Below are 110,106 nucleotides of genomic sequence, written 5' to 3'. Positions count from 1 at the left end.
TCAGGAAGCACTTCAATGGCTATCGAACGTACCCTTTCCATCATCAAGCCCGACGCCGTCGCCAAGAACGTCATCGGCAAGATCGTCTCCCGCTTCGAAGCTGCCGGCCTCAAGATCGTGGCCGCCAAGCTGGTGCATCTGTCGCGCAACGAAGCCGAGCAGTTCTATGCGGTCCACAAGGAGCGTCCCTTCTTCAAGGACCTCGTGGAATTCATGATCTCCGGCCCCGTGTTCGTGCAAGTGCTCGAAGGCGAGAACGCGATCGCCAAGAACCGCGACCTGATGGGCGCCACCGACCCCAAGAAGGCCGCCCCCGGCACCATCCGCGCGGACTTCGCCGACAGCATCGACGCCAACGCCGTGCACGGTTCGGACGCGCCCGAGACCGCGGCCAACGAAGTCGCGTTCTTCTTCGCCGGCCTCAACGTCTACGCACGCTGAAGCCGTATCCCGGCTGATTTCATGACCACGGCCAACCTGCTCGAATTCGATCTCGAGGGGCTGGCTGCGTTCTGCGAAAAGCTCGGCGAGAAGCGTTTCCGCGCCACGCAGCTGTTCCGCTGGATCCACCAGCGTGGCGCCAGCGACTTCGCCCAGATGACCGATCTGGCGAAATCGCTGCGCGAGAAGCTCGCCACCACCGCGCGCGTCGAGGCCCTGCCGGTCCTGACGCAGCACGAATCCAAGGACGGCACGATCAAGTGGCTGTTCGACGTCGGCGACGGCAATGCCGTCGAAGCCGTTTTCATTCCCGAGGACGACCGCGGCACGCTGTGCGTGTCGTCCCAGGCCGGCTGTGCGGTCGGATGCCGCTTCTGCTCCACGGGGCACCAGGGCTTCAGCCGCAACCTCGGCACGGGCGAGATCGTCGCCCAGCTGTGGTTCGCCGAACACTTCCTGCGCAAGCACCTGAAGCGCGACGAGCGCATCATCTCCAACGTGGTGATGATGGGCATGGGCGAGCCGCTGCAGAACTACACGGCGCTGGTGCCGGCGCTGCGCACCATGCTCGACGACAACGCCTACGGCCTGTCGCGCCGTCGCGTGACGGTGTCGACCTCCGGCGTGGTGCCGATGATCGACCGCCTGGGCGCCGACTGCCCGGTCGCACTCGCGGTGTCGCTGCATGCGCCCAACGATGCGCTGCGCGACGACCTGGTGCCGCTCAACCGCAAGTACCCGATCGCCGAGCTGATCGAGGCGTGCAAGAGCTACCTCGCGCACGCCCCGCGCGACTTCATCACCTTCGAATACTGCATGCTCGACGGCGTGAACGACCAGCCCGAGCATGCACGGCAACTGGTGGAACTGGTCCGCACGCACGGCATCTCGTGCAAGTTCAACCTGATTCCGTTCAACCCCTTTCCGGCTTCGGGCCTCGTGCGCTCGCCGCAGGCGCGCGTGCTGGCGTTCGCCAGGACGCTGAGCGAGGCCGGCCTCGTGACCACCGTGCGCAAGACGCGCGGCGACGACATCGATGCCGCCTGCGGACAGCTCGCCGGCGACGTCAAGGACCGCACCCGCGCGGCCGAGCGCATGGCGCAGCGCCGCGCCACCACCACCGAACGCCCCGTCGTTCTGCATCCCGTTCGCAAGACCGCACCCCAGGAGCACTGACCCCATGAGCATGGCCTTTCCGACGACGCCCGTGAACGCACCGCGGCTGCTGGCCGCGAGCTTTGCCGGGGTCGCCATGGCGCTGCTGCTCGGGGGCTGCGTCAGCACCCGCACCACCACCACCAGCCTCGCGGACACCAGTTCGGCGGCGGGCACCCAGCTCGCGACCGCACCCGAATCCGACGAGGCCAGCCGCCAGCGCCGCGCGCGGCTGCGCCTGGAGCTGGCCGCCGGCTACTTCGAGCATGGACAGACCAACGTCGCGCTCGACGAGATCAGGCAGGCACTCGCGGTGGACCCCAACAATGCCGACGCCTACAACCTGCGCGGCCTCGTCTACATGCGGCTCGAGGACGCCGGCCTCGCCGAAGACAGCTTCCGCCGCGCGATCGCGCTCAATCCGCGCGACGGCAATGCGCGGCACAACTACGGCTGGCTGCTGTGCCAGCAGAAGCGCTACGGCGATGCGGTCCAGCAGTTCACCGATGCGCTCGCGGCGCCGGGCTACACCGAGCGCTCCAAGACGCTCATGACGCAGGGCGTCTGCCAACTGCGCGCCGGCCAGCGCGTGGAGGCCGAACGCAGCCTCATGCAGGCCTACGAGATCGACGCCGGCAACCCGGTGGTCGGCTTCAACTTGGCTTCGCTGCTGGTGCAGCGCGAGGAATGGTCGCGGGCGCAGTTCTACATCCGCCGCGTCAACAACAGTCCCGCGGCCAGCGCCGAGACCTTGTGGCTCGGCATCAAGATCGAACGGCGGCTCAACAATCGCGAGGCGATGGCGCAGCTGGCGGGGCAATTGCAACGGCGCTTCCCGCAATCGAGGGAGGCCATCGCGTACGAGCGCGGGAATTTCAATGACTGAACGGGTTTCGGAGTTCGGCACCTCGGCGGTGCTGCCGCTCGAGGAAGGCGACATCACGCACAAGACGGCCGGCGACTTGCTCCGCGAAGCGCGCGAGGCGCACGGGCTGCACATCGAAATGGTCGCCGCGGCGCTCAAGGTGCCGCCGCAGAAGCTGGCCGCGCTCGAGGCGGACGACATTGCGTCGCTGCCCGATCCGGTGTTTGCGCGCGCGCTTGCGAGCAGCGTCTGCCGGGCGCTGCGCATCGAACCCGGGCCCGTGCTCGCCAAGCTGCCGGGCGCGCAGCGCGCCCCGCTGGCCGAGGCCGACCGCACGCTCAAGGGCGGCGTGGTCTCCGGCCAGCCGCGCTGGAGCAGCAGCAGCGGCCGCGCGAGCGGCCTTCCGTCGCGCGCCGTGCTCACGGTGGTCGGGCTGCTGCTGGTGGGCGCGGCCGTGCTGTTCTGGCTGCCGCAGTCGGCCTTCGACCAGATCGGCGCCTCGGTCTCGCGCTGGACCGCGCGGGACGGGACCGATGCCGCGTCGGCAACTTCCGGGCCCGAAGCGGCGCCGGGCGGCTCGTCGGTCGTGGTCGAAAACGCCGCGGTGCCGCCCGCGGCACCCGCTTCGGCAGCGGCGCTTCCGGCCGCCGCCTCGCCTGCGTCCCCGGGCACGCCGCCCGCGGCGCTTCCGGTCCCCGGCGCGAGCACGACCGCGGTCGCCACCGCTTCGCCGCCCGCGGCAGCCGGCGGCCAGCCGCTGGTCTTCGTCGCGCGCGAGGAATGCTGGGTCACGGTCACCGAGGCCGGCGGCAAGGTCCTGCTGAAGCGCATCCTGCAGGCCGGCGAGACCGTGGGCCTCTCGGGTGCGCTGCCGCTGTCGGTGGTGGTGGGGCGCGCCTCGGCCGTCGACGTGCAGGTGCGCGGCAAGCCCTTCGATCTCAAACCCTTCACGCGCGGCGGCAGCGTGGCGCGTTTCGAGGTGACATCGCCATGACCATCGACTGCAGCCCGCAACCCATCGCCGTGGCCTCGCCCAGTCCGCGCCGTTCCCGCCAGGCCCGCGTGGTCTGGGGCCCGCGCGTCGTCACCGTGGGCGGCGACGCACCGGTGCGGGTGCAGTCGATGACCAACACCGACACGGTCGACGCCATCGGCACCGCCATCCAGGTGAAAGAGCTGGCCCAGGCCGGCTCGGAGATGGTGCGGATCACCGTCAACACGCCCGAGGCGGCGGCGCAGGTGCCGTACATCCGCGAGCAGCTCGACCGCATGGGCATCGACGTGCCGCTGGTCGGCGACTTCCACTACAACGGCCACCGCCTGCTCACCGACTATCCGGCCTGCGCCGAGGCGCTGAGCAAGTACCGCATCAACCCCGGCAACGTGGGCAAGGGCGACAAGAAGGACAGGCAGTTCGGCCAGATGATCGACGCGGCGATGCGCTGGGACAAGCCGGTGCGCATCGGCGTGAACTGGGGCAGCCTCGACCAGGAGCTGCTTGCGAGCCTGATGGACGCCAACAGCCGGCGCGCCGACCCCTGGGATGCCAAGCAGGTCATGTACGAGGCGCTGATCACCTCCGCCATCGAATCCGCGAAGCTCGCCGAATCGATGGGCATGGCCGGCAACCAGGTCATCCTGTCGTGCAAGGTGAGCGGCGTGCAGGACCTGATCTCGGTCTACCGCGAGCTGGCCCGTCGCTGCGACTATCCGCTGCACCTGGGCCTGACCGAAGCCGGCATGGGCACCAAGGGCACGGTGGCCTCCGCTGCGGCGCTGTCGATCCTGCTGCAGGAGGGCATCGGCGACACCATCCGCGTGTCGCTCACGCCGCAGCCGGGCGAGTCGCGCACGCAGGAGGTGGTGATCGCTTCGGAGATCCTGCAGGCGCTGGGCCTGCGCGTGTTCGTGCCGAGCGTCACGGCCTGCCCGGGCTGCGGCCGCACCACGAGCACCACCTTCCAGGAACTCGCCAAGCAGATCGACGACTACCTGCGCATGCAGATGCCGGTCTGGCGCAAGAAATACCCGGGCGTCGAGACGATGAAGGTGGCCGTCATGGGCTGCATCGTCAACGGCCCCGGCGAGAGCAAGCACGCCGACATCGGCATCAGCCTGCCCGGCACCGGCGAGGCGCCCGCCGCGCCGGTCTTCATCGACGGCGAAAAGGCCCTCACGCTGCGCGGCGACAATATCGCCAACGAGTTCCATCAGCTCGTCGAAAACTACATCGAAAAGCGCTTCGGCCAGCCCCAGGCTGCCGACGTCGCCTGACCGCTTCTTCTTCCCATGGCTGAAAAGATCAATGCCGTCAAAGGCATGAACGACATATTGCCGGCCAGCGTGCCGCGCACCGACCGGCTGCCCGATTCGGCCCTCTGGTCGTGGTTCGAGCAGACGGTGCGGCAGGTGCTGGCGCGCTATGGCTACCAGTACATCGTGACGCCGGTCGTCGAGCCGACGGCGCTGTTCGTGCGCGGGCTCGGCGAGGTCACAGACATCGTCGAGAAGGAGATGTATTCCTTCACCGACTCGATGAACGGCGACAAGCTCACGCTGCGTCCCGAGGCCACCGCCGGCATCGTGCGTGCGATGGTCGAGCACAACGCGCTCTACAACGGCCCGCTGCGCCTGTGGACCCTGGGGCCGATGTTCCGGCACGAGCGACCGCAGAAGGGCCGCTACCGCCAGTTCCACCAGCTCGACGTCGAGGCCCTGGGCTTCCCGGGCCCGGACGTGGACGCCGAGCTGATCCTGATGCTGCGTGCGCTGTGGCGCGAGCTCGGGCTGGCCGAAGGCGAGCACGTGCGCCTGGAGATCAACAGCCTCGGCCAGCCGCCCGAGCGCCAGGCGCACCGCGAGGCGCTGATCCGCCACCTCGAGGCGCATGCCGACCTGCTCGACGCCGACGCGCAGCGGCGCCTGCACAGCAACCCGCTGCGCATCCTCGACACCAAGAACCCGGCCATGCAGCCGGTGGTCGAGGCGGCGCCGCAGCTGATGGACTTCCTCGGCGAGGAATCGCGCGCGCACTTCGATGCGGTGCGCGCCGTGCTCGACGCCGCGGGCCTGGTCTACCGCGTGAATCCGCGCCTGGTGCGCGGCATGGACTACTACAACCTCACGGTCTTCGAATGGGTCACCGACCAGCTCGGCTCCCAGGGCACCGTCTGCGGAGGCGGGCGCTATGACGGCCTCATCGGCCAGATGGGGGGCAAGGCGGCGCCGGCGGTCGGCTTCGGCCTCGGCATCGAGCGGCTGCTGCTGCTGATCCAGGAACTGCGCCTGCCGGTGCCCCTGGCAGCCCCCGCGGCCTATGCCGTAATGCCCTCGGCCACCGTGCTGCCGCAGGTGATGGCGGTGCTGGAACAGCTGCGCGCCGCCGGCGTCGGCGTGCTGCAGCATGCGGGCGGCGGCAGCATGAAGGCGCAGTTCAAGAAGGCCGATGCGAGCGGCGCGCGCTATGCGCTGATCTTCGGAGAGGACGAGCTCTCGCGCGGCGAAGTCACCGTCAAGCCGCTGCGCGAAGGCGGCGGCGAACAAGTGGCCCGCCCGCTGGCCGACGTGGCCGCCTGGGCCGCCACCCTACAATCCCCGGCTCCCAACACCTGACAGCGCATGGCAACCCATCTCGACCTCGACGAACAGGAACAGCTCGACCAGCTCAAGCATTTCTGGAACACCTACGGCACCCTGATCACCTGGGTCGTGCTGCTCGTGGCCGGCGCCTTCGTGGCGTGGAACGGCTGGCTCTACTACCAGCGCAGCCAGGCGGCGCAGGCCTCGGCCCTCTACGACGAGCTCGAGCGCAGCACCCAGGCCGGCGATGCCGAGCGCATCCAGCGCGTCTTCGGCGACATGAAGGAACGCTTCGCGAGCACCGCCTACGCGCAGCAGGCCGGCCTGCTGGCCGCCAAGACGCTGTACGAGAAGGGCAAGCTCGAGGAATCGCGCGCCGCGCTCGGCTGGGTGGCCCAGAGCGCCGCCGACCCGGGCTACAAGGCGGTCGCCAAGCTGCGGCTCGCGGCCGAGCTGCTCGACAGCAAGTCCTACGACGAAGCCCTGAAGCAGCTCGCGGGCGAGGTGCCGAAGGAGTTCGAACCGCTCGTGGCCGACCGCAAGGGCGACATCTACATGGCCCAGGGCAAGCGCGACGAGGCGCAGGCCGAGTACCGCAAGGCCTGGACCGGGCTCGGCCCGACCTCCGACTACCGGCGCCTGGTCGAATTCAAGCTCAATGCCGCCGGCGTCGATCCCAAAAGCCTCGCGCCCGTGATCACGGTCACGCCCGCAGCCTCCAAAACTTCCTGACCGCACCATGAATCTCAAGCGTCTCCTGCCCGGGTCGCGCGCGCTGCGCGTGGCTCCTGCTCTTGTTCTGGTCGCAGTGCTGGCTGCGTGCTCGGGCACCAGCAAGCCCAAGCCGGCCGAACTGCCGCCGAATCCCTCGCTCTTCGGCGTGCGCCAGGCGTGGAGCGTGCGCATCCCGGCCGTCAACTTCCCGCTGGCGGTCGACGTCAGCGGCGACACGGTCACGGTGGCCGGCGGCGACAAGGGCACGGTGGTCGTCATCGACGCACGCGCCGGCCGCGAGACCTGGCGCGCGGACGCCGGCGCACCGCTGGCGGCGGGTGTCGGCAGCGACGGCTCGCTGACCGCGGTCGTCACCAGCAACAACGAACTCGTGGCCCTCGAGGGCGGCAAGGTGCTCTGGAAGCAGCGTCTCACGGCGCAGGCCTTCACCGCGCCGCTCGTGGCCGGCCGCCGCGTCTTCGTGCAGACCGCCGACCGCAGCATCAGCGCCTGGGACGGCCAGAGCGGCCGCCGCCTCTGGCAGCAGCAGCGCACGGCCGAGAACCTCGTGCTGCGCAAGTCGGGCGTGCTGATCGCGGTCGGCGATACGCTGGTCTCTGGCATCGGCGGCCGGCTGGTCGGCCTCAATCCGGGCAACGGCGTCTCGCGCTGGGAAGCGCCGATCGCGGCGCCGCGCGGCACCAACGACGTGGAACGCCTCGTCGACCTGACGGGCAGCGTGAGCCGCGTGGGCGACACGGTCTGCGCACGCGCCTACTACGCCAACGTCGGCTGCGTCGACACGCTGCGCGGCCAGCTGCTCTGGAGCAAGCCCGCAGTGGGCGCCGAGGGCGTCAGCGGCGACGAAGGCTTTGTCTACGGCACCGAGGCCGACGGCAGCGTCACCGCCTGGCGCCGCGCCGACGGCGAGCGCGCCTGGCAGTCGACCCGCTTCAAGAACCGCGTGCTGACCGGCCCGCTGGCCGTCGGCCGCTCGCTCGTGATCGGCGAAAGCACCGGCACGCTGCACTTCGTCTCGCGCGAGGACGGTTCGCTGCTCAACCGCGTGACGCCCGATGGTTCCGCCATCGCCGTCACGCCGGTGCTCGCCGGCAACACCGTGGTCGTGGTCACCGCCAATGGCGGCGTGTTCGGCTACCGCCCCGAATGATCTTCTGCAAGGCCCGACCATGAACACCGTGCCCCTGAAAGGCCGGCCATGAAGCCGGTCGTGGCCCTGGTCGGGCGTCCGAACGTCGGCAAATCGACCCTCTTCAACCGCCTGACGCAGACGCGCGACGCCATCGTCGCCGACTTCGCGGGGCTCACGCGCGACCGGCACTACGGCAACGGCCGCCTGGGCAAGCACGAATTCATCGTCATCGACACCGGCGGCTTCGAGCCCGACGCGGGCAGCGGCATCTTCAAGGAGATGGCCAAGCAGACCCGCCAGGCCGTGGCCGAGGCCGACGTGGTGATCTTCGTGGTCGACGCCCGCGAGGGCCTCTCCGCGCAGGACCACGAGATCGCCAACGAGCTGCGCCGTCTCGGCAAGCCCTGCCTGCTGGTGGCCAACAAGGCCGAGGGCATGCACGACGGCACCAAGCTGGTCGATTTCTACGAGCTCGGCTTCGGCGACGTGCACGGCATCTCGGCCGCGCACGGGCAGGGCATCCGCGGCCTGGTCGAACTCGCGCTGGCGCCGCTGAACCTGCCCGATCCCGACGACGAAGCCGACGAGGACGACGTCAACAAGCCGATCAAGCTGGCCGTGGCCGGACGGCCCAATGTGGGCAAGTCCACGCTGATCAACACTTGGCTCGGCGAAGAGCGGCTCGTGGCCTTCGACATGCCCGGCACCACGCGCGACGCCATCAGCGTGCCCTTCGAGCGCAACGGCCAGCGCTTCGAACTCATCGACACCGCGGGCCTGCGCCGCAAGGGCAGGGTGTTCGAGGCGATCGAGAAGTTCTCCGTGGTCAAGACGCTGCAGGCCATCGAATCGGCCAACGTCGTGCTGCTGCTGCTCGACGCCACCCAGGGCGTGACCGACCAGGACGCGCACATCGCCGGCTACATCCTGGAGAGCGGGCGCGCGGTGGTGATCGCCGTCAACAAGTGGGACGCGGTCGACAGCTACCAGCGCGAGCAGGTCCAGCGGCAGATCGAGACCCGGCTGCCTTTCCTCAAGTTCGCCGCGCTGCATTTCATCTCCGCGATCAAGCGGCAGGGCCTCGGGCCCGTGTGGCAGGCCATCGCGCAGGCCCACAAGTCGGCCACGCGCAAGATGTCGACGCCGGTGCTGACCCGCCTGCTGCTCGAGGCGGTGCAGTTCCAGGCGCCCAAGCGCTCGGGCATGTTCCGCCCCAAGCTGCGCTACGCCCACCAGGGGGGCATGAACCCGCCGGTCATCGTGATCCACGGCAATTCGCTGGAGCATGTGACCGAGGCGTACAAGCGCTTCCTCGAGGGGCGCTTCCGGAAGGAATTCGACCTCGTCGGCACGCCGCTGCGCATCCAGTTCAAGAGCTCGCAGAACCCCTTTGCAGAGAAGGACGAGTGAGGGCGCTTGGCGGCCGATGGCGGCCGAAGAGCGGTCGCTGGGGCGAAAGTTCCGCTTTTTCAGTGCCGTTATTTTTCAAAGGCTTTTGATGCCTGCTGCTGCGGCGCGGAAACCCTGTGTTAAGGTTCATCGCTCCAACAACTACTCTTGAACACGGAGAATATCGTGAGCAATAAAGGGCAACTTCTACAAGACCCGTTTCTGAACACCCTGCGTCGCGAGCATGTGCCGGTTTCCATTTATCTGGTGAACGGTATCAAGCTGCAGGGCCAGATCGAGTCTTTCGACCAGTACGTCGTGCTGCTTCGCAACACGGTGACACAGATGGTCTACAAGCACGCCATTTCCACCATCGTGCCGGGTCGTGCCGTCAACTTCTCGGCCAACGAGAACGACGACGCCGCCGCCTGATCGCGCGGAGCGCGGCGGCAACCCCGCCGCGCTTTTTCCTTATTGACCCCGCTTGTCTGAATTGAACCCCCGCCAGGAAGGCGCCGCCGTTCTCGTCGGCGTGGATTTCGGGCTGCCCCATTTCGACAGCGAACTCGAGGAACTCGGCCTGCTCGCGCAGACCGCCGGCCTCGATCCCGTCGCACGCCTCACGTGCAAGCGCAAGGCCCCCGACGCGGCACTCTTCGTTGGCAGCGGCAAGGCCGACGAGATCAAGGAGCTCGCCGCCATGCACCAGGCGAGCGAAGTCATCTTCGACCAGTCGCTGAGCCCGGCGCAGCAGCGCAACCTCGAACGCCAGCTCGACGTCGCGGTGTACGACCGCACCTTCCTCATCCTCGAGATCTTCGCCCAGCGCGCGCGCTCGCACGAGGGCAAGCTGCAGGTCGAACTGGCGCGCCTGCAGTACCTGAGCACGCGCCTCGTGCGCCGCTGGTCCCACCTCGAACGCCAGACCGGCGGCGCCGGCGTGCGCGGCGGCCCGGGCGAGAAGCAGATCGAACTCGACCGCCGCATGATCGCCGAGTCGATCAAGCGCACGCGCGATCGCCTCGCCAAGGTGCAGAAGCAGCGCGGCACGCAGCGCCGCCAGCGCGAGCGCCGCGACACCTTCAACATTTCGCTCGTCGGCTATACGAACGCCGGCAAGTCGTCGCTGTTCAATGCGCTGGTGAAGGCGCGCGCCTATGCGGCCGACCAGCTCTTCGCCACGCTCGACACCACCACGCGCAACCTCTACCTCGGCAACACCGAGGACGGAAGGCGCCGCCAGGTCTCGATCTCCGACACCGTCGGCTTCATCCGCGACCTGCCGCACGGCCTGGTCGATGCGTTCAAGGCCACGCTGCAGGAGGCGGTCGATGCCGACCTGCTGCTGCACGTGGTCGATGCCTCGAACCCGCACTATCCCGAACAGATGGCCGAGGTGCAGTCGGTGCTGCACGAGATCGGCGCCGACGCGATTCCGCAGCTGCTGGTGTTCAACAAGCTCGATGCCCTTGAAAGCACGCAGCATCCGCTGCATCTGCAGGACGACATGGAAATCGAGGGCGTGCAGGTTCCGCGCATCTTCCTGAGCGCCCGCACCGGCGAGGGGCTGCCGCTGCTGCGCGCCGAGCTGGCGCGCCGGTCCGGCGCGCTCGACGGTACGATGACCCCTGAAGCGGGCACTGAATTGCACGATGCCGCCCATGGATTGGGCACAATCCCGCCACTGACAAGAGAACGAAGCGAATGAATGCAAAGCCAGCGCGGAGAGGGTTTCTGGGCATGTTCAACCTGAACGATGGCCGATGGGGCCGTGGCGACGAGCCCGCCTCCAACGGCGATCGCCCGAACGGCAGCCGGCCTCCCGACGCGGACCCGCCGGGCGCACCCATGCCGCCGCCTTCGGGCCACAACAACGGCAACGGCAACCGTCCGCGCGGGCAGGGGCCGAACCAGGGCCCGCCCGACCTCGATGAACTCTGGCGCGACCTCAATCGCAAGCTCGGCGGCTTCTTCGGCGGCAAGGGCGGTGGCGGCGGCGGTCGTCCCGGCGGCCCGAGCGGCGGCGGCAACGGCTACAAGCCCGACATGAAGAACGCCGGCTTCGGCATCGGGCTCGTCGCGGTGGTGGCGCTCCTGATCTGGCTCGGCACCGGCTTCTTCATCGTGAACGAAGGCCAGCAGGCCGTCATCACCCAGTTCGGCCGCTACAAGGCGACCGTCGGCGCGGGCTTCAATTGGCGCCTGCCGTATCCGATCCAGCGCCATGAAGTGGTCGTGACCACGCAGATCCGCTCGACCGACGTCGGCCGTGACGCCATCGTGCGCTCCACCGGCCTGCGCGAGTCGGCCATGCTGACCGAGGACGAGAACATCGTCGAGATCAAGTTCGCCGTGCAGTACCGCCTGAGCGATGCGCGTGCCTGGCTCTACGAGAGCAAGACGCCCGGCGACACGGTGGTGCAGGTGGCCGAGACCGCGGTGCGCGAAGTCGTCGGCAAGATGAAGATGGATGCCGCCCTCGCCGAGGAGCGCGACCAGATCGCCCCGCGCGTGCGGCAGCTCATGCAGACCATCCTCGACCGCTACAAGGTGGGTGTCGAGGTCGTCGGCATCAACCTGCAGCAGGGCGGCGTGCGGCCGCCCGAACAGGTGCAGGCCGCGTTCGACGACGTGCTCAAGGCCGGCCAGGAACGCGAACGCGCCAAGAACGAAGCGCAGGCCTACGCCAACGACGTGGTGCCGCGCGCCACGGGTACGGCCTCGCGCCTGAAGGAAGAGTCCGAGGCCTACAAGGCGCGCATCGTGGCGCAGGCGCAGGGTGATGCCGGCCGCTTTGCCTCGGTGCTGGCCGAGTACCAGAAGGCGCCGCAGGTCACGCGCGACCGCATGTACACCGACGCCATGCAGCAGATCTATGCCAGCACCACCAAGGTGCTGGTCGACACCAAGCAGGGCTCGAACCTCCTGTATCTGCCGCTCGACAAGCTGATGCAGCAGAGCGGCGCCAACCAGGTGACGCCCGTCGACGCGGCCAGTCCCAGCGTGGCCGGCACCGCGCCGCCGCAATCGTCGGTGATCCCCGTGGCGCCCGCCGCGGGCGACAACCGCGGCCGCGACGGCCGTTCGCGCGACCGCGACGTGCGTTGATGAACAGGGCAGGAAGAAGAACATGAACAGAATCGGATTCATCGGCTCGTCGATCCTCGTGCTGCTGGTGCTGCTGAGCTCCACGCTCTTCGTGGTCGACCAGCGCCAGTTCGGCGTGGTGTATGCGCTCGGCCAGATCAAGCAGGTCATCACCGAGCCCGGCCTCAACTTCAAGCTGCCGCCGCCGTTCCAGAACGTGTCGTACATCGACAAGCGGCTGCTCACGCTCTCCAGCCTCGACACCGAGCCCATGCTCACGGCCGAGAAGCAGCGCGTGGTGATCGACTGGTACGTGCGCTGGCGCATCACCGATCCGCAGGCGTACATCCGCAACGTCGGCCTCGACGAGAATGCCGGCGCCATGCAGCTCAACCGCGTGGTGCGCAACGCCTTCCAGGAAAACATCAACAAGCGGACGGTGCGCGACCTGATCTCGGTGCGCCGCGAGGCGCTCATGAGCGACGTGCAGCGCGAGGTGCTCGCGGTCGTCAAGGGGTCCAAGCCCTGGGGCGTGGACGTGGTGGACGTGCGCATCACGCGCGTCGACTACGTCGAGGCGATCACCGAGTCGGTCTATCGCCGCATGGAGGCCGAACGCAAGCGCGTGGCCAACGAACTGCGCTCGACCGGCTATGCCGAGGGCGAGAAGATCCGCGCCGACGCCGACCGCCAGCGCGAGGTGATCGTCGCCAACGCATATCGCGATGCACAGAAGATCAAGGGCGAGGGCGACGCCCAGGCGGCAGCGCTCTACAGCGAGGCCTTCGGCCGCGATCCGCAGTTCGCGCAGTTCTACCGCAGCCTCGAGGCCTACAAGCAGAGCTTCAACAAGAAGAGCGACGTGATGGTGGTCGATCCCTCGTCGGACTTCTTCCGCGCCATGCAGAGCGCCGGCACGCCGGCGGGCAACGCGCCGCGCCGCTGACCCGGCGCCCCGGGTCGTGAGCGCCGAGACGTTCTGGAGCGCGCTGGCGCTGGTGCTGGTGATCGAGGGCATCCTGCCCTTCGTGTCGCCGAGCGGCTGGCGGCGCGGCTTCGGCCAGCTCATGCAGCTGCGCGACGGCCAGCTGCGCTTCTTCGGGCTGTGCAGCATCCTGCTGGGCCTGGTCCTGCTTTTGATCTTCTAGGACGGGTTGTTAACGGGCCATGGCGCGGGCCCGGTAGAATTCCGGTTTAACCACGCCCCCGATCCCCATGTCCGCCTGGGTCCTCCCGGATCACATTGCCGATGTGCTGCCCTCCGAGGCGCGCCACATCGAAGAACTTCGACGCCAGCTGCTCGATACCGCCCGCGGCTACGGCTACGAGCTGGTGATGCCGCCGCTGCTCGAACACCTCGAGTCGCTGCTGTCGGGCACCGGCGAGGCGCTCGACCTCCAGACCTTCAAGCTCGTCGACCAGCTCTCGGGCCGCAGCATGGGCCTGCGCGCCGACACCACGCCGCAGGTGGCGCGCATCGACGCCCACCTGCTGAACCGCGAAGGCGTGGCCCGCCTGTGCTACTGCGGGCCGGTGCTCCACACCCGCCCCGACCGGCCGCACGCCACGCGCGAGCCGCTGCAGTTCGGCGCCGAGATCTACGGCCACGCCGGCCTCGAGGCCGACACCGAAACCCTGCTGCTCGCGCTCGACTGCCTGCAGGCCGCGGGCCTGGACAAGGGCCTGATCGTCGACCTGGCCGATGCGCGCATCGTGCGTGCGCTGTTCGCAGGCGTGCCGGTCGACGGGGCGGTGCTGGCGCGCGTGCATGCAGCGCTGGTCGCCAAGGATGCGAGCGAACTGCATGCGCTCACGCGCGATTTCCCGGCTGCCTCGCGCGACGGGCTGCGCGCGCTGGTCAATCTGTATGGCGACGCCGCCGTGCTCGACGAAGCCGCCAGGGCGCTCAAGGGCACGCCCGCGGTCGATGCGGCGCTGGCCGGACTGCGGCAGCTTGCCGCGAGCCTGCAGGGCCATGCGGGGCGCCAGATCAGCTTCGACCTCGCCGACATGCGCGGCTACGCCTACTACAGCGGCATGCGTTTCGGCATCTATGCACCCGGCGCGGCCGATGCGCTGGTGCGCGGCGGCCGCTACGACGAGGTCGGCGCCGTGTTCGGCCGCAACCGCCCCGCGGTGGGCTTCAGCCTCGACGCGCGCGAACTGGTCGGCGTGCTGCCGGCACGGCCGCTGCGCGCCGCCATCCGAGCCCCCTGGAGCAACGCGGCCGGCCTGCGCGAGGCCATCGCCGCGCTGCGCAGCGCGGGCGAAGTCGTGGTCTGCGTGCTGCCGGGCCACGGCAGCGAGATCGATGAATTCCATTGCGACCGCGAGCTCGTCGAGCAAGCCGGGCAGTGGCAGGTCCGAGCCCTCTGAATCTTTGAAGTAATGGAACGAGCATGAGCGTAACCACCGGAAGAAACGTGGTCGTCGTCGGCACCCAGTGGGGCGACGAGGGCAAAGGCAAGCTGGTCGACTGGCTGACGGAGAGCGCCCAGGGCGTGGTCCGCTTCCAGGGCGGCCACAACGCGGGCCACACGCTGGTCATCAACGGCGTGAAGACGGCGCTGCACCTCATCCCGAGCGGCATCATGCGCCCGGGCGTCAAGTGCTACATCGGCAACGGCGTGGTGCTCTCGGCCGCCAAGCTGTTCGAGGAGATCGAAGGGCTCGAGAAGGCCGGCGTCGAGGTCCGCTCGCGCCTGCGCATCAGCGAGGCCTGCCCGCTGATCCTGCCGTTCCACGCCGCGCTCGACATCGCGCGCGAGGCCTACCGCGAGAAGGGCGGGATCGAGAAGATCGGCACCACCGGCCGCGGCATCGGCCCGGCCTACGAGGACAAGATCGCCCGCCGCGCGCTGCGCGTGCAGGACCTCAAGCATCCGGAGCGCTTCGCGACCAAGCTGCGCGTGCTGCTCGACCTGCACAACCATGTGCTGACGCAGGTGCTGGGCGCGCCCGCGATCGACTTCGACCTGGTGTTCGACGAGGCGATGCGCCACGCCGAACTGCTCAAGCCGATGATGGCCGACGTGTCGCGCGAACTGAACGACGCGCACAAGGCCGGCGCCAACCTGCTGTTCGAGGGCGCGCAGGGCACGCTGCTCGACGTGGATCACGGCACCTATCCGTACGTCACCTCGAGCAACTGCGTGGCCGGCAACGCCGCTGCCGGCTCGGGCGTGGGGCCGGGCATGCTGCACTACATCCTCGGCATCACCAAGGCCTACTGCACGCGCGTCGGCGGCGGTCCGTTCCCGACCGAGCTCGACTGGGCCACGCCCGGCACCCCGGGCTACCACATGAGCACCGTCGGCGCCGAAAAGGGCGTGACCACGGGCCGCAGCCGCCGCTGCGGCTGGTTCGACGCCGCGCTGCTCAAGCGTTCGGCGCAGGTCAACGGCCTCTCCGGGCTGTGCATCACCAAGCTCGACGTGCTCGACGGCCTCGAGAAGCTCGAGCTGTGCACCGGCTACGAACTCGACGGTGAGAAGACCGACATCCTCCCGATGGGCGCCGACGAGATCGAGCGCTGCACGCCGATCTACGAGACTCTCGAAGGCTGGAGCGAAAGCACCGTGGGCGTCACCCAGTTCGACAAGCTGCCGATCAACGCGCGGCTCTACCTGCAGCGCATCGAGCAGATCACTGGCGTGCCGATCCACATGGTCTCGACCAGCCCCGACCGCGATCACACGATCATGATGCGCCACCCGTATCTCGCTGACTGAGAGGAAACCCAAGAATCATGTTGACCGAAGACGGCAAGCATCTCTACGTCAGCTACGACGAGTACCACAACCTGATCGAGAAGCTCGCGATCAAGGTGCACCAGTCGGGCTGGCAGTTCGACACCATCCTGTGCCTCGCGCGCGGCGGCATGCGCCCGGGCGACGTGCTCTCGCGCATCTTCGACAAGCCGCTCGCGATCATGTCGACCAGTTCGTACCGCGCCGACGCCGGCACGGTGCAGGGCCACCTCGACATCGCGCGCTACATCACCACGCCCAAGGGCGAGATCGCCGGCCGCGTGCTGCTGGTGGACGACCTCGCCGACTCGGGCCACACGCTGCATGCGGTGATGGACATGCTGCGCAACAACTACCGGCCGATCACCGAGCTGCGCAGCGCGGTGCTCTGGACCAAGGCGCTGTCGACCTTCACGCCCGATTACTCGGTCGAGTACCTTGCGACCAACCCCTGGATCCACCAGCCCTTCGAGGGCTACGACTCGCTGGGTCCCGAGAAGCTGTTGGAAAAGTGGTCGGTCTGAACCGTCGCTGATCCTCAGCCGGCAGGATCGAACATCGCGGTGTAGCGCCGCTGCATTTCCTCCGGCGTGAGCTTCTCGATGCTGTGGCCCACGTTCCAGCGGTGGCCGAAGGGATCGCGGAACACGCCCGAGCGCTCGCCGTAGAACTGGTCCTGCGGCGCCATGTCGAGCGTTGCGCCTGCCGCCACCGCGCGCGCCACCACCGTGTCGGCATCGTCCACATGCAGGTGCAGCGTCACCGCGCTGCCGCCCAGCGTCTTCGCGCTGCGGATGCCGTATTCGGCGAACTCGTCGGAGATCATCAGGATCGCGCCATTGCCGAAGTCCAGCTCCACGTGGCCGATGCGGCCGCTGGGCTCGGTGAGCCGGAAGAGCTCCTTGACCTCGAAGACCTCGCAATAGAAGTCGACGGCGGCCGCTGCATCGTGCACGCACAGGTACGGGAAAAGCTCGTGGATGGCCATGGGTTTGCCTTTCGCAGGACGAAGGAGATGTGGCGCCGATTCTGGCGCGCGGCGCGCCTAGCGTCTTGAACGAATTTGACCTGCGGCGGGCACGTGCCGCGGCGAGGGCGCGCCGCGCTCGCGCCAGGCCTGCGGCCCCATGCCGGCCAGTGCGGAGAACTCGCGGCTCAGATGGGCCTGGTCGCTGTAGCCGGCCGCCAAAGCGATCTCGGCCCAGTCGTGCCGGCGGGCCTCGCCGGCGAGCGACAGCGCCCGGTCGAAGCGCCGCACGCGTGCATATTCCTTGGGGGCAAGGCCGGTGTCGCCGCGAAAGAGCGCGATGAAGCGGCGGTGGCTGTAGCCGCTGCGCGCCACCAGCGTGCCGATGTTCGCGTCGCCCCGGTCCACCGCGTCCAGCGAGGCGGCCACGGCCGGATGCAGCCCGTGCAGCCCCGCATTCAGCGAGGTGGCCAGGCGCCGGGCGAGCAGCCGTTCGAACAGCGCCAGCTGCGCCTCGGGATCCGCTGCCGCATGCAGCTGCGCCAGCGCCGCGTCGGCCGCTGAACGTCCCCAGAGCGCTTCGAGCGGCGTGTGCGCGCCGGCGAGCGCCCCTTCGGGTGCGCCGAGCAGCATGCGCGCGGCGCCGGGCTGCAGCTGCGCGCCAACCGAGCGCGTGGCGACGGAGACATCGCGCAGGTAGAAGGCCGAGCGCGCGCCGCCCACGATCGCATGGCCGAAGGTCTGGCCGCGTGCATCGGCCGCGCTGCCGAACAGCCGCAGCGGCGGCCCCGAGAGACGGAACACCAGGTGCATTCCGCCCGTGGGCAGCACATGCTCGCGCGCACCCGGCCGCCGGGCCGCGCCGCCTTCGGGCGCCCAGGCCCAGAGCAGGCGCAGGTACGGCCGCAGGCACGGAGCAGGGGGGCGGGTCACCGCGGTGGCCGCTGCGATGAGGCGGTCGTTGCCCATCCGCGCATTGTGCGCCGGAGCGCCGCGCTAGCATCGGGCCATGAGCAAGCCCTCCACGACCCTGATCCACCATCCTTACAAGCCGCCCGCCAACTTCGACGCGCCGCAGCCCGGCGTCTACAAGGCCTCGACCGTGTTCTTCGCGGACGTGGCCGCGATGCGCGCGCGCGACTGGAAGACGAAGGCCGGCTACACCTACGGCCTGCACGGCACGCCGACCACCTTCACGCTCGAGGAAAGGCTCGCCACCCTCGAAGGCGGCACCGAGACGCTGCTGGTGCCGAGCGGGCTCGCGGCGATCTCGCTGGTCGCCTTCGCCTTCCTCAAGACGGGCGACGAGGTGCTGATCCCCGACAACGCCTACGGCCCCAACAAGGCGCTCGCCACCGGCGAACTGGCCAACTTCGGCATCACGCACCGCCTCTACGATGCGATGAACCCCGCCGACCTCGCAGCCAAGCTCTCCGACCGCACGCGGCTGGTGTGGGTCGAGGCCGCGGGCTCGGTGACGATGGAGTTCCCCGACCTGCCGGCGCTCGTGAGCGTCTGCCGCGCGCGCGGCGTGGTCACGGCGCTCGACAACACCTGGGGCGCGGGCCTGGCCTTCGCGCCCTTCGACTTCGACGGCAGCGGCCAGGGCGTGGACATCTCGGTGCATGCGCTCACCAAGTACCCGAGCGGCGGCGGCGACGTGCTCATGGGCAGCGTCACCACGCGCGACGAGCGCCTGCACCGCGCCCTCAAGCTCACGCACATGCGCCTGGGCTTCGGCGTGGGCGTGGGCGACGTCGAGACGCTGCTGCGCTCGCTGCCGAGCATCGGCCTGCGCTATGCCGCGCACGACCGTGCCGCGCGCGAGCTGGCGCGCTGGCTCGCCGACCGCGCCGAGGTCGCGCAGGTCTTGCATCCGGCGCTCGAAGGCTCGCCCGGCCATGCGAACTGGCGTGCGCTCTGCGGCCGGACCGACCTGGCGGCCGGGCTCTTCTCGATCGTGTTCGACGAGCGCTACAGCACCGAGCAGGTCGACCGCTTCTGCGACAGCCTGGCGCTGTTCCGGCTCGGCTACTCGTGGGGCGGGCCGGTCAGCCTGGTGGTGCCGTACGACATCGGCCTGATGCGCGACGCTGCTGTGGCGCGCTGGCCGCACAAGGGCACGCTGGTGCGCTTCTCGATCGGCCTGGAGGACGTGGAGGACCTGCGCGCCGACCTCGCGCAGGCGCTGGGCCGGATGTAGGGCGGCCGCGCGCCGTGGCAAGAAGATCGCGCAGGCGCCGCGCGGCTGCGGGGCAGGCTGCCGCAGTGACCGCTCCCGCGCTCGCGACCGCCGCCGAAGCCGGGCGGGTCGTGCCCCGCGTGCTCGCCGTGCCGGCGGACGTGCTGCGCGAACTCGCGCGGCGCGGTCCGGTAGAAGGCGTGCCCGACCTCGTGACGACCCGCCTGCTGCTCGGGTGCGGCGTGCTGCTGTTCGTGCTCACCGCGCTGGCCATCGCCGCCGGGCTCGTGCTGCTGTCCGGCGAACCCAACGCCCGGGGCCACGAAGTGCCGGTCACCCTCGCCATGCTCGCGCTGCTGGCCGTGGCCTGCGGCGGCGCCTGGTACGTGGGGCGGTGCCTGCGGCGGGTCGGCGGGATGGTGGTCCGCGTGGATGCCGAAGGCCTGCGCTGGGGCGATGCGGCCTCGCCCCAGGCCGTGGGCTGGCAGGCGCTCGGCCGCGCGCGCGACGGCCCGTACGACGTGCGCACGGAGTACGTCTCCAGCGATGCGCTGCAGAAGCGCCTGGTGTTCCATCGCGCGGGGCAGGGCGGCGAAGCGGCGCAGGTCCGCCTGCCGCTGACCCTGAGCGCCGACGGTTCGCGCGTGCTGCGCTTTCGCAACCGCGCCGAGGTCCTGCGCGCGTTGCTGCTGCGGCTGGCGACCGAACCCCGCTCGCGGCTGCGTTTCGATGCCGAGGTCTTCATCGACGCCGGCATCGATCCCGAAACCTGGACGCCGATGCCCGCGCCCAGGCGGTGGCTGTGGGCATCGACATTGGGCGCGCTCGTGCCGCCGGCCGCGGTCATGGCCTGCTGGCCGCTCGGGCAGCACACGGGCTGGCTCGTTCTGGCGATGCTGCTCGCGACCGGGCTCGGCGCCTGGGCGGCCGTGTGGTTCGTGCTGCAGCGCTACCCGGGCTTGCAAGGTGTGTTCGAGTTCGAAACACCGGCCGGCCCGGCGGCTTGAGTCTGCCGCGATATCGCTTACAGTAGGCGACGCGCAGTCACCCTGACTGCCTTCGCCTCAAGGAGATGCAGTGGCAACACCCAATTACGGCTACGAAAAGCGCCAGAAAGAGCTGGCCAAGAAGAAAAAGAAGGAAGACAAGCTCCGCGAAAAGGCGAATCGCAAACTCAACCCGAGCAGCGAAGGGCTGGCGCCCGGAGACCCGGAGACCGATGTGGCCTCGCTCGAACGCGATCCGCCGACGATCCCCGAACTGCCGACCAAGAACGGCTGATCCGTTGCCCGAGCCCGATCGAAAAACCGCCGCAGGCCTGCGCCCGCGGCGGTTTTTTCTTGGCGCCGGGCGAAAGCCGCCGGGGCGCCTACTTCGAGGCCGCCGGCAGCAGCTTGCGCAGCTCGGGCCAGACGTTGTCGAGCAACTGCGGCTGCGCTGCGGCGTTCGGATGGATGCGGTCGGCCTGGAACAGCGCGAGCGCGTCGGGCGCATCGGCCACGCCCTTGAGCAGGAACGGCACCAGCGCGGCCTTGGTGGCACCGGCCACCTTGCCGAAGACCGCTTCGAAGCGCCGCGTGTAGTCGCCGCCGTAGTTCGGCGGCACCTGGATGCCCACGATCAGCACCTTGGCGCCCGTGGCCTGCGCGGCCTTGGTGATGTGCAGCAGGTTGTCCTCGGTGCTCTGCAGCGGCAGGCCGCGCAGCGCGTCGTTGGCGCCGAGCTCGAGCACTAGGTGCGTCGGTTTGTGCTGCGCCAGCAGCGGCGCGAAGCGCGCGCGGCCGCCCGAGCTGGTGTCGCCGCTGATGCTGGCGTTGATCACGGTGGCGGGGATCTTCTGCTCGGCGAGCCGCTTCTCGAGCAGCGGCACCCAGCCTTCGCCGCGCTTGAGGCCGTATTCGGCGCTCAGCGAGTCGCCGAGCACCAGGATCACCGGCTTGCGCGCGGGCGCCGGCTGCGCGTGCGCCACGGTCCATGCCCCTGCGCTGCCGAAGGCGCCGGCGATGCAGATAAAGTCGCGTCGGTTCAAAACGAAAAGCCTTTCCATGTCCCAACCCCCGTCTGATGCCATTGTCGCCGTCGAGCATGTGTTCAAGTCCGTCACGGATTCGACCGGCACGCTAGACATTCTGCAGGACATCGATTTCACCCTGGGCGTGCGGGAAACCGCCGCCATCGTGGGCGCCTCGGGCTCCGGCAAGAGCACGCTGCTGTCGATCATCGCCGGGCTCGACACGCCGACGCGCGGCACCGTGCGGCTCGCGGGCGACGACATCTTCGCCATCGGCGAAGACGAGCGGGCGGCACTGCGGGCGCAGCGCGTGGGCTTCGTGTTCCAGAGCTTCCAGCTGCTCGGCAACCTCAGCGCGCTCGAGAACGTGATGCTGCCGCTCGAACTCGCCGGCCGCAAGGACGCGCGGCGCGCGGCCACCGAGATGCTCGGGCGCGTGGGCCTCGGGCAGCGGCTCGGCCACTATCCCAAGGTGCTCTCGGGCGGCGAGCAGCAGCGCGTGGCGCTGGCCCGCGCCTTCGTGGTGCAGCCCGCGCTGCTGCTGGCCGACGAGCCCACCGGCAGCCTCGATTTCGCGACCGGCGAGCAGGTCATGCGGCTGATGTTCGACCTGAACCGCGAGCTCGGCACCACGCTCGTGCTCGTCACGCACGACCGCGGCATCGCGGACCAGTGCGAACGGCGCATCACCATCGAGGCCGGCCGCGTGGCACGCAACGAGTCCGGCGCCCGCCTCGCGGCCTGAACAGGTCCGGAGGCGGGCCCGTGCACCGCGCGGGGGAGCGCGCGACCAGGACGAGAGAAAGAGAGGAGACGGGCATGCAGGACGAAATTCACCCCGACGCGCGCCTCGCGCTGCAGCGCGGAAACTTGATCGAGGCGATCAAGATCGTGCGCGACCGCACCGGGCTCGGCCTCAAGGAGGCCAAGGAACTGGTCGATCGCCATGCGGACCGCGTCGCGGCCGAGCCGGTGCCGCCGGCCGACGACTTCAGCCAACTGCTCGCGGGCGGTCCGCCGCGCCTGCCGGCCGAAGCCGTTGCCGCGCTCGCGGAGGGCCGCAAGATCGAAGCCATCCGGATCGCGCGCGAAGCCACCGGCCTCGGCCTGAAGGAGGCCAAGGAACTGGTCGAGCGCCACGAGGCGCGGCCCGCGGGCGGCATCGCCTCCGATCCCATGGCCGAGCCGGGGCGCGTGACCGGCGGCGGCTCGAGGACATGGCTCGCGATCGTCGTGGTGCTCGTGCTGCTGGCCGGGCTTTTCATTCTCTTCTCGGGCGCCTGAACCGCAACATGATCGTTCCGCAATTCTGGGCCGAAGGCCGCATCCGGCAGACCGTCGACGGCCGGCAGATCACCGTGCGCCGCTTCGGCTGGTCCGACGACAGTCCGCTGGCCGCGCAGGCCCACGCCGACGAACGCACGCGCGAGGCCTTCGACCGCATCGCGGCGGGCGAGCCGCTGGAGCGCCGCGAGCGCAAGGTCGCCTACAACGGCGCCAACGGCATGCCGATCCGCGAGCAGATCGTCGAACGCCATGGCGAGGACATCGTCACGCGCAACGGCTACGGCGCGCGCTGCCTCAACACGCCCGACGTGCTGTTCATCGACGTCGACTTCGACGAGGAAGCAAGGCGCGGCGACGCGCGCGGCCTCCAGGTGATCGGCGCCGCCGTCATCGGTGCGCTGGTCGCGGGCTATGCGTCCCGCTCCTGGGTCGTCGGCCTCGCGGTCCTCCTCGTGGTCGCGGCCTTCGGCTTCTGGCGTGCGCGCTCCGAGCCGCGCCCCGCGGCCGAGCCGGCCGGCGATCCGCTCGCGGCAGCGCGGGCGCGCATCGAGCGCTTCATCCACCAGCATCCCCAGTGGCACCTGCGGCTCTACCGCACGCCCTCGGGCCTGCGCGCCCTGGCGATGCACGAGGTCTTCGCGCCTTCCGACCTCGCCGTGGCCGATGCCTTCCAGAGCCTGGGCGCCGACAAGGTCTATGCGCGCATGTGCCGCAACCAGAACTGCTTCCGTGCGCGGCTCAGCGCCAAGCCGTGGCGCATCGGCATCGGCGAGCACATGCGGCCGCAGCCGGGCGTCTGGCCCGTGGCGCCCGACAAGCTCGCCCTGCGCGACGCATGGATCGCGCGCTACGAGCAGGCCGCGGAACGCTATGCCGCCTGCAGCTACGTCGAAAGCGTCGGCAACCTGCAGGCCGTGCATCCGCGCGCGGCCGCCGTGCAGCAGCTGCACGACGAGCACACGCGCGCCGCCAGCGGCCTGCCGATCGCCTGAATGGCGCGGGGATAATCGCGGGATGTCTTCCCCCAAAGTGATCTTCGGCTTCCATGCCGTGGGCGTGCGCATCAAGACCGCGCCGAAATCGGTGCTCGAGGTGATGTTCGACGCCAGCCGGCGCGACGCGCGCATGAAGCAGTTCATCGCGCGCGCCCAGGAAGCCGGCGTGCGGCTGGTCGAGGCCGATGGCCTGCGGCTCGCCAAGCTCAGCGGCAGCCACGGCCACCAGGGCGTGGTGGCGCGCGTCGAGCCCGTGGCGCAGGTGCGCTCGCTCGACGAACTGCTCGAAGGGCTCGAAGAGGCCGGCACCGTACCGCTGCTCCTGGTGCTCGACGGCGTGACCGATCCGCACAACCTCGGCGCCTGCCTGCGCGTGGCCGACGGTGCGGGCGCGCACGCGGTCATCGCGCCCAAGGACCATGCGGCCGGCATCAACGCCACCGTGGCCAAGGTCGCGAGCGGCGCCGCCGAGACGGTGCCCTATTTCATGGTGACGAACCTCGCGCGCACCCTCAACGAGCTCAAGGAGCGCAACATCTGGTGCGTCGGCACGAGCGACGATGCGCCCGGCACGCTCTACCAGAGCGACTTCAAGCGCCCGCTCGCGCTGGTGCTCGGCGCCGAAGGCGAGGGCATGCGCCAGCTCACGCGCAAGACCTGCGACGAACTCGTGCGCATTCCAATGGCCGGAGCGGTCGAGAGCCTCAACGTCTCGGTGGCGAGCGGGGTCTGCCTGTACGAGGCGCTGCGGCAGCGCGGCGGCTGAGCGCGCTCAGCGCGGCGCCGGCGCGCGGCCCTTGCGGTGGAAATAGACGAGCTCCGCCACGCGGCGCATCGCCGGCGTGCCGAGCAGCAGGTTGAAGAGCCAGTCGCTCTGGAAATGGTCGAAGCCCCAGCGCAGCGCGCGCTTGAGCCGGAAGCGCGGATAGCTCCTGACGAACCACTCCGCCGGATCGCCCGCCTCGCCGCGCACGAAACGTGCGATCGCCTCGCCCGCGCCTGCGCCGTGGTGCAGTGCCGTGTGGATGCCGCCGGCCGTCACGGGCGACACCATGCCCGCGGCATCGCCGACGAGCAGCGCATGCGCGCGCGCGACCACCGGCAGCACGCCGCCGCAGGGGATCATGCCCGCGCGTACCACCATCGGTGGCGCATCGCCGGCCGAGACGACCGGCGCGATCTTGCGCAGCAGCGGATCGAGGCGCAATGGCTCCACCTGCCGCGCGCCCATGCGGCGCGCGATCCCGACCTGGCTCACGCCGACGCCCTCGAGCGCCCAGCCGATGTAGCCCGGGGCGAGCCTGCGGTCCACGAAGCAATGCAACAGATCCGGCGTCATGCGAGCCCCGCGATACTCGTGCTCAATGCCGTAGAGGAAGCGTGTGTTGCGCGAGAGCCTGAGCGCCTTCGCCACGCGTGAATGCGGTCCGTCGGCGCCGACGATGTAGCGCGCCGTGATGCAGGGGCCCTGCGCGAGCGGAACTTCCCAGCGGCCGTGGCGCCACAGCGCCTGCTCGAACAGCGTGTCGAACTGCAGGTCGACGCCTGCCGCTTGCACCGAGCCGGCCATCCAGTCCAGCAGCGCAGGGGCGTCCGTGGCCCAGAACCAGTAGCCGGGCGCATGCAGGTCCACGTGGCGCATGTCCGGCGCATAGAGCCGCACGCCTTCGATGCGCCGCACCAGCGCGGGCGGCACTTCGGCAAGCCAGGGCACGGTGTCGACGGCGTCCTTGACGATGATGCCGGTGGTATGAAGCTTGGCGCCGGCCCTGGCCTTCTTCTCGAGCACCATGACGCGAAGCCCCGCCTGTGCCGCGGCGCGCGCGCAGGCGAGGCCGGCAAAACTCGCGCCGACCACCACGAGGTCGACTTGCGCGCTGGCAGGCGGGCGGCGGGCGGTCGCACGGCTCGCGCCGGCAGAGGGCTCGTATTCGGAGAGGCTGCGAAGGGTGAGGCGTGGATCGAAGCGAGAGGCGTGCATGAGGCGTGCTGAAACGTGGCGTTGCGCACCGCGGACTGCGGTGCGCACGCGACGTTAGCGACGCCTTGTGCGCTCGGCGTGAAGCCTGTGTGAACTCAGGACGGATCCTTACTCCGCGTGCGCGACACCGCACTGAAGATGCCGATCCCGAGCAGGATCAGCGCGCCGATGCCGATGTAGAGCGTGGGCACGCCGGCCACCGATGCACCCCAGGCAACGCCGGCCAGGAAGAGCAGAAAACCGATCATGTAGAGCGCGAACGACATGCTTGTCCCCCGGAAACTGTGATGCCTCGCAGTATCCCGAGGCCTCCGCGGCACCGCACCGGCGGTTGCCGTCAGTCGCTGTGGGAACTTGCCTACTACTTTCGCGCCCTTTCTTTTCTTTCTTCTAGCCCGGCGTCGCGACCAGCAGGTAGCGGCATCCCGTGCGTCCGAGCGCCTTGAACACCAGCGCGCGGTCGACGCCGAAGTCCAGGCAGTCGCCGGGCGCGAGTTCGAAGTGCTCGTCGCCGTAGTCCACGCGCAGCGCACCTTCGAGCATCCAGAGGCTCTGCGCATAGGGCTTGCCGCCCCAGGGCGGGTAGGCCACGCGCGCGGCGCGCGGCAGTTCGATCTCGACCATGTCCACGCCGCTGCCCGCCCCATGCTCGGCCACCTGCCGCCGCAGATAGCCAGCCGCGGGATCGCGCCAGACCGCCTGCGTGTCGCGCGTCCTCAACCTGCGCGGCGGGCTGTCTTCCTGGGTGAGAAGCTGTGCGAGCGAGACGCCCAGGCCGGCCGCCAGCTTGGCCAGCAGCACGGCCGTGGGGCTGCTCTGCGCGCGCTCGACCTTCGAGATCATGGCCTTGCTGACGCCGGACAGCGCGGCCAGCTCGGCGAGGCTCAGGCCCCGCGCCTGCCGCAGGGCGAGCAGGCGGCTCGCAATGAGCGCGTCGACGTTCTCGGCGCGCGCGTCGGGGGTGGATGAAGTGTTTCTCATATGAGATTATTATTCTCTTATATTGAACGTCCGGAGCACCACCATGCGTCTCGTCGCCTGCACCGAGGAAGCCCATTCGGGCGCCATCCTCGCCATCCTCAACGACGCCATCGTCCATTCGACCGCGCTGTACGACTACAAGCCGCGCACCCTTGAGAACATGGCGGCCTGGTTCGCCACCAAGCGCGCCAACGGCTTTCCCGTGGTCGGTGCCGAAGACGAGGACGGCCGGCTGCTCGGCTTCGCGAGCTACGGCACCTTCCGCGCCTTCCCGGCCTACAAGTACACGGTGGAGCATTCGGTGTACGTCGAGGCCGGCCACCGCGGCGCCGGCCTGGGACGCACGCTGATGGAAGCCATCATTGCCGAGGCGGTGGCGCGCGACGTGCACGTGATGGTCGGCGCGATCGATGCCGCCAACGCGGGCAGCATCCGCCTGCACGAAAAGCTCGGCTTCGCGCATGCCGGCACCGTGCGGCAGGCCGGTTTCAAGTTCGGCCGCTGGCTCGACGTGGCCTTCTACCAGCGCATCCTCTCGACGCCGCTGAACCCGGTGGACGGCTGAGAAGGGCGATGCCGCGTCAGGCGGCGCCCTCGGCACTGGCGCCGTCGAGCATCTGGATCGTGCCCGCGTCGAGCTTGAGCTGGGTGGCGACCACCAGTTCCTCGAGCTGGACGAGCGAGGTCGCGCTCGCGATCGGCGCCGTGACCGAAGGCCGCGCGATCTGCCATGCGATGGCGACCTGGCCCGGCTTCGCGTTGTACTGCTGCGCCACCTTGTCGAGCGCGTCGAGAATGCGCAGGCCGCGCGCGTTCAGGTACTTCTGCGTGGTGCTCGCGCCGCGCGTGCTCTTCGCGGCGTCGGCCTCGCTGCGGTACTTGCCGGTCAGGAAGCCGGCTGCCAGCGCGTAGAAGTTGATCACGCCGATCTCGCGCTCGACGCACAGCGGCTCCAGTGCGTCCTCGAAGGCGGCGCGGTCGTACAGGTTGTAGAGCGGCTGCAGGCTCTCGTAGCGCGCGATGCCGAGCCGCTCCGAAATGTCGAGCGCCTCGGCCAGCCGCGGCGCGCTGTAGTTCGATGCGCCGATGGCGCGCACCTTGCCCGCCTTGACCAGCTCGTCGAAGGCGCCGAGCGAGTCCTCGAGTGGCGTCGCCGTGTCGTCGTCGTGCGCCTGGTACAGGTCGATGTAGTCCGTCTGCAGGCGCTGTAGCGAGGCTTCGACCGCTTCGCGGATGTAGGCGGGCGAAAGGCCCGACTTGCCTTCGCCCATGGGCTTGCCGACCTTGGTCGCGAGCACCACGCGGTTGCGCTTGCCGCTCTGCTTGAGCCACTTGCCGATGATCGTCTCCGACTCGCCGCCGGCATGGCCCGGCACCCAGCGCGAGTAGACGTCGGCCGTGTCGACCAGGTTGAAGCCGGCGTCGACCCAGGCGTCGAGCAGGCGGAACGAGGTGGCCTCGTCCACCGTCCAGCCGAACACGTTGCCGCCGAAGGCGAGCGGCGAGACCAGGAGGCCGGAGCGGCCGAGGGAGCGGAGTTGCGACATTGCGTTGGGTTCCCGATGAGAAGGACGAAGAACGAGGATCAGACGAAGCCCACGGCGCCGAGCAGTGCGCCCGCGCCGAGCAGCCAGAGCAGGTGGATGCGGGTGCGCCAGACGATCAGCGCAGCCACGGCGGTCAGCAGCCACAGGTGCCACGCGGGCGCATCGCCGGCATGGTTGCCCGCCGCCAGCACCCAGCCGGTGGCGATCAGCAGGCCCACCACCACCGGCGCCATGCCCTGCTTGAAGGCGCGCACGCCGCGCCGGTCGCGGTTGCGGTGGCCCCAGCGCGTGGCCAGGTAGGTCAGCGTGGTGCTCGGCAGCATGATGCCGAGCATGGTGACCAGCAGGCCGAACAGGCCGAGCAGCCAGGCCTGCGGCCCGGCGCCGATCCCGCCGCCCGCATTGAGCCCGACGTTCCAGCCCATCAGCGCGACGAAGAGCACGTTGGGGCCGGGCGCGGCCTGCGCGATGGCCACCGACGAGCTGAACTGCGCGTCGGTGAGCCAGCCGTGCTGCACGACGAGGTAGCGGTGCATGTCGGGCACGGTGGTGATCGCGCCGCTGATCGACAGCAGCGACAGCAGCAGGTACTGGCCGAAGAGCGCGAGCCAGTCGTGCCATTGCATCGCGATCGTCATGGCTTGCGGTCCTCGGCCGCCGCGGGGGCGATCTTCCGCCAGGTCCACACGCAGGCGACGCCGCCCACGCTCAGCAGCACCCAGCCGAGCGGGATCTTCAGCAGCGCGATGGCGCCGAACACGAGCGCGACGAACGCCAGGCAGACGCCGAATCCGAGCGGATGCCTGCGCAACTGCGGAATCAGCTTGAAGCCGGTGGCGGCGATCAGTCCGCCCGAGACCGCGCCCATCCCGCGCAGCGCGCCCGCGACCTGCGGGTTGGCCGCATAGTGCGCATAGAGCACGGCCAGCACCAGGATCACGACCAGCGGCACCGCCAGCATCCCGGTCACAGCCGCCACCGCGCCGCGCAGGCCGAAGTAGCGGTCGCCGATCATCAGCGCGAGGTTGATCACGTTCGGTCCCGGCATCACCTGGGCCACGGCCCAGTCTTCGAGAAACTGCTCGGGCGTGAGCCAGCGCTTCTTCTCGACCATCTCGCGCTGCACGATGGCCAGCACGCCGCCGAATCCCTGCAGCGCAAGCCAGGTGAACGAAACGAAAAGGTCGCGTGGCGACTGGGGCTGGGGAGGAGGGGGCGCGGCCGCGCCGGAGGGGGACGGGTGCATGGGTGAAAGCGATTATCGTAGCCACGCCTGCACCGTGCCGGGCAACGGACTGACAGGCGCTTTCCACACGAACAGGGAGACTTCATCGCCATGCGAATCCGCGCACTTTTCGATCTCTGCAAACAGGCCGTGGCCTCATGGTCGAACGACTATGCGCCGAGCATGGGCGCGGCGCTCGCCTACTACACGGTGTTCTCGATCGCGCCGCTGCTGCTGATCGTCATCTCGGTGGCCGGTCTGGTGTTCGGCCAGGAGGCGGCACGCGGCGAGATCTTCGCGCAGCTCGCGGGGCTCATGGGCGAGCAGGGCGCGGCGGCGGTGCAGGGCATGCTGCAGGCGGTCAACAAGCCGACCGAAGGGATCGTGGCGACCGTGATCGGCCTCGGCCTGCTGGTGATCGGCGCGACCACCGTCTTCGGCGAGCTGCAGGACGCGCTCGACCGCATCTGGCGTGCGCCGGTGCGCGACAAGAGCAAGGGCCTCTTCAACCTGCTGCGGGTGCGGCTGCTGTCCTTCAGCATGATCATGGCGATCGGCTTCCTGCTGATGGTGTCGCTGGTGGCGAGCGCGGCGCTGGCGGCGCTCGGCAAGTGGTGGTCGCCCATGTTCGGCGCCTGGGCCACGCTGGCGCAGGTGGTGAACTTCGTCTTCAGCTTCGGCATGGTGACCGTGATCTTCGCGATGATCTACAAGATCATGCCGAGGGCCAAGGTGCAGTGGCGCGACGTGTGGATCGGCGCCGCGGCCACGGCGATGCTCTTCACCATCGGCAAGCACCTCATCGGGCTGTACATCGGCAAGAGCAGCGTGGCCTCGGGCTACGGCGCCGCGGGCTCGCTGGTGGTGGTGCTGGTGTGGGTCTACTACTCGGCGCAGATCTTCCTGCTCGGCGCCGAGTTCACCTGGGTCTATGCCAAGACCTTCGGTTCGCGGCGCGAGCGCCAGGCCGAGGGCGACCGCGCGCCGCCGACGCGGGACGAGCCGCTGCCCTGAGCGGGCCCGACCCGCCTAACCCGCGAACCCGCCTTCGTCGAGGAAGCGCTGCTCCTCGGCCGTGCTCGTGCGTCCGAGCATCTTGTTGCGGTGCGGAAAGCGGCCGAAGCGTTCGATGATGTCGCGGTGCAGCACCGCGAAGCGCTGGGTGTTGGCGTCGAGCGCGGCGTTGAGCTCGACCGAGCGCGCCTGGTCTTCCAGCGATTCGGCGTGCATGAAGGGCAGGTAGAAGAACCGGCGCAGTTCCGCCTCGACCTGCAGGTCGAAGCCGTCGGCCACGGCCTGGCGCGCCACGGCCAGCGCCTTGGGATCGGTCGCGAGCATGCGCGCGTCGCCGCGCCAGGTGTTGCGCGGAAACTGGTCGAGCAGCACCAGCAGCGCGAGCGCACCTTCGGGGACGCGGGCCCACGCATCGAGCCGCCCCTCGGCGGCGGCTTCATGGGCGGCGAGAAAGCGCTCGCGAAACATGGCATCGAAGGCCGCATCCTTGGCGAACCAGCGTTCGGGCCCCGCGTCGCGCCAGAAATCGACGACGTCGCGGGCAGTGGGCAGTGCATCGGAGGTCATCGCGGGATTCTCGTCGGTCGCGGCCGCCGGCGCATGCCGGCGCGCCGCGAAGTCGCGGTCGTGACCGACAAGGCCGCTCGTCCCGGCTGCCTATGCTGTAGCGGTTTTCATCATTCAGGAGATCGACACCATGAACCGTTATGGCACCCTTTTGCGCGCGTCCCTCGTCGCTGCAGTGGCCACTGCCGCCCTGGCCGGCTGCGGAATGATGTCGCGAGGCAACGTCGCCAGCTTCAGCGGCACCATGAACGCCGCGAGCGAAGTGCCGCCCAACATGACCCGCGGCAGCGGGCTCGCGGAGGCCTGGCTCAACAAGGACACCAACGTCCTCAAGTACAAGATCACCTACAGCGGCCTGAGCGGACCGGCGACCGCGGGGCACTTCCACGGTCCCGCGGCCGCGGGCGCGAATGCCGGCGTGGTGCTGCCCTTCGCCAACCCCGCCAGCCCGATCGAGGGCCAGGCCACGCTCACGCCCGCGCAGGCCGCCGATCTGATGGCGGGCAAGTGGTACGCCAACATCCACACGGCGGCCAACCCGGCCGGCGAGATCCGCGGCCAGATGCTGCCGAAGATGTGAGGCCCGGCGGTCAGACCGCGGTCGCCGGACTCGTGTCCAATGCGGTCGCATGACGACCACTCCCAAGAAGAAGCCGCGGGCCGCGCGCCGGTCCTTCGATCCCTTCGGCGGGCGCCGTGAAGACATGCGCGCCGCACGCAAGGCGATGGTGCTGCAGGGCGGCGGCGCGCTCGGCGCGTACCAGGCCGGCGTGTACGCCGCGCTCAGCGAGACCGAGCTGCAGCCGCACTGGTTGGCCGGCGTCTCGATCGGTGCGATCAACGCGGCGCTGATCGCTGGCAACGCACCCGAGAAGCGCGTCGAGCGGCTGCGCGAGTTCTGGCATCTGGTGTCCTCGGGGCCGGCGCAGCGGCTGCCTTCGTGGCTCGGCGACCGTACCGCGCAGAACCAGTGGAGCGCCGCGATGGCCTCGCTGGTGGGCATCCCGGGCTTCTTCGAGCCGCGCCGCTCGCCCTCGCTCTGGATGGGCGGGGCGGCGCCGCTGCTGAGCTACTACGACACCGCGCCGCTGGCACGAACGCTCGAGCGGCTCGTCGACTTCGACCGCATCAACGCCTGCGAGGCGCGCTTCAGCGTCGGCGCGGTCGACGTGCGCACCGGCAACTCGGTCTACTTCGACAACACCACGCACCGCATCGGCCCCGAGCACATCATGGCGAGCGGCGCGCTGCCGCCGGGCTTCGCGCCCGTGCGCATCGACGGCGACGACTACTGGGACGGCGGCATCGTTTCCAACACGCCGCTGCAGTACGTGCTCGACGTGCATCCGCGCTCCGAGCCGCTGGTGGTGCTGCAGGTCGACCTGTTCAACGCGCGCGGCGAGATGCCGCGCACGCTGGCCGGCGTGATGGAGCGGCAGAAGGACATCACCTATTCGAGCCGCACCCGCATGAACACCGATGCGCTCGCGGCCAACGTCAACCTGCAGCAGGCGATTGCCGAACTGATCTCGAAGCTGCCCCCGCACTTGCGCGACGACCCCGCCGTGCGCGCGGTGCAGGCCGAACTCACGCACGAGCCGATCGACATCTTCCACCTGATCTACCGCGACAAGGCCTACGAGCTCGAGTCGAAGGACTACGAGTTCTCGCGCGCCGCGGTCGAGGAGCACTGGGAGGCGGGGGTGCGCGACATGCGCCGGACGCTCGCGAATCCCGAGACGCTGCGCAGCCGGGCCGCGCCCAACGGCGTGACCACCTTCGACCTTTGCGAGCCCGGCGTGGAGCGCATCAAGCGACCGGGGCTCGCGCGCCGAAGGGCTGGTTCACCCTAATGTCTCCCGCGGGCGAAACGTGAGAAAACCGGTTTCTTCGTCAATCGTCATACCAATAAACCCGCAGGAGACATCGACATGCGTGAACGCCCAGCCCGTTTCTTTTCGCGACGCAGCTTCGTGGCCCATGCCGCGGGGGCCGCTGCGGGGCTCGCCCTTCTTGCCGCCGCGGTGCCCGCCGCCGCGCAGACCTATCCGAGCCGGCCGGTCACGCTGATCGTGCCGTGGGGCGCGGGCGGCGGCACCGACGCCACGGCGCGCATCATCGCGAGCCTGCTCGAAAAGGAACTCGGCCAGCCGATCGCGGTGGTCAACCGCACGGGCGGCAACGGCGTGGTCGGCCATGCCGCCATCGCCGCCGCGCCTCCCGACGGCTACACCATCGGCATGGCCACGGTCGAGATCGGCATGATGCACTGGCAGGGGCTGACGCAGCTCACCAGCGCCTCGTACACGCCGATCGGCCTGGCCAACCTCGACCCGGCCGGCATCCAGGTGCGCGCCGATGCGCCCTACAAGACCGTGGGCGACCTGCTCGCGGCCATCAAGGCCAATCCCGGCAAGTTCAAGGCCTCGGGCACGGGGCAGGGCGGCATCTGGCACCTCGCGATCGCGGGGCTGCTGCGCGACCAGAAGATCGATCCGGCCGCGGTGCCGTGGGTGCCGAGCAACGGCGCCGCGCCGGGGCTGCAGGACGTGGTGGCCGGCGGCGTCGAGATCGCGCCGGTCTCGCTGCCCGAGGCACGCTCGCTGATCGACGCGGGCAAGGTCAAGAGCCTCGCGATCATGAGCGACAAGCCCTCGGCGCTGTATCCCAACGTGCCCACGCTCAAGTCGGCGATCGGCAGCGACTGGTCGATGGCCGCCTGGCGCGGCATCGTGGCGCCCAAGGGGTTGCCGAACGACGTGCGCGACAAGCTCGCGGGTGCGCTCAAGAAGGTGGTGGCCAGCAAGGAGTACACCGACTTCATGGCCTCGCGCGGCTTCGGCGTGATCTACGCCGGCCCCGACGAATTCGCGGCCTACATGGCAAAGTCCGACGCCGAGCTCGGCGCGACGATGAAGGCCGTGGGCATCGTCAAGTGAGGGCCGCGCGGCGCGTGCCCGCGGCCGCCATGGAGGGCGCGGCGCGATGAAGTTCAACGATGCGGTCTTCGGACTGATCCTGCTCGTGCTCGGCGGCCTCGTGCTCGCGGTGGTGCGGGGCTACCCCGGCATGCCCGGCCAGAGCGTCGGGCCCGCGCTCTTTCCGGGCCTGATTGCGGCCGGCCTGTGCATCGTGGGCGCGATGCTGCTCGTGAAGGGCTGGCGCGAGCGCAGGCAAATGCCCTGGGCGCGGGCAGGCGCCTGGACGGCGTCGCCCCGCCACGTGCTGGCGGCGGCGCTGGTCATCGGCGCGGTGCTGTTCTACATGCTGCTGTCCGAGCGGCTCGGCTTCCTGCCCGTCGCCGCCGTCTCGCTGCTCGCGCTGATGCTCGCGATGCGGGTGCCGCCCGTGCGCGCGGTGCTCATCGCGATCGTCGCGGCGCTGGTGATCCACACCGTCTTCTACAAGCTGTTGCGCGTTCCGCTGCCCTGGGGCGTTCTGACACCGATCGCCTGGTAACCGGGAGCCTCCATCCATCATGTCGGCAGCACTCTTGCAGGCTTTCTCGATGGTCTTCGAGCCCTACACCCTCCTCGTGATGGTGCTGGCTGCGCTCTACGGCCTCTTCGTCGGCGCGGTGCCGGGGCTTTCGGCCACCATGGCGGTCGCGCTGCTGGTGCCGGTGACCTTCTTCATGCCGCCCATTCCCGCCATCGCGGCGATGGTGACGGCCACCGCGATGGCGATCTTCTCGGGCGACATCCCGGGCTGCCTGCTGCGCATTCCCGGCACGCCGGCCTCGGCGGCATACACCGACGAGGCCTTCGCGATGACGCGCAAGGGCATGGCCGAGACGGCGCTCGGCGCGGGGCTGGTCTTCTCCGCGGTGGGCGGGCTTTTCGGCACGGTGGTGCTCATCGTCGCCGCGCCGGCACTGGCCGACTTCGCGCTCAACTTCAGCTCCTTCGAGTACTTCTGGCTCGTGCTGCTGGGGCTGACCTGCGCGGTGTTCATCACCTCCGACCGGCCGCTCAAGGGGCTCGTCACGCTGCTGCTCGGCCTGCTCGTGGCCTGCGTGGGACTCGGCAACCCGGCGGGCTTTCCGCGCTTCACCTTCGGCAACGCCGAGATGACGGGCGGCATCGGCATGATCCCGATGATGATCGGCATGTTCGCGGTGTCGGAGGTGATCCGCTTCGCGGTCGACACGCGGCCGCCGGGCGAGCTCGTGGTCGAGAAGGTGGGACGCGTGCTCTCGGGCCAATGGGCGCTCGCGAAGAAGTACCCCGTGCAGATCCTCCGCGGCAGCGTGCTCGGCACGGCCGTGGGCGCGCTGCCGGGCGCCGGCGCCGACATCGCGGCGTGGATGTCGTACGCCATGAGCAAGAAGTTCTCGAAGGAACCCGAGAAGTTCGGCACCGGCCATGTCGAGGGCATCGTCGAATCGGGCTCGGCCAATAACAGCGCGCTGGCCGGCGCATGGATCCCGGCGCTGGTGTTCGGCATTCCGGGCGACTCGATCACCGCGATCGTGATCGGCGTGCTCTACATGAAGAACCTCAACCCGGGGCCGACGCTGTTCACCACCAATCCGCAGAACATCTATGCGGTGTTCATGCTCTTCATCATCGCCAACCTGATCATGATTCCGCTCGGCATCCTCTGCATCAAGGTGGCCAAGCGCATCCTGCGGGTGCCGCGCAACGTGCTGATGCCGCTGATCCTGCTGTTCTGCGTCGTCGGGGCGTTCGCGATCAACAACTCGCTGTTCGACGTGGGCGTGATGCTGGTCGCCGGCATCGTGGCCTACCTGCTCGAGGAGAACGGCTTTCCGATCGCGCCCGCGATCCTCGGCGTGGTGCTCGGGGGCATGCTCGAAGAGAACTTCATCACCTCGATGATCAAGTCCGACGGCAACCTCGCAGGCTTCGTGTCGCGCCCCATTGCCGCCTCGCTGGCCGTGGTGGTGGTGCTCGTGTGGCTGGTGCCGCTGCTGCGGCTGTGGTGGAAGCGCCGCCGGGGCACCGCCGCTACGACTGCAGCCTGAGCGACCAGGTCTCGCCCACGAGCTGCTGGCCGAAGCCCTCGTAGGGTTCGGACTTGTCGAGCCTGAAGCCGCGCTTCGCATAGATGGCGCGTGCGGCTTCGAGGCAGCTGTTGGTCCAGAGCACCATCTTGCGATAGCCCTTGGCGCGCGCAAAGGCGATGCATACGTCGGTCAGGCGCCCGCCCAACCCGAGCCCGCGCGCCGAGGGCGCGAGCAGCAGCAGGCGCAGCTGCGCGGTGGTGGGCGACTTGCGCACGACGAAGATCGCGCCCACGCGTTCGCCCTCGAGTTCCGCGATCCAGCATCGCTCCCATTCGGGCTGGAACCTGCGCACGAACCGGGCCACGATGTCGGCCACCAGCGCCTCGAACTCGCTGTTCCAGCCGTACTCGCGCGCATACAGTTCGCCGTGCTGCTGCACCACCCAGCCCATGTCGCCCGGCTGCGGATCGCGCAGCACCACGGTGCGCGGCCGTGCCGCCGGCGCGTGCGCCGGGTCGAGCAGGCGCTCGATGCGGGCCATGGCCTCGACCACCTGCTGCCGGTCGGCCGGCGGCAGCGGCGCGAGCAGGGCGGCCGCCTCGTCGCGCGATTTCTGCTGCAGCGGCGCGAAAGCCGCATGGCCGGCCTCGGTGAGGCGCAGCACGCTCTGCCGTGCATCGCGCGCATGCGGCTCGCGCACGAGCCAGCCGGCGGCCTCGAAGCGGCGCAGGATCCGGCTCATGTAGCCGGCGTCCAGCCGCAGGTCGCGGCCGATCTCACTGGCGACGGGCGTTTCGCGGTGCGCGAGTTCGTAGAGCACCCGCACGTCGGTGAGCGACATCTCGCTGCCCAGGTAGGGGTCGAGCACGCCGATGCGGCTGGTGTAGAAGCGGTTGAAGCGCCGGATCGCCTTGACGGCGTCGGCATCGGGCAGGGAAGCGGCGGACAACATGGTTGCCATTCTCATGTGGATGGTTGACTTTGGCAACCAAATAATGCCCTTGGCCCCGGCGCGCCAACCCGCCGCCGCGCGACAGAATTGCTGGAAAACCCTAAAATCGCGGGTTGCCCATTGCGGTCGCGCGCCTTGCCAAGCCGCCCCGCCCACTCCCCACGATGAACGCCCCCGTCGACGTCTCCTTTTTCGCGCGCGCCGCCAAGCCGCTGACCAGCTACCGAAAGTACTGGGCGGCGCGTTTCGGCACGGCCAAGTTCCTGCCGACCACGCGCAAGGAGATGGAGGCGCTCGGCTGGGACAGCTGCGACATCATCGTGGTGACCGGCGACGCCTACGTCGACCATCCGAGCTTCGGCATGGCGGTGATCGGCCGCATGCTCGAGGCGCAGGGCTTTCGCGTCGGCATCATCGCGCAGCCCGACTGGCACAGCGCCGAGCCCTTCAAGGTGCTCGGCAAGCCGAACCTGTTCTTCGGCGTGACCGCCGGCAACATGGATTCGATGATCAACCGCTACACGGCCGACCGGAAGATCCGCAGCGACGACGCCTACACCCCCGGCGACGTGGGCGGCGCGCGGCCCGACCGCGCGGCCATCGTGTATTCGCAGCGCTGCCGCGAAGCCTGGAACGACGTGCCCATCGTGCTCGGCGGCATCGAAGGCTCGCTGCGCCGGATCGCGCACTACGACTACTGGCAGGACAAGGTGCGCCGCTCGATCGTGGTCGACGCGAAGTGCGACCTGCTGCTGTACGGCAACGCCGAGCGCGCGGTCGTCGAGATCGCCCACCGGCTGGCGGCGCGCGAGCCGGTGCACCAGATCACCGACGTGCGCGGCACGGCCTTCGTGCGGCGCCAGGGCGACGAGACGGCCCAGGGCTGGTTCGAGATCGACTCCACCAGCGTGGACGAGCCCGGCCGCGTCGAGGCGCATGTCAATCCGTACCTGATGGTCTCGGACCAGGCCAAGGCCAACGGTGCCACCTGCGCCAAGGAGGACGAAGCCGAGGCGGTGGCGCGCGCTGCCGAGGCGGGCGCCGCGGTGAACCCCGCGATCAAGCCGCTCAACTTCGTGCCGAACCCGGCGCTCGCGCCGCGCGCGAAGCTCAAGGTGCCGCCGCGCGATCGATCGGTGATCCGCCTGCCTTCCTACGAGCAGGTGCGCGCCGACCCGGTGCTCTATGCGCACGCCAACCGCGTGCTGCATCTCGAGACCAACCCCGGCAACGCACGCGCGCTGGTGCAGGCGCACGGCGAGGGCGCGACCGCGCGCGACGTGTGGATCAACCCGCCGCCGATCCCGCTCACCACGGCCGAGATGGACCATGTGTTCGACCTGCCGTACGCGCGCAGCCCGCATCCGCGCTACGCCGACGAGAACGGCAGCCACGACGGCGCGACCAAGATCCCGGCCTGGGAGATGATCCGCTTCAGCGTGAACATCATGCGCGGCTGCTTCGGCGGCTGCACCTTCTGCTCGATCACCGAGCACGAGGGCCGCATCATCCAGAGCCGCTCGGAAGACTCGATCATCAAGGAGGTCGAGGCGATCCGCGATTCGGTCAAGGGCTTCACGGGCACCATCTCCGACCTCGGCGGGCCCACGGCCAACATGTACCGCATCGGCTGCAAGTCGCCCGAGATCGAGGCCGCCTGCCGCAAGCCGAGCTGCGTGTACCCGGGCATCTGCCAGAACCTCAACACCAACCACGATCCGCTCATCAAGATCTACCGCCGCGCGCGTGCGCTGCGCGGGATCAAGAAGATCCTGATCGGCTCGGGCCTGCGCTACGACCTCGCGGTGCAGTCGCCCGAATACGTGAAGGAACTGGTGCAGCACCACGTCGGCGGCTACCTGAAGATCGCGCCCGAGCACACCGAGCAGGGCCCGCTCACCAAGATGATGAAGCCGGGCATCGGCAGCTACGACCGCTTCAAGCAGATGTTCGAGAAGTACTCGGCCGAGGCGGGCAAGAAGCAGTACCTGATTCCGTACTTCATCGCCGCGCATCCGGGCACCAGCGACGAGGACATGATGAACCTCGCGATCTGGCTCAAGAAGAACGGTTTCCGCGCCGACCAGGTGCAGACCTTCTACCCGAGCCCGATGGCCACGGCCACGACGATGTACCACACCAACAGGAACCCGCTGCGCAAGATCACGCGCGAGAGCGAGACGGTGGACATCGTGCGCGGCGACAAGCGCCGCCGCCTGCACAAGGCCTTCCTGCGCTACCACGACGCCAACAACTGGCCGCTGCTGCGCGAGGCGCTCAAGGCCATGGGCCGTGCCGACCTGATCGGCAACGGCAAGCACCACCTCATTCCCACCTGGCAGCCGCTGACCGACGGCGGCTACACCAGCGCGCGGCGCAAGAACTCCACGGCCGCGCCCGTGAAGATGCCGGTGGCGAAGCCCTCCAAGGGCCGCCTGCTGACGCAGCACACCGGCCTGCCGCCGCGCGACAACGGCGCGCGCAAGAGCGCGGCCGTCGACAAGCCCTCGCGCAAGGTGCGCTGAAGACCGCGCCGCGGCACCGGGCCGGCCGCATGCCGTGCGGCGCTTGGCTTGTCGCGACGGCGAGCGGCTTCTATCATCGGCCGCTCATGCACCTGCATCACTCTCCCCCTCCGCCGACCCGCTGCTGACGCGCGCGCGCCTCGCGCTGTGCACGGCTTGCCAGTGGTCGCCGCCGCCCGCTTCGCGAAAGCCGGGCCGCGGCCGGATGGTCATGCCCGCCTGTCCCGAGCGACGCGGCGGGCTTCATGGAGAGATTCGAACAATGAACGCAAGAATGTCTGCCACCCTGGCATGGGGCGGCGTGTTGCTCGCGGGCGCGCTCTGGGGCGGCGGGGCGCTGGTGGCGCAGTTCCTCATCGATGGCGGCATGGCGCCGCAGAGCCTCTCGCTCGCGCGTTTCGCGCTCGGCGTGCCGCTGCTCTGGTGTCTGCACTGGCGCACCACCGGCGCCGGCGGCGCGGCCGTGCGCTGGCGCGCCCTCGCGCCGCGTGAGCAGTGGCAGGTGGCCGGCACCGGGGTCGCGATGGCGCTCAACGTGAGCTTCTGGTTCGCCGGCATCGCGCAGCTCGGCGCGGCGCTGCCGACGGTGATCTCGATCTGCTGCGCGCCCGCGATCGTGGCGCTGGTGTCCGTGCTGCGCGGCTACGAGCCGTTCGGCGCGCGCCTCGCCGGCGGGCTGCTGCTCGCCACGGGCGGCGTGGCGCTGCTGGTGATGCCTGCGGCGGGGTGGGGCGCCGCCGCGCCGTCCGCGGGGTATGTGGCCGGCATTGCATGCTCGTTCGCGTCGGCGCTCTGCTATGCGGCCGTGGTGCTCGGCAATGCGCGCATGCCCGCGCGGCTGGGCGCGGTCACCGCATCGGCATGGGGCATGAGCGTGGCGGCGCTGTGCATGCTCGCGGTCGCGTGGCCCTCGGGCATCACCTGGCCCCGGGGCGCCGCGCAATGGCTGGGCGTGGGGTACACGGGCGTGGTGACCACCTCGGTGGCCTACCTTGCCTTTGCATGGGGCGCGCGGCGGCTGGCGCCGACGGCCGCGGTGGTCGGCACGCTGATCGAGCCGCTCGTGGCCGCGCTGCTGGCGGCCATGCTCCTGGCGCAGCCGATGACGCCGCGCGAGTGGCTGGGTGCCGGGGTGCTCGCGCTCGCCATGCTGCTGATCGCGCGGCGCACGAGGGGCGCCGAAGCACGCGCCTGAGCGGCGCGAAGGCGGCCGTTGTATGGTGTGGCCCCATGAGTCCATCGTTCTTCCCGCCGGTCTGCTGGTGGCGCAGGCTGGCGGGTGCCGCGCTGCTGGGTGCTTCGGTCCTCGCGAACGCCGCGCCGCAGGAGCCCGGCCGCGCCTCCGCGGACGCGCTGCGCGCGGCGTACCAGCGCATCGGCGGTCAGCTGGCGCGCAGCGAGCTCGGCCGTCCGATCCAGCTCGACTCGGCCGAGACGCCCGGCGGGCTGCAGGGCGACATCTACGCGGTGCTTCCGCATCCACTGCCGAAGATCAGCGCCGCGCTCAAGGAGCCCGGGCGCTGGTGCGAACTGCTCACGCTGCACGTCAACAACCGCCGCTGCCGCACCAGCGGCGCGGAAGGGCGGGAGATGCTGACGCTCTACGTCGTGCGGCGCTACGACAAGCCGATCGAACAGGCTTTCCAGCTGCCTTTCGCCTATCGCCTCGCGAGCGCCTCGTCCGAGCACCTGTCGGTGGAAATGTCCGCGGCCGAGGGGCCGCTCGGCACCAGCAACTACCGGGTCACGCTGGAGGCGATGGCGCTCGACGGCGAGCGCAGCTTCCTGCATTTCAGCTACAGCTACGACCACAACGTGATGGTCCGGCTCGCGACCCAGGCCTATCTCGCGACCTTCGGCCGCAACAAGGTGGGCTTCACGGTCGTGGGCACGGGCGGTGACGGAAAGCCAGAGTACATCCGCGGCCCGCGCGGACTGGTGGAGCGCAACGCGATGCGCTACTTCCTCACGCTCGATGCGTATCTCTCGACCGACGCGGGCGGCGAGGCGCAGCGGCGCGAGCGCCACTGGTTCGCGGCCACCGAGCACTACCCGCGGCAACTGCACGAGATCGACCTCGACACCTACCTGGCGCTCAAGCGCGAGGACCGGCAGCGCGACGCCGCGGGGCGCTGACGCGGCGGGTCAGTCGGCGAGCGTGAGCAGCGGCACGTCGCGCTCGCGCGCCATGGCGTCGAGTTCGGCCCGCGTGCGCGTGCGAACCCATGCCGCGATGGCTTCGCGCGTGGCGGGGTCGAACATGTCGCCGGACGGCGCGCCCGCGGCTTCGCAGAGCCGGGCCGCGAAATGCGGCTCCAGTGCGGCGATCGCCACGCGGCCGTCGGCGCATGCATACACGCGGTAGCCCGCGTGCGCGCCGCCGACCGCGCCCTCGGGCCGCGTGAGGCCCCAGGTGCGCGGCAGCGCGAGCCAGTCGGCCGAGGCATTGAGCGCGACTTCGAGGTACAGGCCGCCCGCGCCCGGCGAGGTGCGCGCGTGCAGCGTGGCCTGGAGCACGGCCTCGCTCGCGAGCAGCGCGCCGCCCATGTCGGCATAGAGGGTGGGCGGCAGCTCGGTGCCGGTGACCAGGCCGCTTTCGGCGAGGTAGGTCAGGTCGTGGCCCGGCTCCTCGGCGCGGGCACCGGGCGCGCCGATGATCGCCACCTGCGACAGCGACGGATGGCGCTGCTGCAGCGTGGCCCGGTCGAGCTTCAGCTTGCCGAGTGCGGAGGGCCGGAAGGAGGTCAGCAGCACGTCGGTCTGCGCCAGCGCCGCATGCAGGCGCGCCTGGCCGGCTTCTGTCTTGAGGTCGGCGACCTCGACGGCAATGCCTTCGTGCAGCGCCGCGTAGGCGGCCTTGTTGTAGAGCGCCATCGGATCGCCCGCGGGCGGTTCGAGCTTGGTGCAGACGGCCCCCATGCCGCGGCAGCGCAACAGCGCCGCAGGCCCGGGCAGGTTGAGCGCGAGGCTCAGCACGCGCACGCCCGCGAGCGGCAGGAACGCAGAGGAGGAAGAGGGCGCGGAAGCATTGGCGGCAGGCATGCGTGTGTGGCCCTTCGACGGGCGTGTTGTCTCCGTGCGCCATTCTGACCCATGCGGCCAAGGCCGCCGTGAACCCGCCTCTGTGCGCAGCCGCGGTCAGTTCGCGATGTCGGCGCCGCGTTCCGCCAGCAGGCTGCGCAGCAGCGAACGGTGGCAGCGCGACTCGTCCTCGCAGTAGCAGCCGACCGAGAGCGCTGCGGTGTGCGAGAGCGCGGCGAGCAGGTCGAGGCTGCGGCTCGCGTCCGCTTCGGCCATCTCGGCCTTGTACCTGCGCATGAAGGCGTTCCATTGCGCGGGCGTCTCGGCTTGCTGGCCGAGCTTCATGGTCTCGGCGGAAGGTGCGAGGTTCGGGTACCACACGTCGTACCAGTCCTGCGATGCGAACTCGGTCTTCGGCACGCCGCGCGGCGGGCGCCGGACCGTGCCGATGCGAAGGCCTTCGCCTTCGGCGCGCGGCGTGCCGAGGCGGACGATGCGGATGCTCATGCGGGTCTCCTCTTCATGTGCCGACGATGCCGCCGTCGCGCCGGCGGATGGCCAGCGTCGCCGAGCGCGGACGTGCGCTGCCGGGCGCGGTGCCATCGGGCCAGGCGCTGGTGGGCGCGGCATGGCCGTCGTCCCGCGCTTCGCCCGGGTGCTGGATGTTGACGAACAGCGTGCGCCGGTCGGGCGTGACCACGCAGCCCGTGACCTCGCTGCCGTTCGGTGCGGTGAGAAAGCGCTGGATGCGCCCGCTCGCCGGGTCGGCACAGAGCATCTGGTTGTTGCCGAGCGCGGCATACGGCGGCTTGCCGATGAGCTGGCTGCTCATGTCGGTCTGGATCCAGAGCAGTCCGCCGGCGTCGAAATGCAGTCCGTCGGGACTGCCGAAGATGTCGGCGTCGGCCGAGGGATAGCGCGCACCGCTCTCCGGCTGCCCGGGGTCGCCCGCGAGCACGAAATGCGTCCATGCGAAGCGGCTGCTGCCCGCGTCGCCGCCATCCTCGCGCCATTTCAGGATGCCGCCGAACAGGTCGATCGCACGCGGGTTGGCCGCGTCCGGTGCGGACTTGCCGGGCGTGCCGCGCTGGCTGTTGTTGGTGAGCGTGACGTACACCTCGCCGGTGCCGGGGTGGACCGCGATCCACTCGGGGCGGTCCATCGGCGTGGCGTCCACCGCGTCGGCCGCCAGCCGGGCGTGCACGAGCTCGATCCACCGGCCGCTGCCGTCGGCATCGAAGCGCGCCACGTACAGGATGCCCTCGTCGAGCAGGCGGCTGTTGTGGGCAGCGGCCCGTGCGCCATCGCCGGCCTGCGCGACCGGCCGGTGGCTGACGAACTTGTAGATGTACTCGAAGCGCGCATCGTCGCCCATGTAGACCACCACCCGCCCGTCCTTCGCGAGCGTGCAGGTCGCGCTCTCCTGCCGCTTGCGTCCGAGGGCGGTGCGCTTGACCGGCCGGGCCGCCGGGTCGAAGGGATCGATCTCCACCACCCAGCCGAAGCGGTTCGGCTCGTTCGGATGCCGGCGCAGGTCGAAGCGCTCGTCGAAGCGCCAGTACTCCACCCACTGGCTGCCCGCGACCGTGCCGTAGCGGCGCTCGGCGGCGCTCGGCGCGGGCGCGCCGTCCTTCGGTCCGCCGAAGTAGCCGTGGAAGTTCTCCTCGCAGCTCAGGTAGGTGCCCCAGGGCGTCACGCCCATGGCGCAGTTGGCGAAGGTGCCGAGCACCTCGTCGCCCGATGGGTTGGCCGCGGTGCGCATCAGCGGCGAACCCGCCGCGGGACCGGCGATGCGCATCGGCGTGCGGCCGTGGATGCGGCGGGCGAAGGCCGAGGGCCGCACCTGCTGCCAGCCGCGCCGCGTGCGCTCGATCTCGATGACCGAGACGCCCATCGCATGCAGCGACTTGCGCACCTTCTCGGCGCTCCACGCCTGGCTGCCATCGGCATGGAGCAATTGCTCGTCCGTGTACTCGTGGTTCATCACGAGCAGGCCGCGGTCCGCCGCGAGCGGGAAGAAGTGCATGCCGTCGTGGTGCATGCCCGCCTGCAGTGCCTGATCGGCCGCGCTGTTGCTGCCGTCGGGCGCAAATGCCGGCATGGGCTGGCCCGCCACGCCCGTGGGCGTGCCCCAGGGATAGAGCAGTTGCCATTCGTACTCGGGCGGCACCACCACCGCATCGCGCAGCGTCGTCGGCACCGCGGTGAAGCCGAGCGCCGCGGGCGCCTGCGAGAGGGGAGCGGCGAGGGCGCTGCCGTGCCGGAACAGCGCCACCACCGCGGCGGCGGCGCCCGATTGCAGAAAGGTCCGGCGGTACAGGCTCATCGGTCGGTGGCAGGTGTTGGGTCGGCGACAGCGCCATCATCGCCGAGCGCCACGCCCGGGTGATACTGCGGCCGAAAAGGAGACACACGCATGACCGATCGAATCGAACGGATCCGCCACCCCGATGGCGTCGTCGAACTGAAGCTCGCGCGCGCCGAGAAGATGAATGCGCTCGATCCCGCGATGTTCGATGCGCTGATCGCAGCCGGCGAAGCGCTGCGCGGCGACACGGCGGCGCGCGCGGTCGTGCTCTCGGGCCAGGGCAAGGCTTTCTGCGCAGGCCTCGACATGGCCTCGTTCGAGCGCATGGGGCAGGACGCGGCGAGCGCGGTGCTCGGCGCCGCGGCCGGCGGGACCGACCTGTCGGCCCGCACCCACGGCATCTCCAACGCCGCGCAGCAGGTGGCGATGGTGTGGCGCGAGGTGCCGGTGCCCGTCATCGCCGCCGTGCACGGCGTGGCCTTCGGCGGCGGGCTGCAGGTGGCGCTGGGCGCCGACATCCGCATCGTCGCGCCCGACACCCGGCTGTCGGTGATGGAGATCAAGTGGGGCCTCGTGCCCGACATGGGCGGCATGGTGCTGATGCGCGAACTCGCCCGCGACGACGTGGTGCGCGAACTCACCTTCACCGGGCGGATCTTCTCGGGCGAGGAGGCGCTGCAGCTCGGCTTTGCCACGCGTCTGGCGGCCGATCCCTTGGCCGTGGCGCTGGAGATGGCGCACGGGATCGCGGCCCGGAGCCCGGACGCGATCCGCGCCGGCAAGCGCCTGCTCAATGCCTCGCGCTCGCTGGGCGCGGCCGAGCTGCTGGTGGCGGAATCGGTGGAGCAGCGGGCGCTGATCGGTGGCGCGAACCAGCAGGAGGCGGTGCGGGCCAACATCGAGCGGCGCCCGCCGCAGTTCGGCGCGCTTGGCGCCTAGTTCCGACGTTTTCGTGACCGCTGCTGGCGCTTTTTCGAAAAAAGAGTACGAATGTGTGAGGTAGGTCACGCCTAGCAGCAGATTGCAAGGTCGAAAGGGATGGATGTGTTCGTCACATTCATTAACAATTAATCCTTTTGACTGCGACGGCGGTCCTGCATGTCGACCACGTTTTTCTGCAACCTCAGCGTCCCCATCCTGGTCAGCGAGGACCGATACAAATATTTCCCTTTTGTGGCGGTGTTTCGCGGCATCCCGTTCGACCAGGTCGACGCCTGGGTGATGCATCCCGATGGGCGGCCGCGCAGCGACCGCGAGCTGGCCGCCGAGGTGCTGCTCGAACTGCGCCGCCAGCCGGGGGAGACGAGCGAGGGCGAACTCCCCGCAGCCTTCGAGGTGAGCGACATCCTCCAACTCGACCGCGCCGCCGCGATCATCGTCGCCACCTTCCTCGCCGCGCTGCCCAGAGTCTGAGCGGCCGCGCGGTCAGTGCCGGCCGCGTGCGTCGACCGGCCAGATGGCCACCAGCGTGTCGCCGTCGAACACGTGGTAGGCATCGTGCAGGTTGACCGTCGGGTCGCAATGCGGCGTGACGAACTCCACCCGGCTGCCGAGCGCGGGCCGCGCGCCGGCGAACAGCAGCTTGCCGTGCTCGTCGCCGAAGAAGGCATAGCGGCTCGCCGGGTCGACCCCGCGCGCGACCAGCGGCACGCCACAGTCGGTGGCAAAGCACTTGGTGCCGCCGTCCACCGTCACCCAGTCGGCCGCGTGGGTGCTCACCACCGCGGTCTGCACGAACAGCGACACCTCGAAGGGCGAAGGCCCGCCCGCGCCGCCGAGCACCTGCGCGTATTCGGCATCCATGAACACGTAGGAGCCGGCCTGCAGTTCGGTGAAGGCATCGCGCCCGGCGTCGAGGTCATGCGTGCCGGTGCCGGCGCCGGTGACGATCTCGAACGCGATGCCGGCGCGCCGGGCTTCCGAGACGATGTGCGCGATCTTTTCGCGCAAGCCCGCGGCGGCGGCGCTGCGCTGCGCCCGGTCGACGATGTGCTGGAGGTTGCCGGCATAGGCCTGCAGGCCGCGCAGCTTCAGGCGCGGCTCGGCCGCGACGTAGCGCGCCAGTTCGAGCACCTGCGCCTCGTCGGCGGCACCAGTGCGGTTGTAGCCGGCGCCGTAGTCGACCAGCACCTCGAGCGGATGCGGCAGGCCGAGCGTTGCCGCGGCCAGGTCGGCAGCGTTGCGCAGGTCGTCCACCACCACCATCATCCCGCCGGGCCCGGCGAGCCTCGCGAGCCTGACCACGCGCGCGATCTTGCTCGGCGTGACTGCGGGCGATGTGATCAGCACGTCGGGAATGCCGGCCCGGACCATGACTTCGGCCTCGCCCAGGGTGACGCAGCTCACGCCGACCGCGCCCGCCGCGACCTGGCGGCGCGCGATCTCCACCGACTTGTGCGTCTTGACGTGCGGCCGCAGCGCCACGCCGCGCGCCTTCGCAAAGGCGGCCATGCGCTCGATGTTGCGCGACAGCGCGCCGAGGTCGAGCACCAGCGCGGGCGTGTCGAGCGATTGCCGGCCGCCGGCGAGGCCGATCAGCGGCGCGTTGACTTGCGTTTCAGGAAGCATGGGGCACCTTCGTCTGCGGGTTCGTTCGAGGCCGGCGCGCGCTGCACGCGCAGCAACAACCCGAAATGATCGCATCGAATGGCGCCCGGGTGGCGCCGCTTTTCTTCAGCTGCCGTCGCCGCGCCGTTCGCCGCCGCGGCGCAGGGCCAGCCACCACAGCAGCGCCGCATTGAGTGCCCAGCTTCCCGCCAGCAGCAGCAGCGCGGTCTGCGCAACGCCCGGCGCCAGGCCGAGCGTCAGCAGGCTCAGCGACCAGGGCAGCCCGCCGGCAATGGTGGCGAGCATGGCCGTTTCGCTCTCGGGAAAGGCCGCGCAGGCGACGAGGCCCGTCAGGCCCGCCGCGGTGTACGCGAGCGCGGCCATGCGCCAGCCGGAAGGAAAGCGCGGCGGAACCTCGGGAGCGTCGGCGGTGTGCATGCCGGGAAGATCGCCGGCCGCGGTGCCGCGGCGCGACAGCGGCCGTCCCGACGCGCTGTAAGCCTTCAGGCGGGTTGGCGTGCCGAGCGGCCGATGCGCCCGACCATGCCCCGGAGCCTGTTGGTCAGCGGCAGTTCCACGAGCTTGTAGAGCAGGAACGAGAAGAGGACGGCCGCCACGCAGGCTCCCACGGAGATCGCCAGCACCGCGCCGGGCGACTGCTGCTGCTTCGTCAGGCGCACCGCGATCGGAATGATCACCAGGATGAACGGATGGAAGAGGTACAACGAATACGAGCTGTCGCCGATGCGCAGCATCCACTGCGCCTTCCGCCAGAGTGGGCCGGCCAGCACGATGCCCAGGAACATCAGCGCCACCGGCACCAGCAGCACGAAGCCGCGGATCGGCGAGTTGGACATGCCGCCTTCGACCGCCAGATAGGCCAGGACGGTGCCGACCAGGACCAACAGCGCGGAGAGCACCCGGTTCGGCCGCAGCCAGCGCCGGTGGAAAGCCATGCCGGTCAGCACGCCGGCCGCGAATTCGACGAAGAGCGAGAGGTTGAGCACCTTGGGATCGAGCGCGACCACGCGGCCTGCGAGCGCGATCGCCAGCAGCAGGGCGCAGGCCACCAGCGCGCGGCGGGTGGTGGCCATCGGCATCGCCACCAGGCCCCACAGGATGTAGAACAGCACCTCGTAGGTGAGCGTCCAGCCGTTGTTGACGAGGTAGGGCGCCACCGTGGGCCAGAGCAGGAACGAGGCGGTGACGTCGGTCGGCACGCTCGCGCTGCTGTTGATGAGGCCCGGCTTCACCAGGAAGATGGCCAGCGCCAGCAGCGAAAGGCCCCAGTACAGCGGAAAGATGCGCACCAGCCGCTTCTCGAAGAACTCGGCATGCGTCGTCGGCTTGTGGGCCGTGACGAAATAGATGATGAACCCGCTGATCATGAAGAACAGATCGACCCCGACGATGCCGAAGTCGAAGGGCGGGATGGCGCCGTCGGACAGCGCGGCGGCCTTCTGCGCCGCATGGTGCACCACCACCAGGAGCGCGGCGATGCCTCTGCCGGCCTGGATCGATTCGAGGTAGCGGGAGGTGTCTTCGACGATGGCTTGGGATTTCACCGGAGTCAGGCCCCTTCGGGCGTGGGCGTTGGGGTGGTGGCGAGTGCCTGGGCCTGCATCCGTGCGCGCAGCAGCCGCCGGTTCTGCGCCCGCTCCGCCTGCTGCACCAGCGCCATGGCGGAAAAGACGAGCGGACTGACCATGGCGAAATGGCGCGCAAAGGAACCGAAGTCCGGCTCGAAGATGCCTTCGATGATCAGGAACGACAGCGGCGCGAGCGCGATCTTGCCGGCCTGGATCATTTTCGGATCCTTCGATTTCACGCCTTTGACGATCACGCGAATCATCCAGATGTAGGTAAAAGGCATGATGGCAATGAATGCCAATTGGCCCACCGAGCCGAATCGCAGGAGTTCGAGCGGAAATGCGAGGCGGAAATAGGTGATCAGCGCATTGAGCGCCTGCGCAATCGGATTTTCCGACGCGATCACCGCCTCGATGATGGTGCGCGAGCCTTCGGCGCCGATTTCACGGTTTTCATTCACCTGGGCGCGGGCGAAATCGAGCGAAACACCGAGCGCCACCTGAAAGACCAGCGCCATTGCGATATAGATCAAAAGAATCAGCATCACCAGCCGAAAAACGGTGAGCCGCTTCCGAACCATCCACAAGCCGACCCAGACCGCGCTCACGAGCAGCCAGTACTTGCGGACCATCCAGCCGTAAAGCGTGGCCGTCGCGAGCCAGATCCAGCCGAAATACGAACTCCTCGCCGCCATCACGCAGATGAGGACGACGGTGGCCGACAGCATGTCCTTCGAGAGCACGGAAAGAAAGATCGCGCGGATGAAGCCCCATCCCACAGACACCAGGAACACCCCGAGCGACACGCGCCGGAACTGGAACAGCGGGATCATCGTGAGCGCCACGCTCAGGATCGCGCCAGCGAGCGGAGCGGTTTCTGCGCTGAGGCCGGCCGATTCGAGCAGGAAGGCGCTGCAGGCGTAGGAATTGCGTTCTTCCACCGTGGTGGAAGTCAATTGGCAGGCATCCTCGCCGAAGAAACTCAGCAGCGTGTCCTCGTCCGGGAAATTCGCCGCGGCGGTATCGTGATAAGCAAAAGGTATGACGCCGACCACGAGCGAAAAAAGCAGAAAAACGAGCGCAGATATGCCGGGGTTCACCGGTTTTCCGCGGATGGTCAGAATCGCTAATTTCATTGAAGCTTCGTGGATCGCCGCCCCTGTTTGGAGGGGCCAGAAAGGATACACGGGCTTTGCAACATGCATGCCGCGTTGCAGACGTTTACTTCGTCGGCCGATTCACCACGGACTTGTGACCGCATGCAATTGGCGTTCGGAATTTGCAAAGCCAATAGCGGCGCAGGGGCCGGACGCATCGACGCACGCAGGCGGCGCAAATCCGCTGCGGTGGTGACGAATAAAAAAGGAAGTGGCCTGCCCGGAGGGGGATCGAACCCCCGACAACCTGCTTAGAAGGCAGGTGCTCTATCCAACTGAGCTACGGGCAGAATCCGGGCCGGACAGAAGCGGAAAAGAAAAATACCGAAAGACTTGGTCGGGGCGAAAGGATTCGAACCTTCGACCCTCTGGTCCCAAACCAGATGCGCTACCAGGCTGCGCTACACCCCGACAAGCCTTCCATTCTAGCCTGGATAAAGGGGCGCTCAGCGCCTCTCGTACTGCGTCTTGCCGAAAAGAATCTCGCGTTCCTTGTCGCCGGTGATCGGCTGGCGCAGGTCCGCGAGCACCTGCACGCCGCGCTGCACGGCCGGACGGGCGGCAATGCCGTCGAACCAGGCCTTGAGGTGCGGGTAGTCGCTGAGCGTGATGCCCTGCTTGTCCCAGCTGCGCAGCCACGGAAAGATCGCGATGTCGGCGATCGAGTAGCTCTTGCCGGCGATGAACCTGTTCTTCGACAACTGCCGGTCGATCACGCCGTAGAGGCGCTTGGCCTCGTTGCTGTAGCGGTCGATGGCGTAGGGGATCTTCTCGGGCGCGTACATGCGGAAGTGGTGCGCCTGGCCGAGCATCGGGCCGACGCCGCCCATCTGGAACATGAGCCACTGCAGCACGTCGTAGCGTTCGCGGTCGGTCTCCGGCAGGAACCGGCCGGTCTTGCCCGCCAGATAGACCAGGATGGCGCCCGATTCGAACAGCGAGATCGGCTGGCCGTCCGGCCCGTCGGGATCGGTGATGGCGGGAATCTTGTTGTTCGGGCTGATGCGCAGGAAGTCGGGCGCGAACTGGTCGCCCTTGCCGATGTTGACCGGATGGGCGCGGTAGGGCAGTCCGCACTCCTCCAGCATGATGTGAATCTTGTGGCCGTTGGGCGTGGGCCAGGAATAGACCTCGATGGGCGAAGCGGGCATGTCGCGGCTCTCCGTGTGTGGTTGTGTTCCGAGGGGCGCAGCATATACGCGGCCTCCGCCGTGCGCGCGGCGCGGGGGATTTGCGGGACGCGCAGCGCCGCGCGGACGATGCCGCTCAGGCCACGGCCGAGGCCGATGACAGATGCTGGTGGATCAGCGCGACCACCGCGGCGCCTTCGCCGATGGCGCCGCCCACGCGCTTGACCGAGCCCGAGCGCACGTCGCCCACCGCGAACACGCCCTGGACGCTCGATTCGAGCGGCGCCGCCGGCCGCGCCGGGAAGCCGCCGCTCGCCGCATCGCCGGTGAGCACGAAGCCGTGCTTGTCGACCGAGACGCCGCAGCCTTCGAGCCAGCCGGTTTCGGGTTCGGCGCCGACGAACAGGAAGATGTTGCGTGCCGCGCAGTCGTGCTCGCGCCCGGTGCGCTGGCAGCGCCAGGTGGCACCGGTCAGGCCCTCGTTCGGCCCGCCGTTGAGCTTCACGAGCTGGGTGTGCGGATGCAGCTCGATGTTGGGCGTGGCCTCGATGCGGTCGATCAGGTAGCGCGACATGCTCGCCGCCAGCGAGGGTCCGCGCACCAGCACGTTGACCTTGGCCGCATGGCGCGACAGGAACACGGCCGCCTGGCCCGCCGAATTGCCGCCGCCGACCAGCGCGACCTCCTGCCGGGCGCAGAGCTTGGCTTCGATGGCCGAGGCCCAGTACCAGATGCCTCGGCCTTCGAATTCCGCCAGCCGCGGCACGTCGGGACGCCGGTAGCGCGCGCCGCTCGCGATCACCACCGTGCGGGCGCGGATCGCGCGGCCGTCGGTCAGCGTGATCCGCAGGTTGCGCTCGGGGTTGTCGCGCGTGCAGTCGAGCGACTCTGCCTGGGCCGGAATCAGCATGTCGACGCCGAACTTCTGGGCCTGCACGAACGCGCGTCCCGCCAGCGCCTGGCCCGAGATGCCGGTGGGAAAGCCCAGGTAGTTCTCGATGCGCGCGCTCGCGCCGGCCTGGCCGCCGAAGGCGCGGCAGTCGAGCACGATCACGCGCAGGCCCTCGGAGGCCGCATACACCGCCGTTGCCAGGCCGGCCGGCCCGGCACCGACCACGGCGACGTCGAACGCCTCCTCGCGCTCGGCGGTGTCGAGCATGCCGAGGCAGCGCGCGAGCGCATCTTCGGCCGGGTTCACCAGCACCGAGCCGTCGGGGCACACCGCGAGCAGCTTGCAGGTGCCGTACTGTTCGAGCAGCGCGGCGGCGTCCGGGTCCTCGGCCGCGTCGACGAGGTGGTAGGGGTGGCCGTTGCGGCGCAGGAAATTCTCCAGCCGCGCCATGTCGGGCGAGGCCGGCTTGCCGATCAGCACCGGCCCGCTCGCGCCTGACTCGATCAGCGCCACGCGACGCAGGATCAGGGCGCGCGTGATGCGTTCGCCCAGGTCGGCTTCGGCCACCAGCAGCGCGCGCAGTTGCGCGGGCGGCACGAGCAGCGCCTCGACGTCCTCGTCGGCATGGCCGTCGACCAGCGCGGGGCGGCCGCTCAACTGGCCCACTTCGGCCAGGAACTCGCCGGGTCCCTGCCGCACGATCGGCACCACGTGGCCGAGACCGTCACGCTGCGTGACCGCGACGACGCCCTTGAGCAGCACGAACATGCCCGGACTGGTCTCGCCCGCGGTGAACAGGCGCTCGCCGCGGGCGAAGTGCTGCACCGTCGCGAAGCGGGCGACGCGCGCGATCTCGGCGTCGCTGAGCACCGGAAAGGTCTGGTGGAGTCGGTTGTCGAAACTGCTGTTTGCGGCGGTCGCCATGTCGAAGGCTCCATGTCGGGAAGCCCGCATTAGACCTCCAAGGCGGGGCTTTCATACGCTGTAACACGGTCATGCAATTGCCATGCCGCTGACATGCCGCTTTCACCACAGGTGCAGAGACTCCGTGGGCAGAAAGGGATCCCGCATGAAAGAACTGCCCAATCCGACGTTCCCGCTCTCGCAGCTCGGACTGCGTGCCGCCATCTGGCCCGCACCCAGCCTGCCGCGCACGCAGGTGCCCGAGGCGCCCGCGGCGGTTCTGGTGCCGCCGGTCGTCGACGCGAAGCAGGGCATCACCGTGGGTTGGGCGCGCCACCTCGACGACGTGCGCGCGGCGCAGCGCCTGCGCTACGAGGTGTTCGTCGGCGAAATGGGTGCCCGCGTGAGCACGCCGATCGCCGGGCACGACGTCGACCTGTTCGACGACTTCTGCGAGCATCTGGTGGTGCGCGACGAGCTCACGCAGCAGGTGATCGGCACCTACCGCGTGCTCACGCCGGCCCAGGCGCGCCGCGTGGGCAGCACCTACAGCGACACCGAGTTCGACCTGACCCGGCTGCGCGACCTGCGCGAACGCATGGTCGAGCTGGGCCGCAGCTGCGTGCATCCGGCACACCGGCAGGGCGGGGTGATCCTCGCGCTGTGGGGCGCGCTCGCGGGCTTCATGCACCGCAACAAGCTCGACACCATGATCGGCTGCGCCAGCATTCCGATGTCACACAACGGCGTGACCAGCGGCGACGCCGCCGCCAGCATCTGGCGCCAGCTCTCGGCCACGCACATGGCACCGATCCAGTACCAGGTGCAGCCTCGCCTGCCGCTGCCGATCGAGCGGCTCGACAGCGCGCTCGACGTCGAGCCGCCGGCGCTGATCAAAGGCTACCTGCGCCTGGGCGCCAAGGTGCTGGGCGCGCCGGCCTGGGATCCGGACTTCAACACCGCGGACCTGCCGATGCTGATGCGCATCGACGACCTGCCCGCGCGCTACCGCAAGCATTTCCTCGGCGCATGAAGCCAGCGGCCGCCCGGCCCGACGCCGGGCCGCCTGCCTCTACCGATGACACGGCGGTGCAGCACCACCTCCCGCCGTCACCGCAGAGTCACGAAAACGTCACAAACGATGGTGACACTGTCATATTTCCGTCTTCGTGTGCTCCCGTGCCGCTTGCTCCAGAATCAGTCCCCATGGAATCTGCTCCCGCTGGCCCACCGGTCGCGGCCTCGGCATTCAAGCTGCTCGATCGCGACCACAGCATCCTGTCTTTCAACGAGCGTGTGCTTGACTGGGCGCGCCGGCCCGAGGTGCCGCTGATCGAACGGCTGCGCTACCTGTGCATCGTGTCGTCGAACCTCGACGAGTTCTTTGAAGTCCGCGCCGCACCGCACCTGATCGCCCGCGGCGCCGGCGACCAGAAGGGCGCCTACACGGTCGGTTCGTTCGAGCGCCTCGCCGAGACGGCGCATGCGCTGGTGGCGCGCCAGTACGCGCTCTACAACGACGAGCTGATGCCGACGTTCGCGACCCACGGCATCCACATCGTCTCGCACGGCGAGCGCACCCCGGCGCAGCGCAAGTGGGTCAGTGAGTATTTCGAGCGCGAGGTGCGGCCGCTGCTGATTCCCGTGGGGCTGGACCCGGCGCATCCGTTTCCGCAGGTCGCCAACAAGTCGCTCAACTTCATCGTGCGGCTCGGCGGCAAGGATGCCTTCGGCCGCGAGAACCCGATCCAGATCGTCAAGGTGCCGCGCGTGCTGCCGCGGGTGATCCGCATGCCGGCCAAGGTCTCGGACGGCAAGACGCTGTTCGTGGCGCTCTCGAGCGTGGTGCGCGCGCACCTGTCGGGCATGTTCCCCGGACGCGAGGTCGGCGATTTCTCGCAGTTCCGCGTGACGCGCCATTCCGACCTCGCGGTGGACGAGGAAGACGTCAAGAACCTGCGCACCGCCTTGCGCCAGGGGCTGCAGCACCGCCATTTCGGACAGGCCGTGCGGCTCGAGGTGTCGGCGAGCTGCGCCGAGTCGCTCGCGAGCTTCCTGCTCGCGCAGTTCAACCTGCCGCCGCAGGCGCTCTACCGCGTGCATGGCCCGGTCAACCTCGCGCGGCTCACGCAGCTGATCGACCTGCTCGAAGAGCCGCAGCTGCGCTTTCCGCCCTACACCGCCTCCTATCCGGTCACGCTCTCGCCCGCGCAGTCCTTCTTCGAGCGCCTGCAGCGCGGCGACGTGCTGATCCACCAGCCCTTCGAGAGCTTCGACGGCGTGCTGGCCTTCCTGCGGGAAGCCGTGGAAGACCCGCAGGTGCTCGCGATCAAGCAGACCATCTACCGCACCGGCGCCGATTCGGAACTCATGGACCTGCTGCGCGAGGCAGTGCGCCGCGGCAAGGAAGTGACGGTGGTGGTGGAGCTCAAGGCCCGCTTCGACGAGGAAGCCAACATCAACTGGGCCGAGATGCTCGAGTCCATCGGCGCGCAGGTGGTCTACGGCGTGGTCGGCCTCAAGACGCACGCCAAGATGCTGCTGGTGACACGCCGCGAGGGCAAGCAGATGCGCCGCTACGGGCACCTGTCCACCGGCAACTACAACCCGCGCACCGCCCGGCTCTACACCGACATCAGCCATCTCACGGCCGATCCGCTGCTGACCGCCGACATGGAGGCGGTGTTCGTCCATCTGGCCAGCCAGAGCCGCTTGCCGAAGCTCAACCGCATGTGGCTCGCGCCCTTCGACCTGCACCGCAACCTCGTGGCGCAGATCGATGCGCTGAGCCTCGCGGCCGCCACCGGCGAGCCCACGCGCATCGTCGCCAAGATGAATGCGCTGACCGACGAGGAGCTCGTGGCGGCTCTGATCCGCGCCGGGCAGAACGGCGTGAAGATCGACCTGATCGTGCGCGGCGCGTGCACGCTGCCGGCGCAGGTGGCGGGGCTGACCGACAACATCCGCGTGCGCTCGGTGATCGGGCGCTTCCTCGAGCATTCGCGAGTCTTCTATTTCCGCGTGGGCGAGGAGGAATCGCTCTATCTGTCGAGCGCCGACTGGATGAACCGCAACATGATGCGCCGGGTCGAACTCGCGTGGCCGGTGACCGATCCCAGCCTGCGCCAGCGCCTGATCGACGAATGCCTGGTGGCCTACCTGCACGACGGCCGCGACGCCTGGGACCTCGGCGGCGACGGCATCTACACCCGCGTGGACCACGACACTCACGCCGGGGAGACCGGCGCCTCGCGGGCCATCGAGGCGCACGGAGCGCAGACCGCGCTCATGAATCGTTATGCATCGCGAGGGCATCACCCCGATGCATCGGGCAACTGACGATCGAAAGACGATGACCATGGACTTGATCTTCTGGCGCCATGCCGAAGCCGAGGACTGGACCGAGGGCTGCGACGACCTGCAGCGTTCGTTGACGCCCCGCGGCGAGAAGCAGGCCAAGCGCATGGCGAGCTGGCTCGACCGGCAATTGCCCGACGGCACGCGCATCATCTGCAGCCCGGCGCGGCGTTGCGAGCAGACCGTGCTCGCGCTCGGCCGCAAGTACAAGCTGCGCTCGGAGCTCGCACCCGACACCAATGCCGAGGCCATGCTGGCTGCGGCCGGGTGGCCCAACGGCAAGTCGGTCGTGCTGATGGTCGGCCATCAGCCGTCGGTGGGGCAGGCGATCTCGCTGCTGCTCGGGCTCAAGCAGGACAGCTGTCCGGTCCGCAAGGGCGCGCTGTGGTGGATCCGCACCCGCGAGCGCGACGGCGACGTGCAGACCGTGGTCGTCACGGTGCAGTCGCCCGAGCTGATCTGAGCCTGCGTCGGAGCGAAGAATTCGCTCAGATCTGTAAACTAATTGACGAATTTCATGGGGACGCGGCAGCGGTATGTAGGCACAATGACTGTGCCAGATGCATTTAGTCACAACTTGCATCGATAACTTACAACCACAAGGCGATTGCACGGCAAACGCCTTGGGCGCCGCGAGTCAGCGGGCATCGGATGGCGGGCTGGCGCAGCCGCCTTCCACCGCGAGCGCCCATGAAAACGCTGGTTTCCCTGCTGTCTGCAGCAGCCGTTCTTCTTCTCCTGCCGGGTTGTGCCGCCACGCACGCGCCCGATGCCGCCCCGCAGGTCCGCCACGACCTCACGCGTTCGGTCACGAAGATCGAACTCGTCTACAACGACGAGGATCGGCTGACGGTCATGGACGGCGGCGGCTCGGCGATCGTGGGCTGGGCCGGGGTCTTCGGACCGGTCGGCACGCTGGTCGCGCTGGGCGTGGAGGTCGGCACCCGCGTCACGCGCGAAGACCGCATCGAGCGGCGCAGCGGGGAGTTCACCACCGCGGTCAAGAAGAGCGGGGCGGCTTCGCTCAACCGGCATTTCGCGGAGCTGCTCGCGGCGCGCCTGCGCGCGGGCGGCCGCGAAGTCCGCATCACCCCCGTGCCGCGCGTGGACCGGTTGCTCGACGTGCTGCAGGTGCCCGACTTCCAGCCGACCCCGGGCTACAGCACCCTGGTGGTTCGCGTCACCACCACCTACGGGGCGCCCGACATCACGTCGAGCTACAAGCCCTTCGTTGCGATCGAACAGTCGCTGAAGAACGAGCAGCAGGCGGTGCTGTTCCAGACCACGCACACGTCCGACCTCGAAGAGCCGGCCTTCCTGGCCTACGACGGGTTGCTGCAGGACACCGCCAAGGCCCAGGACGGCCTGCGCCGCGGGCTCTCGCAGATCCTCCAGCCGGCCTATGCCGGCATGTTCGGCCAGGACGCGTCGTCGCAGCTCGCGGCGCGGACCGAAGCCCGGTGAGCCGGTTCCGGTGCGCCCGCGAAGGGGAGCACCTGGCGTTCAGCTGAGTTCGACGCGCCAGCTGCTGGTCTTCTGCCAGGCCAGCACTTCCTCCCGCAGCAGGTGGGCCGACTGCGGATAGGCCTCCGCCCAGTCCGGTGCGCAGGCGATCGTGAAGGCGCGGGCACCCAGTGCCACCAGATTCAGCGCCCGGACGTCGGGATCGCGGCGCGCGTGGCACAGGATGACGGCGAGGCGCAGCGAGAGCAGCTGCATCACGAAGGTCTCGTCCTCGAGCGCGGCATCGAGCTTGCGCAGCTTGCCGCGCTGCCCCAGCACCAGTTGCGCGAGCGCATGCAGCTCGTTCACGGCAAAGCCGGGCGCATCGGTGTTGTCGAGGATGTAGGCGCCGTGCTTGTGATAGTCGCTGTGCGACACCAGCGTGCCGATCTCGTGCAACTGGGCGGCCCACCCGAGCTTGCGCAGCGCGCGGCCGGCACGGGTGCCGGTGCTGCCCCCGCGCGCCGCGGGCATGAGCTGCACGAACAGCGCCGCCGCGGTGTCGCCCACGCGCCGGGCCTGCGCCGCATCGACCGAGAACCGGCTCGCGAGCCGCGCGACGGTGGCGGTGCGCAGGTCGGCCACGCTTTCGTCGCGCTCCAGCAGCTCATAGAGCACGCCGTGGCGCAGGGCGCCCTGGGCGACCTTCATTTCCTCGATGCCGAGCAGGTCGAACACCGCGCGAAGCACGCTCACGCCGCCGCCGATCACGGCCTTGCGGTCTTCGCGCATGCCGTCGATGCGCAGCTTGTCGGCGCTGCCGGCCTTGAGCAGCCGGTCGACCAGCCAGTCGAGTCCGTCGCGCGTGATCAGCCCCAGCTCGCCGCCGGCCGCGGCCAGCACGTCGCCCACCGCGCCGATGGTGCCCGAGGCGCCGTAGGCGACGTCCCAGCGCTCGCGGCCGTAGCCTGAAAGTGCATCGTCGAGCACCGCCTTGGCCGCGACCTCGGCGGCGCGAAATGCGGCGGGCGTGAACAGGCCTTCGGCGAAGTGCTTCATCGACCAGGCGACGCTGCCCACGCGGTACGACTCCATCAGCTCGGCCTGCAGCGCACGGCCGATGATCATTTCGGTGGACCGTCCGCCGATGTCCACCACGAGCCGCCGTTCCCGGTCCGAGGCATCGGTGTGCGGCAGCATGTGCGCCACGCCCTGGTAGATCAGGCGGGCTTCCTCCCGGCCCGGGATCACGTCGATGCCGAAGCCCAGGATGGTGCGCGCGCGCAGCAGGAATTCCTCGCGGTTGCGTGCCTCGCGCAGCGTCTGGGTGGCCACGGCACGCACCTGCGAGCGCTTGAAGCCCGCCAGCCGCTCGCCGAAGCGGGCGAGGGCGTCCCAGCCGCGCTGCATGGCTTCGGGCGTGAGGTTGCGGGCGCTGTCGAGCCCGTTGCCCTGGCGCACCGTCTCCTTGAGGTATTCGGTGCGATGGATCTGGCCGTGGTCGACCTGGCCGATTTCGAGCCTGAAGCTGTTCGATCCGAGATCGACAGCGGCGAGGCGGGTGCCGTTTTGCATGTAGTTGTGTGGAGAGGGGGCAGTGCCTGGGATCGTAGCGCCCAAACGGTGGGCTTCGTCGTCGGCGGGGGGCTTCGGAAGGCTAGGCGTGCCACATGACGGTTCCGTGACAGCGTCACACAAGCCCGATCGAAAACAGCCGCATTTCCCTCGACAGGAGGGTGTCACACCGATGTCACACAAGCTTTCTAGAGTCCGTCCAAGCCCGAAGGGGGACTACTTCTTACTTCTAAAGGAAGCGATATGAAAGCAACGTTCAAATTTGCAGCTGCCGGCCTCGTGGCCGCGGCTTTCGCCCATGTGCCCGCCTTCGCGCAGGACGTGACGGGTGCCGGCGCCAGCTTCCCGGCGCCGCTCTATGCCAAGTGGGCTTCCGACTTCAACAAGGCCACCGGCGTCAAGATCAACTACCAGTCGGTCGGTTCGGGTGCCGGCCTCAAGCAGATCGAGGCCAAGACCGTCGATTTCGGCGCTTCCGACGCCCCCCTGAAGGACGAGGACCTCCAGGCCAAGGGCCTGATGCAGTTCCCCACCGTCATCGGCGGCGTGATTCCCGTCGTGAACATCCAGGGCATCAAGCCGGGCGAGCTGAAGCTCAACGGCCAGGTGCTGGGCGACATCTACCTCGGCAAGATCACCAAGTGGAACGACCCCGCCATCAAGGCGCTGAACGGTTCGCTGGCGCTGCCTGACGCCGCCATCGCGCCGGTCCGCCGCGCCGACGGTTCGGGCACCAGCTTCCTGTTCACCAACTACCTGAGCAAGGTCAACGCCGAGTGGAAGACCAAGGTCGGCGAAGGCACGGCAGTCAACTGGCCCACCGGCGCGGGTGGCAAGGGCAACGAAGGCGTCGCCGCGTTCGTGGGCCGCCTGCCCAACTCGATCGGCTACGTCGAGTACGCCTACGTCAAGCAGAACAAGATGACCTACGCCCAGCTGCAGAACGCGGCCGGCAACTTCGTCTCGCCCGAAGACACCGCGTTCAAGGCCGCCGCCGCCGGCGCCGACTGGAGCAAGAGCTTCTACCAGGTGCTGACCAACCAGGCCGGCAAGGACGCCTGGCCGATCACCGGCGCCACCTTCATCCTGATGCACAAGGCACAGGAGAAGCCCGCCAACGCGACGACCGTGCTGAAGTTCTTCGACTGGGCCTACAAGAGCGGCGACAAGACGGCCGACGAGCTCGACTACGTGCCGATGCCCGACACCGTGAAGGCCACGATCGTCAAGGCATGGGGTGAGATCAAGGACGCTTCGGGCAAGCCGATCGCCTACAAGTAAGCCCATCCATCCAGTCCCGGACGGCGCACCCATGAGCAGCACTTCGCTCGAGGATGCGCCGCCTTCGTCTTTGTCGGAGCGACCCGTGTCATCCACTTTTCCTGCCTCCGCTTCCACGCTCGACCTCGCTGCCGAGCGCGGCCGCGCCGCCGCCCCCCAGCCCGTGAAGGCGCCGCGTTCGGGCCCGATGGCCGACCGCCTGTTCGGCTGGGCCGCCAAGGGCGCCGCGCTGCTGACGCTCGCGATGCTGATCGGCATCCTGCTGTCGCTGATCGCCGGCGCCTGGCCCGCCATCTCGAAATACGGCCTGGGCTTCCTCACGAGCAGCGTGTGGGACCCGGTGCAGAACGAGTACGGCGGCCTGGTCATGATCTACGGCACGCTGGCCACCTCGATCATCGCGCTGGTGATCGCGGTGCCGGTGAGCTTCGGCATCGCGCTGTTCCTCACCGAACTGTCGCCCAACTGGCTCAAGCGCCCGCTGGGCACGGCCATCGAACTGCTCGCGGCGGTGCCGTCCATCGTCTACGGCATGTGGGGCCTGCTGGTGTTCGGCCCGATCCTTTCCACCTGGGTGCAGCAGCCGCTGCAGAAGCTGCTCAGCGGCGTGCCCTACCTCGGCGCGCTGGTGTCCGGGCCGCCGGTGGGCATCGGCATTCTGTCGGCCGGCATCATCCTCGCGATCATGATCATCCCGTTCATCGCCTCGGTGATGCGCGACGTGTTCGAGGTGACGCCGCCCCTGCTCAAGGAGTCGGCCTACGGCCTCGGCTCCACGACCTGGGAAGTGGTCTCCAAGGTGGTGCTGCCCTACACCAAGGCCGGCGTGATCGGCGGCATCATGCTCGGCCTCGGCCGGGCGCTCGGTGAAACCATGGCGGTCACCTTCGTGATCGGCAACATGAACCAACTCAATTCGCTGTCGGTGTTCGAGGCAGCCAACAGCATCACCTCGGCACTGGCCAACGAGTTCGCCGAAGCCGGCGCGGGCCTGCACCAGGCGGCGCTGATGTATCTCGGCCTGGTGCTGTTCTTCATCACCTTCGTCGTGCTGTCGCTGTCCAAGATGCTGCTGGCCCAGATGAAGAAGAGCGAAGGAACCAAATCGTGAGCACCGCGCAGAACCTCGTGAATGCCAAGGCGATTTCCGAAGCGCGCCAGGCCAAGTTCGCCGCGCGCAACCGGCTCAACAAGGTCGCGCTGACGCTCTCGCTCGCGGCGATGGCGTTCGGCGTCTTCTGGCTGATCTGGATCCTCTGGGAAACGCTGCGCCTGGGTCTCGGCGGCCTGGCGATCGCCACCTTCACCGAAATGACGCCGCCGCCGAACGAGGCGGGCGGCATCGCGAATGCGATCTTCGGCTCCTCCGTGATGGTGCTCCTCGCCACCTTCGTGGGCACGCCGATCGGCATCATGGCCGGCATCTACCTCGCGGAGTACAACCCGAAGGGCTGGCTGGCTTCGGTCACGCGTTTCGTCAACGACATCCTGCTGTCGGCACCGTCGATCGTGATCGGCCTGTTCGTGTATGCGGTGGTGGTGGCGTACTTCAAGACCTTCTCGGGTCTGGCCGGTGCGCTGGCGCTGGCGCTGATCGTGATCCCGGTGGTGATCCGCACCACCGAGAACATGCTGCAGCTGGTGCCGCCCGGGCTGCGTGAAGCGGCCTATGCGCTCGGCACGCCGAAGTGGAAGGTGATCCTGAGCATCACGCTGCGCGCCGCACGCGCCGGTGTGGTCACGGGCGTGCTGCTCGCCGTGGCGCGCATCGCGGGCGAAACGGCGCCGCTGCTCTTCACCGCGCTGAACAACCAGTTCTGGACCTCCGACCTGAGCCAGCCGATGGCCAGCCTGCCGGTCACGATCTTCAAGTTCGCAATGAGCCCCTACGAGAACTGGCAACAACTGGCGTGGGCCGGCGTGTTCCTGATCACCGTCGCGGTGCTCGCACTCAACATCCTGGCGCGCGTGCTGACGCGCAACAAACTCTGATTCAAGAAGAAGCACCATGCCAAACACCGTCGCACAACCGTCGCCCTCGAAGATCTCGGTCAAGGACCTGAACTTCTACTACGGCAAGTTCCATGCGCTCAAGGGCATCAACCTCGAGATTCCCGAGAACAAGGTCACGGCCTTCATCGGTCCGTCGGGTTGCGGCAAGTCGACCCTGCTGCGCACCTTCAACCGCATGTTCGAGCTCTATCCCGAGCAGCGCGCCGAGGGCGTGATCGCGCTCGACGGCGAGAACCTGCTCACCTCCAAGCAGGACGTGGCGCTGATCCGCGCCAAGGTCGGCATGGTGTTCCAGAAGCCCACGCCGTTCCCGATGTCGATCTACGACAACATCGCGTTCGGCGTGAAGCTGTTCGAGAATCTCAGCGCGAGCGAGATGGACGACCGCGTGGAGTGGGCGCTCAAGAAGGCCGCGCTCTGGACCGAAGTGCGCGACAAGCTGCAGCAGAGCGGCTCGGGCCTCTCCGGCGGCCAGCAGCAGCGCCTGTGCATCGCGCGCGGCATCGCGATCAAGCCCGAGGTGCTGCTGCTCGACGAACCCTGCTCGGCGCTCGACCCGATCTCGACCGCGAAGATCGAGGAGCTGATCGCCGAACTCAAGAACGAATACACCGTGGTCATCGTGACGCACAACATGCAGCAGGCGGCGCGCTGCAGCGACTACACCGCCTACATGTACCTGGGCGACCTGATCGAGTTCGGCGCCACCGAACAGATGTTCTTCAAGCCGCAGCGCAAGGAGACCGAGGACTACATCACCGGCCGTTTCGGTTGAAGTCAAAGGAGACAACATGACCGAGAAACACCTTTCCAGCCAGTTCGACAGCGAACTCAACGGCGTCTCGTCGCGCGTGATGGAGCTCGGCGGCATGGTCGAGTCGCAGATCCATCAGGCCGTCTACGCGCTGCTGCAGTTCGACCCCGAGGCCGCCGACCGCGTGATGGAAACCGAGACGCGCGTCAACGCGATGGAGATCGAGATCGACCGCGAGCTGTCGTCGATCATCGCGCGCCGCCAGCCGACCGCACGCGACCTGCGCCTGCTGATCGCGATCTCCAAGACCACCGCCAACCTCGAGCGCGTGGGCGACGAGGCCAACAAGATCGCGCGCATGGTCAAGTCGATCATCGAGAGCGGTTCGGCGCGCGCGCTGCCGTCGAACGAGCTGCGCATCGCCGCCGACCTCGCCTCGGGCCTGCTGCGCACCGCGCTCGACGCCTTCGCGCGCCTCGACACGGCCGCGGCGCTGTCGATCCTCAAGGACGACGACCTGATCGACAAGGAATTCGACGGCTTCGTGCGCAAGCTGGTCACCTACATGATGGAAGACCCCCGCACCATCTCCGCCAGCCTCGACCTGCTGTTCCTCGCGAAGGCGATCGAGCGCATCGGCGACCACGCAAAGAACATTGCCGAATTCATCATCTACATCGTCAAGGGCGCCGATGTGCGGCACACTTCGATGCAGGAAATCGAATCGGCGCTGCAGTGAGCGCAGCCTGGAAAGCATGAAGAAACCCCGAGTCCTGATCGTCGAAGACGAGTCTTCGATCGCCGAGCTGATCGCCGTCAACCTGCGCCACAACGGCTTCGAGCCGATCTGGTCGGAAGACGGCGCCGCCGCACAGCGCGAGATCGAAGCCTTCCTGCCGGACCTGATCCTGCTCGACTGGATGCTGCCGGGCCAGAGCGGCCTGCAGCTCGCACGCCAGTGGCGCAAGGACGCGCGCACCAAGGCCATCCCGATCCTGATGCTGACGGCGCGCGGCGACGAGCCCGACAAGGTGGCCGGCCTCGACGCCGGCGCCGACGACTACATCACCAAGCCTTTCTCGACCCAGGAAATGCTCGCGCGCATCCGCGCCGTGCTGCGCCGCCGCGCGCCCGAAGTCGTGACCGAGCGCGTCGAGATCGGCGAACTGGTGCTCGACACCGCGACGCACCGCGTGACCTGGCAAGGCAACCCGCTCAAGGTCGGCCCGACCGAATTCAAGCTGCTGGCCTACCTGATGCAGCATGCCGAGCGCGTGCACAGCCGCGCGCAACTGCTCGACAAGGTGTGGGGCGACCATGTCTACATCGAGGAGCGCACGGTCGACGTGCACGTGAAGCGGCTGCGCGAGTCGCTGGGCGCCGCTTCGCCGATGGTCGAGACGGTGCGCGGCGCCGGCTATCGCCTGACCGCCCAGGTCACGGTTTGAGGCGCGTGGTCTCCATCGGCCGCGGGCGCGGATAATCGCCCGCCATGCCTTTTCGTGTTGCTACGTTTCTCATAGCATCGCTCCTGGTCGGGGCGGGTGCGACGGCGCTCCTGGGATGGCGGTACTGGTGGCTCGGCGCCTGGCTCGGCGCGGTGCTGTGGCTGGTGCTCGATGCCTGGCGTGCCGAACGTCTGCTGCGCGTGCTTCGCAACGATGCTGCCGGCCTCCCGAGCCGCGGCCCCGGCGTCTGGGGCGAGCTGTCGGAACGCATCCGCAAGCTGCTGCGGGAGCGCGAGCAGCAGACGCGGCAGGCCGAGGAGCGGCTCCAGGAGTTCCTCGCCGCCATCCAGGCATCGCCCAACGGCGTGATCCTGCTCGACGAGCAGGGCCGCATCGAATGGTGCAACCAGACCGCCGCGAACCAGCTCGGCATCCATGCCGAACGCGATCTTCTCCAGCATCTCGCCAACCTCGTGCGCGACCCGGCCTTCGTGGCCTACCTCGCCTCGTGGAACTACAGCCGCGACGTCGTGATCGACGCGCCCGGCCCCGCGCAGGTGCATCAGCGCAGTCATCCGATGCGGCTCTCGGTGCAGGTGCATCCCTACGCCGGCAACCGCCGCATGCTGCTCACGCGCGACATCACGGCACTCGAGCAGGCCGAGGCGATGCGGCGCGATTTCGTGGCCAACGTCTCGCACGAGATCCGCACGCCGCTCACCGTGCTGGCGGGCTTCGTCGAGACGCTGCAGAACCTGCCGCTCGACGCGAACGAACGCGCGCGCTATCTCTCCCTCATGAGCCAGCAGTCGCACCGCATGGAAACGCTGGTGAACGACCTGCTCACGCTGTCGCGCCTCGAAGGCAGTGCAGCGCCGTCGGGCAACCAGTGGGTGCGCGTGCGTGCACTGCTGGCCCAGTGCGAAGACGAGGGGCGCGGCCTCTCCGGGCGGCTCGCACCGCTCGGGCACCGGCTGTCCTTCGAGGTCGGCGCCGAGTCCGAGCTCTCGGGCGCGACGACCGAGCTCCAGAGCGCCATGTCGAACCTGCTGAGCAACGCCATCCGCTACACCCCGGGCGGCGGCGAGGTCGCGGTGAGCTGGCGGCTGCTGCCCGACGGCCGCGGCGAGTACGCGGTGCGCGACACCGGCCCCGGCATTGCCGCCGAGCACATTCCGCGCCTCACCGAGCGCTTCTATCGCATCGATCGCAGCCGCTCGCGCGAGACCGGCGGCACCGGGCTGGGGCTCGCGATCGTCAAGCACATCGCCCAGCGGCACGGCGCCGAACTGCGCATCGAGAGCACGGTGGGCAAGGGCTCGCGCTTCGCACTCGTTTTCCCCGCGAGCCGCGTGCGCGAAGCGCGCGTGCTCGCGAAGTCCTCGGCCTAGCCTGCGGCAGCAGGCGCCGGCAGCGAGCGCCGCATCGTCCAGCGCAGCAGCAGGCCGAACAGCACGGCCGTGACCGCCAGCGCCCCCGCGCTCATGAGCCAGAACGCGAGCGGCGACTGCATGGCGGGCCAGGGGCCCAGGCCGCGGTAGGCCAGCAGGTAGCTTCCGCCGAGTCCGAAGCCCCAGAGCAGGGCGCAATAGACGAGCAGCGGTACGAGCGTGACGCGGTAGCTTCGGAGCACGAACACGCACAGCGTCTGCAGTGCGTCGGCGAAGTGGTAGGCCGCCACCACCAGCAGCAATGCGGCGGCGAGCGCGACCACGGCCGGGTTGTCCGAATAGACATGGGCCAGCCTGAAGCGCAACGCCACCATCGCGCCCGCGAAGAACAGCCCGCACAGCGCGGTGAGTTCGAAGCCGAGCCGACAGGCGCGCCGCGCCCTCAGCGCTTGGCCGGCGCCGAGCCAGAAGCTCACGCGCGCGCTGGTGGCGATGGCGAGCGACAGCGGCACCATGTAGGCGACCGCCAGCAGGTTCGATGCGATCTGGTGCGCGGCCGCCGCGGCGGTGCCGAGGCGCGCGATGAACAGGGCCATCAGCGTGAACGAGGTCACTTCCACCAGCACCGCGAGCCCGCCGGGTACGCCGAGGCGCGCGAACTGGCCGATCTGGCGCCAGTCGGGCGCCTCGATGCGTTCCCAGAGCCGGTAGTCGCGGTAGAAGCTGCTGCTGCGCAGCAGCCATGCCGCGCACGCCAGCATGGCCCAGTTCACGCACAGCGTGGCCCAGGCACAGCCCACCAGGCCCATCGCGGGCAGACCCGCGCCGCCGAAGGTGAACCAGATCGACAGCGGCAGCTTCACGCCCAGCGAGCCGAGCTGCAGCCAAGTGACGACCTGCGGCTTGCCGAGGCTCTGGTTCAGCGTGCTGAAAAGGCGAAACAGCAGCGCGGGCGCCAATGCGAACGCGAGCACCGCGAGATAGGCCTCCACGCCTGCGCGCATGGCCGGCGGCACCTGGGTCCAGCGCAGCACCGCGCCCGGAAAGAGCAGCACCGCCATGCCCACGGCGACTGCGATCGCGGCCAGGTAGAGCGACTGCCGCACCGAGCGGCCGACCTCGCTGCGGCGGTCCGCGCCGTGGAGTTCGGCCCACACCGGCAGCAGCGCCTGCAGCACCCCCATCAGAGAGACGAACACGCTGATGAAGATGGCCGAGCCCACTGACAGCGCCGCCAGCGCGCCTTCGGCATAGCGGCCGGCCACGATGGTGTCGGTCACGCCGAAGGCCATCACGGCCAACTGGCCGACCAGCACCGTGCCCGCGTGCCGCGCGATCAGACCTCGTTCGCCGACCATCACTGCGCGGGCGCGACCTTCTGGTAGAGCAGCAGGTCGTCGGTCGCGCTGCTCGGACGCCGCAAGGTGCCGCTGAAGCGCCATTGTTCGAGCGGAATGATCGTGTGCAGGCGGCCGATGGTGTCGGGGCTCACCAGCAGCCAGGGGCAGTCGGTCCCGAGCAGCAGCGGCCGCAGGTTGAAGTGGCCGTGGTGCCGCAGCGCCGCGATGTGCGCACGGCTCAGCGCCAGCTCGGCCACGCACACCGGCTGGCCCACGCGCTCGCTCACCGCGCGCACCTGCGGCACGTAGCTGCGCGCGTAGTCGATCGGCGGCAGCCAGAGCGTCATCAGCAGCATCCAGCACAGGGCGGTGCCGCCGGCCGGCAGCACCAGCGTCTTCCAGAGCGCCGCGCGGTGGCGGCCGGTGCGCCAGCGCACCAGCCAGCACCAGGCGATGGTGGCGGCAAGCGCGAGGATGAACGGGACGAACGAGAACTCCGGCACGAAGCCGGGCACCAGCCGCGAGACGCTCGCCGCGGGCTTGGGCGGCACGCCGGTCTGCATCGCGATCCAGTAGATCCAGCCGAGCACCGCCAGGCCGCTGAAGAAGAGCACGTTGAACCAGTCGATCAGCGCGGCCGCGCTGCGCCGGAAGGTGGGCAGCGCGAAGGCCGCCAGCGTGGCGAGCGCGGGCAGCGCGAGCAGCAGGGAGCGGTCGGAGTAGTCGGTGGTCCAGGTGGCGGCGAGCGGCACCAGCGCGAACCAGAAGGGCAGGGCGACGTGCCGCGCGGTGAGCTGGCGGCGCCAGCGCCACAGCGTCCAGATCGCGAGCGGCCAGACCGGCCAGGTGAACCACACCAGCAGCTTGGCCTGGCTGCGCACGTCCCCCAGTACCGAGGTGCTGCTGGGATGGTCGCCCGGGAACTGGATCTTCCACTGCAGCAATCCGAGGCCGAAGGCCAGCGCCGCGGCGGCGAGTGCCACCACCACCATGGTCGCCAGCGCGCCGCGGGTGTAGCCGGGGCCTTCGTCGGCGCTCGTGGGTTCCGCCCTGCGCGCGGCGCGGCGCTCGTAGGCCATGAAAAGGGCGCTGCCCGCCGCCAGCGTGAGCCCGACCGTCGGGCCGCCGCTCAGCGTCATGCCGAGGGTGCCGACGACGAGTGCGATCACCGGGCCGACGCGGCGGTACGGCAGCGCGGCCACGCCGTAGAACAGGTGCGAGGCGAAATACAGCTGCGCCAGCGCCGGCGTGGTCTCGTGCCCGAGCTGCGCCAGCCCCAGGCAGGCGATCAGCGCCAGCAGCCCGCCGTCGGCGATCGCGCGGGCGTAGTCGGTCGGCCGCGCCTCGCCGCCGAAGGCGAAGGCCACCGGCTGCGCCCGTGCGGTGCGGGCGAGGTAGTAGACGGCGTACCAGGTGGCGGTGAAGGTGCCCCAGAGCAACAGCGCGAAGACGACGCGCACCGCGAGGTCGGGATGGACCCAGGCGGGTGCGATCTTGATCGCCCAGGCGCCGATCCAGTACGGAATGAGCGCGGGCGTCTCGGGCCGCAAGCCGAGCAGCATCGGGTCGAACCAGCGCGCGATGCCTTCGGTGCTGGCGGCCAGTTCCGCCATGTAGCCGAAGGCGGAGATGTCTGCGCTCTTCCAGGGGCCGCGTCCCACCAGGCCCGGCAGAAGGTAGGCCGCACACAACAGCAGCAGCGCCACGCGTGGCAGCCGGCGCACGGCGCTCTGGGCAACGATCGCAGGAGTGGGCTGGTTCACAAATTAAAGAAAGACGGCAGTCCTGGGAAAGAAAAAGGGCAGCGCGGTAAACCGGGCTGCCCTCGACGCGAAAGCGCGTGCTTTACTTGGAAGCAGCGCCGGCGGTCTTGCCGAAGCGGTTGCGGAACTTCTCGACGCGACCGCCCATGTTGTCGACCGACTTCTGCGTGCCGGTGTAGAAGGGGTGCGATTCGCTCGTGGTGTCGAGCTTGAACAGCGGCAGTTCACGGCCGTCGTCGGTCGTGCCCATTTCCTTGGTGTTCGCGCACGAACGGGTCACGAACTTGAAGCCGTTCGACATGTCGACGAACAGGACTTCGCGGTAATTCGGGTGGATGCCTTCTTTTGCCATGGTGTTTCCTTTGGGGTCGATGCGAGAGCCACAAGACGCCAACATGGACGCCTGTCCCGTCGGGAGACGACGGGATCGCGGGGCAAGACGCCCGGCTGCACTTTTCGCGGAGCCAGCGATTATCGCATACTGGCCCCTTTGCGCGGAAGATGCTCCCGATGACCCCCAGAACCCTGCGCGCCGGCCTCGTGGGCTACGGCTTTGCCGGCCAGACCTTCCATGCGCCCGTGCTCTCGGCCGTGCCCGGGCTGGAACTGGCGGCGGTGGCGAGTTCGCAGCCGCACAAGGTCCGTGCGGACTGGCCGCACGCCGCGGTGGTGCCCGATGCGGCGGCGCTCGTCGCCCGCGCCGACATCGACCTGGTCGTGGTGGCAACGCCCAACGCGCAGCACCATCCGGTCGCGAAGGCGGCGCTCGAAGCCGGCAAGCACGTCGTCGTCGACAAGCCGTTCACGCTCGACGTGGCCGAGGCGCGCGAACTGGCATCGTTGTCACAGCGCAACAGCCGGGTGCTCGCCGTCTACCAGAACCGCCGCTTCGACGCCGATTTCCTCACCCTCAAGGACCTGCTCGCGAGCGGCGAACTCGGCCGGCCCGTGTACCTGGAATCGCATTTCGACCGCTTCCGCCCCGAAGTCAAGGCGCGCTGGCGCGAGCAGGCCGTGCCGGGCGCCGGGCTCTGGGTCGACCTGGGGGCGCATCTGGTCGACCAGGCGGTGCAGCTTTTCGGCCGTCCCGACACGCTCCAGCTCGACACCGCCGTGCTGCGCGACGGCGCGGTGGTCGAAGACTACTTCCATGCCGTGCTGCGCTACGAGCAGGGCGCCCATGCGCCGCTGCGCGTGGTGCTGCACGCGACCACGCTCGCGGCGCATGCGGCGCCGCGCTACATCGTCCACGGCACCCGCGGCAGCTACGTCAAGCACGGCGTGGACGTGCAGGAAGACGCGCTGCGCGCCGGGCAGCGGCCGCCGGCCGAGGCGTGGGGCGTCGATCCGCTCGACGGAGAACTCACGCTCGTGGCCGGCGACGGTGCCGTGAGCACGCGCCGCGTGCCCACGCGGGCGGGCAACTACACCGACTACTACGCGGCGGTGCGCGACGCGATCCTCGGCAGCGGGCCGAACCCGGTGCCGCCCGAGCAGGCCGTCGCGCTGATGGAATTGCTCGACCTCGGGCGGCGCAGCGCCGAGGAAGGCCGCGCGCTGCCGGTGGCCTGAGCCGAAAAAAGAAAACCCGCCAGAGGCGGGTTTCCTTGCAGGCTGCGCCCTGCGGCACCGGCCGCAGAGCCGGGGGGCTTCACCCCCCGCGACGCATCATGTCGAAGAACTCGACATTGGTCTTCGTCGCCTTCATGTTCTTGAGCATCAGCTCCATCGACTCGATCTCGTCCATGTTGTACATGAGCTGGCGCAGGATGCGGGTCTTCTGCAGGATCTCGGGCGCGAGCAGCAGCTCTTCGCGGCGGGTGCCGCTGCGGTTGAGCTGGATCGAGGGGAACACGCGCTTTTCGTACAGGCGGCGGTCGAGGTGGATTTCGGAGTTGCCGGTGCCCTTGAACTCTTCGAAGATCACTTCGTCCATGCGGCTGCCGGTGTCGATCAGCGCGGTGCCGATGATGGTCAGCGAGCCGCCTTCTTCGACGTTGCGCGCCGCGCCCAGGAAGCGCTTGGGGCGCTGCAGCGCATTGGAGTCGACACCGCCGGTCAGCACCTTGCCCGACGAGGGCACGACGTTGTTGTAGGCGCGGGCGAGGCGGGTGATCGAGTCGAGCAGGATCACCACGTCCTTCTTGAGCTCGACCAGGCGCTTGGCGCGCTCGATCACCATCTCGGCCACGTGCACGTGGCGCGCGGCGGGCTCGTCGAAGGTCGAGGCGATGACCTCGCCCTTCACGGTGCGCTGCATCTCGGTCACTTCCTCGGGCCGCTCGTCCACCAGCAGCACCATCATGTGCACCTCGGGGTAGTTGGCGCTGATCGCGTGGGCGATGTGCTGCATCATCACCGTCTTGCCGCTCTTGGGCGGCGCGACGAGCAGGGCGCGCTGGCCCTTGCCGATGGGGGCGATGATGTCGATGATCCGGCCCGTGATGTTCTCGTCGCTCTTGATGCCGTCGCGCTCGAGCTTCATCTGCTCCTTGGGGAACAGCGGCGTCAGGTTCTCGAACATCACCTTGTGCTTGTTCTGCTCGGGCGGACCGTCGTTGACCTTGTCGAGCTTGGTCAGCGCGAAGTAGCGCTCGCCGTCCTTGGGCGTGCGCACCTCGCCTTCGATCATGTCGCCGGTGTGCAGATTGAAGCGACGCACCTGGCTCGGCGAGATGTAGATGTCGTCGGTGCTGGCCGTGAAGCTGGTGTCGGGGCTGCGCAGGAAGCCGAAGCCGTCGGGCAGGATTTCGAGCACGCCGTCGGCGAAGACCTGCTCGCCGGCCTTGGCGCGCTTCTTGATGATCGCGAACATCAGCTCCTGCTTGCGCATGCGGCCGACGTTTTCGATCTCAAGCGCCTCGGCTTGCTTGAGGACTTCAGACACGTGGAGTGCCTTGAGTTCGTTTAAGTGCATGGAATGACCCCTCGCGGGGCAATCGATCGAACAAACGGGGGGAGGTTTGATGTGAGGCGAGAGCTGCCTCACAAACCGGGGAACTCGACCGGATCTGAAAGAGCCGGTGATCTGCGGGAGATTATGACAGGAAAAATGTCCCGGCCAACGCCTTGCACGTTGGCCGGTCGAAATGCGTCAGGCGAGCTGCTGGTCGATGAAGGCGGTGAGCTGTGCCTTGCTCATGGCGCCGACCTTGGTGGCGGCGAGCTGGCCGTCCTTGAACAGCATCAGCGTGGGGATGCCGCGGATGCCGAACTTGGCGGGAATGTCGCGGTTCTCGTCGACGTTCATCTTGGCGATCTGCAGCTTGCCTTCGTAGGCGGTCGATACTTCGTCGAGGATCGGCGCGATCATCTTGCAGGGACCGCACCATTCGGCCCAGTAGTCGACCAGCACCGGCTGGCTGGACTTGAGCACGTCGGCTTCGAACGAGGAATCGGAGATGTGTTTGATCAGGTCGCTGGCCATGGATGTGTCCTTGTGCGCGGAGAGTTTCGGTGCAGCTAAAGTGCTGGTCATTGTGACAGAAACCAAGGTGCGGGGTCCCCGGCGGAATGCTATGGCGCCGATAGCGAAAGCCCTCGGCGCACCGCCGCACACCACCCTCCAGATCCCGCGATGAACATCAACGAAGCCCATCCCGTCCAGGCGCTGTGGTGCGACCCCGCCGACGGCGTGATCGCGCGCATCGCACGCGCCGTCGCGGAGCGCGGGCTGCAGGCCGCGCGCACCGTGGTGCTGGTGCCTTATGCGCAACTGATGGGCGTGGCGCATGCCATGTGGGCGCGCTGCGGCCACGCGGGTTTCGCGCCGCGCTTCGAGACCACGCGCAACTGGGCGCGCAGCATCGAAGGCTTCCTGCCCACCGGCTACGACATCGCCTTCGACATGGCGCGCGACCTCGTCACCGCCCAGGCGCTGCTGTCGCAGGCCGGCTTTGCCGCCGAGCGCTTCGCGCTGGCCGGGCGCGTGGTCGAACTCGCCTACCAGCTCGCACCGCTCGCGGCCGCGGCCCCGCCCGAAGCGCGCGGCACCGAATGGGCGCAGCGTGCAGCCGCCGTGGCCGAGGCGGGCAGTGCCTCCGAGTGGTTCCGCACCGAGAGCGCGCTGATCCGCGTGGCCGTGGCATGGGCGGCCAATTCGGGCTATGCCACCGACGTGCTGCTGCGCGAGGGCGTTCGCACGCAGGTCGATGCACTCATCGCGCTCGAAGGCTTCCAGGTCGATCCGCTGACGCAGACGCTGTGCGGTCTCTGGGGCGACCGTGCGATCCATCTCTCATTGGTGCCGGCGGCACCGTCCGCGATGAGCGTTGGCGCGCACGAGGCCGCCGACGCCGAGGACGAGGCGCAGCGCGCCGCCGCCTGCGTGCTGCGGCAGTTGGCGGAAGGCCGTGCGCCGGTCGCGCTGATCGCCACCGACCGTGCGCTCACCCGCCGCATCGGCGCGCGGCTGCAGGCCCACGGCGTCACGGCGCACGACGAGACCGGCTGGAAGCTGTCCACCACGCGCGCTGCCGCCACCGTGATGAGCGCGCTGCGCGCCTGCGCGCACGACGCCGGCAGCGACCAGGTGCTCGAATGGCTCAAGAGCGGCGGCAACGGCGATGCGCTCGCCGTGCAGGCGCTCGAGGCGCGGCTGCGGCGCGAAGGCGTGCGCGAGTGGTCCGCCTGGTGCGCCCAGGCCGCGCGCAGCGAGAAGCCGCAGGACGTCGCGCTGCTGCCGTTCACCGAGGCCGTCGAGGGCCGCCGCATGGCCATGGCCCGTTCGCGCCCGCTCGCCGACTGGCTGCGCGCGCTGCGCGAACTGCTCGAGGCCGGCGAGCAATGGGAGCCGCTCGCAGCCGACATGGCGGGCGCCAAGGTGATCGGCGCGCTGTGGCTCGACGGCGATGCGCACGGCGACGAGGGCGACTTCCCCGGCGGACGCCACACGCTCGCCGAGTTCAGCGCCTGGGTCCGCGACGTGCTCGAGGACGCGAGCTTCGTGCCGCCGGCGGGCAGCGAGCCGCCGCTCGTCGTGGTGCTGCCGCTGCATCAGTTGCTCGGCCGCGCCTTCGGTGCCGTCGTCATTCCCGGCTGCGACGACCGCCGCCTGCCGGCGTCGCCGGAGCCGCCCGGCAACTGGAGCGCCGCACAGCGCGCCGACCTGGGCCTGCCTTCGCGCGAGGCGCTCGAGACGGCGCAGCGATCCGCCTGGGCGGCAGCCCTGTGCAACCCGCATTGCGAAGTGCTGTGGCGGCAGTCCGACGCGAGCGGCGAACCGGTGCGGCCGAGCCCGCTGGTGCAGGCCCTGCAGCTCGACCATGTGCTGCAGCCCGCCGACGATCCGCGCCCGCCGCGCGAGGTGGCGGTGCGCCCGACGCTGTATCCCACGCCCTCGGGTGCGCTGCTGCCGCTGAAGAACATCTCGACCAGCGTCTACGAAGACCTGCGACGCTGTCCCTACCGCTTCTTCGCGCTGCGCCAGCTCGGCCTGCGCAGCGCCGACGAGCTCGACGCCGAGGTCGACAAGCGCGACTTCGGCAACTGGCTGCATGCGGTGCTGGGCCACTTCCACGAGGCGCTCAAGGCCGCGCCCACCAGCGACACGCTGGATCGCATCGCGCTCATCACGCAAGCCTCCGAACGCGCGACGCGCGAGTTCGGGCTGTCCGAGGCCGAGTTCCTGCCCTTCGCCGCGGCATGGCCGGCGGTGCGCGACGGCTATCTACAGTGGCTCGCGGGGCACGAGGCGAGCGGCGCCGTGTTCGAGGAAGCCGAGCCCTGGAAGGAACTGCCGCTGGGCCGGCTGCAACTCGTCGGCCGCCTCGACCGCATCGACCGGATGCCCGACGGCCAGGCCTTCGTGATCGACTACAAGACCGAGTCGGCCGCGGTCACCAAGGAGCGCGTGAAGGACCCGGCCGAGGACACGCAGCTCGCTTTCTATGCCGCGCTGCTGGCCGACGACACGCTGCGCGCGGCCTACGTCAACGTCGGCGAGAAATCCTCGGGCACGCAGACCGTCGAGCAGCCGCTGGTCGGGCCGGCGCGCGATGCCCTCGTGGCCGGCATCCTCGACGATTTCGACCGCATCGCCGCGGGCGCGGCGCTGCCACCGCTGGGCGAAGGCGCGGTGTGCGAGTACTGCGCCGCGCGCGGGCTCTGCCGCAAGGACTTCTGGGGCGACCAGACGCCCTGGCTCGGCGTGCCGCCCGGCGCGGCCGCGCCGCCCGAGGGCGAGACGCCGCCGCTGCGCGACACGCCGGCCGCCGCCGGCGGCAGCGAACGCGCCGAGGAGGACCTGGCATGAACGGCGCCGCCTACGAGCACAACGGCCGCCACGTCACGCGCGAGGCCTTCTACACCGTCGCCTGCGATCCGCGGCGCTCGGTCGCCGTCGAGGCCTGTGCCGGCGCGGGCAAGACCTGGATGCTGGTCTCGCGCATCCTGCGCGCGCTGCTGGAAGAGGGCGATTCGGCCTGCGAGCCGCACGAGATCCTCGCGATCACCTTCACCAAGAAGGCGGCCGGCGAGATGCGCGAGCGGCTCGACCAGTGGCTCGAACGCTTCTCCGCCTGCAACCCCGAGGTATTGACCGGCGAGCTCGTGGCGCGCGGCATGTCGCGCGTAGCCGCGGCGGCCGCGGTGCCGCGCCTGCAGGGCCTCTACCGGCGCCTGCTCGAAGGCGGGCGGCCGGTGCAGTTCCGCACCTTCCACGCCTGGTTCGCGGGGCTGCTGCGCAATGCGCCGCTCGCGGTGCTGCGCGAACTCGGCCTGCCCGCGAACTACGAGCTGCTCGAGGACGATGCCGAGGCGCGCGCGCGCACCTGGCGCCCCTTCTTCGAAGCCGTGACTGCCGACCGCGAGGCGCTGGCCGACTACTACGCGGTGGTCGCCACCTACGGTCGTTCGCAGACCGCCAAGGCGCTCGGCGAAGCGCTCACGCGCCGGGTCGAGTTCTCGCTCGCCGATCCCGCATCGGCAGTGGAGCACTTCGGCGTTCGCCATCCCTCGATGGCGGGCCTCGACGAGCCCACCGACGCCCTGCGCGGCGACATCGCGCGGCGCCGCTGGCTCGACCGCGCCGCCGCACTCGGCCGCGAAGCCAACAAGACGCCGCAGAGGGCCGCCGAGGCGATCATCGACGTGTTCGGCACCGGCGAGCCGGCGCGCGAGTCGCTCGCCGCCGCGCTCGCGCACCTGCGCAAGAACTTCTTCGTCGCGACCGAGGACCGGCTCAACAAGAACCTGCAGAAGTACCCCGCCGCGCAGGAGGCCGAAGCCGAGCTGCAGACGCTCTGCGCCGCCCAGTCGCAGCATGCGGCCTGGCTCTACCAGCAGCGCATGACGCGGCTCACGCGGCTGCTGATCGCCGCATTCGCCCAGGTCAAGCGCGCCCACGGCTGGGTCGACATGAACGACGTCGAACAGGCCGCGCAACTGCTGCTCGGCCAGTCGGCGCTCTCGGGCTGGGTGCAGGAGCGGCTCGACGCGCGCATCGCGCACCTGCTGATCGACGAGTTCCAGGACACCAACCCGCTGCAGTGGCAGGCGCTGTACGGCTGGCTCAGCGCCTACACCGGCGCGGGCGGGCAGGCGCCGCGCGTCTTCATCGTGGGCGATCCGAAGCAGAGCATCTACCGCTTCCGCCGCGCCGAGCCGCAGGTCTTCATCGCGGCGAAGAAGTTCGTGCGCGAGGGGCTGGGCGGCGAGCTGCTCAACTGCGACCACACGCACCGCAATGCGCGCGCGGTGGTCGGGCTGGTCAACCAGGCCATGCTGGCCGCGCAGCAGGCGGGCGAGTTCGACGGCTACCGCGCCCACACCACCGAGCGCAACGACGAAGGCGAACTGCTCCAGCTGCCGGCCATCGACCGCGATGCACTCGACGACGGCACGGCTGCCGACGCCGGCGAGCCCGACGACGGCGCGCTGCTGCACTGGCGCGACAGCCTCGTCACCCCGCGCGTGCTGCCCGAGGAGCAGCTGCTGCAGAAGGAATGCGACCAGGCCGCGCGCTGGATCGCGCAGTGCATCGCCGACGGCACCGCGCCGCGCCAGATCATGGTGCTCGCACGCCGCCGCAGCCGGCTCGCCGCGATGCAGGACGCGCTGCGCCAGCGCCACATTCCCGTGCAGCAGCCCGAGAAGAACGAACTGCACGACGCGCCCGAAGTGCAGGACGTGGTGGCGCTGGTCGATGCGCTCGTCTCGCCCGCGCACGACCTTTCGCTGGCGCGCGCGCTCAAGTCGCCGCTTTTCGGCGTCGGCGACGACGCATTGGTGCAACTGGCCCTGAGGCAGCGCGAGCAGCCGTCGCTGAGCTGGTTCGGCCTGCTCCAGAAGGGCGAGAACCTGCCGCCGGAACTCGTCGAGGCCGGCGTCAGGCTCAAGCGCTGGCAGCGCTGGCTCGTGGCGCTGCCGCCGCACGATGCGCTCGATGCGATCTTCCACGATGGCGACGTGCTGGCCCGCTTCGGCGCCGCCATGCCGCCGGCGATGCGGCAGGGCGCGCTCGCCAATCTGCGCGGGCTGCTCGCGGCCTCGCTGGAGATCGACGGCGCGCGCTTCACCACGCCCTATGCGCTGGTGCGCGCGCTGCGCGCAGGCGGCGTGCGGGCGCCCGCGGTCGCCGTGCCCGACGCGGTGCAACTGCTCACCGTGCACGGCGCCAAGGGGCTCGAGGCCGACACCGTGCTCATGCTCGACTGCGACGCCGCGCCGCCGCGCGCGCAGACCATGGGCGTGCTCGTCGAATGGAAGGGCGGCGACAGCGCGCCCACGCGCTTCGTGTTCCTCGCCAGCGAGAGAACGCCGCCGGGCTGCGCCACCACCTTGCTCGAGGAGGAGCAGCGGGCGCGCCACCGCGAGGAGCTCAACGGCCTCTATGTGGCCACCACGCGGGCGCGCGAGCGGCTGGTGCTGTCCTCGGTGCGTCCGGCGCGGCCCAACGAGGGAAGCTGGTGGGCGCGGCTCGCGCCGTCCTGCACCCCGGTCGAGGTCGACGAGCCGCTCGTCGCGCTGCCGGTCGAGACGCGCGAAGCCAGCTTCGTCGTCAAGCAGATGCCGCCGCTGCCCGCTGCCGTCGCCGCCGCTGCGACCGTGCCGAGAAAGGCCGAGGCCGCCACGGTCGACGCGCGCGCTGCTGCCTTCGGGCAGGCGATGCACCGCCTGCTCGAATGGGCCGTGCCCGGCGAGGCGCTGCCGCCGGCCCATGTGCGGGCGGTGGCGCGCGAGTTCCTGCTCGACGCGCAGCAGGCGCGCGGCGCGGCGACGCTGGCCGAGCGCATCCGCGCGGGCGCGGGCGCCTGGGTGTGGGACGATCGCAGGGTCGACTGGCACCGCAATGAAGTCACGCTCGTCCACGAAGGCGAAACCCTGCGCATCGACCGGCTGGTGCGCGAGCGCGACAGCGGCGCCTGGTGGATCCTCGACTACAAGTCGGCCGCGCGTCCCGAGCGGGATGCCGCGCTGATCGCACAGATGCAGCGCTACCGCGCGGCCGTGCAACATGCCTACCCTGGTGCCACGGTGCGCGCCGCGTTCCTCACCGGGCAGGGCGAACTGGTGAATCTCGAATGACTGTTCCTCCCACCGTCGCCGTGATCGGCGGCGGCCCCGCCGGCCTCATGGCGGCCGAAGTCCTGAGCGCCGCGGGCGCGCAGGTGCACCTGTACGACGCGATGCCCTCGGTGGGCCGCAAGTTCCTGCTGGCCGGCCGCGGCGGACTGAACCTGACGCACTCGGAACCCTTCGAGCTGTTCGTGAGCCGCTTCGGCGAGCGCCGTGCGCAGCTCGAACCGATGCTGTCGCGCTTCGGGCCGCAGCAGGTGCGCGAATGGGCCGCCGGGCTGGGTGTCGACACCTTCGTCGGCACCTCGGGGCGCGTGTTCCCCGCCGACATGAAAGCCGCGCCGCTGCTGCGCGCCTGGCTGCACCGGCTGCGCGCCGCCGGCGTGCAGTTCCACATGCGCCACCGCTGGATCGGCGACGGTCCGTTCGAGCCCGGCGCGCTGCGCTTCTCGACCCCGGGCGGCGAGACGCAGGCGAGGGCGGACGCGGTGGTGCTCGCGCTCGGCGGCGCGAGCTGGTCGCGGCTGGGTTCCGACGGCGCGTGGCTGCCCTGGCTGCAGGCGCGCGGCGTGGGTGTCGCGCCATTGCAGCCGGCCAATTGCGGTTTCGATGGTGCGGGCTGGAGCGCGCATTTCGCAAGCCGGTTCGCCGGCCAGCCCTTCAAGTCGGTCGCGATCGCGTTCACCGACAGCCAGGGGCGCCGTTTCGCACGCAAGGGGGAGTTCGTCGCGACCGCCACCGGCATCGAGGGCAGCCTCGTGTATGCCGCATCGGCCTTGCTGCGCGACGAGATCGCCGCGCAGGGCAGCGCGACCCTGCTGCTCGACCTCCTGCCCGACCGCAGCGCCGAGCAGGTGCAGGCCGCCGTCGCTCATCCGCGCGGCGCGCGTTCGCTCAGCAGCCACCTCAAGAGCCGGCTCGGCCTCGAAGGCATCAAGATGGGCGTGCTGCACGAAGTGCTGGACCGCGACGCGATGCACGATGCCGTGCGGCTCGCGACGACGATCAAGGCCGTCCCGCTGCGCCTGGTCGCGCCACGGCCGATCGACGAGGCCATCAGCACGGCGGGCGGCGTGCGCTTCGATGCGCTCGACCCACGGCTCATGGCCGCGGCAATGCCCGGCGTGTTCATTGCGGGCGAGATGCTCGACTGGGAAGCGCCGACCGGCGGCTACCTGCTGACCGCCTCGATGGCCAGCGGCGCGGAGGCCGCGCGGGGCGTGCTGGCTGGCGGGTTTTGAGTGCGCGCTGCGTTTTTGGGCTGGGCTGAAACGAGCGGCGGAAGAAGTTGACGAGCCTTACCCCTGGCACTGACTACGCAGTTAGGGCTGCTTGGTTCCCCACCTGACCCGGTTGGCCACTTCACCATGCAGGGAGGCCCGTCAGGGTGGATTGTAACCCCCCAGGCTTCGCGCACTTCGTGTCGCTTCGCCCACCCCCCTGCTGGGGGCGACACCTGAGGACCGGCGGAGCCGGATCCTTGGTGTCCCGCGATTAAGAGGCCCGACCGGAACGGATGGGGTGCGCCGCGCCTTTTAGAATGCCCGCAATGTCCTACCTCGTGCTCGCTCGCAAGTTCCGTCCCAAAACCTTTGGCGAGATGGTCGGCCAGGGGCATGTGGTGCAGGCGCTCGAGAACGCGCTGACCACGCAGCGCCTGCATCACGCCTATCTTTTCACCGGCACGCGCGGCGTGGGCAAGACCACGGTGTCCCGCATCCTCGCCAAGTCGCTCAACTGCCAGGGGCCGGACGGGCAGGGCGGCATCACGGCCACGCCGTGCGGCGTGTGCCAGGCCTGCAAGGACATCGACGCGGGCCGCTTCGTCGACTACACCGAGCTCGACGCCGCGTCGAACCGCGGCGTGGACGAGGTGCAGTCGCTGCTCGAGCAGGCGGTGTACAAGCCGGTGCAGGGGCGCTTCAAGGTCTTCATGATCGACGAAGTGCACATGCTCACGAACACCGCCTTCAACGCGATGCTGAAGACGCTCGAGGAGCCGCCCGAGTACCTCAAGTTCGTGCTCGCGACGACCGATCCGCAGAAGGTGCCGGTCACGGTGCTGTCGCGCTGCCTGCAGTTCAACCTGCGGCCGATGGCGCCCGAGACGGTGCTCGAACACCTCACGGGCGTGCTGCAGACCGAGCAGGTGCCGGCGGAGCCGCAGGCGCTGCGGCTGCTGGCGCGCGCGGCGCGCGGCTCGATGCGGGATGCGCTCTCGCTGACCGATCAGGCGATCGCGTTCGGCAACGGCGAACTGCTCGAGGCCGGCGTGCGCCAGATGCTCGGCAGTGTCGATCGCGGCCATGTGTTCCGGCTGATCGAGGCGCTCGCGCAAGGCGATGGCAAAACGGTGGTCGACACCTCCGAGGCGCTGCGCCGCGATGGCCTTTCGGCCGCCTCCACGCTGGAAGAAATGACCGCGGTGCTGCAGGCCATGGCCGTGCTGCAGGCGGTGCCCGCGCGCGCGGAAGGGACCGACGCGGCCACCGATCCCGATGCGGCCGACACCGCGCGCCTTGCGGCGCTGATGCCTGCCGACGAGACCCAGCTGCTCTACAGCCTCTGCCTGCACGGCCGCGGCGAACTCGGCCTGGCACCCGACGAATACGCCGCACTGACCATGGTGCTGCTGCGGCTGCTGGCCTTCAAGCCTTCTTCCAGCGCGGCCGCTGCGGCCTCCCCGGAAAAAAAAACTCTGAATGAAGCCCCGCGGGCGGTCGCGGCCCCCGTGGCCGCACCGCCGAGCCGGGCTGCGGAGCCCGCCACGCCCCCGCCGCCGGCCGCTGCGCCCGTGCGGCCGCCGTCCGCCGCGCCCGCGGTCCAGCGTCTCCCGGTGGTCAGCGAGCCGCTGCGGCGCGCCGCCGAGCCGCCTGCCGATGCCCAGCCGTGGGACGGCGAGGCCAAGGTGGTCGCGGTGCCGATGCGCGTACAGCCGCCGCCGGGCCAGCGCGACGTACCGCGGCCCGACGAGCAGCGCGGCCCCGCGCCACCGATTCCTCCGAGCGAGGACGGCGACTTCTGGCATGCCACGGTCACGCAGATGGTCGCCGCCGAAAGCATCGCGGCACTCGCGCGCGAACTCGCGCTGCAGTCGCAGCTGGTCGCGCGCGACGTCGACCAGTGGATCCTGCGCGTGGAGCGCGAGCTGCTCAACCAGCCCTCGGCACGCGAGAAGCTCACCGACGCGCTGGCTGCGCTCGGCCACCCGGTGAAGCTGGCCATCGAGATCGGCGGCGTGGTCGACAGCCCCGCGCGTCGCAACAAGCAGGCGGCCGACGAGCGCCAGCGCCTCGCCGAAGAAGCCATCCGCAACGATCCCGAGGTGCAGATGCTGATGCGCGAATTCGATGCGAAGATCGTGCCCGGAACGCTCAAGCCGGCCTGACGGATCACATGCCGCCCGTGCGGCTTTCCGGTTCGACCGCCATCTCTCTTATCCTTTCCCCATTTCCAACCATCCAGGACCAACGATGTTCAACAAAGGACAACTGGCCGGCCTCATGAAGCAGGCGCAGGCAATGCAGGACAACCTCAAGAAGGCCCAGGAAGAGCTGGCCACCATCGAGGTCGAGGGCGAATCGGGCGCCGGCCTCGTGAAGGTCGTGATGACCTGCAAGCACGACGTCAAGCGCATCACCATCGACCCGAGCCTGCTGGCCGACGACAAGGACATGCTCGAAGACCTCGTGGCCGCTGCCTTCAACGCCGCGGTGCGCAAGGCCGAGGAGACCAGCGAGCAGAAGATGGGCAAGCTCACGGCCGGCATGCCCGGCCTGCCGCCCGGCATGAAGCTTCCGTTCTGAATGACGCGCTCCCAGGCTTGCCCGCTTGGCGTGGTTCCGCGGCGTTCCCGTAAGCGCGCGGACTGAGCCATGGCAGACGCCAGTTCGCTCGACGCATTGGTCGATGCGCTGCGCCGCCTGCCCGGTGTCGGCGTCAAGTCGGCCTCGCGCATGGCGTTTCATTTGCTGCAGCACGACCGCGAGGGCGCGCAGCTGCTTTCGCGCGCCTTGCAGCAGGCGGCCGCGAGCGTGCGGCACTGCGAGCGCTGCAACACCTTCACCGAAGCGCCCGTGTGCCAGGTGTGCCTCGACGCGCGCCGCGATGCGACGAAGCTCTGCGTGGTCGAGACACCCGCGGACCAGGCGGCGCTGGAGCGCACCAATGCGTTCCGCGGCTACTACTTCGTGCTGATGGGCAAGCTGAGTCCGCTCGACGGCATCGGGCCGCGGGACATCGGCCTGCAGAAGCTCTTCGATCGGGCGCTCGACGGCACGGTGAGCGAAGTGATCCTCGCCACCAACTTCACGGCGGAGGGCGAGGCCACCGCGCATGTGATCGGCGAAGCGCTCAAGCAGCGCGGCCTCACGGTCACGCGCCTCGCGCGCGGCGTGCCCGCGGGCAGCGAACTCGAATACGTGGACCTCGGCACGATCGCGCATGCGCTCGTGGATCGTCGCTAGCTGCAGCGTGCCGCGGTCGCACCCCATAGAACCGACATGACCTTCTCGTCGCTCACCATCGCCTACTGGTGCGTGTTCATCGCCTGCGGCCTGCCGTATCTCGCGGCCTGGATCGCCAAGGCCGGCAGTTTCGGTCCGCGCGACAACGTGCAGCCGCGCGACTGGGCCGCCAGGCAGAGCGGCTGGCGCGCACGCGCCAACGGCGCGCAGGCCAACAGCTTCGAAGGCCTGCCGTTCTTCATCGGCGCGGTGATCATCGCGCACCAGCTCGGCGCCGCGCAGGCGCGGCTCGACATGCTTGCGGCGGCCTACGTCGTGCTGCGGCTGGTCTACATCGCGCTCTACATCCAAGGTCTGAGCGCCGCGCGCAGCGCCGTGTGGGCGCTCGGATTCATCGTCAACTGCGCGATTCTTTTCATCGCGCCATAGCGGGATCGCAAGGCCCGCGCGCCCGTGCGCAGAGGCCTTCGTGCTTACGTGGAAACCCGCACGGGATGACCCCGATGCCGACCCCGGGGGCGGCCCCCTAAGCTCGATTCACTCCAAGAATCCAAGAGCCCGCAGGACCGCTTCCATGCTTCATCGCAGAACCCTCATCACCGCTTCCGCAGTCGCTGCCGCCACGATTGCGCTGCCCCGGGTCTTTGCGCAGGCCAAGCTCGAAAAGACCAAGGTCTCGATCGCCGTCGGTGGCAAGGCGGCGTTCTACTACCTGCCGCTCACCATCTCCGAGCAGCTCGGCTACTTCAAGTCCGAAGGACTCGAGGTCGAGATCTCCGATTTCGCGGGCGGCGCGCGTGCGCTGCAGGCGGTGGTCGGCGGCTCGGCCGACGTCTGCTCCGGCGCCTACGAGCACACCATCAACCTGCAGGCCAAGAACCAGTTCTTCCAGGCCTTCGTGCTGCAGGGCCGCGCACCGCAGATCGCGGTGGGCGTGTCGACCAAGAACATGGCCGGCTACAGCGGCGTCGCCGACCTCAAGGGCAAGAAGATCGGCGTCTCCGCGCCGGGCTCGTCGACCAACATGGTGGCCAACCTCGTGCTGTCGCGCGGCGGGCTCAAGGCGAGCGACGTGAGCTACATCGGCGTTGGCGTGGCCGCGGGCGCGCTCACGGCGCTGCGCTCGGGGCAGATCGACGCGATCAGCAACACCGATCCCGTCATGACCATGCTCGAGCAGAAGGGCGACGTGAAGATCATCAGCGACACGCGCACGCTCAAGGGCACGCAGCAGGTGTTCGGCGGCCCGATGCCGGCGGCCTGCCTCTATGCGCCGGTCGACTTCGTGCAGAAGAATCCCAACACCTGCCAGGCGCTCGCGAACGCGATCGTGCGTGGCCTCAAGTGGCTGCAGACCGCGGGACCGGGCGACATCATCAAGACCGTGCCCGAGACCTACCTGCTCGGCGACCGCGCGCTGTACCTCGCGTCCTTCGACAAGGTGCGCGAATCGATCGCCACCGACGGCCTCGTGCCGAGCGAGGGGCCGAAGACCGCGCTGTCCGCCATTGCGAGCTTCGACACCGCGGTGAAGGCCGACAGGATCGACCTCGCCAAGACCTACACCAACGATTTTGCCAAGCGCGCGAAGGACAGGTTCAAAGCCTGATTTCGAACGTCTTCGCGACCCGGCTCCGGCCGGGTTTTTTCTACATGTCCGACCACGCACTCGAGCTTCTCTCCATCCACTGCACCTTCCATTCGAAGGACGATCCCGGCCAGCGCTACACCGCGGTGGCCGACACCACGCTGCGCATCCGCGCCGGCGAGTTCGTCTCGGTGGTCGGGCCCACGGGATGCGGCAAGTCCACGCTGCTCAACGTGGGCGCCGGGCTGCTCGAACCTTCGTCGGGCACGGTGAAGGTGTTCGGCGAGCCGCTCGCGGGCATCAACGCACGCGCCGGCTACATGTTCCAGACCGAGGCGCTGATGCCGTGGCGCAGCGCGATCGACAACGTGATGGTGGGGCTGCAGTACCGCGGCATGCCGGACGCCGAGGCCCGCGCGGAGGCCGAGGCATGGCTCGCGCGCGTGGGCCTCTCGGGTTTCGGCGACCGCTATCCGCACCAGCTCTCGGGCGGCATGCGCAAGCGCGTCGCGCTCGCGCAGACGCTGGTGCTCGATCCGGACATCATCCTCATGGACGAGCCCTTCAGCGCCCTCGACGTCCAGACGCGGCAGCTGATGGAGAACGAGGTGCTCGAACTCTGGAGCGCGCGCAAGAAGGCGGTGCTCTTCATTACGCACGACCTCGACGAGGCCATCGCCATGAGCGACCGTGTGGTGGTGCTCTCCGCCGGGCCGGCCACGCATCCCATCGGCGAGTTCGAGATCGACTTGGCGCGGCCGCGCGACGTGGCCGAGGTGCGCACGCAGCCGCGCTTCGTCGAACTGCACACGCAGATCTGGGAGGTGCTGCGCGACGAAGTGCTCAAGGGCTACGCCCAGCAACTGAAGAAGGCCGCATGATGGCGCGCTCCCGGCTGGCCCTCAATGAACGCAACGCGCGCTTCTGGCAACTGATGCTGCTGGTGGTGCTTCTGGTGGCGTGGCATCTGGCGTCGCGCAATCAGCAGATCGCGTTCTTCCTCGGCGAGCCGATCCAGGTGGCGGGCCGCATCTGGAGCTGGTTCCTGCCTTTCGAGGTGCCGCCGAACCTGCTGTTTCCCGACGGGCTGAGGGGCAATGCCGACATCTACCGCCACCTGGGCACCACGCTGCTCGAGACGGTGCTGGCCTTCGGCATCGGCACGGTGCTCGGGCTCGCCTGCGGGCTGTGGCTCGCGCTGGCGCCCACCGCGAGCCTGATCCTCGATCCCTACATCAAGGCGGCCAACTCGATGCCGCGCGTGATCCTCGCGCCGATCTTCGCCCTGTGGTTCGGCCTCGGCATCTGGAGCAAGGTGGCGCTGGCCGTGACGCTGGTGTTCTTCATCGTGTTCTTCAACGTCTACCAGGGCGTGCGCGAAGTGAGCCCGGTGGTGCTGGCCAATGCGCGGATGCTCGGCGCCAACCAGCGGCAGCTGCTGCGCACCGTCTACCTGCCGAGTGCGACGAGCTGGGTCTTCTCGAGCCTGCACACGTCGGTGGGCCTGGCCTTCGTGGGTGCGGTGGTCGGCGAGTACCTGGGCTCGGCGCGCGGCGTGGGCTACCTGATCCTGCAGGCCGAGGGCACCTTCGACGTCAACACCGTGTTCGCCGGCATCGTGGTGCTCACGGCCTTTGCGCTGCTGCTCGACGGACTGGTCGGCTGGATCGAGAAGCGCCTCATGAAGTGGCAGCCGCGCAGCGGCGAGACCGAGAAGCTCTAGGACCCGGGGCGTGCCGCGCATCTGCCGCTGCGCGTGCAATTCGACGGGCCACCTGTCATCTAATGCACGCGGCAGCGCCGGCGCCCCTGGAGACGCCGCCGGCTTTCGAGGCCCCCGAGCGGCGAGGCCGCTTCAGCGCTTCTTCTTCGCGGGCGTGCCGCCGCGCTTCTCGCGCACGACCTGCTGCTTGCTCGACGCCGGCGACTTCGTCACCTGGCTGCCGCGCGCGGCCACGGTCTTCACCGAGGCGCTCCGGACATGCTTGCTGCTCGCGCTCGGGCGGCTTGCGCCCGAACCCACGTGCGCCGTCGACGAGGCGCGCACCGGCAGGTACACCACCACGCTGAAGCCGCGCTTGAAGGTGTGGTTGGGCTTGACGTCGTTCCACTCGGCCACGCTCGCGGGCTTGAGCTGGTAGCGGCGCGCGATGCTCGCGACGCTGTCGTTGCGGCCGGCGCGAACCGTGGTGCGGCGGGTGATGATCTCGGGCTGGAAGCTCAGCTGCCCGGTCTGGGCCACGACCGCGGTCACGTCTTCCTTGACGCGTGCGCCGCGGGGCACGATGAGCGTGGAGCCCGCCCGGATCAGCATGCGCGGCGGGATGTTGTTGAGCGCGCGCAGGTCGGCCTCGCTCATGCCGGCACGCTGCGCCGCGTCGGCCACCGTCATGGTGCTAGGCACGACCCAGGCGGTCCAGCTCGCGTACTGGCCCTGTGCATAGGCGTCGAAGTTGCGCTGGAACACGGCGGCGTTGTCCCACGGCAGCAGCACCTGCGGCGTGACGGCGGCGATCAGCACCGGCTTGTGCGCCGCGGGGTTGAGCGCGCGGAAGTCCTCGATGCGCACGTCGGCGAGCTTGGCCGCGAGTTCCACGTCGAGGTCGCGCGTGAGCGTGACGGTCTGGAAGTATGGATGGTTGGGGATCAGCGGCAGTTCGGTGCTGAACGCCTGCGGATTGGCGACGATGTTCTTCACCGCCTGCAGCTTGGGCACGTAGTAGCGCGTCTCGTTCGGCATCGAGAGGTCGCTGTAGGTGGTCGGCAGGCCGAGGCGCTGGTTCTTGGCGATGGCGCGGCTCACGCTGCCTTCGCCCCAGTTGTAGGCCGCGAGCGCGAGCTGCCAGTCGCCGAACATGCCGTAGAGCTTCTGCAGATAATCGAGCGCGGCGCGCGTGGAGGCGACCACGTCGCGGCGGTCGTCGCGGAAGATGTTCTGCTTCAGGTCGTAGTCGTTGCCGGTGGCGGGCATGAACTGCCACATGCCCGCGGCGCGCGCGCTCGAGATCGCCTGTGGATTGAACGCGCTCTCGATGTAGGGCAGCAGCGCGAGCTCGGTCGGCATGTTACGCCGCTCGAGTTCCTCGACGATGTGGAAGATGTACTTGTTCGAGCGCTCGGCCATGCGCTGGATGTAGTCGGGCCGGCTCGCATACCACTGCTCGCGGTCGCGCACCAGGTCGCTCTCGAGGTTCGGCATCTTGAAGCCGCGGCGGATGCGGTCCCACATGTCGGCCGGCGGCGCGAGCGTGACGACGCTCTGCGAATGGGCCTCGCTGCTGGTGATGGGGGTGAGCGGCCCGCCGGGATAGACCGGCGCGGCACTGCTGGCGGACTTGGCGCCGGTGCCGCCGGCGGTGGCTGAGCTGGTTGTGGAGGAGGAAGAGGGGCTGGTGGTGGTGCCCGCGCAACCCGCGAGCAACAGTGAACCTGCGAGGCAGGCGGCAGCGATAAATTTCATCGGAAATCGTTTTTCCATTGGCGCAGCGCTGCGAACACGTCGGCTTCGGCCGCATCGGCGGAGAGCCCGGCGTGATCGCGCACCGCCTGGAGCACAGTGGCTTCGCGGCTGCGAAGGAAGGGGTTGATCCGGCGTTCGGTGGACAGCTGCGAGGGCAGCGTGGGCTGCCCTCGGGCGCGGAGGCTTTCGCAGCGCGCGTTGTACTGAGTCAGCTCGGCGTTGGCGGGTTCCACCGCCTGCGCGAAACGCAGGTTAGCAAGTGTGTATTCGTGGGCGCAGCAGACGCGGGTGTCGCCCGGCAGCGCCGAGAGTTTGTCGAGCGACGCCAGCATCTGCGCGGGCGTGCCTTCGAACAGGCGGCCGCATCCGCCGGAGAACAGCGTGTCGCCGCAGAAAAGCAGCGGCGCCTGGCCGTCGCGTGCGGGAAGAAAGTAGGCGATGTGCCCGGCCGTGTGGCCCGGCACGTCGATGACGGTGAAGCGCAGCCCGAGCGCCTCGGCGCTGTCGCCGTCCACGAGCGGCTTGAAGGGCTCCGGAATGCGTTCGCGCGCGGGTCCGAAGACCGGGGCGCCGGTGGCTGCGTGCAGCGCCGCCACGCCGCCCGTGTGATCGGGGTGATGGTGCGTGACTAGAATCGCGGCGAGCTGCAGCTTGTCGCGCGTCAATGCGTCGAATACCGGTTGAGCGTCGCCCGGGTCCACCACGATCGCGTTGGAGCCGTCCTGCAGCATCCAGATGTAGTTGTCAGCGAAGGCGGGCAGCGGAACAAGGGTCATGAGCGGTCAAATTATAGGTTTGCAGGATTGGTTCGCGACCCCCCCTGGCCGGTACCTGCTGGCATGGGAGCAGGCCCAGTTCGACGAGTCGGTGGCGGACATCTTCGGCTACCACGCGCTGCAGCTGGGCGCTGCCGAGGTCGACGGGCTGCGCGCCAACCGGATGCCGCACCGCTGGCTCGCGCTGGCCGACCCCGCGGCCGCGCCGGGCAGGGCGGCGCTCTTCACCGACTTCACGGCACTGCCGTTCGCGGCCAACAGCCTCGATCTGGTGGTGCTGCCGCATGCGCTCGAACTGAGCCAGGATCCGCACGCGACCCTGCGCGAAGTCGAACGCGTGCTGGTGCCCGAGGGCCGCGTGGTGATCTGCGGCCTCAATCCGGCCAGCCTCTGGGGCATGCGGCAGCGCCGCGCGCACCTCTACGGCAGGATGGGTTTCGGCGAGTCCTTCCTGCCCGAGGGCGGCGAGTCCATCGGCTACTGGCGCATGCGCGACTGGCTGCGGCTCTTGAGCTTCGAGGTGGAGTCGGGCCGCTTCGGCATCTACCGGCCCTCGGTGCGCAGCGAGGCATGGCTCGAGCGCTTCCGCTGGATGGACACGGCGGGCGAGCGCTGGTGGCCCATCTTCGGCGCCGCGTATTTTCTCGTGGCGGTCAAGCGGGTGCGCGGCATGCGCCTGCTGAGCGCCGACTGGCGCCGCGCCGCCGCGCGCGCGACCGCGCCGGTGCCCATCGCGGGCAAGATGCACCGCATCGATCGCGTCGATTGACGCGGAACAGAAAGAAAAGGAAAGAAGAGTCTTGAACGAAGTCGTGATCTACACCGACGGTGCATGCAAAGGCAATCCCGGCCCCGGCGGCTGGGGCGCCTGGCTCAAGTCGGGCGCCACCGAAAAGGAACTGTTCGGCGGCGAACTCAACACCACCAACAACCGCATGGAACTCACCGCGGTGATCGAGGGCCTGGCCGCGCTCAAGCGGCCGTGCAAGGTGATCCTCTACCTCGACAGCCAGTACGTGCGCATGGGCATCACCGAGTGGATCCGCGGCTGGAAGGCCAAGGGCTGGCTCACCTCCACCAAGCAGCCGGTGAAGAACGTCGAACTCTGGCAGAAGCTCGACAAGCTCGTGACCGAAGGCGGCCACCTGATCGAATGGCGCTGGGTCAAGGGCCACTCGGGCGACCCCGGCAACGAGCGCGCCGACATGCTCGCCAACCGGGGCGTGGACCAGGCCCTCGGCCGCAGGGGCTGACGGCTAGACCACGCCTTCGAACATCATCACGTCGACTTCGTCGCCGGCCGCGACGTCGCCCTGGGCGTGGTGCAGCACCACGAGGCCGTTGGCCTCGACCATCGAACTCAGCACGCCCGAACCCTGGTTGCCGGCGATGCGAACCTCCGGCAGCGCCCCGGCCACGGCCTTGACGAAGCCGCGCTGGTATTCGGTGCGCCCGGGCTTCTTGCGGATGGCGCCCACGGTGCGCGCGCGCAGAAGCGGCGGCGGTGCCGAGGCGAGCTCGTGGCAGCCCATCATGCGCAGCAGGGCGGGGCGCACGAAGGCGAGGAAAGTGACCATCACCGCCACCGGATTGCCCGGCAGCCCGAAGAGCGCCGCGGCGCCGCGCCGTGCGGCGGCCTGTTGCTGGCGCGGCACCAGGCCGACCGCCATCGGCCGCCCGGGTCGCATGGCCACGCGCCAGAACGCCATGTCGCCGAGCTGCTGCATCACGGCGCGCGTGTGGTCCGCCGCGCCGACGCTGACGCCGCCGCTGGTGATGATGGCGTCCGCCTGATCGGCCGCGCGCTGCAGCGTGTCCGCGAGCGTGGCGGGGTCGTCGCGCACGAGGCCGAGGTCGATGACCTCGCAGCCCAGTCGCGTGAGCAGGCCGAACACGGTGTAGCGGTTGCTGTCGTAGACCGCGCCCTCGCGCGGCGATTCGCCGAGGCTCAGGATCTCGTCGCCGGTGGAGAAGTACGCCACGCGCAGCCGCCGCAGCGCCGTGACCGAACCGATGCCGAGGCTCGCGACCATGCCGAGCGCGGCCGGCGACAGGCGCTCGCCGCTGCGCAGCGCGGGCTGGCCCTGCATCAGGTCCTCGCCCGCGAAACGGCGGTTGTCGCCGCGCCGGAGCACGCGGGCGGGAAAGCTCACGCGCTCGCCGTCGATCTTGCAGAACTCCTGCGGCACGACAGTGTCGAGCCCCTCGGGCATCACCGCGCCGGTCATGATGCGGACCGCTTCGCCCGCGCCCACGGTGCCGCGCCATGCCGCGCCCGCGAGCGCCGTGCCGATCACGCGCAGTTCGACCGAGGCATCGATGGGCGCGTCGTCCTTCAGCACCGCGCCGTCGAAGGCGAAGCCGTCCATCGCGGAGTTGTCGTGCGGCGGCACGCTGACCGGCGAGACGATGTCCTCGGCCAGCACGCGACCCAGTGCTTCGCGCAGCGCGACTTCCTCGCGCTCCCTGACCACGGCGGGCCCGACCAGCTGCGCGAGGAAGGACTGGACGCCTTCCACGCTCAGGGCCTGGGGGTCATAGCCCGCGAGGGCGGCGGCAATGTCGGCGATGCGGCTCATCGGTTCTCGAGGGCGTGCAGTTCGGCCAGGGTGTTGGCGTTGAAGAAAGCGTCGGGCGCATCGCCCGGGCGGTCGAAGGGCACGAGCACCGTGCGGTGCTGTGCGGTCCAGGCGTCGATCTTGCGGCCGCCGGCCTGGGTGAACCGCACGAGGCTTTCGAGCAGCGAGGTGCGCAGCAGGCAGAACACCGGCTGCGGCCGCAGCACCGGCGCGGCGCGGGGCTCCGGGGCGGCCTCGGGCGCGCTGACCATCGCGATCTCGGCGTTCTCGCGCGCCAGGGCCTCGGCCAGGCGGCTCGCGAGGTCGAGCGGAAAGAGCGGCGTGTCGCAGGGCACGGTGAGCAGGTAGGGCGTCTCGCAGCGCTCCAGGCCGGTGAGAAAGCCGGCGAGCGGGCCGGCGTAGTCGGCCAGGCTGTCGGGCCAGACCGGCACGCCGAAGGACTCGTAGGCCGCGAGGTTGCGGTTGGCGTTGATCATCACCTCGCCGGCCTGCATGCCCAGCCGCAGCACCGCATGCATCGCGAGCGGCGTGCCGTTGAAGTTCTGCAGGCCCTTGTCGACGCCGCCCATGCGCGAGCCGCGGCCGCCGGCCAGCAGCAGTCCGGTGATCTCGCTGGCTGGAATGGTGTTGTCTGTGGAGGTGGTCATCCGCCGATGTAGCTCATTTCGACGCGGCGGGGTGCCTTGTCGCCGGCCTCCTGCTCGCCGGTGTCGGGGCCGCGCAGCGCGCGGAGTTCGGAATAGCGGTCGGCGCGGCCCTGCCAGATGTGGCCGATGGCGGAACTGATGTCCGCATCGGTGGCCGTGCCGCGCAGCAGGGGGCGCAGGTCGTGGCCGGCGCTCGCGAAGAGGCAGAGGTAGAGCTTGCCCTCGGTGGACAGCCGGGCGCGGCTGCAGTCGTGGCAGAAGGCCTGGGTCACGCTGCTGATCACGCCGATCTCGCCGCCGCCGTCGGCGTAGGCCCAGCGCTGGGCGGTCTCGCCGGGCGCGCTGGGTTCGAGCGGCACGAGCGGAAATTCGGCGCCGATGCGCGCGACGACCTCGGCCGAAGGCAGCACCTCGTCCATGCGCCAGCCGTTGGTCGCGCCCACGTCCATGTATTCGATGAAGCGCAGCACCACCTTGCCGCCGTGCTGCTCGCGGAAGTAGCGCGCCATCGGCAGGATCTCCTGCTCGTTGGTGCCGCGCTTGACCACCATGTTGACCTTCAGCGGCCCGAGTCCGGCGTCGCGCGCGGCCTCGATGCCGGCCAGCACGTCCGCGACCGGGAAGTCGACGTCGTTCATGTGCCGGAACACCTGGTCGTCGAGGCTGTCGAGGCTCACGGTCACGCGGCGCAGGCCCGCGGCGGCCAGCGCCTTCGCCTTGCGCCGCAGCAGCGAACCGTTGGTGGTGAGCGTGAGTTCGAGCGGCTCGCCCTCGGGCGTTCGCAGTTGGGCCAGCTGGCCGATCAGCACCTCGATGTTCTTGCGCAGCAGCGGCTCACCGCCGGTGAGGCGGATCTTGCGCACGCCATGGTCCGCGAAGAGGCGCGCGAGCCGGGTCACTTCCTCGAAGCTCAGCAGCGCGCTGTGCGGTAGGTACTGGTAGTCCTTGTCGAACACGTCCTTCGGCATGCAGTAGCTGCAGCGGAAGTTGCACCGGTCGGTCACGCTGATGCGCAGGTCGGTCAGCGGCCGGCCCAGCCGGTCGAGCAGCTTGCCCGTCGCAGGCACGGCGATCTCCGGCACCGCGACGGCGGGCCGTGCGCGGCCGATCTCGGCGATCGGAATGACGGTGGTGCTTCGGCTGTTCATGGGCGCGGCGGCCAATTTACCCGATCGGCGGGGGGCCGACCCGAGAAGGGCTACTGCTGCTGCTGGAGGATCGCCGCATAGACCATGTTGCGCGCGAGGCTGCGGTAGTGGACGCGGTGCTTCGGCGACTGCAGCATCAGCACCACGAAGAGCTCGTTCTTGGGATCGACCCACATGTAGGTGCCGCCGGCGCCGCCCCAGTTGTACTCGCCGGCCGCGGCCGGGTAGGGGGCCTGGCCGTCGCTGCGGCGCACCGCGAAGCCCAGCCCGAAGCCGTAGCCCGGCCCGGGCAGGTAGAGCGGCCCGGGCGTGATGCCGGCGTCCGCGTTGGCATGGTCGGCGGTCATCAGCGCCAGCGTGCGCGGGCCCAGGTAGCGCCTGCCGTCGAGCGTGCCGCCGTTCAGCAGCATCTGCAGGAAGCGCGCATAGTCGCTCGCCGTCGACACCAGCCCGCCGCCGCCCGATTCGAGCCGCCGGACCACGCGCGGGTCGTTGAACTCCGCGCCCACGCCGAAGCTGCGGTCGGCGGCCAGCGGCTCGGCAATGCGCCGCTGGCGCGCGGGCTCGGGCACGTAGTAGCTGGTGTCGGTCATGCCGAGCGGATCGAACAGGCGCGCCTTCTCGAACTGGTAGAGCGACTGGCCCGACACCGCCTCGACCACGCGCCCGAGGATGTCGGTCGAGTAGCTGTAGTCCCAGGTCGTTCCGGGCTGGTAGGCCAGCGGCAGCTTGGCGAGCCGCCGGGAGAACTCGGCATTGTCGGGATCGCCGGCATTCAGGTCGGCGGCGTTGTAGGCCTGCTTGACGAGGCCGGGCCCGAAGAAGCCGTAGGTCAGGCCCGAGGTGTGGCGCATCAGGTCGTGCACGGTGATCGGCCGCCGTGCGGGCACGGTTTCGAGCACCGGCTTGCCGTCGGTACCGGGCTTCTCGACCCCCACCGTCATGCGGGCGTACTCGGGCAGGTACATCGAGACGGGGTCGTCCAGCTTCATGCGGCCGTCTTCCACCAGCATCATCGCCGCCACGGTGGTGATCGGCTTGCTCATCGAGTAGATGCGGAAGATGCCGTCGCGCGTCATCGGCGTGCCGGCGGCGGGGTCGAGCCTGCCGACCGGCTCGAACCACGCGACCTTGCCCTGTCGCGCCACCAGCAGCACCGCGCCGGGGATCTTGCCCGCGGCGGTGTCGGCCCTGAGCACGTCGGTGAGCATCTGCAGCCGTTCGCTCGAGAGACCGACCTGCTCGGGCCGGGCGGTCGGCAGCGTTTGGGCGGTGGCCGCCAGCAGCGGGGCCGCGAGGCTCAGGCCGACCAGGGCCGTGCGCAGGCAGCGCGCGAAGGGGAACTTCATCGTCGTTGTCTCCTGGGTGGTTGTTCTTGCCGCGGGGCAGTGTACCGAGGCCGCAGGTCCGGACGATGGTGCGCGGCACGGCGCCGGGCGAGCGCCCGCGCCGTGCCGGCCGATGCCGTCAGCCGTGCTTGACGGCGACCGTCTTCAGCGTGGTGAAGCCGTAGAGCGCCTCGAAGCCCTTCTCGCGCCCGTAGCCCGAGGACTTGACGCCGCCGAAGGGCAGTTCCACGCCGCCGCCCGCGCCGTAGTTGTTGATGAAGACCTGCCCGCTGCGCACCCGCTTGGCCATGCGGAACTGCCGTGCGCCGTTCTCGGTCCAGATGCCGGCGACGAGGCCGAACTGCGTGGCGTTGGCCAGCGCGACCGCCTCGTCCTCATCGGCGAACTGCATCGCGGCGAGCACCGGGCCGAAGACCTCTTCCTGCGCCAGGCGGTGGTTCACCGGCACGTCGCGCAGCAGGGTGGGGGCCTGGTAGAAGCCGGTCTCGGGCGCCTGGTCGACCACCACGCCCTGCGCGACCATCGGGATGCCGGCGACCTGGGCATCGCTCAGGAAGTCCCAGACGCGCTGCTGCTGCGTCTGGCGGATCAGCGGACCCACGTCGAGGTCCATCGCCGCGGGGCCGACACGCAGCGCCTCGAAGGCGCGGCCGAGGCGTTCGAGCAGCGGTTCGTAGATGCCGCGCTCGATCAGCACGCGCGAGCCGGCCGAGCAGGTCTGGCCGGCGTTCTGCACGATGGCGTTGATGAGCACCGGGATGGCTGCGTCGAGGTCGGCGTCGGCAAAGATGATCTGCGGGCTCTTGCCGCCGAGCTCGAGCGTGACCGGGCAGTGCCGCTCGGCCGCGACCTGCTGGATCAGCGTGCCGATCTTCGGGCTGCCGGTGAAGCTGATGTGGTCGATGCCTTCGTGGCGCGCGAGCGCATCGCCCACCTCGTGGCCGTAGCCCGTCACGATGTTCAGCGCGCCCGGCGGGAATCCGACCTCGGCCGCGAGCTGCGCCACGCGGATCAGCGACAGGCAGGCGTCCTCGGCCGGCTTGACCACGCAGACGTTGCCGGCCGCGAGCGCGCCGCCCACGCTGCGCCCGAAGATCTGCATCGGGTAGTTCCACGGGATCACGTGGCCGGTGACGCCGTGCGGCTCGCGCCAGGTGAAGACGCTGTAGCCGTCCTGGTAGGGAATGGTTTCGCCGTGGAGCTTGTCGCAGGCGCCGGCGTAGAACTCGAAATAGCGCACCAGCGCGACGGCGTCGGCGCGTGCCTGCTTCACCGGCTTGCCGCAGTCGCGCTGCTCGATGTAGGCGAGCTCGTCGACGTGCTCGGCGATCTTCTGCGAGAGCTTGAAGAGCAGGCGGCCCCGGTCGGCGGCGCTCACCTTGTGCCAGACACCCTCGAAGCAGTCGCGCGCGGCCCGCACGGCGGCATCGATGTCGGCCGCGTTGCTGCGCTGGATTTCGTCGAAGGGCTGGCCGTCGGAGGGATCGAGCACCGGCAGGGTGCGGCCGGAGGAGGAGGGGACGTTCGCGTTGGCGATGAAGTTGAGTTGCATGAGGCGGGATTTTGCGCGAAGCGGCGCGCGTCCGCCCGGCTCGTCTGCTACCGCGACGCCGCGGGCCGCGCGAGCGCCTTCACCGCATTGAGCATGCGCTCCACGTGCTTGTCGGGATTCAGGTTCTGGTAGTAGTAGGCCACCGTGCCGTTCGGCGCGATCACGTACGAAAGGCGGTTGGCGAAATCGGGCCGGGTCTGCATCAGCGCGTCGAAGCCGTTGATGACCGTCTTCGATTCGTCCGAGGCCACCGGAAAGCGGCTCTGGCAGGACTTGACCGAGAACTTCGCGAGCGTGTCGATGTCGTCGGCCGAGACGCCGATCACGCTGGCGCCGAGCGCCGCGAACTGGTCGATGGCCTCGGCGAAGGCATGGGCCTCGATCGAGCAGTCGCTCGAATCCGCGGCGGGAAAGAAATACACCACCACCGGTCCCTTGGCCAGGGCGTCGGCGAGCGAGTAGCGGAAGGTCTTGCCGCCGAGCGCGGCGTTGGCGGTGAACCGGGGCGCGGGGTCGCCGATGTCCAGCGCGGCCCGCGCGGGGCCCGCCAGGCCGGCGGCCATGGCGGATACGAGCGCAAGTCGTGCGAGGATCGGGCGGGCCATGATGTAACTCCTTGCGGGTGAGTGCCGAATTCTAGGACGGGGCATCGATGGGCGTGGACTCGAAGAAGAACGGCACGGCGAACGGAGCGCGGAACTGATGACGAACGGCTGGAATGGACTTTGGCGCATTGCGCTCGCAGCGGGGCTGCTGGCAATGCTCGCCGCCTGCGGCTCGCTGCCGCCCGCGCGCGAAAGGCCCGCCGAGCACGCGGCCCCGGTCGACGCGTCGACCACGCTCGCGAAGATCGCGGCCGCCTCCACCCCGCCGGGCGAGCATTCGGGCTTCCGGCTCATGCCGCTCGGCGTGTATTCGCTCGATGCCCGCGTCCAGCTCGCGCGGCGCGCGCAGCGCTCGCTCGTGGTGCAGTACTACCAGTTCGAGAACGACGCCACGGGCCGCCTGCTGATGCGCGCACTGCGCGAGGCCGCCGGACGCGGCGTGAAGGTGCGCCTGCTGGTCGACGACCTCTACACGGCCAGGAGCCAGCAGCCGCTGCTGGCGCTGTCGACCGTTCCCAACGTGGAGGTGCGGCTCTTCAACCCCTTCTGCTGCGGGCGCGAGGGCGGCCTGCTGTCGCGCTTCGCGGCCTCGCCCTTCGACGTGGTGCGGCTCAACCACCGCATGCACAACAAGCTCTTCGTCGCCGATGGCGTGATGGCGGTGGTGGGCGGGCGCAACATCGCGGACGAGTACTTCGTGCTCAGCGAGGCGCAGAACTTCATCGACATGGATGCGCTGGTCGTGGGCAAGGTGGTGCCGCGGCTCGAATCGATCTTCGACGCCTACTGGAACAGCGAGCAGGTCTGGCCGGTGGCCGAGATCGTGCGCGGCGAGGGCGGCCGCATGCCGACGGCCGACGATTTCGACGCCTGGATCGGCATGACGGCGCCGCCGCCGAAGATCGAGCTGCCTTCGGTCGACCTGCTCGGCTACGGCCCGATCTCCGAGGAGCTCGACGCGGGTCGCATGGGCCTGCTGTGGGGCGAAGCGCGGGCCATCGCGGATCCGCCGACCAAGCCCGCGACGATGTCGGCGGAGGAGGCCATCGCGACCAGCGTCACGATGCAGGTCTGGTCGCTCATGATGGACGCCAGGGTGCAGGTCGACCTGACCTCGCCGTACCTCGTCCCCGGCGAGAGAGGCATGGCCGCCTTCGAGGATCTCGCGAAGCGCAAGGTCAAGCTCACGTTGCTCACGAATTCGCTGGCCGCCAACGACGAGCCGCTGGTGCACACCGGCTACGTGCGCTACCGGGAGCGGCTGCTCAAGGGCGGCGCCGACCTGTACGAACTGAGCCCGGAGCGCACGGTCGCCGGCAAGCGCTTCGGCACCTTCGGCAAGTCGCTCGGGCGGCTGCATTCCAAGACCGCCGCCATCGACAAGCGGTGGATCTTCATCGGCTCGATGAATCTCGATCCACGCTCCGCGAGCCAGAACACCGAACTGGGGGTGGTCGCCGACAGCCCGCAGCTGGCGCGCGAAATGCTGCGCGTCATCAACATCAGCAAGCTGCAGAACTCCTACCGCCTGCGTCTGGCCAAGGACACCGGCAGGCTGCAATGGCTCACGAACGACGGCGAGAAGGAGGTGATCCTCACCTCGGAGCCGGAATCGGGCTTCTTCCAGCGGTTCTACAACATGCTGATCGCGCCCCTCGTTCCCGAGATGCTGCTGTAGGCCGGGGCCCCCGTTCGCTCGCGTCCCGACGGCAGTGTGGCGCACGGGAGACATCGCCACAACGCCGGGGCAGGCACTTGCATAGGCGTATGCTGCCCCCAGATGCAAACCATGAACACGACCCAAAATCCGTCTCCCAAGACCGATCTGGCAGTGACCCACGTGCTGGCTCAACTGCTGGAGCGGCTTGAGCACAGCGCCGTTCCCGTGGGTGCCGAGCAGTACCGCTCGGTCGTCGAGCACCTGGTGCAGGAATTCAACGACATAGAGCCGGGCGCCGATCTGGGCCGCCTGCTCGACGCCTATCCGGCGGCCGCCGAGGTCTACGAGAACCTCAACTACCAGCATGCCGGCCTGTGCCGCTCGGGCCTCGACGCGGCGCTTGCCGCCGAAGTCAGCGCCAGGAAGGCCATCGAGCGGGCCATGCGGCTCCCCATTGAACCCAGGAAGGACGAAACGAATGGCCAAAGCTGAGGTCAAGACCGCCGTGGTGGCCGACGGCCTGCGCTACAAGTCGAAGGCGCCGGGCTCGCCGTTCCGCGCCTCGGCGTCCTTCAGCGGTGCCACCATGTCCTGCTTCATGTGCGGCAAGCACCGCGTGCGCTCGCAGCTGCGCACGCGCCAGGTCCTGGGCAAGTCGCAGACCGTCTGTGCGCCTTCGTGCAAGGCGCTCGACGAATCGCTCGGCTGACGACCGGCCGGCCCGCTAGCAGGGGCGGGCGACAGTTTCGCGACATGCCCAGGCCATGTCGCTGCGGTTCTTCTTCCAAATCGGCGGCGTTGGATATACAGTTAGACACAATTGATGCATCCCCTTGCATCCATCGAAAGTTCTAATTTCCCATCCGCAATGATTCTGGAATCCAGCCCGTGGCGCCCCGCGCCGCCTGATGAGCAAAGGACCTGCCATGAGTAAATCGCGCCACGTGGTCATGCAGGTCGTCCGGCGCTCGTCCGGCAGTGCGACGCACCACGTCGAGTTCCTCATGGACGACATCTTTGCCGAGCGCCTGCGGCAGTTGCGCTCGCTGGTTCCGCCTCTCGGCAGCCTGAACAAGCAGCGCGACCTCGTCATCGACAAGGTTCGCGTGCGGCTGCCGAATGCCGTCTGGCGCACCGGCCCCGAGGTGGACAACGAGGTCGAGGGCTCCTGCATCGTCATCTCGTCGGAAGGCTCCTTCAATTGCGGCGGCAAGGACCGCCAGACGCGCGAAAAGCTCGTCACCTACAACTTCTCGATCTCGCGCCTCGTCGAGCTGCACGTGGAGCGCCCCGACGGCGAGACCCTCTACATCCGCGACGGGACTTTCGCCAACGACGAGCCTGCCGAGTCGCCGGCCGGCCTCTGGGTGGCCTCGCTGCATGAGCTCGAGCAGGTGATGCGCGTGCCCGACGCGCCTTCGGACTTCGACACGCTGCACGACCTGACCATGCGCCCGGAGCAGCGCGGCGGCGCCGCCCCCGCGCGCGGCGCGATCTTCTACTGAGCAGCGGCGGTCGCGCCAACCGGCGTGTAGTGCGCCCGGTTGTCCTGGAGCCAGCGTTGCGCCAGGGTGCTGTCCTGCTGGGCGGGATGGAAATCGGCGCGGAAGTAGCTGCGCCAGGCGCGCCAGTTGCCGCGCAGCAACCCGTCGCGGCCGAGCAGGATGCGCGCCGCGCTCTTCCAGGTCGCCCATTTCCAGAGCTGCCCTTCATGGCGCAGGTTGTCCACCGTCTGGCGCATCAGGTCGCCGAGGAACATCAGGGTCACGCGGCGGAACCAGCGCGTGCGCCAGGCGTCGGAACCCTCCGCGGCCTTGTAGATGTCGAAGGCGACGGACTTGTGTTCGAGTTCTTCGGCGCTGTGCCACAGCCACATGGTCCGCAGCCGGGGTTCGGCGCCTTCGAGCACCTCCGGATGGGCCAGCAGCCATTCGGCGAACATGGCCGTGAAATGCTCGGTGGCAGCGGTCACCGCGAGCGCATGGCGCGGATCGGCGCCTTCCATCAGCGTCATGCGCCGGCTCGCGCGTTCGGTCCAGCGGTCGACCAGCCCCTGGCGTTCCAGGTGGCTGTTGAAGAGCGAGTGGATGCGCCGGTGCGTCGCTTCCTGGCCGACGAAGCCGCGCACCTCGGTGCGGTACTGTTCCTGAAGCGCGGGCGGCAGCGTGGCGGCCGCGTCGCGCACCGCGTCGATGAAGAACTGCTCGCCGAACGGAAAGCTCATCGAGAGCGCATTGAAGAAGGCAGTGGAGAATGCATCGCCGCCGCACCAGTTGCGGCCGAACGGCGTTTGCAGATCGATCAGAAGGCGGCGCACCACGAGTTCGGTCATGAAACCATCCTTGGAAATTGTTGGTACACATTCGTACCAAGGCCCGCATGGTGCGCCCATTGGCTGGTACCGTCAAGTACCAATGCGTAGGAAAATGTGGAACCGATGAGCATTGCGACCGAAAGCCCTGTCCAGCCGGATGCCTCCGGCGAGGTCGTCCACGAGCACTACGGGCGGCTGCTCGACGGCATGGCGCGGGCCGTGGCCGCCAAGGGGTACGCGGACACGACCATTGCGGACATCGTGCGCGAGGCGGCCGTGTCGCGGCGCACCTTCTACGAGCATTTCGCGACCAAGGCCGAGTGCCTGGTGGCGCTCTACGAGGCTGCGAGCAAGCAGGCGCTGCGGGCGGTCAGCGAGGCCTTCGATCCGGCGCAGCCCTGGCATGCGCAGGTCGAGCGGGCGATCACCGCGTACTTCGACTACCTCGCGCAGGATCCAGTGCTGCTGCGCACGCTGTTTGTCGAGATCCTGGGCCTCGGCATGCCCGGCCTCGCGGCGCGGCGCCGGGTGAATGCGGAGATCGCGAGCTTCATCCAGGCCGCGATCAACGGCAGTGCGGGCGGGCAGGGTGGGCCGGCGGCGCACCTCACGGGCGAGATGGCCATGACGGTCGTGGGCGGCATCAACGAACTGGTGCTCCAGGCGATCGAGGAGGACCGCGCCGGCGCCTTGAACCAGCTGGTGCCGCCCGCCACGCGCCTGGTGCGTGCGGTGGCGGCCGAGAGCGCCCGGTGAAGCAAGCGGTGCGCGGCGCTCAGGCCTGCTGGCGCTGTTGCGCCGGGTCGTAGAAGAACTCTTCCTCGGCGATCCGGTCGCCTTGCCAGCGTTGCCAGGCGAGCTCTTCCATGCGCATGGTCCTGCCGTTCCTGAAACGGAAATCGAAGACCCAGCGGATCACCACATGGTCGCCGTTCACGAGGACGGGGCGCACGCAGGTCGAGTCCACCGATTCCGTGCGATCGAGCACGGCCTGCTCATGGGCGACCAGCGTGCCGCGGCCGCGCCGGGGCTCGGCCTGGTTCTCGCGCATGGTGGCGTCCTCCGTGTAGAAGTCCTCGATGGCCTTCGCATGCGCGCCGCTCTCCACGGCGGCGATGAAGGCCTCGAGCCTTTCGGCCGACGGCATCAGCCCTTGACCTTCACTTCGACGCGGCGAGCTTCGCTCTCCGGACCGGCCGCCTGCGTCTGCTCGGGCTTGGCCAACTCGATCTTGTCGGCCGGGGCGCCGGCGGCCTTGAGGGCATCGCCCACGGCCATGGCGCGCTGCTTGGCCAGCTCGGCGTTCATGGCCGGGTCGCCGCTGGCGTCGTGGTAGCCGCTCACGAGCACGGTGCTGCCGCTCTGCACGGCCTTGACCACGTCGGCCAGCGCCTCCTTCGCATTGGGCGCGAGCTCGGCCTTGCCGCTCTCGAAGTAGAACTTCACCACGCCGTTCTCGACCTTGACGGCCGCGGCTTCGACGGCAGCCACGGCGCCGGTCGCCACGGCGGCGGCCGGGGTCGAGGTCGTGGTCGGCGTCGGGGTCGCCGGCGGCACCGGGGCCGTGGCCTCGGCCCGGACCGGCGCCGCCGGCACCGCGGCGGGCGCGGTCGCGGCCACGGGCGTTTCCACCTTGGCCGGCACCGCGGCCGCAGCGTCGCCAGCGTGGAACTTGACCACCAGCGGCACGATCAGCAGCGCGACGATGTTGATGATCTTGATCAGCGGGTTCACCGCCGGTCCGGCCGTGTCCTTGTAGGGGTCGCCGACCGTGTCGCCGGTGACCGCCGCCTTGTGCGCCTCGGAGCCCTTGCCGCCGTGGTGGCCGTCCTCGATGTATTTCTTGGCGTTATCCCAGGCGCCGCCGCCCGTGCACATCGAGATCGCGACGAACAGGCCGGTGACGATGGTGCCCATCAGCAGACCGCCCAGCGCCTTCGGTCCGAGCAGCAGCCCGACCAGGATCGGCACCACCACGGGCAGCAGCGACGGGATCATCATCTCCTTGATGGCCGCGCCCGTGAGCATGCCCACGGCCTTGCCGTACTCGGGCTTGCCGGTGCCTTCCATGATGCCCGGGATGTCGCGGAACTGGCGGCGGACCTCTTCGACCACCGCGCCGGCCGCGCGGCCGACGGCTTCCATGGCCATGGCGCCGAACAGGTAGGGAATCAGCCCGCCGATGAACAGGCCGACGATCACCATCGGATCGCTGAGGTTGAAGCTGATGTTGAGGCCGAAGCTCTCGAGCTTGTGCGTGTAGTCGGCAAAGAGCACCAGCGCGGCCAGGCCCGCCGAGCCGATGGCGTAGCCCTTGGTCACGGCCTTGGTGGTGTTGCCGACCGCGTCGAGCGGGTCGGTGATGTCGCGCACGCTCGCGGGCAGTTCGCTCATCTCGGCGATGCCGCCGGCGTTGTCGGTGATGGGACCATAGGCATCGAGCGCCACCACGATGCCCGCCATGCTCAGCATGGCCGTCGCGGCCACGGCGATGCCGTACAGGCCCGCGAGCGCATACGAAGCCATGATGGCCACGCAGACGCAGATCACCGGCCATGCGGTCGAGCGCATCGAGACGCCGAGGCCCGCGATGATGTTGGTGCCGTGGCCGGTGGTGGAGGCCTGCGCGATGTGCCGCACCGGCTTGTACTGCGTGCCGGTGTAGTACTCGGTGATCCACACCAGCGCGGCCGTGAGCGCCAGGCCCACGAAGCAGGCGCCGAACAGCTTGAGCTGGCTGCCGGTCGCTGCCACGGCGTTGTCCGGGATGAGCCACGCCGTCACGAACCAGAAGGCGATCAGCGAGAGGATGCCGGCGACCGCCAGGCCCTTGTAGAGCGCCGGCATCACGTTGGTCATGCCCGGCGAGGCCTTGACGAAGAAGCAGCCGATGATCGAGGCGATGATCGACACGCCGCCCAGCGCCAGCGGATAGAGCACCGCGTTCACCGGCGCAGCCGCGACCATCAGCGCGCCCAGCACCATGGTGGCGATGAGCGTGACCGCATAGGTCTCGAACAGGTCGGCCGCCATGCCCGCGCAGTCGCCGACGTTGTCGCCCACGTTGTCGGCGATCACCGCAGGATTGCGCGGATCGTCCTCCGGAATGCCGGCCTCGACCTTGCCCACCAGGTCCGCGCCCACGTCGGCGCCCTTGGTGAAGATGCCGCCGCCGAGCCGCGCGAAGATCGAGATCAGCGAAGAGCCGAACGCAAAGCCGATCAGCGGATTGAGCAGGGCCGACAGGCTGCGGTCGGGCGTGAGGTTGCCGTTGCCCGCCAGGAACCAGTAGAAGACCGAGACGCCCAGCAGGCCCAGGCCCACCACGAGCATGCCGGTGATGGCACCGCCGCGGAATGCGACGTCGAGCGCCGGGCCGATGCCCTGGGTGGCTGCCTGCGCGGTGCGCACGTTGGCGCGCACGGACACGTTCATGCCGATGAAGCCGCAGGCCCCCGAGAGCACCGCGCCGATCACGAAGCCGACGGCGGTCGTCGCGTCGAGGAAGACGCCGATCAGGATGGCCAGGATCACGCCGACCACCGCGATGGTGGTGTACTGCTTGGCGAGGTAGGCGGCCGCGCCGGCCTGGATGGCGGCCGCGATCTCCTGCATCCGCGGATTGCCCGCGTCCTTCGCGAGAATCCAACTTCGGGCCCAGAAACCGTAGCCCACGGCCACGAGGCCACAGACAATCGCGAGGATCAGGGGGGTGTTGCCGATCATGCTTAGCTTCTCCATTCGTTCGTTGTGACTTGTGGAGACGGAAAGCGCAGGCCCTGCGTGCAACGCGTACGGGACCGTGTTTTCCGCCGCGTTGCTTCCTCGAAGCTCGCTGCACCTGGGTGCGGAGCCGATTGGCCAACGGGCTCAATTTACAGGCAAACGCCGGCGCGCGTGCGACGGCGCCGTGACGCGGAAAGTAAACTTGGGGTTTGTCCTTATCCTCCTCATACTTTTCAACTACTCGAAAACGACATGGCCTTCGACAAAGTTTCCCCCGGCAAGAGCGTTCCCGATGATTTCAACGTCGTGATCGAGATCCCCATGAACGCCGACCCGATCAAGTACGAGGTCGACAAGGAATCGGGCGCGATCTTCGTGGACCGCTTCATGACCACGGCCATGTACTACCCGGCCAACTACGGCTACGTGCCGCAGACGCTGTCGGGCGACGGCGACCCGGTCGACGTGCTGGTGATCGCGCCGTATCCGCTGCTGCCCGGCGTGGTCGTGCCTTGCCGGCCGCTCGGCATCCTGCTGATGGAAGACGAGGCCGGCGTGGACGGCAAGGTGCTGGCCGTGCCCACCGACAAGGTGCTGCCGATCTACAGCCACTGGAAGTCGGTGGACGACGTGAACCCGATGCGCCTGAAGGCCATCAGCCACTTCTTCGAGCACTACAAGGACCTCGAAGCGGGCAAGTGGGTCAAGGTGCTGGGCTGGGAGGGCATCGACGCCGCCCGCAAGGAGATCGTGGACGGCATCGCCAACTACAAGAAGTGATCGCCGAAGGGCCGCTGCATGCGGCCGAGCGTGGCGTTCAGCCCGCCTTGAAGGGGCTGCGTTCGCCCAGGTGGTCCATGTAGTTCCCGATCCCTTCGCCCTCGCGGTCCAGGAAGCGCTCGACCGCGTCGGCGAACGCCGGATGCGCGAGCCAGTGCGCGCTCGTCGTTCGTACCGGCATGAGGGCGCGCGCCATCTTGTGCTCGCCCTGCGCGCCTCCTTCGAAGCGCGCGGCACCGTGCGCGATGCACCAGGCCAGCGGCTGGTAGTAGCAGGCTTCGAAGTGCAGGCAGTCGACGCGCTCCAGGGCACCCCAGTAGCGTCCGTAGGCCACGAGCGGGCCGTCGTCGTTGGTCGAGAGGGCGATCAGGCTCGATGCGATCGGCCGGCCTTCGCGCTCCGCGACGAACAGCAGCCACGCTTCGGGCATGGTGTCGGCCATGCGCTGGAAGAACTCCCGCGTCAGGTACGGCGGGTTGCCGTGCTCGCGGTAGGTGCGGGCGTAGCAGCGGTAGAAGAAATCCCAGTCGTCGGATGAAATGTCGCGCCCGCGCGACCAGCGGAAGCTGACGCCGGCCTCGGCCACCTTGCGGCGCTCCTGGCGGATCTTCTTGCGCTTGTCGTGCGAGAGGCTGGCGAGGAAGGCCTCGAAGTCCGCATACCCCGTTCCGTCGCCCGACGCGGGAGCGGCGTTGGTCCAGTGGAACTGCACCGTGCTGCGCAGCATCAGGCCCGCTTCGGTGCAGGCGGCGATGTCCGCCTCGGCACCGAAGAGCAGGTGCAGCGACGACAGATCCTCCTGCCGGCACCATGCGACCAGCCCCTGCACCAGCAGCGCGCGGCTGCGGGCATCGCGTGCCAGCAGCCGGCTGCCCGGCACCGGCGTGAACGGCACCGCCACCACCGCCTTTGGATAGTAGGCGAGGCCATGCTGCTCGTAGGCGTTGGCCCAGGCCCAGTCGAACACGTATTCGCCGTAGGAGTGCGTCTTCAGGTAGGCCGGGCAGGCGGCCTGGAGTTCGTTGCCGCGCCAGAGCGTCACGAAGCGCGGCGTCCAGCCGCTGCGGGGCGAGGCGCTGCCGCTGTCGTGCAGCGCGGCCAGGTATTCGTGGCGCATAAAGGGCGACGGCTCGGCCTCGGCCGCGAGCAGCGCGTTCCACGTGGTCGGGCTCAGCTCCGACAGCGACGCCACCACCCGAATGACATAATCGTTCAAGCCTTTTTCTTCCTTCCGTATGACGCTCAAGCTCGCCATCGCGCAACTCAATTTTGTGGTGGGCGATCTCGCCGGCAACGCGAAAAAAATCGTCGATGCCGCACGCCGCGCCCATGCCGAGGGGGCGCGCCTTCTGCTGACCCCCGAACTCTCGATCGCGGGCTACGCGGCCGAAGACCTGTTCCTGCGCCCCGCATTCACGGAGACTTGCGATGATGCCGTGAAAGGCATTGCGAGCGCGCTGGCCGACCTCAAAGACATGGTCGTGGTGGTGGGGCATCCCACGGGCGGCAGCCTGCGCAGCCGCTCGGTCGCGGTGCAGATGCGCTACAACGCCGCCAGCGTCATCAAGGAAGGCCGCATCCTCGAGACCTACGCCAAGCGCGAGCTGCCGAACTACCAGGTCTTCGACGAGCGCCGCTATTTCACGCCGGGGCAGGGCACCTGCGTGTTCGAGGCGGGCGGCGTCTCGGTCGGACTGCTGATCTGCGAGGACGCCTGGTTCGACGAGCCGGCCGAACTCGCGCGCGCGGCCGGCGCCGAGGTGCTGGCGGTCATCAACGCCTCGCCGTACCACGTCGGCAAGGAAGGCGAGCGCGTGGCGCGCATGGCCGACCGTGCGCGCGCCGTCGACCTGCCGCTGGTCTATGCACACCTGGTCGGCGGGCAGGACGAGGTGGTGTTCGACGGCGCCTCGTTCGCGCTGCAGGCGGATGGCGCGCTGGCGCTGCAGGCCGAGAGCTTCCGGGAGCGCCTAGTGTTCGCCACGCTGGAGCGCCCGAGCGAGAGCGGCGGCAGCGGCGTGCGCGTCGTCGCCGGGCCGGACGCCGTCGCGCCGGCGCGTGATGCCGAAGCCCAGCTCTGGGACGCGCTGGTGCTCGGCGTGCGCGACTACATCGGCAAGAACGGCTTCCCCGGCGTGCTGCTCGGCCTTTCGGGCGGCATCGACTCGGCGCTGGTGCTCGCGATCGCGGTCGATGCGCTCGGCAAGGACAAGGTCCGCGCGGTCATGATGCCGTCGCCCTACACCGCGGACATCAGCTGGATCGACGCGCGCGACATGGCCGGCCGGCTCGGCGTGCGCTACGACGAGATCTCGATCAAGCACACCTTCGAATCCTTCAAGGGCGCGCTCGCCGAGGAGTTCAGGGGCCGGCCCGAGGACACGACCGAGGAGAACATCCAGGCCCGCATCCGTGGCACGCTGCTCATGGCGCTGTCGAACAAGTTCGGCTCGCTGGTGCTCACCACGGGCAACAAGAGCGAGATGGCCACCGGCTACTGCACCCTCTACGGCGACATGGCGGGCGGCTTCGCGGTGATCAAGGACCTGCTCAAGACGACGGTGTTCGCGCTGGCGCGCTGGCGCAACGCGCACGACCCCTACGGCACCGGCGCCTCGCCGATCCCGGAGCGCATCATCACGCGCCCGCCGAGCGCCGAACTGCGGCCCGACCAGACCGACCAGGACAGCCTGCCGCCCTACGACATCCTCGACGGCATCCTGGCGCGCTACATGCAAGACGACGAGGGCATCGACGAGATCATCGCTGCGGGCTACGAGCGCGCGGTGGTCGAGCGGGTCGCTCGCCTGATCAGGATCAACGAGTACAAGCGGCGCCAGGCGCCGGTAGGCATCCGGGTCACCCACCGCAGCTTCGGCAAGGATTGGCGTTACCCTATCACCAGCAAGTTCAACGAAACCGCCGGAGCGCAAAAACCATGAAGCAGATCACCGCCATCGTCAAACCCTTCAAGCTCGAGGACGTGCGCGAAGCCTTGGCAGAAGTGGGTGTCACCGGCCTCACGGTGACCGAGGTGAAGGGCTTCGGCCGACAGAAGGGCCACACGGAGCTCTATCGCGGTGCGGAGTACGTGGTCGATTTCCTGCCGAAGATGAAGGTCGAGGTCGTCGTCAACGAGGGCGACGTCGAGCGCTGCATCGAAGCCATCGTCAATTCGGCGCGCACCGGCAAGATCGGCGACGGCAAGATCTTCGTCACCGACGTGGAGCGCATCGTGCGCATCCGCACGGGCGAGGAGAACGAAAACGCGGTCTGAGGGCCCGCGCCCCGGTCAGAGGTTCTCGGCCAGCCGGTCCTCGCGCGGGTGCAGCGGCACCTCGGCGCGCAGGGCGGCGAGCAGTTCGGCGGGGTCGGTGCCGGTGCGCACCAGCGCCATCTGCCATTCGCCCATGAAGCCTTCGCGCACGCTGTGCGCGAGAAAGCCCAGCAGGCCGTCGTAGTAGCCTGCGGTGTTCAGGATGCCGGTCGGCTTGTCGTGGTAGCCGAGCTGGCGCCAGGTCCAGATCTCGAACAGTTCCTCGAAGGTGCCGATGCCGCCCGGCAGCGCGATGAATGCATCGGCGCGCTCGCCCATCATCGCCTTGCGCTCGTGCATGGTGTCGACCACGTGGAGCTCGTCGCAAAGGGTGTTGGCCAGCTCGCGGTCGACCAGGGCCTTGGGAATGATGCCGACGACGCGGCCGCCGGCCTCGCGCGTGGCCTCGGCCACGGTGCCCATCAGGCCGGTTCGCCCGCCGCCGTAGACCAGCTGACCGCGATGCCGGCCGATCCACTGGCCGACCGCTTCCGCGGCCTTCGAGAACTCGGCCCGCTCGCCAGGACGCGAGCCGCAATACACACAGATCGAGAATTCAGGGGTCATCTCGCCATCATGCCTTGAGCGGCAGGCGGTTTCATGACGCGAAGTGCTGCCAGAGCGCGGCGATCCAGATGCCTCCGCACAGCGTGAGCGAGAGCAGCACGGCGGCGCTGCCCATGTCCTTGGCGCGCTTGGAGAGGTCGTGCCATTCCGGGCCGATGCGGTCGATGGCGGCCTCGACCGCGGTGTTGAGCAGTTCCACGATCATCACGAGGATCGCGCTGCCGGCGAGCAGCGCCACTTCGACCCAGCTGCGGCCCAGCCAGAAGGCCGCCGGGATCATCACGATGGACATGACCGCTTCCTGGCGGAAGGCGGGCTCGCCCCAGCCGGCGCGCAGGCCGTGCAGCGAGATCAGCGTCGCATGCCAGACGCGCTCGAAGCCCTTGCGGGCCTTCTGCGGGTTGACGGCGGGGTCGGGAAGCTTGGATTCCGGCAAGGCACTCATCGGCGGCTCAGGGGCTTGGAGGTGATGAGCCGCGTACCGGCCCAGGCGTCGTGCCAGAACTGGCGCTCGGGGTGAAAGCGCGCCAGCAGGGCCCAGACGGCGACCCATCCGAAGATCAGGACCGTCGATTCTCCACCGGACAGCTTGAAAGGGGCGATGGCCGCCAGCGGCGGCAGGAACCAGATCCAGCTCAGCAGGTAGCGCGCGAGCGCGCGGCGCTGGGTGATGGGGCGTCCCTGCAGGTCGACGATGCGGATGTTCCAGGTCTTCATGGCCAGTGTCTGGCCGCGGGCCCAGAACCAGACGAAGTACACGCCGAACACCACGAACAGGAAGGCCTGCAGCAGGTGCCGCCGGGAATCCAT

At 69.2% G+C, this 110,106-nt stretch carries 109 protein-coding genes, 2 tRNA genes and 1 other RNA gene (1 of these 112 only partly in view); 68 read left to right on the top strand and 44 right to left on the bottom strand.

Annotated features, from left to right (window positions below):
* Window positions 1–15: 15 nt before the first annotated feature.
* From ndk to M2165_RS23700, 17 genes are all read left to right on the top strand, one after another.
* Window positions 16–441, top strand: coding sequence for a nucleoside-diphosphate kinase (gene ndk, locus M2165_RS23780; protein WP_280817035.1), 426 nt, complete (start codon window positions 16–18; stop codon window positions 439–441).
* A gap of 21 nt (window positions 442–462) precedes the next feature.
* Window positions 463–1,617 carry a 23S rRNA (adenine(2503)-C(2))-methyltransferase RlmN gene (gene rlmN / locus M2165_RS23775; RefSeq protein WP_280817034.1) on the top strand — a complete coding sequence of 385 codons (1,155 nt, stop codon included), beginning with the start codon at window positions 463–465 and terminating at the stop codon, window positions 1,615–1,617.
* A gap of 4 nt (window positions 1,618–1,621) precedes the next feature.
* Window positions 1,622–2,482: a type IV pilus biogenesis/stability protein PilW gene (gene pilW, locus M2165_RS23770; protein ID WP_280817033.1), complete on the top strand. Its 861-nt coding sequence runs from the start codon at window positions 1,622–1,624 to the stop codon at window positions 2,480–2,482.
* Complete coding sequence (locus M2165_RS23765) at window positions 2,475–3,455, top strand: helix-turn-helix domain-containing protein (protein ID WP_280817032.1); 981 nt, start codon at window positions 2,475–2,477, stop codon at window positions 3,453–3,455. Before pilW ends, M2165_RS23765 begins: the two co-directional genes overlap by 8 nt.
* Complete coding sequence (ispG, locus tag M2165_RS23760) at window positions 3,452–4,735, top strand: flavodoxin-dependent (E)-4-hydroxy-3-methylbut-2-enyl-diphosphate synthase (protein WP_280817031.1); 1,284 nt, start codon at window positions 3,452–3,454, stop codon at window positions 4,733–4,735. The genes M2165_RS23765 and ispG overlap by 4 nt, the downstream gene beginning before the upstream one ends.
* Before the next feature lie 15 nt (window positions 4,736–4,750).
* Window positions 4,751–6,073 (top strand): histidine--tRNA ligase, encoded by a 1,323-nt coding sequence (gene hisS, locus M2165_RS23755; RefSeq protein ID WP_280817030.1) that lies wholly within the window; start codon window positions 4,751–4,753, stop codon window positions 6,071–6,073.
* Window positions 6,074–6,079: 6 nt separating this feature from the next.
* A complete protein-coding gene (locus M2165_RS23750) occupies window positions 6,080–6,772 on the top strand; it encodes a tetratricopeptide repeat protein (protein ID WP_280817029.1) in 693 nt (230 codons plus the stop codon).
* Window positions 6,773–6,779: 7 nt separating this feature from the next.
* Window positions 6,780–7,925 (top strand): outer membrane protein assembly factor BamB, encoded by a 1,146-nt coding sequence (bamB, locus tag M2165_RS23745; protein WP_280817028.1) that lies wholly within the window; start codon window positions 6,780–6,782, stop codon window positions 7,923–7,925.
* 48 nt (window positions 7,926–7,973) lie between these two features.
* On the top strand, window positions 7,974–9,317 hold the full coding sequence (gene der / locus M2165_RS23740) for a ribosome biogenesis GTPase Der (RefSeq protein WP_280817027.1): 1,344 nt from the start codon (window positions 7,974–7,976) through the stop codon (window positions 9,315–9,317).
* A 147-nt stretch (window positions 9,318–9,464) separates the two neighbouring features.
* Window positions 9,465–9,728, top strand: a complete 264-nt coding sequence (gene hfq, locus M2165_RS23735) for an RNA chaperone Hfq (RefSeq protein WP_172438262.1) — start codon at window positions 9,465–9,467, stop codon at window positions 9,726–9,728.
* A 52-nt stretch (window positions 9,729–9,780) separates the two neighbouring features.
* Window positions 9,781–11,004 (top strand): GTPase HflX, encoded by a 1,224-nt coding sequence (gene hflX / locus M2165_RS23730; protein ID WP_280817026.1) that lies wholly within the window; start codon window positions 9,781–9,783, stop codon window positions 11,002–11,004.
* 32 nt (window positions 11,005–11,036) lie between these two features.
* Window positions 11,037–12,404: an FtsH protease activity modulator HflK gene (hflK, locus tag M2165_RS23725; RefSeq protein ID WP_280817025.1), complete on the top strand. Its 1,368-nt coding sequence runs from the start codon at window positions 11,037–11,039 to the stop codon at window positions 12,402–12,404.
* Window positions 12,405–12,426: 22 nt separating this feature from the next.
* Window positions 12,427–13,329 carry a protease modulator HflC gene (gene hflC / locus M2165_RS23720; protein ID WP_280817024.1) on the top strand — a complete coding sequence of 301 codons (903 nt, stop codon included), beginning with the start codon at window positions 12,427–12,429 and terminating at the stop codon, window positions 13,327–13,329.
* 16 nt (window positions 13,330–13,345) lie between these two features.
* A complete protein-coding gene (locus M2165_RS23715; protein WP_280817023.1) occupies window positions 13,346–13,531 on the top strand; it encodes a DUF2065 domain-containing protein in 186 nt (61 codons plus the stop codon).
* Window positions 13,532–13,598: 67 nt separating this feature from the next.
* Entirely contained in the window at window positions 13,599–14,759 is a 1,161-nt protein-coding gene (locus M2165_RS23710; protein ID WP_280817022.1) for an ATP phosphoribosyltransferase regulatory subunit, read from the top strand.
* A gap of 23 nt (window positions 14,760–14,782) precedes the next feature.
* Window positions 14,783–16,114, top strand: a complete 1,332-nt coding sequence (locus M2165_RS23705) for an adenylosuccinate synthase (RefSeq protein ID WP_280817021.1) — start codon at window positions 14,783–14,785, stop codon at window positions 16,112–16,114.
* 17 nt (window positions 16,115–16,131) lie between these two features.
* Window positions 16,132–16,656 (top strand): phosphoribosyltransferase, encoded by a 525-nt coding sequence (locus M2165_RS23700; protein WP_280817020.1) that lies wholly within the window; start codon window positions 16,132–16,134, stop codon window positions 16,654–16,656.
* Window positions 16,657–16,670: 14 nt separating this feature from the next.
* Here the strand turns inward: M2165_RS23700 and M2165_RS23695 are convergent, their stop codons facing one another.
* Window positions 16,671–17,120, bottom strand: coding sequence for a VOC family protein (locus tag M2165_RS23695; protein ID WP_280817019.1), 450 nt, complete (start codon window positions 17,118–17,120; stop codon window positions 16,671–16,673).
* Between the two features lie 57 nt (window positions 17,121–17,177).
* A complete protein-coding gene (locus M2165_RS23690) occupies window positions 17,178–18,068 on the bottom strand; it encodes an AraC family transcriptional regulator (protein ID WP_280817018.1) in 891 nt (296 codons plus the stop codon).
* Window positions 18,069–18,108: 40 nt separating this feature from the next.
* Here M2165_RS23690 and M2165_RS23685 point away from each other — a divergent pair, with 40 nt between their 5' ends.
* The 3 genes from M2165_RS23685 to M2165_RS23675 all read left to right on the top strand — a co-directional run bounded on the left by M2165_RS23685 (window position 18,109) and on the right by M2165_RS23675 (window position 20,562).
* Window positions 18,109–19,302, top strand: a complete 1,194-nt coding sequence (locus M2165_RS23685; RefSeq protein WP_280817017.1) for a cystathionine beta-lyase — start codon at window positions 18,109–18,111, stop codon at window positions 19,300–19,302.
* Window positions 19,303–19,367: 65 nt separating this feature from the next.
* Window positions 19,368–20,288 (top strand): hypothetical protein, encoded by a 921-nt coding sequence (locus tag M2165_RS23680; RefSeq protein WP_280817016.1) that lies wholly within the window; start codon window positions 19,368–19,370, stop codon window positions 20,286–20,288.
* A gap of 70 nt (window positions 20,289–20,358) precedes the next feature.
* Window positions 20,359–20,562, top strand: coding sequence for a hypothetical protein (locus tag M2165_RS23675; protein WP_280817015.1), 204 nt, complete (start codon window positions 20,359–20,361; stop codon window positions 20,560–20,562).
* A gap of 88 nt (window positions 20,563–20,650) precedes the next feature.
* Here the strand turns inward: M2165_RS23675 and M2165_RS23670 are convergent, their stop codons facing one another.
* Window positions 20,651–21,328 (bottom strand): arylesterase, encoded by a 678-nt coding sequence (locus M2165_RS23670; RefSeq protein ID WP_280817014.1) that lies wholly within the window; start codon window positions 21,326–21,328, stop codon window positions 20,651–20,653.
* On the opposite strand from M2165_RS23670, the gene M2165_RS23665 reads away from it, so the two are divergent.
* The 4 genes from M2165_RS23665 (at window position 21,327) to rlmB (ending at window position 24,340) form a co-directional block, all read left to right on the top strand.
* The gene (locus M2165_RS23665; protein WP_280817013.1) at window positions 21,327–22,037 is read left to right on the top strand and encodes an ABC transporter ATP-binding protein; all 711 of its coding nucleotides are present in this window, start codon (window positions 21,327–21,329) and stop codon (window positions 22,035–22,037) included. The genes M2165_RS23670 and M2165_RS23665 overlap by 2 nt on opposite strands.
* A 74-nt stretch (window positions 22,038–22,111) precedes the next feature.
* Window positions 22,112–22,576, top strand: coding sequence for a ribosomal protein L7/L12 (locus M2165_RS23660; protein WP_280817012.1), 465 nt, complete (start codon window positions 22,112–22,114; stop codon window positions 22,574–22,576).
* An 8-nt stretch (window positions 22,577–22,584) separates the two neighbouring features.
* Entirely contained in the window at window positions 22,585–23,571 is a 987-nt protein-coding gene (locus M2165_RS23655) for a hypothetical protein (protein ID WP_280817011.1), read from the top strand.
* Between the two features lie 22 nt (window positions 23,572–23,593).
* Window positions 23,594–24,340: a 23S rRNA (guanosine(2251)-2'-O)-methyltransferase RlmB gene (rlmB, locus tag M2165_RS23650; protein ID WP_280817010.1), complete on the top strand. Its 747-nt coding sequence runs from the start codon at window positions 23,594–23,596 to the stop codon at window positions 24,338–24,340.
* Window positions 24,341–24,346: 6 nt separating this feature from the next.
* Here the strand turns inward: rlmB and M2165_RS23645 are convergent, their stop codons facing one another.
* The 3 genes from M2165_RS23645 to M2165_RS23635 form a co-directional block, all read right to left on the bottom strand.
* Entirely contained in the window at window positions 24,347–25,555 is a 1,209-nt protein-coding gene (locus tag M2165_RS23645) for an NAD(P)/FAD-dependent oxidoreductase (RefSeq protein ID WP_280817009.1), read from the bottom strand.
* Window positions 25,556–25,650: 95 nt separating this feature from the next.
* Window positions 25,651–25,821 (bottom strand): hypothetical protein, encoded by a 171-nt coding sequence (locus tag M2165_RS23640; RefSeq protein ID WP_280817008.1) that lies wholly within the window; start codon window positions 25,819–25,821, stop codon window positions 25,651–25,653.
* A 124-nt stretch (window positions 25,822–25,945) separates the two neighbouring features.
* Window positions 25,946–26,536, bottom strand: a complete 591-nt coding sequence (locus tag M2165_RS23635) for a helix-turn-helix domain-containing protein (RefSeq protein ID WP_280817007.1) — start codon at window positions 26,534–26,536, stop codon at window positions 25,946–25,948.
* 43 nt (window positions 26,537–26,579) lie between these two features.
* Between M2165_RS23635 and M2165_RS23630 the strand changes: the two genes are divergently transcribed.
* A complete protein-coding gene (locus M2165_RS23630) occupies window positions 26,580–27,101 on the top strand; it encodes an N-acetyltransferase family protein (RefSeq protein WP_280817006.1) in 522 nt (173 codons plus the stop codon).
* 16 nt (window positions 27,102–27,117) lie between these two features.
* On the opposite strand, the gene M2165_RS23625 is transcribed toward M2165_RS23630, so the two are convergent.
* The 3 genes from M2165_RS23625 to M2165_RS23615 are packed head-to-tail and all read right to left on the bottom strand — an operon-like array spanning window position 27,118 to window position 29,329.
* Window positions 27,118–28,083 carry an aldo/keto reductase gene (locus M2165_RS23625; protein ID WP_280817005.1) on the bottom strand — a complete coding sequence of 322 codons (966 nt, stop codon included), beginning with the start codon at window positions 28,081–28,083 and terminating at the stop codon, window positions 27,118–27,120.
* Window positions 28,084–28,121: 38 nt separating this feature from the next.
* Window positions 28,122–28,721, bottom strand: coding sequence for a chromate transporter (locus M2165_RS23620; RefSeq protein WP_280817004.1), 600 nt, complete (start codon window positions 28,719–28,721; stop codon window positions 28,122–28,124).
* The gene (locus M2165_RS23615) at window positions 28,718–29,329 is read right to left on the bottom strand and encodes a chromate transporter (RefSeq protein WP_280817003.1); all 612 of its coding nucleotides are present in this window, start codon (window positions 29,327–29,329) and stop codon (window positions 28,718–28,720) included. The genes M2165_RS23620 and M2165_RS23615 overlap by 4 nt, the downstream gene beginning before the upstream one ends.
* A gap of 90 nt (window positions 29,330–29,419) precedes the next feature.
* On the opposite strand from M2165_RS23615, the gene M2165_RS23610 reads away from it, so the two are divergent.
* Complete coding sequence (locus M2165_RS23610; protein ID WP_280817002.1) at window positions 29,420–30,322, top strand: YihY/virulence factor BrkB family protein; 903 nt, start codon at window positions 29,420–29,422, stop codon at window positions 30,320–30,322.
* 15 nt (window positions 30,323–30,337) lie between these two features.
* On the opposite strand, the gene M2165_RS23605 is transcribed toward M2165_RS23610, so the two are convergent.
* Window positions 30,338–30,889, bottom strand: coding sequence for a DUF924 family protein (locus tag M2165_RS23605; protein ID WP_280817001.1), 552 nt, complete (start codon window positions 30,887–30,889; stop codon window positions 30,338–30,340).
* A gap of 130 nt (window positions 30,890–31,019) precedes the next feature.
* Here M2165_RS23605 and M2165_RS23600 point away from each other — a divergent pair, with 130 nt between their 5' ends.
* The 5 genes from M2165_RS23600 (at window position 31,020) to M2165_RS23580 (ending at window position 35,876) form a co-directional block, all read left to right on the top strand.
* Window positions 31,020–31,469 (top strand): CHRD domain-containing protein, encoded by a 450-nt coding sequence (locus M2165_RS23600; RefSeq protein ID WP_280817000.1) that lies wholly within the window; start codon window positions 31,020–31,022, stop codon window positions 31,467–31,469.
* A gap of 49 nt (window positions 31,470–31,518) precedes the next feature.
* Window positions 31,519–32,742 carry a patatin-like phospholipase family protein gene (locus M2165_RS23595; RefSeq protein ID WP_280816999.1) on the top strand — a complete coding sequence of 408 codons (1,224 nt, stop codon included), beginning with the start codon at window positions 31,519–31,521 and terminating at the stop codon, window positions 32,740–32,742.
* A 78-nt stretch (window positions 32,743–32,820) separates the two neighbouring features.
* Window positions 32,821–33,828: a tripartite tricarboxylate transporter substrate binding protein gene (locus M2165_RS23590; protein WP_280816998.1), complete on the top strand. Its 1,008-nt coding sequence runs from the start codon at window positions 32,821–32,823 to the stop codon at window positions 33,826–33,828.
* 46 nt (window positions 33,829–33,874) lie between these two features.
* Window positions 33,875–34,348: a tripartite tricarboxylate transporter TctB family protein gene (locus tag M2165_RS23585; RefSeq protein ID WP_280816997.1), complete on the top strand. Its 474-nt coding sequence runs from the start codon at window positions 33,875–33,877 to the stop codon at window positions 34,346–34,348.
* Window positions 34,349–34,367: 19 nt separating this feature from the next.
* Window positions 34,368–35,876, top strand: coding sequence for a tripartite tricarboxylate transporter permease (locus M2165_RS23580; protein ID WP_280816996.1), 1,509 nt, complete (start codon window positions 34,368–34,370; stop codon window positions 35,874–35,876).
* Here M2165_RS23580 and M2165_RS23575 read toward each other — a convergent pair.
* Window positions 35,860–36,819 (bottom strand): bifunctional helix-turn-helix transcriptional regulator/GNAT family N-acetyltransferase, encoded by a 960-nt coding sequence (locus tag M2165_RS23575; protein WP_280816995.1) that lies wholly within the window; start codon window positions 36,817–36,819, stop codon window positions 35,860–35,862. The two genes, M2165_RS23580 and M2165_RS23575, sit on opposite strands and share 17 nt — an antisense overlap.
* 155 nt (window positions 36,820–36,974) lie before the next feature.
* On the opposite strand from M2165_RS23575, the gene M2165_RS23570 reads away from it, so the two are divergent.
* The 3 genes from M2165_RS23570 (at window position 36,975) to M2165_RS23560 (ending at window position 41,471) form a co-directional block, all read left to right on the top strand.
* Entirely contained in the window at window positions 36,975–39,335 is a 2,361-nt protein-coding gene (locus M2165_RS23570; RefSeq protein WP_280816994.1) for a YgiQ family radical SAM protein, read from the top strand.
* A 274-nt stretch (window positions 39,336–39,609) separates the two neighbouring features.
* A complete protein-coding gene (locus M2165_RS23565; RefSeq protein WP_280816993.1) occupies window positions 39,610–40,530 on the top strand; it encodes a DMT family transporter in 921 nt (306 codons plus the stop codon).
* 35 nt (window positions 40,531–40,565) lie between these two features.
* Entirely contained in the window at window positions 40,566–41,471 is a 906-nt protein-coding gene (locus M2165_RS23560; protein WP_280816992.1) for a hypothetical protein, read from the top strand.
* Between the two features lie 9 nt (window positions 41,472–41,480).
* On the opposite strand, the gene M2165_RS23555 is transcribed toward M2165_RS23560, so the two are convergent.
* From M2165_RS23555 to M2165_RS23545, 3 genes are all read right to left on the bottom strand, one after another.
* A complete protein-coding gene (locus M2165_RS23555; protein ID WP_280816991.1) occupies window positions 41,481–42,377 on the bottom strand; it encodes a CoA transferase in 897 nt (298 codons plus the stop codon).
* A gap of 96 nt (window positions 42,378–42,473) precedes the next feature.
* Entirely contained in the window at window positions 42,474–42,863 is a 390-nt protein-coding gene (locus M2165_RS23550; RefSeq protein WP_280816990.1) for a DUF488 family protein, read from the bottom strand.
* Between the two features lie 13 nt (window positions 42,864–42,876).
* Window positions 42,877–44,682 carry a PhoX family phosphatase gene (locus M2165_RS23545; RefSeq protein ID WP_280816989.1) on the bottom strand — a complete coding sequence of 602 codons (1,806 nt, stop codon included), beginning with the start codon at window positions 44,680–44,682 and terminating at the stop codon, window positions 42,877–42,879.
* A gap of 90 nt (window positions 44,683–44,772) precedes the next feature.
* On the opposite strand from M2165_RS23545, the gene M2165_RS23540 reads away from it, so the two are divergent.
* Together M2165_RS23540 and M2165_RS23535 are read left to right on the top strand one after the other, a co-directional pair.
* Entirely contained in the window at window positions 44,773–45,603 is an 831-nt protein-coding gene (locus M2165_RS23540; protein ID WP_280816988.1) for a crotonase/enoyl-CoA hydratase family protein, read from the top strand.
* A 159-nt stretch (window positions 45,604–45,762) separates the two neighbouring features.
* The gene (locus tag M2165_RS23535; RefSeq protein WP_280816987.1) at window positions 45,763–46,077 is read left to right on the top strand and encodes a hypothetical protein; all 315 of its coding nucleotides are present in this window, start codon (window positions 45,763–45,765) and stop codon (window positions 46,075–46,077) included.
* A gap of 12 nt (window positions 46,078–46,089) precedes the next feature.
* On the opposite strand, the gene M2165_RS23530 is transcribed toward M2165_RS23535, so the two are convergent.
* The 8 genes from M2165_RS23530 to M2165_RS23495 all read right to left on the bottom strand — a co-directional run bounded on the left by M2165_RS23530 (window position 46,090) and on the right by M2165_RS23495 (window position 52,903).
* Window positions 46,090–47,232 carry a DSD1 family PLP-dependent enzyme gene (locus M2165_RS23530; RefSeq protein WP_280816986.1) on the bottom strand — a complete coding sequence of 381 codons (1,143 nt, stop codon included), beginning with the start codon at window positions 47,230–47,232 and terminating at the stop codon, window positions 46,090–46,092.
* Window positions 47,233–47,337: 105 nt separating this feature from the next.
* Window positions 47,338–47,649, bottom strand: coding sequence for a hypothetical protein (locus M2165_RS23525; RefSeq protein WP_280816985.1), 312 nt, complete (start codon window positions 47,647–47,649; stop codon window positions 47,338–47,340).
* A gap of 65 nt (window positions 47,650–47,714) precedes the next feature.
* Complete coding sequence (locus M2165_RS23520) at window positions 47,715–48,776, bottom strand: acyltransferase (RefSeq protein WP_280816984.1); 1,062 nt, start codon at window positions 48,774–48,776, stop codon at window positions 47,715–47,717.
* 5 nt (window positions 48,777–48,781) lie between these two features.
* The gene (locus tag M2165_RS23515) at window positions 48,782–49,936 is read right to left on the bottom strand and encodes a hypothetical protein (protein ID WP_280816983.1); all 1,155 of its coding nucleotides are present in this window, start codon (window positions 49,934–49,936) and stop codon (window positions 48,782–48,784) included.
* Between the two features lie 233 nt (window positions 49,937–50,169).
* A tRNA-Arg gene (locus M2165_RS23510) sits at window positions 50,170–50,247 on the bottom strand.
* Between the two features lie 44 nt (window positions 50,248–50,291).
* A tRNA-Pro gene (locus M2165_RS23505) sits at window positions 50,292–50,368 on the bottom strand.
* Between the two features lie 35 nt (window positions 50,369–50,403).
* The gene (locus M2165_RS23500; RefSeq protein WP_280816982.1) at window positions 50,404–51,108 is read right to left on the bottom strand and encodes a glutathione binding-like protein; all 705 of its coding nucleotides are present in this window, start codon (window positions 51,106–51,108) and stop codon (window positions 50,404–50,406) included.
* A 115-nt stretch (window positions 51,109–51,223) separates the two neighbouring features.
* Window positions 51,224–52,903 (bottom strand): FAD-dependent oxidoreductase, encoded by a 1,680-nt coding sequence (locus M2165_RS23495; RefSeq protein WP_280816981.1) that lies wholly within the window; start codon window positions 52,901–52,903, stop codon window positions 51,224–51,226.
* A gap of 145 nt (window positions 52,904–53,048) precedes the next feature.
* On the opposite strand from M2165_RS23495, the gene M2165_RS23490 reads away from it, so the two are divergent.
* The 4 genes from M2165_RS23490 (at window position 53,049) to M2165_RS23475 (ending at window position 57,703) form a co-directional block, all read left to right on the top strand.
* The gene (locus tag M2165_RS23490) at window positions 53,049–53,915 is read left to right on the top strand and encodes a GNAT family N-acyltransferase (protein ID WP_280816980.1); all 867 of its coding nucleotides are present in this window, start codon (window positions 53,049–53,051) and stop codon (window positions 53,913–53,915) included.
* 173 nt (window positions 53,916–54,088) lie between these two features.
* Entirely contained in the window at window positions 54,089–56,221 is a 2,133-nt protein-coding gene (gene ppk1 / locus M2165_RS23485) for a polyphosphate kinase 1 (protein WP_280816979.1), read from the top strand.
* A 19-nt stretch (window positions 56,222–56,240) separates the two neighbouring features.
* The gene (locus M2165_RS23480) at window positions 56,241–56,702 is read left to right on the top strand and encodes a histidine phosphatase family protein (protein WP_280816978.1); all 462 of its coding nucleotides are present in this window, start codon (window positions 56,241–56,243) and stop codon (window positions 56,700–56,702) included.
* A gap of 227 nt (window positions 56,703–56,929) precedes the next feature.
* Window positions 56,930–57,703, top strand: a complete 774-nt coding sequence (locus M2165_RS23475; protein WP_280816977.1) for a hypothetical protein — start codon at window positions 56,930–56,932, stop codon at window positions 57,701–57,703.
* Between the two features lie 39 nt (window positions 57,704–57,742).
* Here M2165_RS23475 and M2165_RS23470 read toward each other — a convergent pair whose 3' ends face one another.
* Window positions 57,743–59,257, bottom strand: coding sequence for a Ppx/GppA phosphatase family protein (locus M2165_RS23470; RefSeq protein WP_280816976.1), 1,515 nt, complete (start codon window positions 59,255–59,257; stop codon window positions 57,743–57,745).
* Between the two features lie 243 nt (window positions 59,258–59,500).
* Between M2165_RS23470 and pstS the strand changes: the two genes are divergently transcribed.
* The 7 genes from pstS (at window position 59,501) to phoR (ending at window position 66,144) form a co-directional block, all read left to right on the top strand.
* Complete coding sequence (gene pstS / locus M2165_RS23465) at window positions 59,501–60,538, top strand: phosphate ABC transporter substrate-binding protein PstS (protein WP_280816975.1); 1,038 nt, start codon at window positions 59,501–59,503, stop codon at window positions 60,536–60,538.
* A 187-nt stretch (window positions 60,539–60,725) separates the two neighbouring features.
* Window positions 60,726–61,649 carry a phosphate ABC transporter permease subunit PstC gene (pstC, locus tag M2165_RS23460; protein WP_280817606.1) on the top strand — a complete coding sequence of 308 codons (924 nt, stop codon included), beginning with the start codon at window positions 60,726–60,728 and terminating at the stop codon, window positions 61,647–61,649.
* On the top strand, window positions 61,646–62,530 hold the full coding sequence (gene pstA, locus M2165_RS23455) for a phosphate ABC transporter permease PstA (protein ID WP_280816974.1): 885 nt from the start codon (window positions 61,646–61,648) through the stop codon (window positions 62,528–62,530). The genes pstC and pstA overlap by 4 nt, the downstream gene beginning before the upstream one ends.
* A 16-nt stretch (window positions 62,531–62,546) precedes the next feature.
* Complete coding sequence (gene pstB / locus M2165_RS23450; protein ID WP_280816973.1) at window positions 62,547–63,326, top strand: phosphate ABC transporter ATP-binding protein PstB; 780 nt, start codon at window positions 62,547–62,549, stop codon at window positions 63,324–63,326.
* Window positions 63,327–63,342: 16 nt separating this feature from the next.
* A complete protein-coding gene (gene phoU, locus M2165_RS23445; RefSeq protein WP_280816972.1) occupies window positions 63,343–64,044 on the top strand; it encodes a phosphate signaling complex protein PhoU in 702 nt (233 codons plus the stop codon).
* Between the two features lie 16 nt (window positions 64,045–64,060).
* A complete protein-coding gene (phoB, locus tag M2165_RS23440; RefSeq protein ID WP_280816971.1) occupies window positions 64,061–64,753 on the top strand; it encodes a phosphate regulon transcriptional regulator PhoB in 693 nt (230 codons plus the stop codon).
* 44 nt (window positions 64,754–64,797) lie between these two features.
* Window positions 64,798–66,144: a phosphate regulon sensor histidine kinase PhoR gene (gene phoR / locus M2165_RS23435; RefSeq protein ID WP_280816970.1), complete on the top strand. Its 1,347-nt coding sequence runs from the start codon at window positions 64,798–64,800 to the stop codon at window positions 66,142–66,144.
* Here the strand turns inward: phoR and M2165_RS23430 are convergent.
* The 3 genes from M2165_RS23430 to M2165_RS23420 form a co-directional block, all read right to left on the bottom strand.
* A complete protein-coding gene (locus M2165_RS23430) occupies window positions 66,141–67,502 on the bottom strand; it encodes an MATE family efflux transporter (protein WP_280816969.1) in 1,362 nt (453 codons plus the stop codon). The genes phoR and M2165_RS23430 overlap by 4 nt on opposite strands.
* Window positions 67,502–69,247, bottom strand: coding sequence for a hypothetical protein (locus M2165_RS23425; protein WP_280816968.1), 1,746 nt, complete (start codon window positions 69,245–69,247; stop codon window positions 67,502–67,504). Before M2165_RS23425 ends, M2165_RS23430 begins: the two co-directional genes overlap by 1 nt.
* A gap of 82 nt (window positions 69,248–69,329) precedes the next feature.
* Window positions 69,330–69,599: a type B 50S ribosomal protein L31 gene (locus M2165_RS23420; RefSeq protein ID WP_280816967.1), complete on the bottom strand. Its 270-nt coding sequence runs from the start codon at window positions 69,597–69,599 to the stop codon at window positions 69,330–69,332.
* Between the two features lie 158 nt (window positions 69,600–69,757).
* On the opposite strand from M2165_RS23420, the gene M2165_RS23415 reads away from it, so the two are divergent.
* Window positions 69,758–70,819, top strand: coding sequence for an oxidoreductase (locus M2165_RS23415; protein ID WP_280816966.1), 1,062 nt, complete (start codon window positions 69,758–69,760; stop codon window positions 70,817–70,819).
* 79 nt (window positions 70,820–70,898) lie between these two features.
* Here the strand turns inward: M2165_RS23415 and rho are convergent, their stop codons facing one another.
* Window positions 70,899–72,164 (bottom strand): transcription termination factor Rho, encoded by a 1,266-nt coding sequence (gene rho, locus M2165_RS23410; protein ID WP_012747432.1) that lies wholly within the window; start codon window positions 72,162–72,164, stop codon window positions 70,899–70,901.
* 177 nt (window positions 72,165–72,341) lie between these two features.
* The gene (gene trxA, locus M2165_RS23405) at window positions 72,342–72,674 is read right to left on the bottom strand and encodes a thioredoxin TrxA (protein WP_280816965.1); all 333 of its coding nucleotides are present in this window, start codon (window positions 72,672–72,674) and stop codon (window positions 72,342–72,344) included.
* Between the two features lie 156 nt (window positions 72,675–72,830).
* Here trxA and M2165_RS23400 point away from each other — a divergent pair, with 156 nt between their 5' ends.
* The 3 genes from M2165_RS23400 to M2165_RS23390 are packed head-to-tail and all read left to right on the top strand — an operon-like array spanning window position 72,831 to window position 80,004.
* The gene (locus M2165_RS23400; RefSeq protein WP_280817605.1) at window positions 72,831–75,500 is read left to right on the top strand and encodes a PD-(D/E)XK nuclease family protein; all 2,670 of its coding nucleotides are present in this window, start codon (window positions 72,831–72,833) and stop codon (window positions 75,498–75,500) included.
* Complete coding sequence (locus M2165_RS23395) at window positions 75,497–78,772, top strand: UvrD-helicase domain-containing protein (protein WP_280816964.1); 3,276 nt, start codon at window positions 75,497–75,499, stop codon at window positions 78,770–78,772. The genes M2165_RS23400 and M2165_RS23395 overlap by 4 nt, the downstream gene beginning before the upstream one ends.
* Window positions 78,769–80,004, top strand: a complete 1,236-nt coding sequence (locus tag M2165_RS23390) for a TIGR03862 family flavoprotein (RefSeq protein ID WP_280816963.1) — start codon at window positions 78,769–78,771, stop codon at window positions 80,002–80,004. The genes M2165_RS23395 and M2165_RS23390 overlap by 4 nt, the downstream gene beginning before the upstream one ends.
* Before the next feature lie 46 nt (window positions 80,005–80,050).
* Here the strand turns inward: M2165_RS23390 and ffs are convergent.
* Window positions 80,051–80,147: signal recognition particle sRNA small type (gene ffs / locus M2165_RS23385), an RNA gene on the bottom strand.
* A 165-nt stretch (window positions 80,148–80,312) separates the two neighbouring features.
* On the opposite strand from ffs, the gene dnaX reads away from it, so the two are divergent.
* The 7 genes from dnaX (at window position 80,313) to M2165_RS23350 (ending at window position 86,540) form a co-directional block, all read left to right on the top strand.
* Window positions 80,313–82,151 carry a DNA polymerase III subunit gamma/tau gene (dnaX, locus tag M2165_RS23380; RefSeq protein WP_280816962.1) on the top strand — a complete coding sequence of 613 codons (1,839 nt, stop codon included), beginning with the start codon at window positions 80,313–80,315 and terminating at the stop codon, window positions 82,149–82,151.
* Between the two features lie 85 nt (window positions 82,152–82,236).
* Window positions 82,237–82,569 (top strand): YbaB/EbfC family nucleoid-associated protein, encoded by a 333-nt coding sequence (locus M2165_RS23375; RefSeq protein WP_012747441.1) that lies wholly within the window; start codon window positions 82,237–82,239, stop codon window positions 82,567–82,569.
* Between the two features lie 69 nt (window positions 82,570–82,638).
* Window positions 82,639–83,229: a recombination mediator RecR gene (recR, locus tag M2165_RS23370; RefSeq protein WP_280816960.1), complete on the top strand. Its 591-nt coding sequence runs from the start codon at window positions 82,639–82,641 to the stop codon at window positions 83,227–83,229.
* A gap of 36 nt (window positions 83,230–83,265) precedes the next feature.
* A complete protein-coding gene (locus M2165_RS23365; protein ID WP_280816959.1) occupies window positions 83,266–83,658 on the top strand; it encodes an MAPEG family protein in 393 nt (130 codons plus the stop codon).
* A gap of 145 nt (window positions 83,659–83,803) precedes the next feature.
* Complete coding sequence (locus tag M2165_RS23360) at window positions 83,804–84,838, top strand: ABC transporter substrate-binding protein (RefSeq protein WP_280816958.1); 1,035 nt, start codon at window positions 83,804–83,806, stop codon at window positions 84,836–84,838.
* Window positions 84,839–84,882: 44 nt separating this feature from the next.
* Window positions 84,883–85,698, top strand: coding sequence for an ABC transporter ATP-binding protein (locus M2165_RS23355; protein ID WP_280816957.1), 816 nt, complete (start codon window positions 84,883–84,885; stop codon window positions 85,696–85,698).
* On the top strand, window positions 85,695–86,540 hold the full coding sequence (locus M2165_RS23350) for an ABC transporter permease (protein WP_280816956.1): 846 nt from the start codon (window positions 85,695–85,697) through the stop codon (window positions 86,538–86,540). The genes M2165_RS23355 and M2165_RS23350 overlap by 4 nt, the downstream gene beginning before the upstream one ends.
* 132 nt (window positions 86,541–86,672) lie before the next feature.
* On the opposite strand, the gene M2165_RS23345 is transcribed toward M2165_RS23350, so the two are convergent.
* On the bottom strand, window positions 86,673–88,277 hold the full coding sequence (locus M2165_RS23345; RefSeq protein ID WP_280816955.1) for a transglycosylase SLT domain-containing protein: 1,605 nt from the start codon (window positions 88,275–88,277) through the stop codon (window positions 86,673–86,675).
* The gene (gene gloB / locus M2165_RS23340; protein WP_280816954.1) at window positions 88,274–89,053 is read right to left on the bottom strand and encodes a hydroxyacylglutathione hydrolase; all 780 of its coding nucleotides are present in this window, start codon (window positions 89,051–89,053) and stop codon (window positions 88,274–88,276) included. Before gloB ends, M2165_RS23345 begins: the two co-directional genes overlap by 4 nt.
* Between gloB and M2165_RS23335 the strand changes: the two genes are divergently transcribed.
* Both M2165_RS23335 and rnhA read left to right on the top strand, forming a co-directional pair.
* Window positions 89,052–89,822 carry a methyltransferase domain-containing protein gene (locus tag M2165_RS23335; protein ID WP_280816953.1) on the top strand — a complete coding sequence of 257 codons (771 nt, stop codon included), beginning with the start codon at window positions 89,052–89,054 and terminating at the stop codon, window positions 89,820–89,822. The two genes, gloB and M2165_RS23335, sit on opposite strands and share 2 nt — an antisense overlap.
* Before the next feature lie 31 nt (window positions 89,823–89,853).
* Window positions 89,854–90,306 (top strand): ribonuclease HI, encoded by a 453-nt coding sequence (gene rnhA, locus M2165_RS23330; protein ID WP_280816952.1) that lies wholly within the window; start codon window positions 89,854–89,856, stop codon window positions 90,304–90,306.
* A 3-nt stretch (window positions 90,307–90,309) separates the two neighbouring features.
* On the opposite strand, the gene glp is transcribed toward rnhA, so the two are convergent.
* The 6 genes from glp to M2165_RS23300 all read right to left on the bottom strand — a co-directional run bounded on the left by glp (window position 90,310) and on the right by M2165_RS23300 (window position 96,933).
* The gene (gene glp / locus M2165_RS23325) at window positions 90,310–91,632 is read right to left on the bottom strand and encodes a gephyrin-like molybdotransferase Glp (protein ID WP_280816951.1); all 1,323 of its coding nucleotides are present in this window, start codon (window positions 91,630–91,632) and stop codon (window positions 90,310–90,312) included.
* On the bottom strand, window positions 91,629–92,279 hold the full coding sequence (mobA, locus tag M2165_RS23320) for a molybdenum cofactor guanylyltransferase MobA (protein ID WP_280816950.1): 651 nt from the start codon (window positions 92,277–92,279) through the stop codon (window positions 91,629–91,631). The genes glp and mobA overlap by 4 nt, the downstream gene beginning before the upstream one ends.
* On the bottom strand, window positions 92,276–93,427 hold the full coding sequence (gene moaA, locus M2165_RS23315; RefSeq protein ID WP_280816949.1) for a GTP 3',8-cyclase MoaA: 1,152 nt from the start codon (window positions 93,425–93,427) through the stop codon (window positions 92,276–92,278). The genes mobA and moaA overlap by 4 nt, the downstream gene beginning before the upstream one ends.
* 50 nt (window positions 93,428–93,477) lie before the next feature.
* Entirely contained in the window at window positions 93,478–94,776 is a 1,299-nt protein-coding gene (locus M2165_RS23310; protein WP_280816948.1) for a serine hydrolase domain-containing protein, read from the bottom strand.
* Window positions 94,777–94,894: 118 nt separating this feature from the next.
* Window positions 94,895–96,328 carry an aldehyde dehydrogenase family protein gene (locus M2165_RS23305; protein ID WP_280816947.1) on the bottom strand — a complete coding sequence of 478 codons (1,434 nt, stop codon included), beginning with the start codon at window positions 96,326–96,328 and terminating at the stop codon, window positions 94,895–94,897.
* A gap of 47 nt (window positions 96,329–96,375) precedes the next feature.
* Entirely contained in the window at window positions 96,376–96,933 is a 558-nt protein-coding gene (locus tag M2165_RS23300; RefSeq protein WP_280816946.1) for a peroxiredoxin, read from the bottom strand.
* 97 nt (window positions 96,934–97,030) lie between these two features.
* Between M2165_RS23300 and M2165_RS23295 the strand changes: the two genes are divergently transcribed.
* From M2165_RS23295 to M2165_RS23280, 4 genes are all read left to right on the top strand, one after another.
* Window positions 97,031–98,611, top strand: coding sequence for a phospholipase D family protein (locus M2165_RS23295; RefSeq protein WP_280816945.1), 1,581 nt, complete (start codon window positions 97,031–97,033; stop codon window positions 98,609–98,611).
* 102 nt (window positions 98,612–98,713) lie between these two features.
* On the top strand, window positions 98,714–99,085 hold the full coding sequence (locus M2165_RS23290) for a hypothetical protein (RefSeq protein WP_280816944.1): 372 nt from the start codon (window positions 98,714–98,716) through the stop codon (window positions 99,083–99,085).
* Window positions 99,072–99,302, top strand: a complete 231-nt coding sequence (locus M2165_RS23285; protein WP_280816943.1) for a hypothetical protein — start codon at window positions 99,072–99,074, stop codon at window positions 99,300–99,302. The genes M2165_RS23290 and M2165_RS23285 overlap by 14 nt, the downstream gene beginning before the upstream one ends.
* A 217-nt stretch (window positions 99,303–99,519) precedes the next feature.
* Complete coding sequence (locus M2165_RS23280) at window positions 99,520–100,098, top strand: hypothetical protein (RefSeq protein WP_280816942.1); 579 nt, start codon at window positions 99,520–99,522, stop codon at window positions 100,096–100,098.
* Here the strand turns inward: M2165_RS23280 and M2165_RS23275 are convergent.
* Window positions 100,092–100,925 carry a metal-dependent hydrolase gene (locus M2165_RS23275; RefSeq protein ID WP_280816941.1) on the bottom strand — a complete coding sequence of 278 codons (834 nt, stop codon included), beginning with the start codon at window positions 100,923–100,925 and terminating at the stop codon, window positions 100,092–100,094. The genes M2165_RS23280 and M2165_RS23275 overlap by 7 nt on opposite strands.
* Window positions 100,926–101,030: 105 nt before the next feature.
* Between M2165_RS23275 and M2165_RS23270 the strand changes: the two genes are divergently transcribed.
* On the top strand, window positions 101,031–101,663 hold the full coding sequence (locus M2165_RS23270) for a TetR/AcrR family transcriptional regulator (protein WP_280816940.1): 633 nt from the start codon (window positions 101,031–101,033) through the stop codon (window positions 101,661–101,663).
* Window positions 101,664–101,682: 19 nt separating this feature from the next.
* Here M2165_RS23270 and M2165_RS23265 read toward each other — a convergent pair whose 3' ends face one another.
* Together M2165_RS23265 and M2165_RS23260 are read right to left on the bottom strand one after the other, a co-directional pair.
* Complete coding sequence (locus M2165_RS23265) at window positions 101,683–102,054, bottom strand: nuclear transport factor 2 family protein (RefSeq protein WP_280816939.1); 372 nt, start codon at window positions 102,052–102,054, stop codon at window positions 101,683–101,685.
* Complete coding sequence (locus M2165_RS23260) at window positions 102,054–104,633, bottom strand: sodium-translocating pyrophosphatase (RefSeq protein ID WP_280816938.1); 2,580 nt, start codon at window positions 104,631–104,633, stop codon at window positions 102,054–102,056. Before M2165_RS23260 ends, M2165_RS23265 begins: the two co-directional genes overlap by 1 nt.
* Window positions 104,634–104,885: 252 nt before the next feature.
* Between M2165_RS23260 and ppa the strand changes: the two genes are divergently transcribed.
* A complete protein-coding gene (gene ppa / locus M2165_RS23255; protein WP_280816937.1) occupies window positions 104,886–105,413 on the top strand; it encodes an inorganic diphosphatase in 528 nt (175 codons plus the stop codon).
* Window positions 105,414–105,450: 37 nt separating this feature from the next.
* Here the strand turns inward: ppa and M2165_RS23250 are convergent, their stop codons facing one another.
* Window positions 105,451–106,629: a GNAT family N-acetyltransferase gene (locus M2165_RS23250; protein ID WP_280816936.1), complete on the bottom strand. Its 1,179-nt coding sequence runs from the start codon at window positions 106,627–106,629 to the stop codon at window positions 105,451–105,453.
* A gap of 19 nt (window positions 106,630–106,648) precedes the next feature.
* Between M2165_RS23250 and M2165_RS23245 the strand changes: the two genes are divergently transcribed.
* Together M2165_RS23245 and M2165_RS23240 are read left to right on the top strand one after the other, a co-directional pair.
* Complete coding sequence (locus M2165_RS23245) at window positions 106,649–108,355, top strand: NAD+ synthase (protein WP_280816935.1); 1,707 nt, start codon at window positions 106,649–106,651, stop codon at window positions 108,353–108,355.
* Complete coding sequence (locus M2165_RS23240) at window positions 108,352–108,690, top strand: P-II family nitrogen regulator (RefSeq protein ID WP_280816934.1); 339 nt, start codon at window positions 108,352–108,354, stop codon at window positions 108,688–108,690. The genes M2165_RS23245 and M2165_RS23240 overlap by 4 nt, the downstream gene beginning before the upstream one ends.
* Before the next feature lie 15 nt (window positions 108,691–108,705).
* Here M2165_RS23240 and M2165_RS23235 read toward each other — a convergent pair whose 3' ends face one another.
* The 3 genes in view from M2165_RS23235 to M2165_RS23225 are tightly spaced (at most 31 nt apart) and all read right to left on the bottom strand, a layout consistent with a single transcriptional unit that may run on beyond the window.
* Window positions 108,706–109,296, bottom strand: coding sequence for a TIGR00730 family Rossman fold protein (locus tag M2165_RS23235; RefSeq protein ID WP_280816933.1), 591 nt, complete (start codon window positions 109,294–109,296; stop codon window positions 108,706–108,708).
* A gap of 31 nt (window positions 109,297–109,327) precedes the next feature.
* Window positions 109,328–109,741 (bottom strand): diacylglycerol kinase, encoded by a 414-nt coding sequence (locus tag M2165_RS23230; RefSeq protein ID WP_280816932.1) that lies wholly within the window; start codon window positions 109,739–109,741, stop codon window positions 109,328–109,330.
* On the bottom strand, window positions 109,738–110,106 hold the 3' portion of the coding sequence (locus tag M2165_RS23225) for an RDD family protein (RefSeq protein ID WP_280816931.1). 198 nt of this gene lie beyond the right edge of the window; only the last 369 of its 567 coding nucleotides appear in the window; its start codon lies off the right edge, out of view — the gene reads right to left on this strand; the stop codon is at window positions 109,738–109,740. The genes M2165_RS23230 and M2165_RS23225 overlap by 4 nt, the downstream gene beginning before the upstream one ends.

Origin of the sequence: Variovorax sp. TBS-050B, assembly GCF_029893635.1 — a bacterium.
GTDB lineage: Bacteria > Pseudomonadota > Gammaproteobacteria > Burkholderiales > Burkholderiaceae_C > Variovorax.
This window is presented reverse-complemented; position numbering and strand designations above follow the sequence as displayed.

Excerpts from the sequence above, each read along its gene's own strand:
- ndk (WP_280817035.1), top strand. The coding sequence starts at position 16 with ATGGCTATCGAACGTACCCTTTCCATCATCAAGCCCGACGCCGTCGCC.
- rlmN (WP_280817034.1), top strand. The coding sequence starts at position 463 with ATGACCACGGCCAACCTGCTCGAATTCGATCTCGAGGGGCTGGCTGCG.
- pilW (WP_280817033.1), top strand. The coding sequence starts at position 1,622 with ATGAGCATGGCCTTTCCGACGACGCCCGTGAACGCACCGCGGCTGCTG.
- M2165_RS23765 (WP_280817032.1), top strand. The coding sequence starts at position 2,475 with ATGACTGAACGGGTTTCGGAGTTCGGCACCTCGGCGGTGCTGCCGCTC.
- ispG (WP_280817031.1), top strand. The coding sequence starts at position 3,452 with ATGACCATCGACTGCAGCCCGCAACCCATCGCCGTGGCCTCGCCCAGT.
- hisS (WP_280817030.1), top strand. The coding sequence starts at position 4,751 with ATGGCTGAAAAGATCAATGCCGTCAAAGGCATGAACGACATATTGCCG.
- M2165_RS23750 (WP_280817029.1), top strand. The coding sequence starts at position 6,080 with ATGGCAACCCATCTCGACCTCGACGAACAGGAACAGCTCGACCAGCTC.
- bamB (WP_280817028.1), top strand. The coding sequence starts at position 6,780 with ATGAATCTCAAGCGTCTCCTGCCCGGGTCGCGCGCGCTGCGCGTGGCT.
- der (WP_280817027.1), top strand. The coding sequence starts at position 7,974 with ATGAAGCCGGTCGTGGCCCTGGTCGGGCGTCCGAACGTCGGCAAATCG.
- hflK (WP_280817025.1), top strand. The coding sequence starts at position 11,037 with ATGTTCAACCTGAACGATGGCCGATGGGGCCGTGGCGACGAGCCCGCC.
- hflC (WP_280817024.1), top strand. The coding sequence starts at position 12,427 with ATGAACAGAATCGGATTCATCGGCTCGTCGATCCTCGTGCTGCTGGTG.
- M2165_RS23710 (WP_280817022.1), top strand. The coding sequence starts at position 13,599 with ATGTCCGCCTGGGTCCTCCCGGATCACATTGCCGATGTGCTGCCCTCC.
- M2165_RS23705 (WP_280817021.1), top strand. The coding sequence starts at position 14,783 with ATGAGCGTAACCACCGGAAGAAACGTGGTCGTCGTCGGCACCCAGTGG.
- M2165_RS23700 (WP_280817020.1), top strand. The coding sequence starts at position 16,132 with ATGTTGACCGAAGACGGCAAGCATCTCTACGTCAGCTACGACGAGTAC.
- M2165_RS23695 (WP_280817019.1), bottom strand. The coding sequence starts at position 17,120 with ATGGCCATCCACGAGCTTTTCCCGTACCTGTGCGTGCACGATGCAGCG.
- M2165_RS23690 (WP_280817018.1), bottom strand. The coding sequence starts at position 18,068 with ATGGGCAACGACCGCCTCATCGCAGCGGCCACCGCGGTGACCCGCCCC.
- M2165_RS23685 (WP_280817017.1), top strand. The coding sequence starts at position 18,109 with ATGAGCAAGCCCTCCACGACCCTGATCCACCATCCTTACAAGCCGCCC.
- M2165_RS23665 (WP_280817013.1), top strand. The coding sequence starts at position 21,327 with ATGTCCCAACCCCCGTCTGATGCCATTGTCGCCGTCGAGCATGTGTTC.
- M2165_RS23670 (WP_280817014.1), bottom strand. The coding sequence starts at position 21,328 with ATGGAAAGGCTTTTCGTTTTGAACCGACGCGACTTTATCTGCATCGCC.
- M2165_RS23660 (WP_280817012.1), top strand. The coding sequence starts at position 22,112 with ATGCAGGACGAAATTCACCCCGACGCGCGCCTCGCGCTGCAGCGCGGA.
- M2165_RS23655 (WP_280817011.1), top strand. The coding sequence starts at position 22,585 with ATGATCGTTCCGCAATTCTGGGCCGAAGGCCGCATCCGGCAGACCGTC.
- rlmB (WP_280817010.1), top strand. The coding sequence starts at position 23,594 with ATGTCTTCCCCCAAAGTGATCTTCGGCTTCCATGCCGTGGGCGTGCGC.
- M2165_RS23645 (WP_280817009.1), bottom strand. The coding sequence starts at position 25,555 with ATGCACGCCTCTCGCTTCGATCCACGCCTCACCCTTCGCAGCCTCTCC.
- M2165_RS23640 (WP_280817008.1), bottom strand. The coding sequence starts at position 25,821 with ATGTCGTTCGCGCTCTACATGATCGGTTTTCTGCTCTTCCTGGCCGGC.
- M2165_RS23635 (WP_280817007.1), bottom strand. The coding sequence starts at position 26,536 with ATGAGAAACACTTCATCCACCCCCGACGCGCGCGCCGAGAACGTCGAC.
- M2165_RS23630 (WP_280817006.1), top strand. The coding sequence starts at position 26,580 with ATGCGTCTCGTCGCCTGCACCGAGGAAGCCCATTCGGGCGCCATCCTC.
- M2165_RS23625 (WP_280817005.1), bottom strand. The coding sequence starts at position 28,083 with ATGTCGCAACTCCGCTCCCTCGGCCGCTCCGGCCTCCTGGTCTCGCCG.
- M2165_RS23620 (WP_280817004.1), bottom strand. The coding sequence starts at position 28,721 with ATGACGATCGCGATGCAATGGCACGACTGGCTCGCGCTCTTCGGCCAG.
- M2165_RS23615 (WP_280817003.1), bottom strand. The coding sequence starts at position 29,329 with ATGCACCCGTCCCCCTCCGGCGCGGCCGCGCCCCCTCCTCCCCAGCCC.
- M2165_RS23610 (WP_280817002.1), top strand. The coding sequence starts at position 29,420 with ATGCGAATCCGCGCACTTTTCGATCTCTGCAAACAGGCCGTGGCCTCA.
- M2165_RS23605 (WP_280817001.1), bottom strand. The coding sequence starts at position 30,889 with ATGACCTCCGATGCACTGCCCACTGCCCGCGACGTCGTCGATTTCTGG.
- M2165_RS23600 (WP_280817000.1), top strand. The coding sequence starts at position 31,020 with ATGAACCGTTATGGCACCCTTTTGCGCGCGTCCCTCGTCGCTGCAGTG.
- M2165_RS23595 (WP_280816999.1), top strand. The coding sequence starts at position 31,519 with ATGACGACCACTCCCAAGAAGAAGCCGCGGGCCGCGCGCCGGTCCTTC.
- M2165_RS23590 (WP_280816998.1), top strand. The coding sequence starts at position 32,821 with ATGCGTGAACGCCCAGCCCGTTTCTTTTCGCGACGCAGCTTCGTGGCC.
- M2165_RS23585 (WP_280816997.1), top strand. The coding sequence starts at position 33,875 with ATGAAGTTCAACGATGCGGTCTTCGGACTGATCCTGCTCGTGCTCGGC.
- M2165_RS23580 (WP_280816996.1), top strand. The coding sequence starts at position 34,368 with ATGTCGGCAGCACTCTTGCAGGCTTTCTCGATGGTCTTCGAGCCCTAC.
- M2165_RS23575 (WP_280816995.1), bottom strand. The coding sequence starts at position 36,819 with ATGGCAACCATGTTGTCCGCCGCTTCCCTGCCCGATGCCGACGCCGTC.
- M2165_RS23570 (WP_280816994.1), top strand. The coding sequence starts at position 36,975 with ATGAACGCCCCCGTCGACGTCTCCTTTTTCGCGCGCGCCGCCAAGCCG.
- M2165_RS23565 (WP_280816993.1), top strand. The coding sequence starts at position 39,610 with ATGTCTGCCACCCTGGCATGGGGCGGCGTGTTGCTCGCGGGCGCGCTC.
- M2165_RS23560 (WP_280816992.1), top strand. The coding sequence starts at position 40,566 with ATGAGTCCATCGTTCTTCCCGCCGGTCTGCTGGTGGCGCAGGCTGGCG.
- M2165_RS23555 (WP_280816991.1), bottom strand. The coding sequence starts at position 42,377 with ATGCCTGCCGCCAATGCTTCCGCGCCCTCTTCCTCCTCTGCGTTCCTG.
- M2165_RS23550 (WP_280816990.1), bottom strand. The coding sequence starts at position 42,863 with ATGAGCATCCGCATCGTCCGCCTCGGCACGCCGCGCGCCGAAGGCGAA.
- M2165_RS23545 (WP_280816989.1), bottom strand. The coding sequence starts at position 44,682 with ATGAGCCTGTACCGCCGGACCTTTCTGCAATCGGGCGCCGCCGCCGCG.
- M2165_RS23540 (WP_280816988.1), top strand. The coding sequence starts at position 44,773 with ATGACCGATCGAATCGAACGGATCCGCCACCCCGATGGCGTCGTCGAA.
- M2165_RS23535 (WP_280816987.1), top strand. The coding sequence starts at position 45,763 with ATGTCGACCACGTTTTTCTGCAACCTCAGCGTCCCCATCCTGGTCAGC.
- M2165_RS23530 (WP_280816986.1), bottom strand. The coding sequence starts at position 47,232 with ATGCTTCCTGAAACGCAAGTCAACGCGCCGCTGATCGGCCTCGCCGGC.
- M2165_RS23525 (WP_280816985.1), bottom strand. The coding sequence starts at position 47,649 with ATGCACACCGCCGACGCTCCCGAGGTTCCGCCGCGCTTTCCTTCCGGC.
- M2165_RS23515 (WP_280816983.1), bottom strand. The coding sequence starts at position 49,936 with ATGAAATTAGCGATTCTGACCATCCGCGGAAAACCGGTGAACCCCGGC.
- M2165_RS23500 (WP_280816982.1), bottom strand. The coding sequence starts at position 51,108 with ATGCCCGCTTCGCCCATCGAGGTCTATTCCTGGCCCACGCCCAACGGC.
- M2165_RS23495 (WP_280816981.1), bottom strand. The coding sequence starts at position 52,903 with ATGGCGACCGCCGCAAACAGCAGTTTCGACAACCGACTCCACCAGACC.
- M2165_RS23490 (WP_280816980.1), top strand. The coding sequence starts at position 53,049 with ATGAAAGAACTGCCCAATCCGACGTTCCCGCTCTCGCAGCTCGGACTG.
- ppk1 (WP_280816979.1), top strand. The coding sequence starts at position 54,089 with ATGGAATCTGCTCCCGCTGGCCCACCGGTCGCGGCCTCGGCATTCAAG.
- M2165_RS23480 (WP_280816978.1), top strand. The coding sequence starts at position 56,241 with ATGGACTTGATCTTCTGGCGCCATGCCGAAGCCGAGGACTGGACCGAG.
- M2165_RS23475 (WP_280816977.1), top strand. The coding sequence starts at position 56,930 with ATGAAAACGCTGGTTTCCCTGCTGTCTGCAGCAGCCGTTCTTCTTCTC.
- M2165_RS23470 (WP_280816976.1), bottom strand. The coding sequence starts at position 59,257 with ATGCAAAACGGCACCCGCCTCGCCGCTGTCGATCTCGGATCGAACAGC.
- pstS (WP_280816975.1), top strand. The coding sequence starts at position 59,501 with ATGAAAGCAACGTTCAAATTTGCAGCTGCCGGCCTCGTGGCCGCGGCT.
- pstC (WP_280817606.1), top strand. The coding sequence starts at position 60,726 with ATGGCCGACCGCCTGTTCGGCTGGGCCGCCAAGGGCGCCGCGCTGCTG.
- pstB (WP_280816973.1), top strand. The coding sequence starts at position 62,547 with ATGCCAAACACCGTCGCACAACCGTCGCCCTCGAAGATCTCGGTCAAG.
- phoU (WP_280816972.1), top strand. The coding sequence starts at position 63,343 with ATGACCGAGAAACACCTTTCCAGCCAGTTCGACAGCGAACTCAACGGC.
- phoB (WP_280816971.1), top strand. The coding sequence starts at position 64,061 with ATGAAGAAACCCCGAGTCCTGATCGTCGAAGACGAGTCTTCGATCGCC.
- phoR (WP_280816970.1), top strand. The coding sequence starts at position 64,798 with ATGCCTTTTCGTGTTGCTACGTTTCTCATAGCATCGCTCCTGGTCGGG.
- M2165_RS23430 (WP_280816969.1), bottom strand. The coding sequence starts at position 67,502 with ATGGTCGGCGAACGAGGTCTGATCGCGCGGCACGCGGGCACGGTGCTG.
- M2165_RS23420 (WP_280816967.1), bottom strand. The coding sequence starts at position 69,599 with ATGGCAAAAGAAGGCATCCACCCGAATTACCGCGAAGTCCTGTTCGTC.
- M2165_RS23415 (WP_280816966.1), top strand. The coding sequence starts at position 69,758 with ATGACCCCCAGAACCCTGCGCGCCGGCCTCGTGGGCTACGGCTTTGCC.
- rho (WP_012747432.1), bottom strand. The coding sequence starts at position 72,164 with ATGCACTTAAACGAACTCAAGGCACTCCACGTGTCTGAAGTCCTCAAG.
- trxA (WP_280816965.1), bottom strand. The coding sequence starts at position 72,674 with ATGGCCAGCGACCTGATCAAACACATCTCCGATTCCTCGTTCGAAGCC.
- M2165_RS23395 (WP_280816964.1), top strand. The coding sequence starts at position 75,497 with ATGAACGGCGCCGCCTACGAGCACAACGGCCGCCACGTCACGCGCGAG.
- M2165_RS23390 (WP_280816963.1), top strand. The coding sequence starts at position 78,769 with ATGACTGTTCCTCCCACCGTCGCCGTGATCGGCGGCGGCCCCGCCGGC.
- dnaX (WP_280816962.1), top strand. The coding sequence starts at position 80,313 with ATGTCCTACCTCGTGCTCGCTCGCAAGTTCCGTCCCAAAACCTTTGGC.
- M2165_RS23375 (WP_012747441.1), top strand. The coding sequence starts at position 82,237 with ATGTTCAACAAAGGACAACTGGCCGGCCTCATGAAGCAGGCGCAGGCA.
- recR (WP_280816960.1), top strand. The coding sequence starts at position 82,639 with ATGGCAGACGCCAGTTCGCTCGACGCATTGGTCGATGCGCTGCGCCGC.
- M2165_RS23365 (WP_280816959.1), top strand. The coding sequence starts at position 83,266 with ATGACCTTCTCGTCGCTCACCATCGCCTACTGGTGCGTGTTCATCGCC.
- M2165_RS23360 (WP_280816958.1), top strand. The coding sequence starts at position 83,804 with ATGCTTCATCGCAGAACCCTCATCACCGCTTCCGCAGTCGCTGCCGCC.
- M2165_RS23355 (WP_280816957.1), top strand. The coding sequence starts at position 84,883 with ATGTCCGACCACGCACTCGAGCTTCTCTCCATCCACTGCACCTTCCAT.
- M2165_RS23350 (WP_280816956.1), top strand. The coding sequence starts at position 85,695 with ATGATGGCGCGCTCCCGGCTGGCCCTCAATGAACGCAACGCGCGCTTC.
- M2165_RS23345 (WP_280816955.1), bottom strand. The coding sequence starts at position 88,277 with ATGAAATTTATCGCTGCCGCCTGCCTCGCAGGTTCACTGTTGCTCGCG.
- M2165_RS23335 (WP_280816953.1), top strand. The coding sequence starts at position 89,052 with ATGAGCGGTCAAATTATAGGTTTGCAGGATTGGTTCGCGACCCCCCCT.
- gloB (WP_280816954.1), bottom strand. The coding sequence starts at position 89,053 with ATGACCCTTGTTCCGCTGCCCGCCTTCGCTGACAACTACATCTGGATG.
- glp (WP_280816951.1), bottom strand. The coding sequence starts at position 91,632 with ATGAGCCGCATCGCCGACATTGCCGCCGCCCTCGCGGGCTATGACCCC.
- mobA (WP_280816950.1), bottom strand. The coding sequence starts at position 92,279 with ATGACCACCTCCACAGACAACACCATTCCAGCCAGCGAGATCACCGGA.
- moaA (WP_280816949.1), bottom strand. The coding sequence starts at position 93,427 with ATGAACAGCCGAAGCACCACCGTCATTCCGATCGCCGAGATCGGCCGC.
- M2165_RS23310 (WP_280816948.1), bottom strand. The coding sequence starts at position 94,776 with ATGAAGTTCCCCTTCGCGCGCTGCCTGCGCACGGCCCTGGTCGGCCTG.
- M2165_RS23305 (WP_280816947.1), bottom strand. The coding sequence starts at position 96,328 with ATGCAACTCAACTTCATCGCCAACGCGAACGTCCCCTCCTCCTCCGGC.
- M2165_RS23300 (WP_280816946.1), bottom strand. The coding sequence starts at position 96,933 with ATGGCCCGCCCGATCCTCGCACGACTTGCGCTCGTATCCGCCATGGCC.
- M2165_RS23295 (WP_280816945.1), top strand. The coding sequence starts at position 97,031 with ATGACGAACGGCTGGAATGGACTTTGGCGCATTGCGCTCGCAGCGGGG.
- M2165_RS23290 (WP_280816944.1), top strand. The coding sequence starts at position 98,714 with ATGCAAACCATGAACACGACCCAAAATCCGTCTCCCAAGACCGATCTG.
- M2165_RS23285 (WP_280816943.1), top strand. The coding sequence starts at position 99,072 with ATGGCCAAAGCTGAGGTCAAGACCGCCGTGGTGGCCGACGGCCTGCGC.
- M2165_RS23280 (WP_280816942.1), top strand. The coding sequence starts at position 99,520 with ATGAGTAAATCGCGCCACGTGGTCATGCAGGTCGTCCGGCGCTCGTCC.
- M2165_RS23275 (WP_280816941.1), bottom strand. The coding sequence starts at position 100,925 with ATGACCGAACTCGTGGTGCGCCGCCTTCTGATCGATCTGCAAACGCCG.
- M2165_RS23270 (WP_280816940.1), top strand. The coding sequence starts at position 101,031 with ATGAGCATTGCGACCGAAAGCCCTGTCCAGCCGGATGCCTCCGGCGAG.
- M2165_RS23265 (WP_280816939.1), bottom strand. The coding sequence starts at position 102,054 with ATGCCGTCGGCCGAAAGGCTCGAGGCCTTCATCGCCGCCGTGGAGAGC.
- M2165_RS23260 (WP_280816938.1), bottom strand. The coding sequence starts at position 104,633 with ATGATCGGCAACACCCCCCTGATCCTCGCGATTGTCTGTGGCCTCGTG.
- ppa (WP_280816937.1), top strand. The coding sequence starts at position 104,886 with ATGGCCTTCGACAAAGTTTCCCCCGGCAAGAGCGTTCCCGATGATTTC.
- M2165_RS23245 (WP_280816935.1), top strand. The coding sequence starts at position 106,649 with ATGACGCTCAAGCTCGCCATCGCGCAACTCAATTTTGTGGTGGGCGAT.
- M2165_RS23240 (WP_280816934.1), top strand. The coding sequence starts at position 108,352 with ATGAAGCAGATCACCGCCATCGTCAAACCCTTCAAGCTCGAGGACGTG.
- M2165_RS23235 (WP_280816933.1), bottom strand. The coding sequence starts at position 109,296 with ATGACCCCTGAATTCTCGATCTGTGTGTATTGCGGCTCGCGTCCTGGC.
- M2165_RS23230 (WP_280816932.1), bottom strand. The coding sequence starts at position 109,741 with ATGAGTGCCTTGCCGGAATCCAAGCTTCCCGACCCCGCCGTCAACCCG.